Annotated in this window: 104 protein-coding genes, 11 pseudogenes and 1 riboswitch (2 of these 116 only partly in view); of the genes and pseudogenes, 56 read left to right on the forward strand and 59 right to left on the reverse strand. The window is 70.1% G+C overall.

The annotated features are described in order from the left end of the window. The 5 genes from ACGFSA_RS10350 to ACGFSA_RS10370 all read right to left on the reverse strand — a co-directional run. Positions 1–97: the start of a hypothetical protein gene (locus ACGFSA_RS10350; RefSeq protein WP_393302538.1), read on the reverse strand. Its footprint begins 869 nt before the window's first position; the window shows 97 of its 966 coding nt (coding positions 1–97); the start codon lies at positions 95–97; the stop codon falls past the left edge of the window. Beyond that, on the reverse strand, positions 94–1509 hold the full coding sequence (locus ACGFSA_RS10355; RefSeq protein WP_393302541.1) for a phenylacetate--CoA ligase family protein: 1416 nt from the start codon (positions 1507–1509) through the stop codon (positions 94–96). Before ACGFSA_RS10355 ends, ACGFSA_RS10350 begins: the two co-directional genes overlap by 4 nt. Before the next feature lie 749 nt (positions 1510–2258). Then, entirely contained in the window at positions 2259–2660 is a 402-nt protein-coding gene (locus ACGFSA_RS10360) for a hypothetical protein (RefSeq protein WP_393302544.1), read from the reverse strand. A gap of 119 nt (positions 2661–2779) precedes the next feature. Beyond that, positions 2780–4180, reverse strand: coding sequence for an NAD(P)/FAD-dependent oxidoreductase (locus ACGFSA_RS10365; protein WP_393302547.1), 1401 nt, complete (start codon positions 4178–4180; stop codon positions 2780–2782). Then, positions 4177–4896: a rhomboid-like protein gene (locus ACGFSA_RS10370; RefSeq protein WP_393302827.1), complete on the reverse strand. Its 720-nt coding sequence runs from the start codon at positions 4894–4896 to the stop codon at positions 4177–4179. The genes ACGFSA_RS10365 and ACGFSA_RS10370 overlap by 4 nt, the downstream gene beginning before the upstream one ends. A gap of 33 nt (positions 4897–4929) precedes the next feature. Between ACGFSA_RS10370 and ACGFSA_RS10375 the strand changes: the two genes are divergently transcribed. Then, the gene (locus ACGFSA_RS10375; protein ID WP_393302550.1) at positions 4930–5841 is read left to right on the forward strand and encodes an aminoglycoside phosphotransferase family protein; all 912 of its coding nucleotides are present in this window, start codon (positions 4930–4932) and stop codon (positions 5839–5841) included. A gap of 40 nt (positions 5842–5881) precedes the next feature. After that, positions 5882–6355: a GNAT family N-acetyltransferase gene (locus tag ACGFSA_RS10380; RefSeq protein WP_393302553.1), complete on the forward strand. Its 474-nt coding sequence runs from the start codon at positions 5882–5884 to the stop codon at positions 6353–6355. A 9-nt stretch (positions 6356–6364) separates the two neighbouring features. Here the strand turns inward: ACGFSA_RS10380 and ACGFSA_RS10385 are convergent, their stop codons facing one another. Next, the gene (locus ACGFSA_RS10385) at positions 6365–6466 is read right to left on the reverse strand and encodes a zinc-binding dehydrogenase (protein ID WP_393302829.1); all 102 of its coding nucleotides are present in this window, start codon (positions 6464–6466) and stop codon (positions 6365–6367) included. 20 nt (positions 6467–6486) lie between these two features. Beyond that, a pseudogene (locus ACGFSA_RS10390) lies at positions 6487–7641 on the reverse strand (NAD(P)-binding protein); the annotation flags it as partial. A 114-nt stretch (positions 7642–7755) separates the two neighbouring features. Here ACGFSA_RS10390 and ACGFSA_RS10395 point away from each other — a divergent pair. Then, entirely contained in the window at positions 7756–8433 is a 678-nt protein-coding gene (locus tag ACGFSA_RS10395; protein ID WP_393302556.1) for a pentapeptide repeat-containing protein, read from the forward strand. Between the two features lie 75 nt (positions 8434–8508). Here ACGFSA_RS10395 and ACGFSA_RS10400 read toward each other — a convergent pair whose 3' ends face one another. Further along, positions 8509–9006, reverse strand: a complete 498-nt coding sequence (locus ACGFSA_RS10400; protein ID WP_037692856.1) for a hypothetical protein — start codon at positions 9004–9006, stop codon at positions 8509–8511. A gap of 114 nt (positions 9007–9120) precedes the next feature. Beyond that, positions 9121–9252 (reverse strand): annotated as a pseudogene (locus ACGFSA_RS10405) (response regulator transcription factor); the annotation flags it as partial. Between the two features lie 12 nt (positions 9253–9264). Between ACGFSA_RS10405 and ACGFSA_RS10410 the strand changes: the two are divergent. Both ACGFSA_RS10410 and ACGFSA_RS10415 read left to right on the forward strand, forming a co-directional pair. Further along, positions 9265–9330 (forward strand): annotated as a pseudogene (locus ACGFSA_RS10410) (ankyrin repeat domain-containing protein); the annotation flags it as partial. Between the two features lie 96 nt (positions 9331–9426). Then, a complete protein-coding gene (locus ACGFSA_RS10415) occupies positions 9427–10830 on the forward strand; it encodes a M1 family metallopeptidase (RefSeq protein ID WP_393302559.1) in 1404 nt (467 codons plus the stop codon). Positions 10831–10858: 28 nt separating this feature from the next. Here the strand turns inward: ACGFSA_RS10415 and ACGFSA_RS10420 are convergent, their stop codons facing one another. Both ACGFSA_RS10420 and ACGFSA_RS10425 read right to left on the reverse strand, forming a co-directional pair. Next, positions 10859–12361, reverse strand: coding sequence for a M4 family metallopeptidase (locus ACGFSA_RS10420; RefSeq protein ID WP_393302831.1), 1503 nt, complete (start codon positions 12359–12361; stop codon positions 10859–10861). Between the two features lie 305 nt (positions 12362–12666). Further along, the gene (locus tag ACGFSA_RS10425; protein WP_037692840.1) at positions 12667–13242 is read right to left on the reverse strand and encodes a TerD family protein; all 576 of its coding nucleotides are present in this window, start codon (positions 13240–13242) and stop codon (positions 12667–12669) included. 191 nt (positions 13243–13433) lie between these two features. Between ACGFSA_RS10425 and arfB the strand changes: the two genes are divergently transcribed. Beyond that, a complete protein-coding gene (gene arfB, locus ACGFSA_RS10430; RefSeq protein WP_393302563.1) occupies positions 13434–13859 on the forward strand; it encodes an alternative ribosome rescue aminoacyl-tRNA hydrolase ArfB in 426 nt (141 codons plus the stop codon). 102 nt (positions 13860–13961) lie between these two features. Here the strand turns inward: arfB and ACGFSA_RS10435 are convergent, their stop codons facing one another. Then, positions 13962–14468: a flavin reductase family protein gene (locus ACGFSA_RS10435; RefSeq protein ID WP_393302566.1), complete on the reverse strand. Its 507-nt coding sequence runs from the start codon at positions 14466–14468 to the stop codon at positions 13962–13964. A 467-nt stretch (positions 14469–14935) separates the two neighbouring features. Between ACGFSA_RS10435 and cdgB the strand changes: the two genes are divergently transcribed. Together cdgB and ACGFSA_RS10445 are read left to right on the forward strand one after the other, a co-directional pair. Continuing rightward, positions 14936–16597, forward strand: coding sequence for a diguanylate cyclase CdgB (gene cdgB / locus ACGFSA_RS10440; RefSeq protein WP_393302569.1), 1662 nt, complete (start codon positions 14936–14938; stop codon positions 16595–16597). Positions 16598–16760: 163 nt separating this feature from the next. Next, positions 16761–17735 (forward strand): carbohydrate-binding protein, encoded by a 975-nt coding sequence (locus ACGFSA_RS10445; RefSeq protein ID WP_393302572.1) that lies wholly within the window; start codon positions 16761–16763, stop codon positions 17733–17735. Positions 17736–17804: 69 nt separating this feature from the next. Here ACGFSA_RS10445 and ACGFSA_RS10450 read toward each other — a convergent pair whose 3' ends face one another. From ACGFSA_RS10450 to ACGFSA_RS10465, 4 genes are all read right to left on the reverse strand, one after another. Continuing rightward, positions 17805–18653 (reverse strand): ketose-bisphosphate aldolase, encoded by an 849-nt coding sequence (locus ACGFSA_RS10450; protein WP_393302575.1) that lies wholly within the window; start codon positions 18651–18653, stop codon positions 17805–17807. A gap of 78 nt (positions 18654–18731) precedes the next feature. Further along, positions 18732–19658, reverse strand: a complete 927-nt coding sequence (locus ACGFSA_RS10455; protein WP_393302833.1) for a 1-phosphofructokinase family hexose kinase — start codon at positions 19656–19658, stop codon at positions 18732–18734. A gap of 167 nt (positions 19659–19825) precedes the next feature. Further along, complete coding sequence (gene nagA, locus ACGFSA_RS10460; protein ID WP_393302578.1) at positions 19826–20980, reverse strand: N-acetylglucosamine-6-phosphate deacetylase; 1155 nt, start codon at positions 20978–20980, stop codon at positions 19826–19828. Then, positions 20980–21912 (reverse strand): ROK family protein, encoded by a 933-nt coding sequence (locus ACGFSA_RS10465; RefSeq protein WP_393302581.1) that lies wholly within the window; start codon positions 21910–21912, stop codon positions 20980–20982. Before ACGFSA_RS10465 ends, nagA begins: the two co-directional genes overlap by 1 nt. A gap of 149 nt (positions 21913–22061) precedes the next feature. Between ACGFSA_RS10465 and ACGFSA_RS10470 the strand changes: the two genes are divergently transcribed. Next, positions 22062–22355 (forward strand): DUF3263 domain-containing protein, encoded by a 294-nt coding sequence (locus ACGFSA_RS10470; protein WP_393302584.1) that lies wholly within the window; start codon positions 22062–22064, stop codon positions 22353–22355. 163 nt (positions 22356–22518) lie between these two features. After that, positions 22519–23394 (forward strand): trehalose-phosphatase, encoded by an 876-nt coding sequence (otsB, locus tag ACGFSA_RS10475; protein WP_393302587.1) that lies wholly within the window; start codon positions 22519–22521, stop codon positions 23392–23394. A 9-nt stretch (positions 23395–23403) separates the two neighbouring features. Here the strand turns inward: otsB and ACGFSA_RS10480 are convergent, their stop codons facing one another. Further along, entirely contained in the window at positions 23404–24798 is a 1395-nt protein-coding gene (locus ACGFSA_RS10480) for a trehalose-6-phosphate synthase (RefSeq protein ID WP_393302590.1), read from the reverse strand. Positions 24799–24852: 54 nt separating this feature from the next. Beyond that, complete coding sequence (locus ACGFSA_RS10485) at positions 24853–25803, reverse strand: glucosyl-3-phosphoglycerate synthase (protein WP_393302593.1); 951 nt, start codon at positions 25801–25803, stop codon at positions 24853–24855. Positions 25804–25955: 152 nt separating this feature from the next. Next, a riboswitch (SAM riboswitch) is annotated at positions 25956–26082 on the forward strand. A 17-nt stretch (positions 26083–26099) separates the two neighbouring features. Between ACGFSA_RS10485 and thrC the strand changes: the two genes are divergently transcribed. From thrC to groL, 4 genes are all read left to right on the forward strand, one after another. Next, positions 26100–27401 carry a threonine synthase gene (thrC, locus tag ACGFSA_RS10490; protein WP_393302596.1) on the forward strand — a complete coding sequence of 434 codons (1302 nt, stop codon included), beginning with the start codon at positions 26100–26102 and terminating at the stop codon, positions 27399–27401. 33 nt (positions 27402–27434) lie between these two features. Then, positions 27435–27713: a MoaD/ThiS family protein gene (locus tag ACGFSA_RS10495; protein WP_072487929.1), complete on the forward strand. Its 279-nt coding sequence runs from the start codon at positions 27435–27437 to the stop codon at positions 27711–27713. Between the two features lie 432 nt (positions 27714–28145). Continuing rightward, positions 28146–28352: a cold-shock protein gene (locus ACGFSA_RS10500; RefSeq protein WP_003967346.1), complete on the forward strand. Its 207-nt coding sequence runs from the start codon at positions 28146–28148 to the stop codon at positions 28350–28352. A 329-nt stretch (positions 28353–28681) separates the two neighbouring features. Continuing rightward, the gene (gene groL, locus ACGFSA_RS10505; protein ID WP_383759232.1) at positions 28682–30304 is read left to right on the forward strand and encodes a chaperonin GroEL; all 1623 of its coding nucleotides are present in this window, start codon (positions 28682–28684) and stop codon (positions 30302–30304) included. Positions 30305–30389: 85 nt separating this feature from the next. Here groL and ACGFSA_RS10510 read toward each other — a convergent pair whose 3' ends face one another. From ACGFSA_RS10510 to ACGFSA_RS10520, 3 genes are all read right to left on the reverse strand, one after another. Continuing rightward, positions 30390–30464: a 50S ribosomal protein bL37 gene (locus ACGFSA_RS10510; protein WP_099504217.1), complete on the reverse strand. Its 75-nt coding sequence runs from the start codon at positions 30462–30464 to the stop codon at positions 30390–30392. A gap of 360 nt (positions 30465–30824) precedes the next feature. Then, entirely contained in the window at positions 30825–32054 is a 1230-nt protein-coding gene (locus ACGFSA_RS10515) for an esterase/lipase family protein (RefSeq protein WP_393302602.1), read from the reverse strand. 286 nt (positions 32055–32340) lie between these two features. Further along, positions 32341–32811, reverse strand: a complete 471-nt coding sequence (locus tag ACGFSA_RS10520) for a hypothetical protein (protein WP_393302605.1) — start codon at positions 32809–32811, stop codon at positions 32341–32343. Positions 32812–33158: 347 nt separating this feature from the next. On the opposite strand from ACGFSA_RS10520, the gene ACGFSA_RS10525 reads away from it, so the two are divergent. Continuing rightward, a complete protein-coding gene (locus ACGFSA_RS10525; RefSeq protein WP_393302607.1) occupies positions 33159–35126 on the forward strand; it encodes a YncE family protein in 1968 nt (655 codons plus the stop codon). Positions 35127–35270: 144 nt separating this feature from the next. Here the strand turns inward: ACGFSA_RS10525 and ACGFSA_RS10530 are convergent, their stop codons facing one another. Together ACGFSA_RS10530 and ACGFSA_RS10535 are read right to left on the reverse strand one after the other, a co-directional pair. Continuing rightward, positions 35271–35543, reverse strand: coding sequence for a DUF397 domain-containing protein (locus ACGFSA_RS10530; RefSeq protein WP_393302610.1), 273 nt, complete (start codon positions 35541–35543; stop codon positions 35271–35273). Next, a pseudogene (locus tag ACGFSA_RS10535) lies at positions 35530–36243 on the reverse strand (DUF5753 domain-containing protein); the annotation flags it as partial. The gene ACGFSA_RS10530 and the pseudogene ACGFSA_RS10535, both read right to left, overlap by 14 nt. A 90-nt stretch (positions 36244–36333) precedes the next feature. Here ACGFSA_RS10535 and ACGFSA_RS10540 point away from each other — a divergent pair. Beyond that, entirely contained in the window at positions 36334–36567 is a 234-nt protein-coding gene (locus ACGFSA_RS10540; protein WP_393302613.1) for a hypothetical protein, read from the forward strand. Positions 36568–36714: 147 nt separating this feature from the next. Here the strand turns inward: ACGFSA_RS10540 and murQ are convergent, their stop codons facing one another. Together murQ and ACGFSA_RS10550 are read right to left on the reverse strand one after the other, a co-directional pair. Next, on the reverse strand, positions 36715–37689 hold the full coding sequence (murQ, locus tag ACGFSA_RS10545) for an N-acetylmuramic acid 6-phosphate etherase (RefSeq protein WP_393302615.1): 975 nt from the start codon (positions 37687–37689) through the stop codon (positions 36715–36717). Positions 37690–37767: 78 nt separating this feature from the next. Further along, positions 37768–38685: a MurR/RpiR family transcriptional regulator gene (locus ACGFSA_RS10550; RefSeq protein ID WP_393302618.1), complete on the reverse strand. Its 918-nt coding sequence runs from the start codon at positions 38683–38685 to the stop codon at positions 37768–37770. A gap of 124 nt (positions 38686–38809) precedes the next feature. On the opposite strand from ACGFSA_RS10550, the gene ACGFSA_RS10555 reads away from it, so the two are divergent. Both ACGFSA_RS10555 and ACGFSA_RS10560 read left to right on the forward strand, forming a co-directional pair. Then, complete coding sequence (locus tag ACGFSA_RS10555; RefSeq protein WP_393302621.1) at positions 38810–39178, forward strand: hypothetical protein; 369 nt, start codon at positions 38810–38812, stop codon at positions 39176–39178. Next, entirely contained in the window at positions 39175–39462 is a 288-nt protein-coding gene (locus tag ACGFSA_RS10560) for a DUF4031 domain-containing protein (protein ID WP_393302624.1), read from the forward strand. Before ACGFSA_RS10555 ends, ACGFSA_RS10560 begins: the two co-directional genes overlap by 4 nt. Before the next feature lie 23 nt (positions 39463–39485). On the opposite strand, the gene ACGFSA_RS10565 is transcribed toward ACGFSA_RS10560, so the two are convergent. Beyond that, positions 39486–40718, reverse strand: coding sequence for a Cmx/CmrA family chloramphenicol efflux MFS transporter (locus ACGFSA_RS10565; RefSeq protein WP_393302627.1), 1233 nt, complete (start codon positions 40716–40718; stop codon positions 39486–39488). A gap of 95 nt (positions 40719–40813) precedes the next feature. Continuing rightward, positions 40814–41494, reverse strand: a complete 681-nt coding sequence (locus ACGFSA_RS10570) for a hypothetical protein (protein WP_393302630.1) — start codon at positions 41492–41494, stop codon at positions 40814–40816. An 82-nt stretch (positions 41495–41576) separates the two neighbouring features. On the opposite strand from ACGFSA_RS10570, the pseudogene ACGFSA_RS10575 reads away from it, so the two are divergent. Then, positions 41577–41738, forward strand: a pseudogene (locus tag ACGFSA_RS10575) (allophanate hydrolase subunit 2 family protein); the annotation flags it as partial. Between the two features lie 42 nt (positions 41739–41780). Here ACGFSA_RS10575 and ACGFSA_RS10580 read toward each other — a convergent pair. Beyond that, positions 41781–44069: a heavy metal translocating P-type ATPase gene (locus ACGFSA_RS10580; protein WP_393302633.1), complete on the reverse strand. Its 2289-nt coding sequence runs from the start codon at positions 44067–44069 to the stop codon at positions 41781–41783. 255 nt (positions 44070–44324) lie between these two features. Between ACGFSA_RS10580 and ACGFSA_RS10585 the strand changes: the two genes are divergently transcribed. Further along, positions 44325–45014: a copper homeostasis protein CutC gene (locus tag ACGFSA_RS10585; RefSeq protein ID WP_393302636.1), complete on the forward strand. Its 690-nt coding sequence runs from the start codon at positions 44325–44327 to the stop codon at positions 45012–45014. Positions 45015–45134: 120 nt separating this feature from the next. Here ACGFSA_RS10585 and ACGFSA_RS10590 read toward each other — a convergent pair whose 3' ends face one another. Then, positions 45135–47309 (reverse strand): HelD family protein, encoded by a 2175-nt coding sequence (locus ACGFSA_RS10590; protein WP_393302639.1) that lies wholly within the window; start codon positions 47307–47309, stop codon positions 45135–45137. Between the two features lie 387 nt (positions 47310–47696). Here ACGFSA_RS10590 and ACGFSA_RS10595 point away from each other — a divergent pair. Further along, positions 47697–47879, forward strand: a pseudogene (locus tag ACGFSA_RS10595) (hypothetical protein); the annotation flags it as partial. Positions 47880–48122: 243 nt separating this feature from the next. Here the strand turns inward: ACGFSA_RS10595 and ACGFSA_RS10600 are convergent. Beyond that, positions 48123–49766 (reverse strand): DNA repair helicase XPB, encoded by a 1644-nt coding sequence (locus ACGFSA_RS10600; protein WP_393302642.1) that lies wholly within the window; start codon positions 49764–49766, stop codon positions 48123–48125. 168 nt (positions 49767–49934) lie between these two features. Between ACGFSA_RS10600 and ACGFSA_RS10605 the strand changes: the two genes are divergently transcribed. Beyond that, on the forward strand, positions 49935–50354 hold the full coding sequence (locus ACGFSA_RS10605) for a hypothetical protein (RefSeq protein ID WP_393302645.1): 420 nt from the start codon (positions 49935–49937) through the stop codon (positions 50352–50354). A 20-nt stretch (positions 50355–50374) separates the two neighbouring features. On the opposite strand, the gene ACGFSA_RS10610 is transcribed toward ACGFSA_RS10605, so the two are convergent. Continuing rightward, entirely contained in the window at positions 50375–52834 is a 2460-nt protein-coding gene (locus ACGFSA_RS10610) for a helicase C-terminal domain-containing protein (RefSeq protein WP_393302648.1), read from the reverse strand. Positions 52835–52910: 76 nt separating this feature from the next. Between ACGFSA_RS10610 and ACGFSA_RS10615 the strand changes: the two genes are divergently transcribed. Continuing rightward, positions 52911–53999 carry a hypothetical protein gene (locus tag ACGFSA_RS10615; RefSeq protein ID WP_393302651.1) on the forward strand — a complete coding sequence of 363 codons (1089 nt, stop codon included), beginning with the start codon at positions 52911–52913 and terminating at the stop codon, positions 53997–53999. Between the two features lie 150 nt (positions 54000–54149). Here ACGFSA_RS10615 and ACGFSA_RS10620 read toward each other — a convergent pair whose 3' ends face one another. Further along, positions 54150–54905: a helix-turn-helix domain-containing protein gene (locus tag ACGFSA_RS10620; RefSeq protein ID WP_393302654.1), complete on the reverse strand. Its 756-nt coding sequence runs from the start codon at positions 54903–54905 to the stop codon at positions 54150–54152. A 242-nt stretch (positions 54906–55147) separates the two neighbouring features. Between ACGFSA_RS10620 and ACGFSA_RS10625 the strand changes: the two genes are divergently transcribed. Genes ACGFSA_RS10625 through ACGFSA_RS10635 form a run of 3 tightly spaced genes read left to right on the forward strand, consistent with a single transcriptional unit; the run spans position 55148 to position 57583 of the window. Continuing rightward, positions 55148–55819, forward strand: coding sequence for a DUF4097 family beta strand repeat-containing protein (locus tag ACGFSA_RS10625; RefSeq protein WP_393302657.1), 672 nt, complete (start codon positions 55148–55150; stop codon positions 55817–55819). 13 nt (positions 55820–55832) lie between these two features. Next, complete coding sequence (locus ACGFSA_RS10630) at positions 55833–56795, forward strand: ATP-binding cassette domain-containing protein (RefSeq protein WP_393302660.1); 963 nt, start codon at positions 55833–55835, stop codon at positions 56793–56795. After that, positions 56792–57583, forward strand: coding sequence for an ABC transporter permease (locus tag ACGFSA_RS10635; RefSeq protein WP_393302664.1), 792 nt, complete (start codon positions 56792–56794; stop codon positions 57581–57583). The genes ACGFSA_RS10630 and ACGFSA_RS10635 overlap by 4 nt, the downstream gene beginning before the upstream one ends. A 204-nt stretch (positions 57584–57787) precedes the next feature. Here ACGFSA_RS10635 and ACGFSA_RS10640 read toward each other — a convergent pair whose 3' ends face one another. Genes ACGFSA_RS10640 through ACGFSA_RS10650 form a run of 3 tightly spaced genes read right to left on the reverse strand, consistent with a single transcriptional unit; the run spans position 57788 to position 60719 of the window. After that, positions 57788–58639, reverse strand: a complete 852-nt coding sequence (locus ACGFSA_RS10640; RefSeq protein ID WP_393302667.1) for an ABC transporter ATP-binding protein — start codon at positions 58637–58639, stop codon at positions 57788–57790. After that, entirely contained in the window at positions 58636–59712 is a 1077-nt protein-coding gene (locus ACGFSA_RS10645; RefSeq protein WP_393302670.1) for a FecCD family ABC transporter permease, read from the reverse strand. Before ACGFSA_RS10645 ends, ACGFSA_RS10640 begins: the two co-directional genes overlap by 4 nt. Beyond that, the gene (locus ACGFSA_RS10650) at positions 59709–60719 is read right to left on the reverse strand and encodes a FecCD family ABC transporter permease (RefSeq protein WP_393302673.1); all 1011 of its coding nucleotides are present in this window, start codon (positions 60717–60719) and stop codon (positions 59709–59711) included. The genes ACGFSA_RS10645 and ACGFSA_RS10650 overlap by 4 nt, the downstream gene beginning before the upstream one ends. Before the next feature lie 142 nt (positions 60720–60861). Here ACGFSA_RS10650 and ACGFSA_RS10655 point away from each other — a divergent pair, with 142 nt between their 5' ends. Further along, a complete protein-coding gene (locus tag ACGFSA_RS10655; protein ID WP_393302675.1) occupies positions 60862–61491 on the forward strand; it encodes an HAD family hydrolase in 630 nt (209 codons plus the stop codon). 16 nt (positions 61492–61507) lie between these two features. On the opposite strand, the gene ACGFSA_RS10660 is transcribed toward ACGFSA_RS10655, so the two are convergent. Continuing rightward, the gene (locus ACGFSA_RS10660; RefSeq protein WP_393302678.1) at positions 61508–61741 is read right to left on the reverse strand and encodes a hypothetical protein; all 234 of its coding nucleotides are present in this window, start codon (positions 61739–61741) and stop codon (positions 61508–61510) included. A 198-nt stretch (positions 61742–61939) separates the two neighbouring features. Here ACGFSA_RS10660 and ACGFSA_RS10665 point away from each other — a divergent pair, with 198 nt between their 5' ends. Beyond that, the gene (locus ACGFSA_RS10665) at positions 61940–62323 is read left to right on the forward strand and encodes a cold-shock protein (protein ID WP_358863230.1); all 384 of its coding nucleotides are present in this window, start codon (positions 61940–61942) and stop codon (positions 62321–62323) included. Positions 62324–62459: 136 nt separating this feature from the next. Here the strand turns inward: ACGFSA_RS10665 and ACGFSA_RS10670 are convergent, their stop codons facing one another. From ACGFSA_RS10670 to ACGFSA_RS10685, 4 genes are read right to left on the reverse strand one after another with little or no spacing between them, the layout of a single operon-like run. Next, on the reverse strand, positions 62460–63335 hold the full coding sequence (locus ACGFSA_RS10670) for a 1,4-dihydroxy-6-naphthoate synthase (protein ID WP_393302682.1): 876 nt from the start codon (positions 63333–63335) through the stop codon (positions 62460–62462). Next, positions 63319–64014, reverse strand: a complete 696-nt coding sequence (locus ACGFSA_RS10675; protein WP_393302684.1) for a futalosine hydrolase — start codon at positions 64012–64014, stop codon at positions 63319–63321. Before ACGFSA_RS10675 ends, ACGFSA_RS10670 begins: the two co-directional genes overlap by 17 nt. A 29-nt stretch (positions 64015–64043) precedes the next feature. Then, positions 64044–64526, reverse strand: coding sequence for a DUF2771 domain-containing protein (locus tag ACGFSA_RS10680; protein WP_393302687.1), 483 nt, complete (start codon positions 64524–64526; stop codon positions 64044–64046). Positions 64527–64553: 27 nt separating this feature from the next. Next, a complete protein-coding gene (locus ACGFSA_RS10685; RefSeq protein WP_393302690.1) occupies positions 64554–65978 on the reverse strand; it encodes an MFS transporter in 1425 nt (474 codons plus the stop codon). A 397-nt stretch (positions 65979–66375) separates the two neighbouring features. On the opposite strand from ACGFSA_RS10685, the gene ACGFSA_RS10690 reads away from it, so the two are divergent. The 3 genes from ACGFSA_RS10690 (at position 66376) to ACGFSA_RS10700 (ending at position 72095) form a co-directional block, all read left to right on the forward strand. Further along, positions 66376–67311: a DUF3027 domain-containing protein gene (locus tag ACGFSA_RS10690; RefSeq protein WP_393302693.1), complete on the forward strand. Its 936-nt coding sequence runs from the start codon at positions 66376–66378 to the stop codon at positions 67309–67311. Between the two features lie 402 nt (positions 67312–67713). Next, on the forward strand, positions 67714–70974 hold the full coding sequence (locus ACGFSA_RS10695) for a sacsin N-terminal ATP-binding-like domain-containing protein (protein WP_393302836.1): 3261 nt from the start codon (positions 67714–67716) through the stop codon (positions 70972–70974). Between the two features lie 200 nt (positions 70975–71174). After that, positions 71175–72095: a hypothetical protein gene (locus tag ACGFSA_RS10700; RefSeq protein ID WP_393302696.1), complete on the forward strand. Its 921-nt coding sequence runs from the start codon at positions 71175–71177 to the stop codon at positions 72093–72095. Between the two features lie 120 nt (positions 72096–72215). Here the strand turns inward: ACGFSA_RS10700 and ACGFSA_RS10705 are convergent, their stop codons facing one another. Further along, positions 72216–74684 carry an HAD-IC family P-type ATPase gene (locus ACGFSA_RS10705; protein WP_393302698.1) on the reverse strand — a complete coding sequence of 823 codons (2469 nt, stop codon included), beginning with the start codon at positions 74682–74684 and terminating at the stop codon, positions 72216–72218. Between the two features lie 98 nt (positions 74685–74782). After that, the gene (locus tag ACGFSA_RS10710) at positions 74783–75082 is read right to left on the reverse strand and encodes a DUF2530 domain-containing protein (RefSeq protein WP_393302700.1); all 300 of its coding nucleotides are present in this window, start codon (positions 75080–75082) and stop codon (positions 74783–74785) included. Positions 75083–75462: 380 nt separating this feature from the next. On the opposite strand from ACGFSA_RS10710, the gene ACGFSA_RS10715 reads away from it, so the two are divergent. Continuing rightward, a complete protein-coding gene (locus ACGFSA_RS10715) occupies positions 75463–76917 on the forward strand; it encodes an NCS2 family permease (RefSeq protein ID WP_393302702.1) in 1455 nt (484 codons plus the stop codon). Here the strand turns inward: ACGFSA_RS10715 and ACGFSA_RS10720 are convergent. Further along, the gene (locus ACGFSA_RS10720; RefSeq protein ID WP_358862349.1) at positions 76910–77101 is read right to left on the reverse strand and encodes a ribbon-helix-helix protein, CopG family; all 192 of its coding nucleotides are present in this window, start codon (positions 77099–77101) and stop codon (positions 76910–76912) included. The genes ACGFSA_RS10715 and ACGFSA_RS10720 overlap by 8 nt on opposite strands. Positions 77102–77234: 133 nt before the next feature. Here ACGFSA_RS10720 and ACGFSA_RS10725 point away from each other — a divergent pair, with 133 nt between their 5' ends. Together ACGFSA_RS10725 and ACGFSA_RS10730 are read left to right on the forward strand one after the other, a co-directional pair. Next, positions 77235–77675: a MarR family winged helix-turn-helix transcriptional regulator gene (locus ACGFSA_RS10725; RefSeq protein ID WP_266982958.1), complete on the forward strand. Its 441-nt coding sequence runs from the start codon at positions 77235–77237 to the stop codon at positions 77673–77675. An 82-nt stretch (positions 77676–77757) separates the two neighbouring features. Further along, positions 77758–79092, forward strand: coding sequence for an MFS transporter (locus ACGFSA_RS10730; protein ID WP_393302705.1), 1335 nt, complete (start codon positions 77758–77760; stop codon positions 79090–79092). 76 nt (positions 79093–79168) lie between these two features. Here ACGFSA_RS10730 and ACGFSA_RS10735 read toward each other — a convergent pair whose 3' ends face one another. Then, complete coding sequence (locus tag ACGFSA_RS10735; protein ID WP_393302707.1) at positions 79169–79759, reverse strand: Uma2 family endonuclease; 591 nt, start codon at positions 79757–79759, stop codon at positions 79169–79171. 109 nt (positions 79760–79868) lie between these two features. Here ACGFSA_RS10735 and thpR point away from each other — a divergent pair, with 109 nt between their 5' ends. Then, entirely contained in the window at positions 79869–80432 is a 564-nt protein-coding gene (thpR, locus tag ACGFSA_RS10740; protein WP_393302838.1) for an RNA 2',3'-cyclic phosphodiesterase, read from the forward strand. Between the two features lie 132 nt (positions 80433–80564). Here thpR and ACGFSA_RS10745 read toward each other — a convergent pair whose 3' ends face one another. Next, positions 80565–81338: an alpha/beta fold hydrolase gene (locus tag ACGFSA_RS10745; RefSeq protein WP_393302709.1), complete on the reverse strand. Its 774-nt coding sequence runs from the start codon at positions 81336–81338 to the stop codon at positions 80565–80567. Positions 81339–81425: 87 nt separating this feature from the next. Between ACGFSA_RS10745 and ACGFSA_RS10750 the strand changes: the two genes are divergently transcribed. Further along, positions 81426–81965, forward strand: coding sequence for a PadR family transcriptional regulator (locus ACGFSA_RS10750; protein ID WP_393302711.1), 540 nt, complete (start codon positions 81426–81428; stop codon positions 81963–81965). Positions 81966–82183: 218 nt separating this feature from the next. On the opposite strand, the pseudogene tnpA reads toward ACGFSA_RS10750, so the two are convergent. Next, positions 82184–82525, reverse strand: a pseudogene (tnpA, locus tag ACGFSA_RS10755) (IS200/IS605 family transposase); the annotation flags it as partial. On the opposite strand from tnpA, the pseudogene ACGFSA_RS10760 reads away from it, so the two are divergent. Beyond that, positions 82519–82887 (forward strand): annotated as a pseudogene (locus ACGFSA_RS10760) (aldo/keto reductase); the annotation flags it as partial. The pseudogenes tnpA and ACGFSA_RS10760 overlap by 7 nt on opposite strands. 96 nt (positions 82888–82983) lie before the next feature. On the opposite strand, the gene ACGFSA_RS10765 reads toward ACGFSA_RS10760, so the two are convergent. The 4 genes and pseudogenes from ACGFSA_RS10765 to ACGFSA_RS10780 all read right to left on the reverse strand — a co-directional run. Continuing rightward, a complete protein-coding gene (locus tag ACGFSA_RS10765; protein ID WP_393302840.1) occupies positions 82984–85233 on the reverse strand; it encodes an N-acetylmuramoyl-L-alanine amidase in 2250 nt (749 codons plus the stop codon). Positions 85234–85745: 512 nt separating this feature from the next. Then, complete coding sequence (locus tag ACGFSA_RS10770; protein ID WP_393302713.1) at positions 85746–86744, reverse strand: NEW3 domain-containing protein; 999 nt, start codon at positions 86742–86744, stop codon at positions 85746–85748. A gap of 77 nt (positions 86745–86821) precedes the next feature. After that, entirely contained in the window at positions 86822–88267 is a 1446-nt protein-coding gene (locus tag ACGFSA_RS10775) for a Gfo/Idh/MocA family protein (RefSeq protein ID WP_393302715.1), read from the reverse strand. A gap of 183 nt (positions 88268–88450) precedes the next feature. Continuing rightward, positions 88451–88855: pseudogene (locus ACGFSA_RS10780) on the reverse strand (prolyl aminopeptidase); the annotation flags it as partial. A 42-nt stretch (positions 88856–88897) separates the two neighbouring features. Here ACGFSA_RS10780 and ACGFSA_RS10785 point away from each other — a divergent pair. The 7 genes and pseudogenes from ACGFSA_RS10785 (at position 88898) to ACGFSA_RS10815 (ending at position 93182) form a co-directional block, all read left to right on the forward strand. Beyond that, positions 88898–89392 carry a cupin domain-containing protein gene (locus ACGFSA_RS10785; protein WP_393302717.1) on the forward strand — a complete coding sequence of 165 codons (495 nt, stop codon included), beginning with the start codon at positions 88898–88900 and terminating at the stop codon, positions 89390–89392. 84 nt (positions 89393–89476) lie between these two features. Further along, complete coding sequence (locus tag ACGFSA_RS10790) at positions 89477–90025, forward strand: cysteine hydrolase family protein (RefSeq protein ID WP_393302719.1); 549 nt, start codon at positions 89477–89479, stop codon at positions 90023–90025. Between the two features lie 106 nt (positions 90026–90131). After that, entirely contained in the window at positions 90132–90587 is a 456-nt protein-coding gene (locus tag ACGFSA_RS10795; protein ID WP_393302721.1) for a MarR family winged helix-turn-helix transcriptional regulator, read from the forward strand. After that, positions 90584–91432, forward strand: a complete 849-nt coding sequence (locus ACGFSA_RS10800; RefSeq protein ID WP_393302723.1) for an ABC transporter ATP-binding protein — start codon at positions 90584–90586, stop codon at positions 91430–91432. The genes ACGFSA_RS10795 and ACGFSA_RS10800 overlap by 4 nt, the downstream gene beginning before the upstream one ends. After that, on the forward strand, positions 91392–92255 hold the full coding sequence (locus ACGFSA_RS10805; protein WP_393302725.1) for an ABC transporter permease: 864 nt from the start codon (positions 91392–91394) through the stop codon (positions 92253–92255). The genes ACGFSA_RS10800 and ACGFSA_RS10805 overlap by 41 nt, the downstream gene beginning before the upstream one ends. Positions 92256–92721: 466 nt before the next feature. Next, positions 92722–92913: pseudogene (locus ACGFSA_RS10810) on the forward strand (peptidoglycan-binding protein); the annotation flags it as partial. A 20-nt stretch (positions 92914–92933) separates the two neighbouring features. Beyond that, positions 92934–93182 carry a hypothetical protein gene (locus tag ACGFSA_RS10815; RefSeq protein ID WP_393302727.1) on the forward strand — a complete coding sequence of 83 codons (249 nt, stop codon included), beginning with the start codon at positions 92934–92936 and terminating at the stop codon, positions 93180–93182. 84 nt (positions 93183–93266) lie between these two features. Here ACGFSA_RS10815 and ACGFSA_RS10820 read toward each other — a convergent pair. Then, a pseudogene (locus ACGFSA_RS10820) lies at positions 93267–93464 on the reverse strand (hypothetical protein); the annotation flags it as partial. A gap of 150 nt (positions 93465–93614) precedes the next feature. On the opposite strand from ACGFSA_RS10820, the gene ACGFSA_RS10825 reads away from it, so the two are divergent. After that, positions 93615–94163, forward strand: coding sequence for a DUF1062 domain-containing protein (locus tag ACGFSA_RS10825; RefSeq protein ID WP_393302841.1), 549 nt, complete (start codon positions 93615–93617; stop codon positions 94161–94163). Positions 94164–94274: 111 nt separating this feature from the next. Here ACGFSA_RS10825 and ACGFSA_RS10830 read toward each other — a convergent pair whose 3' ends face one another. Further along, positions 94275–94454 (reverse strand): hypothetical protein, encoded by a 180-nt coding sequence (locus ACGFSA_RS10830; RefSeq protein WP_393302729.1) that lies wholly within the window; start codon positions 94452–94454, stop codon positions 94275–94277. Positions 94455–94690: 236 nt separating this feature from the next. On the opposite strand from ACGFSA_RS10830, the gene ACGFSA_RS10835 reads away from it, so the two are divergent. The 4 genes from ACGFSA_RS10835 to ACGFSA_RS10850 all read left to right on the forward strand — a co-directional run bounded on the left by ACGFSA_RS10835 (position 94691) and on the right by ACGFSA_RS10850 (position 98262). Further along, on the forward strand, positions 94691–95488 hold the full coding sequence (locus ACGFSA_RS10835) for a hypothetical protein (RefSeq protein WP_393302731.1): 798 nt from the start codon (positions 94691–94693) through the stop codon (positions 95486–95488). A 185-nt stretch (positions 95489–95673) separates the two neighbouring features. Continuing rightward, on the forward strand, positions 95674–96168 hold the full coding sequence (locus tag ACGFSA_RS10840) for an IS630 family transposase (protein ID WP_393302733.1): 495 nt from the start codon (positions 95674–95676) through the stop codon (positions 96166–96168). 556 nt (positions 96169–96724) lie between these two features. Beyond that, positions 96725–97654, forward strand: a complete 930-nt coding sequence (ltrA, locus tag ACGFSA_RS10845; RefSeq protein ID WP_393302735.1) for a group II intron reverse transcriptase/maturase — start codon at positions 96725–96727, stop codon at positions 97652–97654. A gap of 74 nt (positions 97655–97728) precedes the next feature. Further along, entirely contained in the window at positions 97729–98262 is a 534-nt protein-coding gene (locus ACGFSA_RS10850; protein ID WP_393302737.1) for a GNAT family N-acetyltransferase, read from the forward strand. A gap of 171 nt (positions 98263–98433) precedes the next feature. Here the strand turns inward: ACGFSA_RS10850 and ACGFSA_RS10855 are convergent, their stop codons facing one another. From ACGFSA_RS10855 to ACGFSA_RS10870, 4 genes are all read right to left on the reverse strand, one after another. Then, positions 98434–99501: a tetratricopeptide repeat protein gene (locus tag ACGFSA_RS10855; RefSeq protein WP_393302739.1), complete on the reverse strand. Its 1068-nt coding sequence runs from the start codon at positions 99499–99501 to the stop codon at positions 98434–98436. Next, the gene (locus ACGFSA_RS10860; protein WP_393302741.1) at positions 99498–100778 is read right to left on the reverse strand and encodes an ATP-binding protein; all 1281 of its coding nucleotides are present in this window, start codon (positions 100776–100778) and stop codon (positions 99498–99500) included. Before ACGFSA_RS10860 ends, ACGFSA_RS10855 begins: the two co-directional genes overlap by 4 nt. Positions 100779–100878: 100 nt before the next feature. Next, complete coding sequence (locus ACGFSA_RS10865) at positions 100879–101127, reverse strand: DUF397 domain-containing protein (RefSeq protein ID WP_393302743.1); 249 nt, start codon at positions 101125–101127, stop codon at positions 100879–100881. Further along, positions 101124–101936: a helix-turn-helix domain-containing protein gene (locus ACGFSA_RS10870; protein ID WP_393302745.1), complete on the reverse strand. Its 813-nt coding sequence runs from the start codon at positions 101934–101936 to the stop codon at positions 101124–101126. Before ACGFSA_RS10870 ends, ACGFSA_RS10865 begins: the two co-directional genes overlap by 4 nt. A gap of 81 nt (positions 101937–102017) precedes the next feature. Here ACGFSA_RS10870 and ACGFSA_RS10875 point away from each other — a divergent pair, with 81 nt between their 5' ends. The 4 genes from ACGFSA_RS10875 (at position 102018) to ACGFSA_RS10890 (ending at position 105202) form a co-directional block, all read left to right on the forward strand. Beyond that, positions 102018–102446 (forward strand): hypothetical protein, encoded by a 429-nt coding sequence (locus tag ACGFSA_RS10875; RefSeq protein ID WP_393302747.1) that lies wholly within the window; start codon positions 102018–102020, stop codon positions 102444–102446. Positions 102447–102633: 187 nt separating this feature from the next. Further along, positions 102634–103599, forward strand: coding sequence for a hypothetical protein (locus ACGFSA_RS10880; protein WP_393302749.1), 966 nt, complete (start codon positions 102634–102636; stop codon positions 103597–103599). Positions 103600–104516: 917 nt separating this feature from the next. Continuing rightward, positions 104517–104786, forward strand: a complete 270-nt coding sequence (locus tag ACGFSA_RS10885) for a hypothetical protein (protein ID WP_393302751.1) — start codon at positions 104517–104519, stop codon at positions 104784–104786. Beyond that, positions 104783–105202, forward strand: a complete 420-nt coding sequence (locus tag ACGFSA_RS10890; RefSeq protein WP_393302752.1) for a hypothetical protein — start codon at positions 104783–104785, stop codon at positions 105200–105202. Before ACGFSA_RS10885 ends, ACGFSA_RS10890 begins: the two co-directional genes overlap by 4 nt. A gap of 614 nt (positions 105203–105816) precedes the next feature. Here the strand turns inward: ACGFSA_RS10890 and ACGFSA_RS10895 are convergent. After that, on the reverse strand, positions 105817–107103 hold the full coding sequence (locus ACGFSA_RS10895) for a DUF2079 domain-containing protein (protein WP_393302754.1): 1287 nt from the start codon (positions 107101–107103) through the stop codon (positions 105817–105819). Positions 107104–107415: 312 nt separating this feature from the next. Then, positions 107416–107865: a transposase gene (locus tag ACGFSA_RS10900; RefSeq protein ID WP_393302755.1), complete on the reverse strand. Its 450-nt coding sequence runs from the start codon at positions 107863–107865 to the stop codon at positions 107416–107418. A 217-nt stretch (positions 107866–108082) separates the two neighbouring features. Between ACGFSA_RS10900 and ACGFSA_RS10905 the strand changes: the two genes are divergently transcribed. The 3 genes from ACGFSA_RS10905 (at position 108083) to ACGFSA_RS10915 (ending at position 110896) form a co-directional block, all read left to right on the forward strand. After that, entirely contained in the window at positions 108083–109486 is a 1404-nt protein-coding gene (locus ACGFSA_RS10905; protein WP_393302757.1) for an MFS transporter, read from the forward strand. A gap of 142 nt (positions 109487–109628) precedes the next feature. Further along, positions 109629–110234 (forward strand): TetR/AcrR family transcriptional regulator, encoded by a 606-nt coding sequence (locus ACGFSA_RS10910; RefSeq protein WP_393302759.1) that lies wholly within the window; start codon positions 109629–109631, stop codon positions 110232–110234. Between the two features lie 44 nt (positions 110235–110278). Further along, complete coding sequence (locus tag ACGFSA_RS10915) at positions 110279–110896, forward strand: helix-turn-helix domain-containing protein (RefSeq protein WP_393302761.1); 618 nt, start codon at positions 110279–110281, stop codon at positions 110894–110896. A gap of 21 nt (positions 110897–110917) precedes the next feature. On the opposite strand, the gene ACGFSA_RS10920 is transcribed toward ACGFSA_RS10915, so the two are convergent. Further along, positions 110918–111100 carry the 3' portion of a GDSL-type esterase/lipase family protein gene (locus ACGFSA_RS10920; protein ID WP_393302763.1) on the reverse strand. The gene runs 513 nt beyond the window's last position, so the window shows 183 of its 696 coding nt (coding positions 514–696); the start codon falls outside the window, past its right edge; the stop codon is at positions 110918–110920.

A 111100-nucleotide genomic window follows, 5' to 3' on the forward strand; every position in this document is an offset into this window, starting at 1 on the left:
GGGTGACCCGCCGGAAGTAGGCGACCGAGGCGAGCGAGACGCCCAGGGCGACGGCGAGGGTCACGAAGACGAAGAATGCGCTCTGTGCGACGGTCATGAGGCCCGCCCGGCGGAGGCGAAGCTGTTCTCGACCAGATCGCAGCGGTAGCGCCGCAGCTCACGTCCTTCTCCCGGTACGACGTCGACGGTGGCGTCGAGGCCGGCCTCGGCGAAGTGACGCGCGATGTCGCTCGTCTCCGGCACGGATGAGGCGGCCACCTCCACATGCAGCCGCCCGTCCACCACGTCGGCGCGGTGGCGCACAGGCCAGCACGCGCCGGGCAGCGCGTCGAGGACCTCGATGACCTCACGCGGGGTCACCGGGCCGTCCTGGGTGCGCAGCACATGGTCCGCCTTTCCGAGGATGTGCGAGGTCGCCGGCACGTTCGCCATCTCGCAGGTGAGCGGTGCGTCGGGCAACTGCCGCACCAGGTCTCGGGTGTCGTAGCGGAAGAGCGGCATGCACTCCCGGTACGGGAAGAAGGGAGTGGCGACGATCGTGCCGAGCGCTCCGGGTGCGGCCGGTGCCCCGGTGTCGAGGTCGCACACCTCCACGAGGCCGATGCCGGCGTCGATGTGAAGGTGCCGCTGTCGGCAGATCGCGCCGGCCACCGGTGTCACCTCGGTCATGCCGTAGCCGTCGTGGACGGGGGCGCCGAAGGTCTTTTCGGCGGCCTCCGCAAGGGCGGGCGAGAGCACTTCGCTGCCGACGTTGATGCGGCGCAGCCGGAAGTCCGCGGGGCCGAGTCCCCGTTCGCGGGCCAGGCGGGTCAGCTGTCCCAGATAGCTCGGGTAGGTGACCATCAGGGTCGGCGCCGACGGGCCGGTTCCCGCCGTGAGGTCCAGCGTCTCGGCCGGTGGGACCAGGCCCACCATGCGGATCGTCGCCCCTGCCAGGCGGGCGACCTGCATCTCCGCGTACGCCGTGCCGGTCGCCCGGGAGCTGATGCTGAACTGGACCAGGTCGGTGGTACGGACGGTGCCGCGCAGCACCTGGGAGAGGGCGACGAGCGCGGGCCACAGGCGTTCCTCGTAGCGGGAGTACCAGACCTCGGTGGGCCGGCCTGTCGTCCCGGTGGTCCGGGAAGCGAGGAAGGGCTCGCTGCACAGGAAGTCGCGGGCCCGTTCGACCAGGTCGGCCTTGGTGGTGACGGGCACGGTGGTGATGTTCTCGACGGTCAGTGCGGCCGGGTCGACTCTTGCTGTCGCGAAGTGGTCCGCGTAGAAGGGCGACTTGGCCGCGAGGCGTTTCGCGGTACGGCGCAGGGCCTTGTTCGTGAGGTCGGTACGCATCTGCGGGTCTGCGGCGGCGCCGCGCAGCAACTGTTCGACGTCCTCGCCGGGTGAGCCGAACTCGGCAAGTGTCGCCAGCGCGTCATCGACGAGCCTTTCGGCAGAGCGAACATTGATCGGACGGCCGAGCACCATGGCCAGCGCCATCCGGAACTGCCGTATCCCCGCGTCGAACATGGTCCTCTCCCGCCCGTCCCGACCCCTCGCCATGCCGGGGTGGGCGGCCATGGCCGCCCACCCCGTTCCCGCGTCAGCTGGGGCAGTTGGTGAACAGCACCGCAGCCAGGGAACCCATGACGTACTTCGTGTGCTTGAGCGTGGAAACGATCGCGGACATACGAAAACCCCCTTGTATCGCTCAAAACTGAGCCCTCACCGGTCGGCGAAGGCACACTGATCTTCAAATGGCGCAACGTCTGCTGTCAAGGAGTCGACACACGATCAATCTTCCGTCGCCAAACATTCAATCGGCCTGTTTCTACGGCGAGTTCGCGCCACGGCGTGATCCGGAATCCGCGCCGCGGGCGCGGGGAGAGGCCGGCGCCGGCGCCTTTGGCGATGTAGGTCATGGGGTCGATGACCTTGCCGGCCTTGCCTGCGGCGGACGCATTCGCCGCCTGCAGAAGCAGGCTCGGCGCGCTCGCCGCGGATACCTACTGACAGCCCACCACCCCGACGAAGACCAGAAAGACAGGGCCGGCACAACTCCGGGAGCAGTGGCACCACCTCGGCGCAGCCGCAGCGCTCGTCGTTACCCCACACATAGCCCAGTACCGTGCCGGCTTGGTCCGCCACGGCAAAGTAACGGACGGGTCCATCCGTCCCGTGGCCATGGTCCGGAGGCCCGTCGCTGCGTTCGAAATGCAGGTCCTCATTGCAGCGCGAGTTGACCTGATCCTCGTTTCTCATGGGCGTAGCCCTGGGTCTCAGCTCGGGTTGGTCAGTCTCCGGATCGCGTCGGGGTTCGGCGCCTCGCTCAGCGAGTCGGGTACGACGCGGCTTCCCTGGATGTCGCTCGTGTCCCGGATCAGCTCGTCGAGCAGGGCGGTGGGAGTAATCCCGCGGCCCTTCGCGTCGCGGAGTTTCCTGAGCCATGCGGCACCGGCGTTGATCTCGGCGGCGCCGAGTCCCGGCGGCACCACCCAGCCGGCGGCTTCTCCCTCGTCGTTCGCCCAGACGTACCCGATCACCACGCCGTTGTCGGCGGCTACCCGCACGTACTGCACAGATCCCTGTGCGACACGGTTGTAGCGGGGTGGCCCACCGGGCGCCGCGTTGAACAGCAGATCTTCGTTCAAGCGCGGGTTGGGCCGCTGTTCCCTGCTCATGCGTGCAGTGCTCCCATACTTTGCAGGTAGGACTTCCCCGTAGACCTGGGCCTGGCTCTCGAAAGATCAGCGTCCGCCGAAACGGGCCGCGTCGAAGGACATCGGCGAACGAATGTTTTTCAGTGCCGTCCCGCCAGCCGGTCCGCCACCTTGGCGATCGGGTCGGTGGTGGCTTCGGCCGAGGTGAGTTCGCGGCGGTCCGCGGTGCGGTAGGCCGCGTACATGCCGTGGACGCCGATCCAGCGGAAGGGTTCCGGTTCCCAGCGGCGGACCTTGTGGTTGACCCAGGGGAGGGTGGTCAGTTCGGTGGGGCCCGACTGGCCGGAGTCCTGCTGGATCAGGTCGCGCAGGGTGCGGGCGGCGAGGTTGGTGGTGGCGACGCCGGAGCCGACGTAGCCGCCGGCCCAGCCGAGTCCGGTGGAGCGGTCGAGGGTGACCGTGGCGCACCAGTCGCGGGGGACGCCGAGGACGCCGGACCAGGCGTGGTCGATGCGGGCGCCCGCGGTGGTGGGGAAGAAGCGGACCAGGATCTCGCGGAGGGCCTCGATGGTGGCGGGCTGGGTGCGCCCGTCATTGTCGGTGCCGGAGCCGAAGCGGTACGGGACGCCCCGGCCGCCCAGCGCGATGCGGTCGTCGGCGGTGCGCTGGGCGTACATGTAGGCGTGGGCCATGTCGCCGAGCGTCTCGCGGCCGTCCCAGCCGATGGTGTCCCAGACCGACTTCGGGAGCGGTTCGGTGGCGATCATCGAGGAGTTCATCGGGAGCCAGGTGCGCTTCTGGCCCTTGAGGTTGGCCGTGAAGCCCTCGGTGCAGCGCAGGATGTACGGGGCGCGGACGGTGCCGTACGGGGTGTGGGCGTGCTTGGGCTTGATCTCGGTGACGGGGGTCGACTCGTGGATGGTGACGCCGAGCGCCTCGACGGCGTCGGCGAGCCCCTTGACGAGTTTGACCGGGTGCAGGCGGGCGCCGTGCGGCGTCCAGCTGGAGCCGACGGCCCCGGTGACGCGGATGCGTTCGGCGGTCTCGCGGGCGCCGCGCAGGACCCGGTCGGTCTCGCCGAAGGCGATCTCGACGGAGTGGAAGTCCTTGAGGCGGGCCAGCTGGGCCGGCGTGTAGGCCACTTCGAGGACGCCGCCCTGGTGGATGTCGGCGTCGATGTTCTCTTCGGCGGCGACGCGTACGACCTCGTCGACGGTGTCGTTCATCGCCTTCTGGAGGCGGACGGCGGCGTCGTGGCCGTGGAGTTTCGCGTAGCGGTCGCGGCCCGCGATGCCGTTGTAGAGCCAGCCGCCGTTGCGGCCGGAGGCGCCGTAACCGCAGAACTTCGCCTCGAGGACGGTGATGTTCAGGAAGGGGGCGGCCTTTTTGAGGTAGTACGCCGTCCAGAGTCCGGTGTACCCGCCGCCGACGATGCAGACGTCCGTGGTGGTGTCGCCGGGCAGAGGCTCGCGCGGGGCGGGCGTGCCTTGGTCCGCGTACCAGAACGATATTCCGCCGTTGACCGTGCTGACCGTGCTCATGTTGCCCCTGCTCGTCCTTGTGAAGTCGAGTTCCTGTGTGGCGGGACGTTACTGCGCGGGGGCGGTTGCGTCCTCCCCCGGGTGAGCGGATAGCAGGCGAGACCGATGAGGACGGCGGTGATGTGGCCGAGGTCGGTGAAGGTGCGGCTGGTGATGAGGGGGATGCCGTAGACGACGAGGACGCCGAAGAGGTACCCGTACCGCAAGGGCCGGGGGACGTGGTACGTGAGGACGGCGACGACGCCCGCGAGCGCGTAACTGACCCCGACGTCCAAGGTGTGGACCGCCGACGTGGGTGCCTGTCCGTGGCGGACGGCCCAGGCGAGGACGCCCTCGCTGACGAGGGTGGCCAGGATGTGGGCGAGCGCCGCAACCGCGACCCAGCGCAGCGTGCCGAGCCAGCGTTCGGCGCGGGCGTGGAAGACCGTGAAGAGGAAGGCGTACGGGAGCCACTTGCCGCTGTCGATCCAGAAGGCGCTGGAGATGAGGACACGTACCGGGTCGCGGACGAGTTCGTGGATGTTGGTCGAGTGCTGACGCAGGAAGTCCTCCTCGAAGTCGGGGGACATCTGATGCACCACGACCGTGGTGACGAAGAGGGCCGTCAGCCAGATGTACGTGCCGGGCGCGCTGCGGATCCAGAAGCGGACGGCGTGCAGGGTGCGCGTCGGGAGGGAGCGCGGGCTCGTGGGCGGGGCCGGGCTGCTGCGGGGCATAACCGATTGACGCACGGGCCTACGATCGGGTGCGTGATTGACATTCCGGACGCGCTGATCGCCACCCGGTCCAAGTACAACGGCGAGGCCGGGCGGGCGTTCCTGGCCGCGCTCCCGGGGCTCGCGGACCGGTTCCTGGGCGAGTGGGGGCTGCGGCCGGACGGGGCCGCGATGTACGGGATGTGCGCGCTGGTGCTGCCGGTGGTCCGTGCGTCGGACGGCCGGCGGGCGGCGCTGAAGCTCCAGGCCGCGGACGAGGAGACGGCGGGGGAGCCGGTCGCCCTGCGTGCGTGGGGCGAGGCGGGCGCCGGGGCGGTGGGACTGCTCGGTCACGACGTCGGGACCGGCACGATGCTGCTGGAACGGCTGGACGAGCGGCGGCCGCTGTCGGCGGTGGCGGACGAGCGGACGGCGGTGGAGGTGCTCGCGGGGCTGTTGGCCCGGCTGACAGCCGTACCGGCGCCGGACGGGCTGCGACGGCTGGGGGATGTCGCGGAGTGGATGCTGGACGGGGCGGAGCGGGCAGTGGCGGGGCTGGCGGACGCGGCGGAGCGGCGACTGCTGGCGGACTGTGCGGCGGCCGTGCGTGAGGTGGCGGGCGAGCCGGGGGACCGGCTGCTCCACTGGGACCTGCACTACGACAACATCCTGGCTGGACGTGCGGAGGAGGGCCGGGCGCACGAGTGGGTCGCGCTGGACCCGAAACCGCTGGCCGGGGACCCCGGGTTCGATCTGATGCCGGCCCTGCACAACCGGTTCGACGCGTCGACGGTGCGATGGCGGTTCGACCTGATGACGGAGGTACTCGGTCTTGGCCGGGAGCGGGCGCGTGCCTGGACGCTGGGGCGGGCGCTGCAGAACAGCATCTGGGACGTGACGGACGGGGAGAGCCGCTTGGGGCCGGAGCAGGCGGAGATCGCCCGGCAGCTGCTGGGCCGGGGATAGCGGGAAGACGGTGGGCGGGGCGGCTGCTTACGCTGCTCCCATGATTCGTACCGCTACTGCTGTCGATGTCCCTGTCATCCATTCCATGATCCGCGATCTCGCCGAGTACGAGAAGGCGCTCCACGAGGCAAACGCCACCGAGGAGCAGCTGCACGAGGCGTTGTTCGGCGAGCGGCCCGCCGCGTATGCGCACATCGCCGAGTCGGACGAGGACGGGGAGATCGTGGGCTTCGCGCTCTGGTTCCTGAATTTCTCGACGTGGCGCGGGGTGCACGGCATCTACCTGGAGGACCTGTACGTACGTCCCGACCGGCGTGGCGGCGGGCACGGCAAGGCGCTGCTGACGGAGCTGGCACGGATCTGTGTGGAGCGGGGGTACGAGCGTCTGGAGTGGTCGGTGCTGAACTGGAACGCCCCGTCCATCGCGTTCTACGAGTCGCTGGGCGCGCGCCCGCAGGACGAATGGACGGTGTACCGGCTGACGGACGGGGCGCTGACGAAGCTCGGTGGCTGACCTTCGCCCTCAGGGGACGAGGAGGACCTTGCCCATCGTGCCGCGCGTCTCCAGGGCGCGGTGGGCGGCGGCCGCCTCGGCGAGCGGGAAGCGCTGGACGGCGGGACGCAGGCGGCCCGCGGCGGGTGCTGCTCGCCCGTTCCGAGGGCGAGCAGCGCCGCCTCCATCCCGCTGTTGAACGACACCTCGCTGAGCAGTCCCGGCGCCGCTACCTGGTCGCCCGCGAGGTAGATGTCGTTGCCGCGGTCGATGGCCGGCCGGTCCCGCCAGGTGGTGCCGGGGCGGTCGACCGCGCCCGTGCGGTCGGCGGCGAGCGCGTCGCGCCGCCACTCGACGCGGTCGCGCCAGCCCGGGAAGCCGAGGTCGAGGACGTCTTCGGCACGGGCGATGCCCGCCGCCTTCGACTCACCGGGGGCGACGGGGAACTGGCCCTGGACGAGCTGCCGGCCCGCCGGGGCAAGGGTGCGGTCCTGGGCGCTGAAGCGTTCGATCCAGCCGGGGGCGTCCAGGTCGGAGACGGCGAAGGCGTCGCCGCGCCGGGTGCGCAGGGCCAGGTCGATCAGGGCGGTTCTGCCGCTGTCCCAGGTCAGCGTGGGGTCGCGGAGCAGTCCGCGGGCGGTGTCGAGGGAGGTGGCGACGATGACGGGGCCGCTGCGGGCCAGGTCGTCGAGGGCGCTCGGGTCGATCCGTGTCACCGTCTCGATCCGGACGCTCAGGTTCCAGGCGCGTGCGGCCATCCGGTCGATGATCTGCGCCCAGCCGCCGACCGGGTAGCGCGCCTCGGGCGGCAGCGCGGTGGCGCGGCACAGCCGCTCCTGGACGAACGCGGCGGAAAGCGAACCGGGGTCGTGGTGGAAGAGCGCCACGGCGGCGTAGTGCGCGGCCGCGCGGGCGGTCTCCTCGCCGGCCCGGCCGGTGGCCCAGGTATGGAAGTCGGTGTCGACGGGGGCGTGTCCGGCGCGGCGGCGGGTGAGCCGGAGGAGGCCGAGGGGCGGGGTGCGGCGCAGGGTGCCGCCCAGCCGGAAACGGAGCCGGGTGGCTTCGAGGAGCGGCACCGTGGCGACCGGGCCGAGAAGATTGCGCTGCGCGAGCCACGTCCAGTGCGGTCCATGGCGGTAGAGGGCGTGGGGTCCTTCGTTGGTGCGGTACGGGCCCTCGGCGGTCCTGGCGCGGCCGCCGAGCGTGTGGTGGGCCTCGTGGACGGTCACCAGGGCGCCGGACTCGGCGGCTGTGATCGCTGCGGTGAACCCGGCGAGTCCGCCGCCGATGATGTGTATGCGCTGCATGCGTCCCTGTCTCCTCGTCGTCGTGAACGATGACAAAGAGGTGACGTCAGGAGGGGGCCCGGGTGTGACAGCGGTGCGGGGGCGTTGTCAGTGGCGTGCGTCACGATGGGGGGCATGGCGCGCAGCAGCAGGAAGACGGACACCATCGCGGCGGCACGGCGACCGGAGGTGCGGCTGCCGCCGCTCGTTCCGTACGACGGGGGAGGGCTGGAGCCCGACGGGGACTACGACGGTGTGCGGTTCGAGGGGACGGACCTGTCGGACGAGTCGGGTCCGGGCGCCCGGTTCATGGACTGCGCGCTGGAGGGATGCGCGCTCGACCGTACGAAGCTGATCAGGGCCCGCTTCATCGACTCGGTCCTGACGGGGGTGCGGGGGGTGGGCACCGATCTCGCGGGGGCTTCGCTGCGTGATGTGGAGGTGGTGGACGCGCGGCTGGGCGGGGTGCAGCTGCACGGCGCGGTGCTGGAGCGGGTCCATGTGCGCGGCGGGAAGATCGACTATCTGAACCTGCGCAAGGCGCGGCTGAAGGACGTGGTCTTCGAGGGCTGCGTGCTGTCCGAGCCGGACTTCGGGGACGCGCAGCTGGTGCGGGTGGAGTTCCGGGACTGTGTGCTGAAGCGGGCCGACTTCAGTTCCGTACGGATGGAGTCGGTGGACTTGCGGACGGCCGCCGAGCTGGACATCGCCCGTGGCGTGGAGCGGCTGGCGGGGGCGGTGATCAGCCCGGTGCAGCTGATGGAACTGGCCCCGGCGTTCGCGGCGCAGATCGGGGTGCGGGTGGAGGCGTAGGGGGTGTCCGGCGGATCAGGGCCGGGGTCGCGATGATCCGCCGGACACCCCCCAGCCGTTTCCCCGATCCGCTCGTCAGACCCGGGGGAAGCGGGCCTGGAGGTCCCAGATCACCGGGTTGTCGGCGAGCCCCTCGTGCATGTCGGCGAGGTCCGCGATCAGGTCGTGCAGGAAGTCGCGGGCCTCTCGGCGCAGCAGGGAGTGGCTGAAGGTGAGCGGGGGCTCGTCGCCGGGCATCCAGTCCGCTTCGACATCGACCCAGCCGAAGCGGCGCTCGAAGAGCATCCGGTCGGACGACTCGGTGAAGTCCAGCTCGGCGAACTGCCGTCGGTGCGAGCGGCTGCCGCGGGGGTCCTGGTCGATCTGCTCGACGATGTCGCAGAGCGCCCAGGCGAAGTCGAGCACGGGCACCCATCCCCAGGCTGTGGATACCTCGCGGTCCGCCTTGGTGTCCGCGAGGTAGACGTCCCCGGAGAACAGGTCGTGCCGCAGGGCGTGGACGTCCGCGCGGCGGTAGTCGGTCTGCGGGGGATCGGGGAAGCGTCGGGAGAGGGAGTAGCCGATGTCGAGCACAGTTCGATGGTGTCATGCCCGGGGGTGCGTCGACGCCGGAGCGGCGGGCCGTCCACGGCCCCCGGGACCGCGGGCGCGTGGCGCTGCGGCGGTACTCGCCGCAGGCGGCCCGGCTCACGGCAGCAGCCGCTGCTCCTTCGCCCCGGCCACGGCGCCCGCGCGGGTGTCGACACCGAGTTTGTCGTAGATGCGGCCCAGGTGCGTCTTGACCGTGGCCTCGCTGATGAACAGGGCCCGGGCGATGCTCGCCGTCAACGAGACCACGTCGAGTTCGCCCGGCTGCTCGTCGAGGCGGGTGCGGACCCCGATGCGCAGGACCGGCGCGGGTTCGCGGAGATCGCGGCGCTGCTGCGGAACCGGGACTCGGGGTGAGCATCCACCGATCCGCCAAACCGACATTCCGCACATAGGATTATCTGCGTGCGTCCCACCGCTCTGATCCTGGCCCTCGCCACGACCGCCGTCGCTTCCCTCGGCACCGCCTGCTCCGCCGGGACCGGCGGTGTGGAGGGCACCCCCGGCGCCGCCGGTCTGCGCGACCCGTACTTCCCGAAGGTCGGCAACGGCGGGTACGACGTCACCCATTACGACCTCACCCTCGACGTCGACCCAGCCGCCCAGCACCTGCGCGGCACTGCCGTGATCACCGCGCGCGCCACCCAGGACCTCAGCGCCTTCAACCTCGACCTGGCCGGCCTGACCGTCGAGTCCGCGCAGGTCGAGGGCCGCCCGGCCGCCGTCAACCGGGCGGCCCACGAACTGACGCTGCGCCCCGATGCCGAGGTGGAGAGCCACCTCCACAAGGGCAGGACGTTCCGTACGGTCGTCCGCTACTCCGGTTCCCCGCTGACCCTCACCGACCCGGACAAGTCGCAGGAGGGCTGGCTGAGGACGGCGGACGGATCGGTGGCGCTCGGTGAGCCGGTCGGGGCGATGGCCTGGTTCCCCGGCAACAACCACCCGAGCGACAAGGCGTCCTACGACCTCACGGTCACCGTTCCCAAGGGCCTGACCGCCGTGTCCAACGGCGAGCTGACGTCCCGTAGGACCTCCGGTGGCACCACCACGTTCCACTGGCACACCGCCGCGCCCATGGCGACCTATCTCGCGACGCTCGCCATCGGGCACTTCGACACGAAGGCGTCGACGACCCCCGACGGCATCAAGGTGTTCACGGCCGTGGACCCGAAGTCGGCGGCGGCGAGTGCCCGGACCCTGGCCCGGATCCCCGAGGTCGTGCGGTGGGAGGCCGAGCGCTTCGGCCCGTATCCGTTCTCCTCGACCGGCGCGATCGTCGACCGCCCGGACGACGCCGGGTATGCGCTGGAGACCCAGAACCGGCCGTTCTTCCCCGGCCCGCCGAGCGTCGGACTCCTCGTCCACGAGATGTCCCACCAGTGGTTCGGGGACTCCGTCACGCCCGAGAGCTGGCGGGACATGTGGCTCAACGAGGGCTTCGCGACGTACGCGGAGTGGCTGTGGCAGGCGGACAAGGAGGGCGTCCCCGTCCAGGACAGCTTCGACCGCGCCTTCGCGAGCGACGCCAACTGGGCGTTCCCGCCATCCGATCCGCCGACGGCCGCGGACATCTCGCAGCCGCCGGTGTACGGGCGCGGGGCGATGGTGATCCACAAAATCCGGCAGGCGGTGGGCGACGACAAGCGGTTCTTCGCCCTCGTCAGGGGCTGGACGAAGGCGCACCGGCACGGCGGCGCGTCGACGGCCGACTTCACCGCCTATGCGGAGAAGACGACCGGCCGGGATCTGACGGACCTGTGGAACACCTGGCTGTACGGCAGGAGCCGGCCCGCCGCGAAGGGCTGACCGGCTCCTGGAACCGCACAGACAGGGGCTACTTCACGTTGATTCCGGACCAGGCGGCGGCGACGGCCGCGTACTCCGCGCTCCCCGCCCCGTACAGATCGGTCGCCGCCGTCAGGGTCGCGGTCCGCGCCTTGGCGTAGTTGGTGGTCGACGTCATGTAGGTCGAGAGGGCCCGGTACCAGATCTGAATGGCCTTGTCGCGCCCGATCCCCGTGACCGTGGAGCCGTTGGAGGTCGGCGAGTTGTAGGAGACCCCGTTGATGGTCTTCGCCCCGCTGCCCTCGGACAGCAGGTAGAAGAAGTGGTTGGCGGGCCCGGACGAGTAGTGGACGTCGAGGCGGCCGACGGTCTTCGACCAGGAGTCGGCGGAGGAGCCGTCCTTGCTCGGCTTGTCCATGTAGCGCAGCGGGGTGCCGTTACCCCTGATGTCGATCTTCTCACCGATGAGGTAGTCGCCGACGTCGCTGCTGTTGGCGGCGTAGAACTCGACCGCGGTGCCGAAGATGTCGCTGGTCGCCTCGTTGAGGCCGCCCGACTCGCCGCTGTAGTTGAGCCTCGCGGTGGCCGCGGTCAGACCATGGCTCATCTCGTGCCCGGCGACGTCCAGCGAGGTGAGCGGCTTGAGGTTGCCCGAGCCGTCGCCGTACGTCATGCAGAAGCAGCTGTCCGACCAGAACGCGTTGACGTACGCGTTGCCGTAGTGGACCCGGGAGTACGCGGCCCTGCCGTCGCCCGCGATGCCGTTGCGTGCCAGGACGTTCTTGTAGAAGTCCCAGGTCACGGCGGCGCCGTAGTGGGCGTCGACGGCGGCGGTCTGGCGGTTGGTCGCGAGACCGTTGCCCCAGATGTCGTCGGCGTCGGTGAAGAGCGTCCCGGTGCCGGCGGTGCCGCCGTTCAGGTCGTACGTGTTGTGGCCGCCGCGACCGCCGTCGGTCAGGTTGTAGCCGGACCCGGAGGCCGTGGTGCCGAGGTTCACCGTGCCGCTGTACTGGCTGGTGCCGGACCCGGTCTCGATGCCCTCGTACGAGTAGAGCTCCTTGCCAGTGGTGGCGTCCGTGATGACGTGACGCTCGCTGGGCGTCCCGTCGTGCTGGGTGCCCTTGACCACGTTCTCGTAGGCGAGCGTGGGCTTGCCGGTGGCGGCCCAGATCACCTTCCGGCCACTGGACTTGGCGCTGGTCCCGGTGTCCGTCGACGCCACGGTTATCTGGGCGCTCGTGGCCTTGGAGACCCCCTTGAGGGAGCCGTCCTTACGGGTGTGGGTGACGAGGTCGCCGCCGAGGACGGGCAGTCCGTCGTAGGTGCGCTCGTATCGGGTGTGAACCGTGCCGTCGGCGTCCTTGATCACATCGCGGACGACGAGCTTTTCCTTGCCGCCGAGCTTGATCTTCGCGGCGGTCGAGGCGGCCCCGGCCTGGGCCTCCTTGAGGGCCGAGACCCGCTGGGACGCGCTGAGAGGCAGGGCGGTGGCCCCGGACTCGCGGTCCTGGGCCGCACCGGCCGGACCTGCTTGTACGCCGACGACGACCATGGCGGCGGTAGCGGCAAGAGCGGCGGCACGCAGAGTGGTTCTCACTCGTTCTCCTTCACTCGATCCATCAGCTCCGTGAGGGGGCTGCGGTGAGAGTGGCACCGCCGCGCCCCGATTGGCAGGGGCGCGTCAAGGATTTGACCGGATCTTGTCCGTCTGTGAGGGAGCGTCATCCGATATGCGGCATAAGGTCATCGGCATCTTGGCGGATGGCCGGCGGCAGGACGGACGAACGGGAGCCCCTGGCCGAAAACAATCGGCCGGGGGCTCCCGCTGTTCGGGCCTTCAGGCCCCTGGACTCTGCGTCAGAGGTTGACGCCGAAGTCCTGCGCGATGCCGCGCAGGCCCGAGGCGTATCCCTGGCCCACCGCGCGGAACTTCCACTCCGCGCCGTTGCGGTACAGCTCGCCGAAGACCATCGCGGTCTCGGTGGCGGCGTCCTCGCTCAGGTCGTAGCGGGCGATCTCGGCGCCGCCGGCCTGGTTGAGGATGCGGATGAACGCGTTGCGCACCTGGCCGAAGTTCTGGCTGCGCGTCTCGGCGTCGTAGATGGAGACCGGGAAGACGATCTTGTCGACGTCGGCAGTGAGGCCCGCCAGGTTGACGTTGATCTGCTCGTCGTCGCCCTCGCCCTGGCCCGTGACGTTGTCACCGGTGTGGACGATGGTCTGGTCCGGCGTCGACTTGTTGTTGAAGAAGACGAAGTGGCCGTCGGAGACGACCTTCCCCGCCGCGTTCACCGCGATCGCCGAGGCGTCGAGGTCGAAGTCGGTGCCGGTGGTGGTACGGACGTCCCAGCCGAGGCCGACCGTGACGGCGGTCAGGCCCGGGGCCTCCTTGGTGAGCGAGACGTTGCCGCCCTTGGACAGGCTTACTGCCATGGGAAGTCCCTTTCATCGTCGGGTGCGGGCTTCATGCGTTCACGAAGCTACCGTCACCCGTCATAACGCAGGCGGAGGACCGAGAGGTTCCTGGCCTCTTTGCTTTCTTTACCCGATTCGCAGCCGGGCCGGCGGTCGGGTGCGGCAAAAGGAGGTGACGAACGGGTCCCCGGCCAGGGAACATGGGTGTCATGTCCGGGCCCTATGTCATCCGCGGTTCGGTCTCCCTGCCGGAGACCGAACTCATGTGGCGTTTCTCGCGGTCCTCCGGTCCCGGCGGTCAGCACGTCAACACCAGCGACTCCCAGGTGGAGCTGCGCTTCGACCTCGCGGCGACCGAGTCGCTTCCCGAGGTGTGGAAGGAGCGGGCGCTCCAGCGGCTGGAGAGCCGGCTCGTGGGCGGCGTGGTCACCGTACGGGCGTCGGAGCACCGCTCCCAGTGGCGCAACCGCGAGACCGCACTCGTCCGCCTCGCCGCCCTGCTGGCCGAAGCCACCGCGCCGCCCCCCAAGCCGCGCCGCAAAACCAGGATCCCGCGCGGGATCAACGAGCGGCGGCTGCGCGAGAAGAAGCAGCGCGGCGACACGAAGCGCGGCCGCTCCGGGCGCGACTGGTAGGCGGAGTCCACGGCCGCTCCGGCGGTGGCGGACGGCGGCCCGCACCCGCGATCCGTTCCGGCCCCGACCCGGCCCCGACCGGCGGGCGCCGGTGACTCCCGGTCAGCTCAGCTGCCGGTAGCGCCCCCGGAAGTACGTCAGCGGCCCGCCGTCCGCGCTCGGCAGCGCCGCGCTCACCACCCGCCCGATCACCAGCGTGTGGTCGCCCGCGAGCACCCGCTGCTCCGTGCGGCACTCCAGCGTGGCGAGGGCGCCGCCGATCAGAGGTGCGCCGGACACCTCTCCCCGCACATAGGGGATGTCGTCGAACAGCAGCCGATCGCTGATCCGGCCCTTCATCGCGAACCGTCCCGCGATGTGCCGCTGGCTCTCCGCGAGCACGGAGACCGCCCACAACGGCTGCTCGTCCAGCAGGTCGTCCATCCGGGAGCCGTTGCGCAGGCTCACCAGGACCAGGGGCGGGTCCAGTGACACGGACATAAATGCGGTTGCCGTCATCCCCACGTCCTCGCCGCGCCCGTTCTCGTCGAGCGGCGGCTCCTGGGCGGTGATCAGGACCACGCCTGCGGCCAGCCGGGCGAGGGCGCCGCGGAACTCCTCGTTGCTCACCCCTTCAGCATGGGGGATGGGCCCGGATCGCGGGGTGGGGGGTTTCGTCTGCAACATGGGGGGTTTTGTCTGCAACATACAGGCACGCTAGCCATTGCCCGCGCGCGGTCGCATCGGGCCAGGGGACCAGCCGGGTCCTAGGACTCCGGCCCGATGAGGTCGCACCGTCACGGCACAATGCGACGAGGCGCGACTCCGCGCAACGTCACAGATTTGCGTTCAAGAAAAGGAAGGACCTCTTCCGGAGGTCGCTCGGCCCCCTTCATCACTCGGTCCCCTTCATCACTCGGTCCCCTTCATCACTCGGTCCCCTTCATCATCTGTTGTGACTTGACTCACAGAGGGCAATATTTGTTGACCCTGTGTACCGGGTGCACAGCTCACTGTGATTCAGTGGCCGTGACACTGCGAACAAGTACGTCGATATGAAACCTGGAGTGCTGTCGAGGTCTCGGGGAGTGCGAGCAATGGAGGCCGAGTCGGAGCCGTACGTTCGTCTAGCGACGATGCGGCAGCTGCATCAGGCCGTCGCCGATCTCAACACGGCGCGGAGCCTGGCCGACACACTGCAGACCGTGGCCGACGGAATCGTCGCCGGTCTCGGGTACGGGCTGGCCTGCGTCAACCTCGTCCGCCCCGACGGCGACCTCGTCGTCGCCGCGTTCGCGGGCAACTCCGCCGCCGAAGCGCTGATCACCGGCCGCGTCGGCTCGCGCGCCTCCTGGGAGCGCAGGCTCTCCATGGGTGAGTGCTGGGACGATCTCTGTTTCATACCGCACACCGACGGCTGGGTCCTCCTCGACGACGACGTACCGCAGTGGCACACCGAAGGTCCCGAGCCCCGCTTCGAGGACGAGTGGCATCCGGAGGACCGGCTCTACGCCCCGATGTACGCGTCCGGCGGCGGCCGGGACCTCCTCGGCGTGATATCCGTCGACCGCCCGCGCAACGGCCGCCGCCCCGGAGCCTGGGGTCGCGAGGCCCTGCAGATGTACGCGTCCCAGTCGGCCATTGCGATCAGCAACGCCCGGCTCCGAGCAAACATGCAGCGTGCCCTGGTCCGGCTCGAACGGGAGCAGCAGGCGCTGCGGGCCAGCGAGGAATCCTTCCGCCAGGCCTTCGAGTACGCCCCCAGCGGTATGGCCATCGCCGAGATGGGCGGGGACCAGCACGGCCGGCTGCTGCGCACCAACGACGCACTGTGCCGGCTCCTCAGCCGCCCCGCCTCCGTCCTGCGCCGCTACTCCTTCGCCGACCTCGTGCACCCCGAGGACGTCGGCACCCTGCTGCGTACGTCCGCCGAGGGCGGCCGCGCCGAGCTGCGGCTCGGGCGCCGGGACGGCACCTACCTCTGGGTCTCGCTGCGCAACTCCGTCGTCGCGGACACCGCCGACGGCCCCCGCTTCCTCCTCACCCATGTGGAGGACATCGAGGAGCGCAAGCGCCATGAGCTGCACCTCGCGCACCGCGCCTCGCACGACGCGCTCACCGGCCTGCCCAACAGCGCCGAGCTGCGCGCCCGGCTCGGCGCCCGGCTCTGCGAGCGCCCGCACTCTGCGGCGACCACCGCCGTGGAGGCGCTGGACGCGGCGTACGGCGACGTCGAGGACATGGATGCCCGGACGCACGGCTTCCGGGCCGACGGCTTCGAGGCGGACGCGGTGGCGGGCGGCGGCCCGTACGACCACCATGTGCACGCGGTGGCGCCCGACAGCGAGCAGGACGACGGGACGAAGGGGCTCGCGGTCCTCTTCTGCGACCTCGACGGTTTCAAGTCCATCAACGACCGCTTCGGGCACCACACCGGCGATGCCGTCCTGATCGAGGTCGCCCGGCGGCTCACCACCTGCGTGCGCGACGGCGACACCGTCGCCCGGCTCGGCGGTGACGAATTCGTCGTCCTCGCGGACGGGCTCGGTGCCGCGGACGCCGCAGACCTGGCTGTACGGTTGCGCAACGCCATCATTCCCCCCATTCGGGTGGATGGCCGTGCGGTGCGGGTCGGGGCGAGTTTCGGGATCGGCTGGGCCGGCTGCGGCATGACCGCCGAAGAGGTGCTGCGCTCCGCCGACCAGCGGATGTATGTGGAGAAGCGGTCGCGGTCCAAGGTTCACCGCAGGGCCGGCTGACGTTCACGGCAGGTCCGTTCCCGCACCCCACCCCGGTTCCGGTACGGCACCCCGAAGGCCGGCGGCAATTCTTGGTGTGCTCCGTTCGAGGTAGGCTCGGCCGGTCGGCGACGGCTGGCGATATTCGGCGACGGCTGGCGACATGGTGAGGAGTGACCCAGGGATGACGGCCGGGAACAACGGCGCAAGCACACCCGAGGACGACGATCCGTTCGGCTACCTGTACGAGGACGGACAGGCGTCCGGCGCCCAGTCGCCACGGCAGGGCGGCTACGGCTATCCGGGTCCTGCCGCGCAGCCCGGCGTGCCCAGGACCTCGTACAACCAGGTGCGGACGGTCGGCGAGCGCCAGTACGGGCAGCCGGTGCCGCAGCAGCCGTACGGCGGGCCGCAGCAGGCGCAGTACGGCGGGCCGAACGCGCAGTACGCCGCCCCGGAGGCGTACCCCGGCGGCGGTCCCACCGCGCAGGTCCCAGTGCAGGGCGGCGGCCGCAGCGGCGGTTCCGGCAGCGGCGGTCCGAACACCAAGGGCCTGCTGATCGGTGCGATCGCGGTCGTCGCGGTCGTCCTCGTCGGCATCGGCGTCGCGATGATCACGAACGACAGCAAGGGCAGCAACAAGAAGGACGAGGCTGCCACCTCGGCCGGTCCCGCCGGTCAGGTCGAGGAGTCCCCGAAGCCGAAGCAGTCCGAGACGTCCTCCGAGGCCCCGGCGGAGCTGCCGAAGCAGGACGCCGCGACGCTGAAGCTCGGCGGCACGGCCGCGCTCGACAACTCGGTCGCGGGCGCGAAGGGCGCGAACGGCCAGTACATCAATCTGAACGAGGTCGGCAGGTCCGCGACCTGGTCGGTCGACGTGCCGGAGGCCGGCGAGTACACGCTCTACGTGACGTACGGCGTGCCGGGCAAGGACGCCACGACCTCGCTCACCGTCAACTCCGAGAGCCCCCGGTCCATCAACATGAAGAACTTCGCGAATGCCCCGGAGGGCGACCTGTCGAAGGGCTGGACGAGGACGTACGCCTACGTCAACCTCAACAAGGGTCCGAACACGCTGATGATCTCGTGCAACGAGGGCGACCAGTGCGACGCCAACCTGGACCAGCTGTCGTTGAAGGCCGGTCACCAGACACGCTGAACCCCGAACGCGGTCCGGCCCCACCACCCGACGAGGGCGGTGGGGCCGGTTTCGTCCGTGCCGGGCGGGTCAGCCCATCAGGCTCAGGAACCCCGCCACCGTCGTGACCATCGCCTCGCGGCCCGGGACGAGGTACTTGCGCGGGTCGACGCCCGTCGGGTTCTCGGCCAGGTACGCGCGCACCGCGCCGGTGAACGCCGTGTTCAGCGCCGTACCCACGTTGATCTTGCGCATGCCGGAGGCGACCGCCTGGCGGATCTCCTCGTCCGGGACGCCGCTGGAGCCGTGCAGCACCAGCGGGACCGGGACCGCGTCGCGCAGCCGGCCGATCAGGGCGTGGTCCAGGGCTGCGGTGCGCTCCGTCATCGCGTGCGAGGAGCCGACCGCGACGGCCAGTGCGTCGACGCCGGTCGCCGCGACGTAGGCGGCGGCCTCCGCCGGGTCGGTGCGGACACCGGGGGCGTGGGCGTCGAGCGGGGCCTCGCCCTCCTTGCCGCCGACCTTGCCGAGCTCCGCCTCGATCCAGATCCCGCGCTCGTGGCCCCAGGCGACCGCGTCGGCCGTGGCCCGTACGTTCTCCTCGTAGGTCAGCTTCGAGGCGTCGAACATCACCGAGCCGAAGCCCTCGTCGTGCGCCTGGTGCAGCAGTTCCACGGACTCGACGTGGTCGAGGTGGAGCGCGAGCGGCGCGTGGGAGGCGCGGGCGACGGCGGCGGTCGCGGCGGCGATGGCGGAGAGCCGACCGCCGTGGAACTTCACGGCGTTCTCGGAGATCTGCAGGATGGCGGGTGCCCCGGCGCGTTCCGCGCCCGCGGCGATGGCCTCCGCGTGCTCCAGTGTGATGACGTTGAAGGCGGCGACTGAGCGTCCGTCGGCCTGGGCGGCCGAGACGAGTTCACCGGTGCTGACGAGCGGCATGATGCCCCCTGAGACTTCGTGTGGTGCGGGATGATCCGGACGGTGCCGGGCGCGCGATGCGAGCTGGTTCCGCGCCGCTCAGACCGTCGGTGCTTGTTCCTCGACGCCGACGCGCGGCAGCAGCTCCTCGTACGCCGCCCGGTCGAACTCCCCGGCCGCGGGTGCCAGCACTGTCGCCGTCGACAGTGCCACCGCCCTGCGCAGCCGGTCCGGCCAGCTCAGCCCCTCGACGAGACCGGACAGCAGCCCGGCCACCGCGGAGTCGCCCGCTCCAGTGGGGTTGCCCGCGACCCGGTCCGGCGGCGCCGCCCGCCAGGTTCCCTCGGGTGTGACGGCGAGCATGCCGTCCGCGCCGAGCGAGGCGATCACGCCGTGCGCGCCCCGGCGGCGGGCGTCATGGGTGGCGCGCAGCGGGTCGCGGGAACCGGTGAGCTGGGCGAGCTCGTCGGCGTTCGGCTTGATCAGGTCGGGGCGGGCGGCTATGCCCCGGCGCAGCGGTTCGCCGCTGGTGTCGAGGAGAACGGGGACCTCGGCGGCGCGGGCGATGCGGACCAGTTCGGCGTAGGCGCCGACGTGGACGCCGGGCGGCAGGCTGCCGCAGAGTGCGACCGTGTCCGCGCCGGCGAGGAGCTTCTCGTACGTGGCGAGGAAGGTGGTCCACTCGTCGGCGCTGACGAGTGGACCGGGTTCGTTGAGCTGGGTGGTGTCGCCGGTGGACGCGTCGACGACCGCGATGGTGCGGCGGGTGTTCCCGGCGACGGGGACGAGCGCGTCGCGCGGCGGGAGATCCGCCAGGAGCTCGCGGAGTGCGGCTCCGGTGGCGCCTCCGGCGAAGCCGGTGACCACGGTCTCGTGGCCGAGTGCGGAGAGCACCCGGGCGACGTTGAGCCCTTTGCCGCCGGGGCGTTCGGATATGTCACCGACGCGGTGGCTGGTGTGCGGGACCAGCGCCGGTACGCCGTACGTCAGGTCGAGTGCCGTGTTCAGTGTGACCGTGAGGATCACCTCGGTCACCCCTTCGATCCGTGCCGGAGCGCGGATCTCTTGCCAGAACGCGCCTTCCCTGCTGTTGACAGAGCGATCATGCCAAAGAGGCAGCGGTCGGCCCAGAGCTCCGGGCCAACCGCTGTCTCTTCGTTACGAATTCGGCCCACTGTCAAGAATGGCTGAAATCACCCGAGTTCGGGCTCAATAACCCATTCGCCCTTGCGCATGACGCCCTTGAGCGCGAAGTCCGCGTCCAGGACCACCAGGTCCGCGTCCTTGCCCGGCTCCAGAGAGCCGACCTTGTCGTACACGCCGAGCAGCCGTGCCGGGTTGGCGGAGATGGACCGCACGACGTCCTCGACCGGGATCCGGTCGAGCGTGACGGCCCGGCGGAACGCGGTGTCCAGGGTGAGCGTGGAACCCGCGATCGAGTCGCCCTCGACGAGCCGGGCGACGCCGTCCTTGACCTCGACGGCGAGCGGACCCAGCTGGTACTGGCCGTCACCGAACCCGGCCGCGTCCATCGCGTCCGTGATCAGCGCGACACGGGCGGCGCCCGCGTGGTGGTACGCCAACTGCAGGGCGGCCGGGTGCAGATGCGTACCGTCGTTGATCAGCTCGACGGTGATCCGCTCGTCCTCCAGGAGGGCGGCGATCGGACCGGGATCGCGGTGGGCGAACGGCGGCATCGCGTTGAACAGGTGGGTGGCGACGGTGGCGCCCGCGTCGATCGCCTCGACGGTCTGCTCGTACGTCGCGTCGGTGTGCCCGATCGCGGCGATCACGCCGTGCTCGGCGAGCAGCCGCACCGACTCGATGCCGCCCGGCAGTTCGGTGGCGAGCGTGAACATCTTCGCGGTGCCGCGCGCCGCGTCCATCAGCTTGCGGACCTCGGCCGGGTCCGGGTGGCGCAGCAGCGTCTCGCTGTGCGCGCCCTTGCGGCACGGCGAGATGAACGGGCCCTCGAAGTGGATCCCGGCCAGGTCGCCCTGCTCGACCAGCTCGGAGAGGATGCCGGCCCGCTCGGCGAGGAAGTCCATCTCGCCGGTGACGGTGGAGGCGACCAGGGTGGTGGTGCCGTGCTCGCGGTGGGTGCGGACGCCGGTGAGGACCTCGTCCACCGTGCCGGAGGTGAAGGACGCGCCGCCACCGCCGTGGTTGTGCATGTCGACGAAGCCGGGGACGACCCAGTGGCCGGTCAGATCGATGGTCCGGGCACCCTCCGCCGGACTCCCGGTGATCCGGGTGCCCTCGACGGTCACCCGGCCGTTCTCGACGGTCCCGGTGGGAAGAACCACCCGGGCCCCGGCGAGAACCGTGCTGTCTGCGCGTCCGGCCATCAGGCGGTTACCTCCGTGGAGAGAAGATCCCAGGCGAGCAGCCCTGCACCCAGGCATCCGGCGGTGTCCCCGAGGGCTGCCGGGACGATGTCGGGCAGCTTCTGGAACGTGACACGTTCCTCGACGGCCGCACGGAGTGGTACGAACAAGGTTTCCCCCGCCTCGGCGAGACCGCCACCGATGATGAGCATGCGGGGATCCAGCAGGGTCAGCGCGGTGACCAGCCCGGCGGCGAGCGCGTCGACCGCGTTCTGCCACACCCGTACGGCCGCGGGGTCGCCCGATTCGACGGCCTTCGCGCAGTCCGCGGCGTCGGCCTCCGGGTCCCCCGACGCGGCGGCCCAGGCGCGGCTGACGGCGGAGGCGGACGCGAGGGTCTCCAGGCAGCCGCGCTGTCCGCACCCGCAGTCCGGCCCGTCCGGCCGGACCACGACGTGCCCGATCTCGCCCGCGTACCCGTGCGCGCCCGCCTCGATGGTGCCCGTGATACCGATGGCCCCGGCGATGCCGGTACCGAGCGGGACGAACAGGAAGCGGTCGGCGCCCTTGCCCGCGCCGATCCTGCCCTCGGCGAGGCCGCCGGTCCTGACGTCGTGGCCGAGCGCGACGGGTACGCCGCCGAGCCGTTCGCCGAGCAGGGTGCGCATGGGGACGTCGCGCCAGCCCAGGTTCGAGGCGTAGACCGCGATCCCGTTCTCCGCGTCGATGATGCCGGGCACGGCGACACCGGCCGCGACGGCGCTCTCGCCGAAGTGTTCCTCCCCGTGGGCGCGCAGTTCCGCGGCGAAGGCGAGGATCGACTCCACGACGGCGTCGGGTCCGCGCTCCCTGCCGGTCGCGCGCCGAGCCTCGTGCAGCAGGGTGCCGTCGGCCCCGACCAGTGCGGCCTTCATTCCGGTGCCGCCCACATCGAGGGCGATGACGTGTTTCACGGGAGACAGTTTCGCCCGAGGACCCCCAATAGGTCTAGTCCACTAATGCTGTTTGTTGAGGACCCATACAAAAGTGTGGCAAAGCCCCGGAGCGTGCCTTCGACCAGGCCTTCTGCCGAGCTCAGGTGGCGGGCGATATGTTGGCTCATATGACCGCCCCCGACGACGGCTCCGCCGAAGCGGAGCCCCCTGCCGACAGCCCCGCCGGCCACCCTGGCGCCGGGCTCTCCGACCGGGAGCGTGCGGTCCTGGCCGTGGAACGGCGCTCGTGGCCCGGCCCGGGGGCGAAGGAGCGGGAGATCCGGGAGGGCCTGGGCATCTCGCCGACGCGCTACTACCAGCTGCTCAACGCGCTCCTGGACAACCGGCGGGCACTGGAGGAGGACCCGGTGACGGTGAACCGGCTGCGACGGATCCGGGACGCTCGGCGGGGGCGGCGCTGACATTGCGGCAGCGCCGTACGTCCAGGGACTTCCGTTCGGATCAGGCCGGATCAGGGAGCGGGGGTCCGGGGCGCCCCGGTTCCGGGAAGGGGCGGGCAGGGGAACAGGCCGGCCGCGGTCGCCGGCCGTAGCCGCACCGCACCACCCCCGATACCCTCGACCCATGGGCAGCACTCCGGAACAGCCTCTGCCGACCCCGACCACCCCGGCCGGCCGCGAAGGCCTCGCCGCTCTCCTCGCCCGCCCCGACCACGCGGTCGTCGCACTCGATTTCGACGGCACCCTCGCCGAGATCGTCCCGGACCCGGAACAGGCCCGCGCCCGCCCCGGCGCCGTACCGGCCCTGGCCGCCCTCGCCCCGAAGGTCGCCTCCGTCGCCGTGATCACCGGCCGTCCGGCCGACGTCGCGGTCCGGCACGGCGGCTTCGCCGGGGTCCCCGGCCTCGACCACCTGGTCGTTCTCGGCCATTACGGCGCCGAACGCTGGGACGCCGTCTCCGGTACCGTCCACGCCCCCGCCCCGCACCCGGGCGTCGCCGCGGTCCGCGCCGAACTCCCCGGCCTCCTCGAACGGTTCGACTCGTGGCGCGGTACCTGGATCGAGGAGAAGGGCCGGGCGCTCGCCGTCCACACCCGTCGCGCCGCCGACCCGCAGGCCGCGTTCGACGCGCTGCGCGGCCCGCTCGGCGCGCTCGCCGCCCGGCACGGACTGATCGTCGAACCGGGCCGTCTCGTGCTGGAGTTGCGCCCGCCGGGCATGGACAAGGGCATGGCGCTCACACAGTACGTACGGGAGTTGGACGCCGAGTCCGTTCTGTACGCGGGTGACGACCTGGGCGACCTCGCCGCGTACGCCGCCGTGGAGAAGCTCCGCACCGAGGGCCCCGACGGCATCCCGGGCCTGCTGGTCTGCAGCGGCAGCGCCGAAGTGCCCGAACTGGCCGAGCGGGCCGATCTGTTGTTGAACGGTCCGGGAGCCGTCGTGGAGTTCCTCTCGGCCTTGGCGCGCTGTCTCCGGTCGGATCCCACCGAGGTGTGACGGGCCGCGTCACTCCTGCCGGAGCGCGTCCAGCTGGTCCAGGAACCACTGCTGCGGCGGCAGCGCCACCGCCGCCGCGGCCAGCCGCTCCGTGCGCGCGGCCCGTTCGTCGTCCGCCATCGTCAACGCCTCGTGCAGTGCCGCCGCCGTCGCGGACACGTCGTACGGGTTCACCACGACCGCGTCGCCGCCCAGTTCCTCGTACGCCCCCGCCTCCCGCGACAGCACCAGCGCGCAGCCCGCGTCGGAGACCACCGGGACCTCCTTGGCGACGAGGTTCATGCCGTCGCGGATCGGGTTGACGAGCGCCACGTCCGCCAGCCGGTACGCTCCCAGCGAGCGTGCGAAGTCGTCGTGCACATGGAGCAGGACCGGGGTCCAGTCGGCGGTCCCGTACGTCGAGTTGATCTCCTCCGCGACCCGCTGCACCTCCGCGGTGTACTCCCGGTACACCGCCAGGTCCTGCCGCGACGGATACGCGAACGCCATATGAACCACCCGTTCGCGCCACTCCGGACGTGTGTTGAGCAGCTCCCGGTAGGCGAACAGGCCACGCACGATGTTCTTGGAGAGTTCCGTCCGGTCCACCCGCACGATCGTCTTCCGACCGGTGCCGCCCACCTGCTCCCGCAGTGTCGCCATCCGCTCGTCCACGTCCTTCTCGTGCGCGCGCCGGCACAGGAAGTCCGCGTCCGCCCCCAGACCGTGCACCCCGATCCTCGTCCGGCCGGTGCCGCCCAGGACCTCCGTGCAGCAGCCGATGAACGCGTCCGCCCAGCGCCGGGTCAGGAAGGCCGCCCGGTCCGCGCCCAGGATGCCGTGCAGCAGCTGCTCGGCGATGTCGTCGGGGAGCAGGCGGAAGTAGTCGACGGGCGCCCACGGAGTGTGCGAGAAGTGGCCGATCCGAAGGTCGGGGCGGAGTTCGCGGAGCATGCCGGGGACCAGCGCCAGGTGGTAGTCCTGCACCAGCACCGCCGCGCCCTCGCCCGCCTCCTCGGCGAGCGCCTCGGCGAAGGCCCGGTTGTACGTCTCGAACGACGCCCACTGCCGCCGGAACTCCGCGTCGAAAACCGGTTCCAGCGGCGTTTGGTACAGCATGTGGTGGACGAACCAGAGCACCGAGTTCGCGATGCCGTTGTACGCGTCCGCGTGGACCTCCGCGTCGATGTCGAGCATCCGAACGCCCTGCTCACCGACCCCGCGCCGGACCGCCTCCCGGTCCCCGTCACCGAGCGCGGCGCACACCCACAGTTTGTCCTTGACGGCGCTCAGCCCGGAGACGAGCCCGCCGCCGCCGCGCTTGGCGTCGAGCGATCCGTCGGTGGTGAGGGTGTACGACACCGGGCCGCGGTTGGACGCGACAAGGACCTGGGCAGCGGACTGGGCTTCGTGCTCGGAGACCATGTTGCGGAATCTAGCCCGATCACGAACCGCCCAAACGTGCGAAGTCAGGCCACCTCAGGCCGCGCGGCGCGAAACGTACTCCGTGATCTCGCACATCGGGGGCCGCTCCTCCGTGTCCACCGGATGGGTGCGCGGTACGAAGCCGTCCTCGCCCCGCTCGAACTGGGTCAGGGCCGGACGTACCAAGTGACCCCGGGACAGCCGGAGCTGAGCGGTTCGATAGATCGCCGCAGCCATCCGTCCCAGCGCCTGGCCGTCCTGGTGGCGGTGTCTGCGCACCCCCACATCGACCTGTGCCAGCGCGTCCAGCCCGACGGTGTGCAGGGCGTCCACCAGGAGGCCGAGTTCCACTCCGTAACCGACAGGAAACGGCAGCCGCTCCAGCAGTGAGCGCCGCACCGCGTACTCGCCGCCGAGCGGCTGGACGAAGCCGGCCAGCCGCGGCCAGTGCAGATTGAGCAGCGGGCGGGCCACCAGTTCCGTGACGCGACCGCCCTGACCCGCGGTGTCGCCCAGGGGGCGGTCGTACATCGCCTTGACGAACTGCACCTCGGGGTCGGTGAGCAGCGGGCCGACGATGCCGGAGACGAACTGCGCGGAGAAGTCCCTCAGGTCGGCGTCTATGAAGCAGACGATGTCACCGGTGGTGACCAGGAGCGAGCGCCACAGGACCTCGCCCTTGCCGGGGAGCGCGGGTATGCGCGGGAGTATCGCGTCGCGGTGCACCACCCGGGCGCCCGCCTTCCGGGCGACTTCCGCCGTGCCGTCCGTCGAGCCGGAGTCGATCACCAGCAGCTCGTCGACCAGCGGCACCTTCTCCATCAGCTCGACCCGGATCGTCTCGACGATGGCGCCGACCGTCGCCTCCTCGTTCAGGGCGGGCAGCACCACGCTCACGCTCCCGCGCCGCGGATCCCGGCTCTTGGCGGCGACGAGCCGGTCCAGCGGGCGGTCGGCTGCCGACCAGGAACGCCCGGCCAGCCAGCGTTCGACCTCTTCCAGCACGGTCGATACTCCCTGTATGTGATCCATCTCGCGGTTCGGACGACTGCCTCAACCGTCCGGGGCTTCGGTTACAGTCTTGAACAACGCGGACGACCGTCGCATGTCGGGGTCGTCCGCCAACAAATGCCTGGGTCGGTGATCCAGTGCCAAAGCGCTCATCCAGAGGGACTGAGGGAACGGCCCGTTGAAGTCCCGGCAACCCTCCCGCCGACCGCGAGGTCAGGTGGGGAAGGTGCCAATTCCGTCTCGTGGCGAAATGCGCCGCGAGGAAGATGAGGAGAAAGGGCCTCGCCAGCATGGCTGTGCAGACTGTTGCAGTAAGCACCGATTCTTCCACCGGCGCCGTCGACCTCGGCCCCGCAGCGGCGCTCTCCTGCCGCGAGTGCGGAGAGCGTTTCGAGCTCGGTCCCCTTTTCGCCTGCGCGTCCTGTTTCGGGCCGCTCGAAGTGGCGTACGACCTGCCGGGCGACTCCCCGGACGAGCTGAAGAAGCGCATCGAGGCCGGACCGGACAACATCTGGCGCTACGCGCCGCTGCTGCCCGTCCCCGCCGATGTCGCGGACAAGCCCAACATCAACCCCGGCTTCACCAAGCTGGTCAAGGCCGACAACCTCGCCCGTGAGCTGGGCGTCACCGGCGGTCTGTACGTCAAGGACGACTCCGGCAACCCGACGCACTCCTTCAAGGACCGCGTCGTCGCGATCGCCGTGGAGGCCGCCCGCGCCTTCGGTTTCACCACTCTCTCCTGCTCCTCCACCGGCAACCTCGCCGGTGCGGTGGGCGCGGCCGCCGCCCGGGCCGGATTCCGGTCCTGCGTGTTCATCCCGCACGACCTGGAGCAGGGCAAGGTCGTCATGGCCGCGGTGTACGGCGGTGAACTGGTCGGCATCGAGGGCAACTACGACGACGTCAACCGCTTCTGCTCGGAGCTCATCGGCGACCCGCTCGGTGAGGGCTGGGGCTTCGTCAACGTCAACCTGCGCCCGTACTACGGCGAGGGTTCCAAGACGCTCGCGTACGAGATCTGCGAGCAGCTCGGCTGGCAGCTGCCCGACCAGCTCGTCATCCCGATCGCGTCCGGCTCGCAGCTCACGAAGATCGACAAGGGTCTTCAGGAGCTGATCAAGCTCGGTCTCGTCGAGGACAAGCCGTACAAGATCTTCGGTGCCCAGGCCGAGGGCTGCTCCCCGGTCTCCACGGCCTTCAAGGCCGGTCACGACGTCGTGCGCCCGCAGAAGCCGAACACGATCGCCAAGTCCCTGGCGATCGGCAATCCGGCCGACGGTCCGTACGTCCTGGACATCGCCCGCCGCACCGGCGGCGCGGTCGAGGACGTCGACGACGAGCAGATCGTCGACGCGATCAAGCTGCTGGCCCGCACCGAGGGCATCTTCGCCGAGACGGCGGGCGGGGTGACGGTCGGTGTGACGAGGAAGCTGATCGAGGCGGGTCTGCTGGACCCGACGCTCACCACGGTCGTCCTGAACACCGGTGACGGCCTGAAGACGCTGGACGCGGTCGCCCCGACGACCGGCCCGACCGCGACCATCCGGCCCAGCCTGGACGCGTTCCGCGACGCCGGCCTCGCCAACAGCTGACCCGATCACCCGAGACATGAGGAAGGCACCCGGATGAGCGTCAAGGTCCGTATTCCCACCATCCTGCGCACCTACACGGGCGGCCAGGCCGAGGTCCCGGCCGAGGGCTCGACCCTCTCCCAGGTCATCGAGTCGCTGGAGCAGAACCACCCGGGCATCGCCGCGCGTGTCCTGGACGACCAGGGCAAGCTCCGCCGCTTCGTGAACGTGTACGTCAACGACGACGACGTGCGCTTCGAGGGCGGCCTGGAGACGGCCACCCCGGACGGGGCGGGCATCTCCATCATCCCGGCGGTCGCGGGCGGCTGCTGACCCGTAGTCAGCCCTGCGGCCGGCTTCGCAGCGTTACCGGAATTGCCCCCTCTGCAAGCTAAGCGGAGGGGGCAATTCTGCATGGTTGAGCGCGGTAGAGTGGGGAAGTCCCCTCCGCTGCCCGTGCCGACCGCATATGAGAATGCGCCCGCCCACGACAAGATGCAGCCAAAGTGTTCCAACTCCTTGCGCCGTAAGTGGCCTTTGTCCGGCCCGACTTGCCCTGGAATCACATAAATTCCTCATCTTCGGGCGTTCGGTGCTGCCCAGATTTCTCGTCCGATTGACCTGTTGCAGAGGGCAGTTGGGCAGATACATTCGGCCGCGGTCGACGCGTTCCGGCGCACGCACCCTCTCCTGTCGGAGGGTGAGTTCTGACCCGGGTCCGCGAAGTGCGGTCCTGTGCAAGGGCCAGTAATAGGGGAGTTAGGCATGGCTCAGGGCACCGTCAAGTGGTTCAACGCGGAGAAGGGGTACGGCTTCATCGCGGTCGACGGTGGTGCGGATGTTTTCGTCCACTACAGCGCGATCCAGATGGACGGGTACCGCACCCTCGAAGAGGGTCAGCGAGTTGAATTCGAAATCTCGCAGGGCCAGAAGGGGCCGCAGGCGGACATGGTCAAGCTCGCCGTCGGCTGAGCTCGGCGCGGTCGGCCAACGACACTACTCACGCACGAAGGGCCCGTACCTCCCCCAAGGGGTACGGGCCCTTCGTGCGTCCTGGAGTCCGCCTGTGACCGCGCCGCCGCTGCCCGGCGCGGTCCACGAACTCGAAGGGGCGCTTGCACTCGAAGGGGTCGAGTGCTAATCATTGGGCGTTAGCACTCTGACGTTGAGAGTGACAGAAGGACCGGGTCGGTGAGGCCCGCAGGCCCGGCGGGGCAAGGAACCGTCAGGCACGCAGGCCGTCCGTCGCGGGCGCCACACGGTCCGGAGCAATCCACCCCTGTCCGGGAGGACCACTTCACATGGCCAAGATCATCGCGTTCGACGAGGAAGCGCGGCGCGGCCTCGAGCGCGGGATGAACCAGCTCGCCGACGCCGTCAAGGTGACCCTCGGCCCCAAGGGCCGGAACGTCGTCCTTGAGAAGAAGTGGGGCGCACCCACGATCACCAACGATGGTGTCTCCATCGCCAAGGAGATCGAGCTCGAGGACCCGTACGAGAAGATCGGCGCAGAGCTGGTCAAGGAAGTCGCCAAGAAGACGGACGACGTCGCCGGCGACGGTACGACCACCGCCACCGTTCTCGCCCAGGCACTCGTCCGTGAGGGCCTCCGCAACGTCGCCGCGGGTGCGAACCCGATGGCCCTCAAGCGGGGCATCGAGAAGGCCGTCGAGGCCGTCTCCGCCGCTCTGCTGGAGCAGGCCAAGGACGTGGAGACCAAGGAGCAGATCGCTTCCACGGCCTCCATCTCCGCCGCCGACACCCAGATCGGCGAGCTCATCGCCGAGGCGATGGACAAGGTCGGCAAGGAAGGCGTCATCACCGTCGAGGAGTCCCAGACCTTCGGTCTGGAGCTGGAGCTCACCGAGGGTATGCGCTTCGACAAGGGCTACATCTCGGCGTACTTCGCCACCGACATGGAGCGCATGGAGTCGTCCCTGGACGACCCGTACATCCTGATCGTCAACTCCAAGGTCAGCAACGTGAAGGACCTCCTTCCGCTGCTGGAGAAGGTCATGCAGTCCGGCAAGCCGCTGCTGATCATCGCCGAGGACGTCGAGGGCGAGGCCCTGTCGACCCTGGTCGTCAACAAGATCCGTGGCACCTTCAAGTCCGTCGCCGTCAAGGCTCCGGGCTTCGGTGACCGCCGCAAGGCCATGCTCGGCGACATCGCCATCCTCACCGGTGGCACCGTCATCTCCGAGGAGGTCGGTCTCAAGCTGGAGAACGCCGGCCTGGACCTGCTGGGCCGTGCCCGCAAGGTCGTCATCACCAAGGACGAGACGACGATCGTCGACGGCGCCGGTGACACCGACCAGGTTCAGGGTCGCGTCAACCAGATCCGTGCCGAGATCGAGAACTCCGACTCGGACTACGACCGCGAGAAGCTCCAGGAGCGCCTGGCGAAGCTGGCCGGCGGCGTGGCCGTCATCAAGGCCGGTGCCGCGACCGAGGTCGAGCTCAAGGAGCGCAAGCACCGCATCGAGGACGCCGTTCGCAACGCGAAGGCGGCCGTCGAGGAGGGCATCGTCGCCGGTGGTGGCGTGGCGCTGCTGCAGGCTTCCGCCGTCTTCGAGAAGCTGGAGCTCTCGGGTGACGAGGCGACCGGCGCCAACGCCGTCAAACTGGCGCTGGAGGCCCCGCTCAAGCAGATCGCCGTCAACGGTGGTCTCGAGGGTGGCGTCGTCGTCGAGAAGGTGCGCAACCTGGCCGTCGGCCACGGTCTGAACGCCGCGACCGGCGAGTACGTCGACATGATCGCCGAGGGCATTCTCGACCCGGCGAAGGTCACGCGCTCCGCTCTGCAGAACGCCGCGTCGATCGCCGCGCTGTTCCTGACCACCGAGGCCGTCATCGCCGACAAGCCGGAGAAGGCCTCTGCGGCCGCTCCGGGCGGCATGCCGGGCGGTGACATGGACTTCTGATCCTGACGGATCGGTAAGTGCCTGTACGTCGGCCCCCGGGACCAGTCGGTCCCGGGGGCCGACGTCATGTCCGGCGCTGGTGCGTTCAGGCGTTGGGGCGCTTGCCGTGGTTCGCCTTCTTCTTCTTGCGACCGCGTCGCTTGTTGCCTCGCTTGGCCATGGCGAATATCTCCTTATGTCGGGATTTGTCCATGCGTCAGCCAGTTTAATACCGCGCCCGCATGTGGGGCCGTGCTCTCGGCGTCGGTGGTGGCGTGGCGCTGCTGCAGGCTTCCGCCGTCTTCGCGAAGCCGGAGCTCTCGGGTGACGAGGCGCGACCGGCGCCAACGCCGTCAAGCCGGCGCTGGAGGCCCCGCTCAAGCAGATCGCCGTCAAAGGCAGTCGTGGCCGCTCCGGGCGGCATGCCGGGCGGTGACATGGACTTCTGATCCTGACGGATCGGTACGTGCCTGTACGTCGGCCCCCGGGGCCGGCTGGTCCCGGGGGCCGACGTCGCCGTAACCGGCGCTGTTACCTGCTGTTACAGCCGCTCGATGATCCAGGAGCAGAGTTCCTCGGTCACGAGGGTGTGGCCCTCGTTCTGCGAGGCGAGCTTGAAGTCGTCGAGCTCGCTGCCCTCCCGCGACAGGCCGTTGATGGGTGTGTACAGGTCCTCGTCCGTCGCCACGTCACGGATGGCGACGGCACTGACCGCGGGGACGAAGCAGTGCGAGCGGATGGGTACGTCGGTCTTGAAGCCGAGCCAGGGGTTGAGGGCGTTGAGCCCGTCGGCGAGGATGCCGAACCCTTCCAGGGTGCCGCCGGGCGCGCCGTCGATGGTGGGCAGGCCCGAGGTCCGTACCTCGTTCGTCTTCAGCGTCACCACCCGCAGCTTCGCGACCAGTTCGTCGTCCCCCGCCGCCTGCGTGTACAGCTTCGTGCCGGCGACGGAGAGCCCCTTGCCCTCCAGGGCGAGGTCGCTCGGATTGATCCCGTTGCCCGTTCCGGTGCCGACGCCGTTGGCGACGGCGATCTTCCGGGGCAGCATCGGCCATCCGCCGAGGCGCTGCATCTCGCTGAGGAAGTCGGTCCGCTTCTGGCTCTCAGCCGGCGTGCTGTTCCATTCCGGGATGTGCCGCCAGAGCAGCTGCTGGGCGGCGGCGCTGTTGATCTGGTCGGAGAACCGGCTGTCGAGGTCCCGGATGTAGTGCGCGAACGCCTGGAGCACGATCGGGATCCACGCGCCGCGGTGCGGGCTGTCGTACGAGAAGTACAGGTCGGTCTGGTGGTCCATGCGCTGCATCTCCAGCTTGGCCAGCGCGTGCCGGGTGACCAGCCCGCCCATGCTGAAGCCGCCCACCTTCAGTGGCGCGTCCCCGGCCCGCTCGGCGATGGCGTGGTGGATCGCCTCCTGCGCGGCCCGGGAGTTGTCCAGGATCGACGCACTGCGTTCGTGGAATCCGAGGATGATCACGTCGTAGCCGCGGCGGCGCAGCTGGCTGATGAACGGGTACGCGCCGCTCTCCAGGTACTCCCAGAGCTCCGCCAGGTCACTCGGCCCGGAGTTGAACCCGTCGGCCGTGATGAAGGGATTCATCAGCCGTGTGTGTCCCTCGCCGTAGTACACCCAGGCGGTGCCGTTGTGCAGCGGCCATACCTCGTCGGCCGCCGGTGCGGCGGCGGGCTTGGTGAGGCTGGGACGTGCGGACAGGGTGATCGGCGGGTTGGACGTGAGCGCGTCTGCGATCTGGTCGCGGGTCGGTTCGGACAAGGTGGTTCCTTCCAGGGAGGGTCCGGCGCGGTGAGAGCCACCGTGCCCAGCGCCATGGTGGAGGTGGATGATCACCTTCCGGTTGGAGACCGCGGCAAACCACCCGTGGGTGGGAGCAGATTTCGGACAGCGGCCAGGTGGCCGAGTTCGGTGCGTCGTCGCTGGTCCGGGTGGTGAGGACGGAGCCCTTGTGCTGCTCCGCCCCCCTCGGTCGCCCGCATCAGCAGGGCCGTATCCCCACCGGGCGGCGTGGGGGCACAAGCCACGCGGAACGGTACGGACGGGGTCACCGTGCGCGTGATTCCAGCCGTCCAGTCCGTGATGGCGCAGGGTCCGGGTAAGCATTTTCTGGCCGATGCCCGCCAGTCCGGGTGCACCGTCCGGCAGCCGGTCGACACAGGCGGCGACAGCGGCCTCGCGCGCCGCCCCACGAGGAGGCCGCGAGGCGCTGGTTGGGCGTGCCGTGGTGGCCGGGGTTCGTGAAGCCGCAGTCGCCGACCTCGTAGAAGGACTGGGCGGAGCCCAGCACCCGCTTGGTGTTGAGGGCTTCGCCGCGCGAGTGGGTGAGGAAGTACGTGCCGAACGCGTCCGCCATCAGCTCGGTGCGGCGGGTGGCCTCCGGCCCGGTGAGCGTGGTGTTGGCGAAGAGGTTGTCCTCGTACTGCACGTGGTGGCCGAACTCGTGGGCGAGGATGGCGCGCGGGGCGGTGTCGCGCAGGCCCACGGCCTTCAGGGCCTCCAGGATGCCGTCGCCCATGACGATGCGGTCGGAGATGCCTGCCGAGCGTTCGTGGCGAGACGGTGTGCCGGCTCGGGGACCGCTACGACGTCAGCGTCTTTGCGTACTCGGACGGCGTCCCCGGCGACTTCGGCCAAGCGCTCGCCGCATCGCGACGCTGCCCGGTCCTGGACACGCCGGCCGACAGCCTTCATCGGCTGCGCGGGCTCACCCGACGCCGGCGGTGCGGGCGTTGGTCATGGTGTCGGTGGCATGACATAGTCTTCGCTCACTCGCCACACGTTCAGCACAGGTCACACACAGGAACTGTTGCCTGTCAGCTGCACGCAGTGGCCCCACACTCGTTCCGGGGGGTTCGAATCACCGTGCGTATACGCATTCTCCCGGCCGCCACCGTACTGGCGGTCCTCTTCAGTTCGGCGGTGCTCACCGCCGCACCGGCGTCCGCCGACACCACCAGGATCATCCCGGTCGCGTCCGCGGACGACACGGTCGTCGACGGCATCCACCAGCGGCTGTACTTCAGCGACAGGTCCCAGGACAAGATCGTCGTCACCGACTACACCGGCAAGGTCGTCACCACGCTCACCGGCCTGCCCCAGGTCCGGGACCTCGAACTGAGCCCGGACGCCGGCACGTTGTACGCCGCGGTTTACGGCGCTGACAAGATCGTCGCCTTCGATACCGCGACGCTCACGCAGACCGCCGAGTACCCGACCGGCGACAGGACCATTCCCTCCCGGCTCGCCTACGCCGACGGCAAGCTGTGGTTCGGATACGGCGACCAGTGGGACTCCGGGCTCGGCTCGGTCGACCTGACCGCCGAGACGCCGACGGTGACGCTGGACCTGGCGGCCGGACACGACTTCGCCAGCCCGCCCAAGCTCTACGCGGACCCGGACAACCCGGGCACGCTGCTTGCCCTCGACGCAGGCATCAGTTCCGGGCCGATCCTCGTCTACGACATCTCCTCCGGCACCCCGGTGATCCGCGTGTCCGCCGAGAAGGGCGGCTTCTACAACGACGCGGCGCTCACCCCGGACGGACAGAACGTCGTCGTGGCCGGGCCCGGGAACCGTGCGCTCACCGAGTACCGGCTCTCCGACCTGGAACAGGTCCGCACCTTTCCCGTCGCCTCCGCACCGGAAACGGTCAGCATCGCCCCGGACGGCACGGTCGCGGCCACTGTCCTCGACACCGACGACCTCGGCGACACGTACGTCTTCAGCAGCGACCCCGCCCGACCCGCCAGCGTCCGCAACCTGTCCCACAACTGGATGCCCTGGTTCGGACACTCGATGAACTGGTCGGCCGACGGCGGGAAGCTGTTCGTGGTGAGCGAGGGGGGCGACAACGACTCCTCCATGTTCAACGTCGTCGACGAACCCCGCAAGTACGTCGCCACGCTGAAGGCCGACGCCCCGGCCACCGCCACCCGCGGGAAGCCGCTCACCGTCAAGGGCTCGCTCACCTCCGGCCTCGCGCTGCCCGCCGGGACCCCGCTGGCCGTCACCCGCACCGACATGGAGTCGCCGAACGGCAAGTCGCTCGGCACCAAGTACCTCGGCGCGGGCGGCACGTTCTCCTTCACGGACACCCCGTCGGCCGGCGCCAAGGTCACCTACAAGGTGACGTACGCGGGTGACGCCTCGCACACCCCGGCGACCGCCTCGGACACCGTAAACGTCTCCCGTGCCACGCCCGCGCTGACGCTGAACAACAACGGCAAGGTGTACGACTACGCCAAGAGTGTCACGTTCACGGCGCACCTCGGTACGACGTACAAGAACCGCACGGTCGAGATCTGGGCCGACCCCTTCGGTGCGGACAAGCCGAACCAACTGGTGAAGACCGGCAAGGTCAACTCCAGCGGCAACCTGTCGTACACCCGGGTCATGACCCGGGACACCACGATCACCGCCGTGTTCAAGGGCGACGCCCGCTACGCCCCGAAGTCGGTCAAGTCCACGGCGTACGCCCGGGTGAAGGTCTCGACGGCGCTGTCCAAGTACTACCGGACCGGCAAGATCGGCTCCACGACGTACTACTACTTCCACAAGAACACCGACGTCATCTCCACGACGACGATGAGCTACTACAAGGGCCGCAAGCAGCGGCTGGAGCTCCAGGTGTACTACCAGGGCAAGTGGTACGACGGGGCCACCGAGTACTTCAAGCTCGGCACCAACATGAAGTCGGTCGTCAACCTGGGCCACGCGGGCACGTCCGGCCTCCGTGCCCGGGTGCGCTCCTCGTACATCAACGGCACTTCCGGGGACAACGTGAACACGACGACGCACGGCGCCTGGAAGTACTTCATCTTCACCAGCTGATTCGATCGCCGAGGTCTTACGAGGCCCTGGCGTCGGGGGCGCGTTCCCAACGGTGGATGGGAACGCGCCTGAGGGCTGCGGGTTTATGCCTTGATCGCTTCGGCAACGGTCAGGGCACCCATCGGCAAGGTCGCGCCGCGGCCTTTACGCCTGGACGCGCTTGACGTCCGCGACGAAGGACGACCACGCCGCCGTACGGAACACGAGCCCCGGGCCGTCCGGAACCTTGGAGTCACGGACGGGGACGACACCGGGGTGCCCGTCGGCGACTTCGAGGCAGTTGCCGCCGTCTCCACCGCTGTACGTCGACTTCCGCCAGGTGGCGACTTCGAGGCAGTCGCCACCGCTTGCGCCGCTGTATGAGGACTTCTGCCAGATCGCCGTGGTCAGGTCGTAGTCAGAACTACTGATCTTCATGAAGGTGATCCTCCGCCGCTGACTCGATCAGGGCCAGGGACGCTTCCGGTGACAATGCGCTGGCCGCCACCAGATCGTAGGTCAGTTCGTAGTGCCTGACCGTGGCGGGATCATCCTGCAACTTCCCTGTGCCCAGGCCCTGGAGATAGACGAGCGGGGGCGCGTCCTCGAAGGACATCAGCTTGAGTTGACCTTCCATGGCCATGTGCGCGCCTGCGCCGAACGGCAGCACCTGCGCGATGATCCGGTGTTCGCGTGCCAGTTTCAGGATGTGGTGGAGTGCCTCTGCCATCACTGCCGGGCCGCCTACCTCCCGACGCAGCACCGCCTCATCCAGAACTGCCCAAACCAAGGGTGTTGTTGGATCGGACAGCAGCTGTGCGCGATCCAGCCTCACCGTGGTCAGGTCGTCGATCACGTTCTCCGTCGCCGTTGGCAGCCCGCCTCGGAACACCGCTCGCGCATACGCCTCCGTCTGCAACAGACCGGGAATCAGCTGCGGTGCGTACTCCTTGATGGTCTTCGCGACTGCTTCCGCCTCCGCCGCCTCCGCGAAGTGATCCGGGTACTTCGACTTCTTCAGGGCGACGCAGTTCCGGACGAAGAATCCGTCCGCGTGCAGGATCTCGTCGAGCTTCTGGGCCTGGTCCACCTGCATCCGGCGCGTGCCGGACTCCAGCTGGCCGATGAACGAGCCGGCGCCGTTGGTGGACCTCGGACGGTGCGCCGTCGATACGGCGCTGCGGCTGAGTGCGGTGCTGGGCGCGGACGGGCAACAGGGAGACCGGACATGACGGGTGAGGAGCTCGAACCGTGGACGCCGGAACCCGGGTCGTTCGCGGTGGATTCCCGCGACGGGCGGGTGGGGCGCGTGATGGGGTGCGTCGGACCGTACGTACAGCTGCGGCCGCCGGGCGGTGGTGCGGAGTGGGACTGCCCGCCGGAGTCCGTGCGGCCGGCGCCGCCCGGGGAGGTGCTGCGGGCCCGGGTCAGGGAGGTCAACCCGGAGGGGCGGCTGCCGTGAGAAGCGTGAAGGGCGGCACCCGCACCGGGTGCCGCCCTCAGTTGCGTTACGGGGTCAGGCGCGGGCAGGTTCCTGCGCCGGGTTCGTCGTCGGGGCGGCCGGGATGCCGGTCGCCGTGACCGTCGAAGGCGCGTGCCCCGGACGGGGTCAGGTGCTGCGGGGTGCGGCCGCGAGGGCGGCGCGGAGGTGGCCGCCGGACGCGGACAGGAGCGTGGCGGCGGTCGGACCGTCGACCTGGCCGAGGATGGCCAGGATCGCGTTCTTCACCTCGCCGTCGGTGGCGGCGAGCGCGGCTTCGATCTCCGCGTCGGAGGCGCCGGTGGCGAGGGAAACGATCCGGCGGGAGCGGGCGCGCAGCTTCTCGTTGGAGGCGCGGACGTCGACCATGAGGTTTCCGTACGTCTTGCCGAGCCGGATCATCGTGATCGTCGACAGCATGTTGAGGACGAGCTTCTGCGCCGTACCGGCCTTCAGGCGGGTCGAGCCGGTGAGGAGTTCCGGGCCGACGACGACCTCGATGGGGTGCTCGGCCGCGGCGCCGAGCGCCGAGTCCGCGTTGCAGGACAGGCCGATGGTCAGCGCACCCTTGGCGCGGGCGTGCTCGACGGCCCCGATCGCGTACGGCGTACGGCCGGAGGCGGAGATGCCGACCACCGTGTCGTCCGGGGTGAGATCCAGTCCGTCGAGGTCGGCGGCGGCCAGCTCCTTGCTGTCCTCGGCGCCCTCGACAGCTGTGACCATCGCGGACGGCCCGCCCGCGATCAGACCGACCACCTCGCACGGGTCGGTGTTGAACGTGGGCGGGCACTCACTGGCGTCCAGGACGCCGAGCCGGCCCGCGGTGCCCGCGCCCGCGTAGATCAGCCGGCCACCGCGGGCCATGCGCGCGGCGACCCCGTCGGTCGCGGCGGCGATCTCGGGCAGCCGGGCGGCGACGGCGGAGGGGACGGACTGGTCCTCGCCGTTCATGATCCGGGCGATCTCCAGCGTGGCCAGCCGGTCGATCTCGGCGAGCTCGGGCCGGAACGCCTCGGTGGTGAGGGTGGCGAGTTCGGCGCGCAGCTCCCCGTACTCGGAGGGCTGATCGGGCGTCGCGGCGTCGGCGTCGGGGGTGGAGGTCATGGAGAGCGGCTCTGCTTTCTCGATCTCGTGGCTCGTACGGTTCAGCGAGTGCGGGTGGGGGTGCGGGGGCCCGTGTTGTCAGCGGGTGCGAGGGGTGTGGCGGTGGGCCAGTGCCTCGTACGAGGCGGCGAGCGCCGGGGCCGCCGTCTCGTACGTCCGCTGGGCAACCCCTATGAACAGGCAGTCCACGACGAGGAGCTGGCTCGTCCGGCTCGACATGGCGGCCGGGCGCAGCTCGCTCTCGCGGGCGGTGGACGTGGTCAGCACGTGGTCCGCGTACTGCGTCACCGGGCCGTCGGGGCGGCCGGTGATCGCGATCGTCGTCGCGCCCCGGTCGAACGCCACCCGGAGCGGCTCGATCACGTCACCGGTGGAACCGGAGTGGGTGATCGCGATCGCCACATCGCCGGAGCGGAGCTGCACGGCGTTGGTGACAGCCAGGTGCGGGTCCATGTGCGCGTGCGCGATCAGGCCGATACGGAGCAGCTTCTGCCCCAGGTCCTGGGCGACGAGAGAGGAGGCGCCGACGCCGTAGATGTCGATCCGGCGGGCGGTCGACGCGGCGGCGACGGCGGCACCGAGCTGCACCGTGTCGAGTCCGGCGGCCGTGTCCGCGAGGGTCTGCTGCTCGTCGAAGGCGAGCTTGGCGACCACGTCGGCGATCGGGTCGTCGACGGCTATGTCCGCCGTGACGGAGGGGGCGCGGCCGGATTGCTGGTGGGCGGCGAGCCCGGCGAGGGCGAGGCGCAGATCCCGGTAGCCGGGGTAGCCGAGGAGGCGGGCCGTGCGGACCACGGTCGCCTCGCTGGTGCCGGTGAGCTCGGCGAGACCGGTGACCGTCAGGGCGGCGCAGCCGGCCGGGTCACCGGCTACGGCCTCGGCGACCCGCTGCATGGAGCGCGTCATGGACGGCGCGAGCGTCCGCACCTTGGCCGCGAGGGCGGCCGGAGCGGGCGGCGCATCACCGCTGAAACTTTCCTTCAGGTCATTGGCCACCTTTGAAAGGTATTTTCAACCCTGTGGTCCGTCAACCCCCTTTGGTCCCGACCTCTGACGGAACGGAGGCCGGGACGGGTGACTGGACGCAGGGCCTGGTCGCACTCGGGGTGACAATGGCTGCATGGAGCTGAACCGCTTGGAGCAGGCGCTGCACACCGCCCGCGCCCTGGTCATGGCCGATCTCGCCGCAGGCGGCGTCGCCGAGGCCGAGATCGTCTCGCTCGTCGAGGACGCGGTGACGCACCGGCGATGGTGGGTCGAGCAGTGGCCGGACGGCGTGGAGTACCTCGTCGGGCTGGTTGCCCAGGACGTCCAGGACGCGCTGCTGGAGCAGTACGGCCGCTGGCCGCTCTGCCCCGTGTGCGACACGGGCGACCCGCACGCCCTCGACGTCGAACCGGAGCTGGGCCCGGACCCGCGCTGGGTCTGTACCAAGGCGACCGTGATGGTGGCGCGTGTGGGCGCGCTGAGCGGAGTGCTCGGCCGGTGACGGTCTATATCGACCCGCCCGACTGGCCGGGCCACGGCCGATTCTGGTCGCATCTGGTCAGCGACGTGTCCTTCGACGAACTGCACGCGTTCGCCGCCGCCATCGGCTGCCCGCCGCAGGCGTTCGAGCGGGACCACTACGACGTACCGGAAACGCGGTACGCGGACGCGGTCCGGGCCGGGGCCGTCGAGATCGGTTCGAAGGAACTCGTCCGCCGGCTCACGGAGGCGGGACTTCGGCGCCCCAAGGGACGCCCGGCACCCGGCCGGGCGACCGGCGGCTGAACGACTGCCGAAGCGACAGGCTCTCAGGCGGCGGAGGAGCTTCCCGCTTCCACGTCGATGGACGCCGGCGACGACGTCACGGCGGGCGACCCGGTCACCCGTCGCGACCTGGCCCCGCTGTGCAGCCGCAGCGAGAACACCACGGCGACCAGCGCCAGGACCGTCATCGCCGCGCCCGCCCAGGCCGTCGCCTCGAAGCCGAAGTCCGCGTCGATCACTGTGCCGCCCAGCCAGGGGCCGCCCGTGTTGCCGAGGTTGAACGCGGCGGTCGTCGTCGCGCCCGCCAGGGTCGGGGCCGCGCCCGCGATGTTGAACATCCGGGCGTTCAGCGCCGGGGCCGTGTAGAACGCGGACAGGCCCAGCAGGAACGCGAGCCCGACCACGGCGACCTGGTTCGACGCGAACAGCGCCAGGGCGACCAGGAAGACCGTCGAGGCCGCGATACCGCTCATCAGCACCCCGAAGAGGTGCGCGTCCGCGACCCGGCCGCCGATCGTCGTACCGACCAGCGCCCCGATCCCGAACAGCGCGAGAACCGTCGGAACCCAGCCCGAATCCAGCCCGGCGACATCCGTCAGCAACGGCGCCAGATAGCTGAACGCGCAGAAGACCCCGCCCGCCGCGAGCGCCGTGATCACGATCGACAGCCACACCTGCCGGTCGCGGTAGATGGACATCTCCCGCCCCAGCTGCGGCTTCTGCTCGGGGAGCGGAATACGGGGGATGAGCGTCGCGACACCGACGAGCGCCACGGCGGACGCCGCGCCGACGGCCCAGAACGCCGACCGCCAGCCGAGGGTCTCACCGAGGAACGCCCCCAGCGGTACGCCGAGGACGTTCGCGATCGACAGCCCGCCGATCATCACGGCCATCGCTCTGGCCCGCGCGTTCACCGGCACCATCGCGATGGCGACCGCCGCCCCCACCGCCCAGAACCCGGCGCACGCGAAGGCGCTCACCACGCGGGAGGCGAAGAGCACCTCGTACGTCGGAGCGAGCGCACCCGCGACCTGCCCGAGGCCGAAGACCGAGATCAGTGTGATGAGGGTGGTGCGGCGCGGCAGCCGGAGCGTGGCCACGGCCAACAGGGGCGCGCCGATCACCATGCCGATGGCGAAGGCGGATATGAGGAGCCCGGCCCGGGGGATCGACACGTTCATGTCGTCGGCGATCGGTGGCAGCAGCCCGGAGAGCATGAACTCGCTCGTGCCGAGGGCGAAGACCGAGAGGCCCAGAATGTATACGGCCAGAGGCATGCGGGTGTGGCGGCGAACGGCAGAGTCGGGCATGACAGCTGCCAACAGCGATCGTGACCGTTACATTCCCGTGTGGTGGTATCCCGTCGGCCGTCTCAACGGGTGAGCAGTTCCAGCTCCGTCAGCAGGTTCTGCCGGGCCCGCGGCTCCCACTCGGCGAACCCGTGCGGCGTACGGAACAGCCGCGGCAGTCCGAGCAGCTGGCGCAGGACGGCCGCTCGCCCGCTCCGGAAGGCTTCGTCGGGGACGAAGCCGTACTCGTCCCGCACCTGCGCCGCGTACGCCGCGTACTCCTTGGGGGCGGCCGCGAGGATCGCCAGATCCGCGTCGCACAGCACCTCGCCGTTGGTGTCGCCGTCCGTCGGGTCATGGGTGACGGTGAGCCGGACCAGCCGGGCGACCTCGGCGGTGACGGCGTCCGGGACACCGGCCTCGGGCAGGGCGCGCTCGGCGAGGGCGGCGCTGCGCTCCTCGTTCTCGGACCGGTCCGGGCGGTACACCGCGTCGTGGAACCAGGCGGCGAGGCGGACCGCGTCCGGGTCGGCGGCGTGACCGGCGAGGGTGTCGATGCGGTCGAGGACCGCCGTCAGATGGGCGGTGGTGTGGTAGCGGCGCTGAGGTTCGGCCCAGCGGGCGAGCAGGTTGTCGGCGTACGGCAGCGGATCGGGGCCGGTCGCGCCCTCCCGTACGGCGGCCAGGGCATCGCTCCAGCGGGTCCGGAGCGCGTCCGCGGCGTCGGGGGAGGATCCGCTCTCGTGCGCGCTGTCGTCCGTCATACGCACGAGAGTAGATTCCCCCCGTCGTCCACGGCGAGCGGCGGGCGGGCCCGGTTACGCGGTGAGTCCGAGCGGCGGCGAGGGAAGCATTCAGGTGCCGTCGGACGGCCGCCCGGTGGTGTTCCTCAACGACCATCCGACGACCGGGGGCTACCCGGTCGTCGGTGTCGTGCACGAGACCGCACTCGCGGGGGCGGCACAGGCGGTGTCGGGAACCCGGGTGCGGTTCGTGAGCGCGGGCTGAGCACCGGCCTCGTCGGGCCGGTGCTCAGTCCTGGGACAGCCCTCAGGCCGCCGCGCGAAACCCTCGCAGCCGCAACGAGTTCCCCACCACGAACACCGACGAGAACGCCATCGCGGCCCCCGCGATCATCGGATTCAGCAGCCCTGCCGCCGCCAGCGGCAGCGCCGCCACGTTGTACGCGAACGCCCAGAACAGGTTCGTCCGGATCGTCCCCAGCGTCTTCCTCGACAGCCGGATCGCGTCCGCCGCGGCCCGCAGGTCCCCGCGGACCAGCGTCAGGTCACCGGCCTCGATCGCCGCGTCCGTGCCCGTGCCCATCGCCAGCCCCAGGTCCGCCTGGGCCAGTGCCGCCGCGTCGTTGACGCCGTCGCCGACCATCGCGACCGAACGGCCCTGTGCCTGCAGCCGCTTGACGACGTCGACCTTGTCCTCGGGCATGACCTCGGCGTACACGTCGTCCCGGTCGATCCCGACCTCCGCCGCGACCGACTCCGCGACCGCCCGGTTGTCCCCGGTGAGGAGGATCGGCGTCAGCCCCAGTGACCGCAGCCGTGCGATCGCCTCGGCGCTGGTGTCCTTCACCGCGTCGGCGACCTCCAGGACCGCCCGCGCCCCGCCGTCCCAGGCGACCGTGACGGCCGTCCGGCCCGCCGCCTCGGCGGCCGCCTTCTTCCGGGCCAGCTCTACCGGCAGATGGATCTCCCACTCGGCGAGCAGCTGCTCCCGGCCGACGAGGACCGCGTGCCCCTCGACGACGCCCTGGACGCCGAGCCCCGCGACGTTGGCGAAGTCCTCCGGTACGGGGAGTGCCGCGCCGGTCCGCTCGACCGCACCGGCGGCGACCGCCTGGGCGATCGGGTGCTCGGAGGCGTGCTCCAGGGCGCCCGCCAGCCGCAGTACCTGCGTCGCGTCGGTGCCGGGCGCCACGTGGACGTCCAGCAGCGTCATCCGGCCGGTGGTGACCGTGCCGGTCTTGTCCAGGACGATCGTGTCGACGCGACGCGTGGTCTCCAGGACCTCCGGGCCCTTGATCAGGATGCCGAGCTGCGCGCCGCGCCCGGTCCCCACCATGAGGGCGGTCGGAGTGGCGAGGCCCAGCGCGCACGGGCAGGCGATGATCAGTACGGCGACGGCGGCCGTGAACGCGGCCGTCAGACCCGCCCCGTTGCCCAGCCAGAACCCCAGCGTGCCGAGCGCGAGCGCGATGACCACGGGCACGAACACCGCGGAGATCCTGTCGGCCAGCCGCTGCGCCGCCGCCTTGCCGTTCTGCGCGTCCTCGACGAGCTTCGCCATCCGCGCCAGCTGCGTGTCGGCGCCGATCCGTGTCGCCTCGACGACGAGCCGGCCGCCCGCGTTGAGCGTGGCACCGGTGACGGAGTCCCCGACACCGACCTCGACCGGCACGGACTCGCCGGTGAGCATCGACGTGTCCACCGCCGAGGCGCCCTCGACGACTGTGCCGTCGGTGGCGATCTTCTCGCCGGGGCGGACCAGGAACCGGTCCCCGACCTGCAGTTCCGCCGTCGGGACGGTCACCTCGCGGCCGCCCCGCATCACGGTGACCTCCTTGGCGCCCAGCTCCAGCAGCGCCTTGAGCGCGGCGCCCGCCTTCCGCTTGGAGCGGGCCTCGAAATAGCGCCCGGCCAGGATGAACGCGGTGACGCCGGCCGCCGCCTCCAGATAGATGTTCCCGGCGCCGTCACTGCGGCCGATGGTCAGCTCGAAGGGGTGCGTCATGCCCGTCATCCCCGCGGTGCCGAAGAACAGCGCCCACAGCGACCACAGGAACGCGGCCGACGTGCCGAGCGAGATCAGCGTGTCCATCGTCGCCGCACCGTGCCGGGCGTTGGTCCAGGCGGCGCGGTGGAACGGCCAGGCGGCATACGTGACGACCGGGGCCGTCAGGGTCAGCGACAGCCACTGCCAGTAGTCGAACTGGAGCGCCGGGATCATCGCCATCGCGATCACCGGGACGGCGAGTACCACGGCGGTGAGCAGCCGCTGCCGCAGCGGACGGAGCTCATCGGCTTCCGCTTCGGCCACTGACGGGGCGCCTTCCCCGGCGGGGGCCGGGGGTGCGGGCTCCTGTGCGGTGTAGCCGGTCTTCTCGACCGTGGCGATCAGGTCCTGTACGGAGATGTCCTCGCCCCGGTAGCTGACCTTGGCTTTCTCCGTGGCGTAGTTGACGGTGGCGGTGACGCCGTCCATCCGGTTCAGCTTCTTCTCGATGCGGGCCGCGCACGATGCGCAGGTCATGCCGCCGATGGCGAGCTCGACCTCTGCGGTGGTGTCGGTGCCGATGCCGGTTGCGGCGGTATGCGCGGACACGGTTTCCTCCCAGGCGTTGACGGATACTGCATACCCCTAGGGGGTATCTGCTCCTGGTTCATGTATACCCCCCACCCCTATGAAGCGCAAGGGTGGATCCGGGTTCGAGAGATGGATCATGTGCGTCCGGTTGCCGGGTGCCGCTCCGGCCTCGCGTATCTTCGCGTGCGCGCCGAGGGTTCGCCTTCGCGCGACCGGCCCGTAGGCTGGCCATTGGACTAGACCTGTAGCTGCTTACCGGAGGAATGGGGTCCCATGAGCAACCGTGCAGTCCTGGAGGTGATCGCTCTCGACGCGGAGGACGCGGTCGCTGCCCGGGCGGGTGGCGCAGACCGGCTGGAGCTGGTCACCGACATGGCGTCGGACGGCCTGACCCCGTCCTGTGCGACCTTCGCGGAGATCCGCGCCGCGGTCGACATTCCGCTGCGCGTGATGCTCAGGGTGGCGGACGGATTCGCGGCCGGTGACATCGACGTGCTCGTACGCAGGGCGCGCGAGCTGCGGGCCGAGGGCGCCGATGAATTCGTCCTCGGCTTCCTGGACGCGGCGGGCCGCGCGGACCTCGTCGCCGTCGAACGGCTCGTCGCCGAGCTGGACGGCTGCCGCTGGACGTTCCACCGCGCGATCGACCACGCCACCGACCGGGACACCCTGCGCAAACAGCTGGCAGGCCTGCCGGGCCTCGACGCGTACCTCACGGCGGGATCGGCGCGCGGCGTCGACGACGGCATCCCGACGCTGCTCGCCGAGGCGGCCCACAAGGGTCAGCCCGGTTACGAGCCGCAGATCCTGGTGGGAGGCGGGCTCCGGCTCGGACACCTGCCCGATCTACTGGCCGCGGGCATCGACGCGGTGCACATCGGGGGCGCGGCCCGCCCGAAGGGCTGGGACGCGCCGGTGGACGCGGCGGCGGTACGGGAGTGGCGGGCGCGGCTCGACGCGTAGGGCGGGGGTGGGTGCGGGTGCCGGGGCCGTGCGGGTGGGCTCACCGGGGTGACCGGTTCCGTCCTCGAACGCCGGACGGGCTTGATCTCCCAGCCCGTCCAGCGTTCGAGGACGAAGCGGCTACCGGACGACCCCGGTAACCGCTGCTCGGCCCCCGAGCACCTCCGGCAGCTCCGCCGCATGCACCACCGTCAGCCCCGACACCGCACGGGTCAGCGCCACGTACAGCCGGCGCAGACCCGTGCGTTCGTCCGGTTCGCCGTCGACCACCGCCGCCGGCTCGTCCAGCACCACGTAGTCGTACTCCAGGCCCTTCGCCAGCGACGCCGGGACCAGCGTCAGCCGCGACTCGGCCGTCGTCTCCTCGCCCGGCGACAGATACGCGTGACCTGCCGCCGTCAGCGCCTGGGCCAGCACCGGGATCCGCGCGTCCGCCGCGATCAGCCCGATCGATCCCTCCCGCGTCAGCGACTCCTCGCAGGCCGCGAGCACCGCCGCGTCCAGTCCGGCCACGTCGGGCACCTCCCGTACCGCCAGCGAACCCGGCGACTCACGCACCGACTCCACTGCCGCGAGTCCCGGCGAGATCACCGGCAGCAGCCGTGAGGCGTACGCGATGACCTCCCTCGGCACACGGAAGCCCGCCGTCAGCTCCTCCACCACGGCGTCCTCCTTGCCCAGGTGGTGCAGCGCCTGCGCCCAGCTCTCCGTCGACCACGGCGTCGTCCCCTGCGCCAGGTCGCCGAGCACCGTCGCCGAACCCGTCGTGCACCGCCGTCCCACCGCCCGGTACTGCATCGGCGACAGGTCCTGCGCCTCGTCGAGGACGACATGGCCGAGCGAGTGCGTACGTGTCACCAGATCGCTCGCCTCGTCGATCAGCACCGCGTCCGCCGCCGACCACTTCGCCGACTTCACGCTGCGGGCTGCCCTTTTACCGGCTCCAGGCAGCGTCCACAGGATCGTCTTCTGCTCGTCCTCGGTGAGCAGTCCGTCCGCGTGCGCGGCCAGGAAATCCGGGTCGGAGAGGAGCCGCAGGACCAGCTTCGCCGGATCGACCGCGGGCCAGATCGCCTTCACAGCCGCCTTGACCGCCGGAGTACGGGCCACCGCGTTCTGCACCCGGTCGTCGGGCGCCTCGCCGGCCTCCTCCATCCGGACGAGGACGGCGTGCGCGATCCGCTGCGGGAGCGCCTCGTGCGCCGCGCCGTACCGCATGTCGCGGGCCAGCAACTCGGTGACCATCTCCTCCAGTTCGTACGCGGGCACCCGCCACCGCCGCGAACCGCGCACCACCATCACCGGCTCCGTCGGCAGCGTCACATGCGAACGGATCGCCCGCCGCAGCACCTCCGCCATCCGGGCGTCACCCTTGATGACGGCCGCCTCCGCCGCGTCCGATCCCCGCACCTCGACATGTGCCGCCACCAGATCGTCGACGGTCGCCTGCTTCACCTCCAGCTCACCGAGGGCCGGGAGCACCTGCTCGATGTAGTGCAGGAACGACCGGTTCGGCCCGATCACCAGCGTGCCGGTGCGGGCGAGGCGCTCACGGTGCGCGTACAGCAGATAGGCGACACGGTGCAGACCGACGGCGGTCTTACCCGTACCGGGGCCTCCCTGGACGCAGACCGTGCCGCCCAGCCCGCTACGGACGATCTCGTCCTGCTCCGGCTGGATCGTCGCCACGATGTCGCGCATCGGACCCACGCGCGGCCGCTCGATCTCCGCCTGGAGCAGCTTGCTGGTCTGCGCGGCCTCGGTGGGGTCGGTGAGGTGCTCGTCCTCGTACGCGGTCAGTTCGCCGCCGGTGTAGCCGAAACGGCGCCGCTGTCCGACGTCCTGCGGGTCCTTCCTCGAAGCCCGGTAGAACGGCTGCGAGACGGGCGCACGCCAGTCGATGACCATCGGGTCGCCGTCGGCGTCATGGACGTGGCGGCGCCCGATGTAGAACTGCTCGCCCTCCCGTCGCCCACCACCACCCTTGGCCGAGGCGCTTCGCGCCGCCCCTCTTGATGCGCCCTCGGTCTGATCCGCACCGACCCGGTGCAGATAGTCGAGACGGCCGAAGAAGAGCGGGGTGTGCGACAGATCGGCGAGCGCCTTGATGCGTTCGTCGATCTTGGCCTGCAGAACGACGGCGTTCACCCAGTTCGCGGTGACATCGCGGATGTCGAGGGCCTGCGCGTCCTCGCGCATGGCCCGCAGCGCGGCGCGGGACGCGGCGAGATGGGCGCGCTCGCGGGCCAGCGCATCGGTGGTGGTCGTGACGGTTTCGTGTTCGTGCGCGGGCACGGTGTTGCCTCCGGCTTTTGACGCAGGACGGCGGACCGCGGCTCGCACCCGGTCACGTGCCGGGGGCGATGCGGTCCGCTCGGGGATCGATCACGGGGTACGCACGCTGGTGCGCGTGCGGCTGTCGGCCGGTTTCCGTCCGGTCGGCGGCGCTCCCCCGGCTGCCGGCGAAGAGCCGGTACCACGGTGCGGGAGGCGGGCAGACCGGCGATTGTATCGACCGCGACCGGCCGGGTCGAATGAATTGGGCTGCGCGGCCCGCCCTTCGTCCACCCCTTGGCCCACCCCCGTAGGGGACGGCGTGCGACCGGAGGCCTGTGCGAAGTCCACGGGGATTCGGCCCGCGGGCCGATGCCTTCGCGGAACGGGAGCAGGACCATGGATTACATGAGCACCGTCGGCCTGAACCCACACGGCACCGGCCCCGCGCACGGCGCGACCGCGGCCACCGGTCACCCGCCCACCCACCACGTCGGCGACGCCGTGCGCGCCGTCAAGGTCTTCGCACGCGCCGCGTTCGGCGTGGCCGTCCTCGGCGAGTACGCGGAGGAGGCGGGCGTCCTCCGCCGCGACCACCGAGCACAGCACGACCACCGAGCACGCCGCGACCACCGAGCACGCCGCGACCACTGAGTACGGCACGGCCCCTGAGTACGTCGGGGCCGCTCACCGCGTGGGCGCTCCCGTCGCGGCCCCGCTGGGCCGCCGCCCGCTGGTCGGCCGCGGCCGTCGCGGTGCTGCCGGGTCTGACGATGGTCACCGGGCTGTTCCTGCTCCTGACCCTCGGCGACTGACCGGGCGGGACCGCTCGGTTCAGCCGTCCGCCAGCAGCTCGTCCGCGTCCACGATCCGGTACGCGTACCCCTGCTCGGCCAGGAACCGCTGGCGGTGCGCCGCGAAGTCCTGGTCGATCGTGTCGCGGGCGACCACCGAGTAGAACCGGGCCTCGTGCCCGTCCGCCTTCGGCCGCAGCACCCGGCCGAGCCGCTGCGCCTCCTCCTGCCGCGAGCCGAATGTGCCCGACACCTGAATGGCGACGGTCGCCTCGGGCAGGTCGATCGAGAAGTTCGCGACCTTCGACACGACGAGGACGCTGAGCTCGCCCTCACGGAACGCGTCGAAGAGCTTCTCGCGCTGCGCGTTGCTCGTCTCGCCCTTGATGACCGGGGCGCCCAGATGCTCACCCAGCTCGTCGAGCTGGTCGATGTACTGCCCGATGACGAGAGTCTGCTCGCCCCGGTGCTTGCGCACCAGCGCCTCCGTCACCTTCCGCTTCGTCGCGGTCGTCGCGCAGAACCGGTACTTCTCCTCCGCCTCGGCGGTCGCGTACGCCAGCCGCTCCGAGTCCGTCAGATTGACCCGCACCTCGACACAGTCGGCGGGCGCGATGTAGCCCTGCGCCTCGATCTCCTTCCACGGAGCGTCGAACCGCTTGGGACCGATCAGCGAGAAGACGTCCGACTCGCGCCCGTCCTCGCGCACCAGCGTCGCCGTGAGACCGAGCCGCCGGCGCGCCTGCAGGTCGGCGGTGAACTTGAAGACGGGCGCGGGCAGCAGATGCACCTCGTCGTAGATCACCAGACCCCAGTCGCGGGAGTCGAACAGCTCCAGGTGCGGGTAGATGCCCTTACGGCGGGTCGTCAGCACCTGGTAGGTGGCGATGGTGACCGGCCGGATCTCCTTGCGCGTACCGCTGTACTCGCCGATCTCGTCCTCGGTCAGCGAGGTCCGCCTCACCAGCTCGTGCTTCCACTGCCGGGCCGAGACGGTGTTCGTCACCAGAATCAGCGTGGTCGCCTTGGCCTGAGCCATCGCACCGGCCCCGACCAGCGTCTTCCCCGCACCACACGGCAGTACGACCACCCCGGAGCCGCCGTGCCAGAACCCTTCGACGGCCTGCTTCTGGTACGGACGCAGCGCCCAGCCGTCCTCGGCCAGCTCGATCGGGTGGGCCTCGCCGTCCACGTACCCGGCAAGGTCCTCGGCGGGCCAGCCCAGCTTCAGCAGCGTCTGCTTGATCTGCCCGCGCTCGGACGGGTGCACCGCCACGGTGTCCGGGTCGATCCGCGCCCCGACCAGCGGCTGGACCTTCTTCGACCGGAGGATCTCCTCCAGCACCGGCCGGTCGGTGGAGGTCAGGACCAGCCCGTGGACCGGGTCCTTGGAGAGCGTGAGGCGGCCGTACCGGGCCATCGTCTCGGCGATGTCGACGAGCAGCGCGTGCGGCACCGGGTAGCGGGAGTACTGCACGAGGGCGTCGACGACCTGCTCGGCGTCGTGCCCGGCGGCGCGCGCGTTCCACAGTCCGAGCGGCGTCAGCCGGTAGGTGTGGATGTGCTCGGGCGCACGCTCCAGCTCCGCGAACGGGGCGATCGCACGACGGCAGGCGTCGGCCTGCTCGTGGTCGACTTCCAGGAGAAGCGTCTTGTCGCTTTGGACGATGAGGGGTCCGGTCACGCGTCTCGGCCCTTTCTACGGGGGGTGGCCGCCCGTGCGGCCAAACGTCCAGTGTGCCGCATGAGCAGCAGGTGGTGCGTCGGTGTCGGCCGGCGGGACGTTGGGCCATCCGCCCGCCGCGCGGGCGGGGGATGTGTCCGTGGGCGGGGGACGTGTCATGGTCCGTGCGTGACTGATGCCGCTGCCGGGGAAACGCCCCCGGAACGAACCGTTTCCGCGCGTCCGGACGACCGCATACCGTCCGTGCTGCGCTTCTCCACCGAACTCGTCGCCTGGGTGACCACCCCCTGGGTGCTGGCCGGCCACTCGTGGCTGCTTGCCGCGCTGTCGCTGGTGGCGCTGATCGGCCTGCCGGCCGTTCTGTCCACCCCGGGTGACAAGAACAGTGTGATCGTCGCCGTGCCGGGCTGGGCCACGATCCTGATGGTGCTGGCCGAGCTGGGCGCTGCCGTCGTCTCGTCGTGGCTGCTGTGGCCGGTGTGGGCGGCCGTTCCGGTGACGCTGCTCGCGGCGGCGGCCGTGGTCACCGAGCAGCCGCGCTGGCGGTGGCTCGTCTCGCTGAACCGGGGGCTGTCCCGTCATCCCTGACGGGACAATTCTTACGCCTGTCAGGCGTCTTCGGATTCGGCCAGTTCCGCGACGCCCGTGACCCGGTGCAGCGGATAGGTGCGGATCTCGTCCGCGGTGTGGTCGTACGCCGTCACGAAGCCGCCCTCGACCCGTACCGGCGCGATGACGCGCTGGCTGGCCGCGCCGTCCGCGTTGACGTAGCCGATCCAGATCGCCGAGCCCGTCATGGCCGCCGCCTGGACGGTCGCGAGAGTCTCGGCGGAGGTCGTGCGAGGCAGTGAACCGGCCGGGGCCGCGGCTTCCTGGGCGGTGTCCTTGCGGACGACGGTGGCGGCCGTGTCCCCGGCGCGGATCGCCCGTACCGCCGCGCCCAGCAGCGTTCCGTCGGGGAGCGGCGGGCCCTCGGGGACCGGCACGGGGGGTGTACGGGGAGGGGTGCGGCGGGTGCCCGCGCGGGTGATCAGGACATCGCCCTCGGCGGACTCGGCGGCGGGCGCGTACCCCATCTCGCGCAGCCCTTCGAGCAGGGACGCCGGGTCGATCTGGGCGGCCAGCGCCGTCGGGGCGAGGCGGCGCAGGCGCAGGGTGGCCGAGCGTTTGTCGGCGAGGATCTCGCCCAGCACGGCCTCGTCGTCGCAGCGTACGTACGCGGACGCGGCGCCGATCCGCAGATGGCCGTGGCGGCGGGCGACGTCGTCGATGAGGTAGCTGAGCGGCTGCGGGACCGGCGTGCGGCTGTGTGCGGCGAGGAACGCGTGCAGATCGGCCGCGGACTGTCCGGCGTCCAGTGCGCGGCGTACGGAGCCGGGCGTGAACCGGTAGACGGTCGCGCCGCCCTTCGACTCGATGTCCGCGAGGACGGACAGCGTGTCCGCGAGGGGGCGTTCCAGCGGGCCGGGCGCGACGGCCGTCAGGTCGGCCTGCAGCAGGATGTGGTCGAGAGGCTCCGGGATGAGCGGGGCGAGCAGCGCGGCCGCCTCGGCGGGCCCGGAGTCGAGCAGGGCGCGGGACTGGGAGGAGAGCGCGCCGCGGCCGGTGATGCCGAGGAGTTCGGACTCGTTCAGTGTCCACAGGGCGATCCGGGACCGGAGGTCGGTGGTGTCCCCGGCGGACGTGGAGGCGCCGCGCAGCGGCCGTTCCCAGCGGAGCCGGGCGAGCAGCGTCTCCGGGTCCGGGGCGGTGCCGGGGTCCAGGGAGGCGAGCAGGGCCAGGATGCGGTGGCGTACCTCGGGTGCGGCCGAGCGGTCCAGTTCGGGGCCGAGCGCGGACAGGGCCCGGCCCTTGGCGTCCTGGCCGCCGACCAGACCGGAGGTGCGGGTGGCGGAGAGCCAGGCGGTCGCGAGGTGCACCCAGCGGTCCTGAGTGGGGAGTTCGGTCCAGTCGTCGTATGCGGGCGTCGGCGCGTACCGCTCGTCGGCCTCGCCGTCGGAGGCCAGCAGCCCGGCCGCGTAGGCGAGTTCGAGCCAGAACGTGGCGATCGGCTCGGACACGTCGAGGACGGACGCGGTCCGCTTCAGCTCGCGGACGCTGAGGCCGCCGGCCCGGAGCATGGCGGGGCCGCCGGCGTTCCAGCTCGTCAGGAGTTCCTCGACGGTGGACACCGCCAGATACGCCTGGCCTGCGGCCGCACTGTCCACAGACTGGGGATCACGGGCCGCGGCCGCCACGACGGCGGGCGGCAGCGGCTCCGGTACGCGGTGGGCGCGCCCGGCCCGCAGATGCAGCGCCGCCTCGCGCGGCAGGACGACGGTGCGCGTCGACACCGGCAGCAACAGCCCGCGGTCGCGCAGCCACTTCACGGGCGGGGTCGGGTTCGGGGTCACTTCCCCGTACGGCGGACCCCACACCAGCCGGTCCAGTACGGCGAGCGCCTCCATCGGCGCGGTGTCCAGCAGTTCGCCCATCCTGGTCCGGTCGGTGAACAGCGCGGCCAGCCCGGCCACGGCGGAGACCGGGTCGTGCGTGGCGGGCAGCCCGGCCGCCGCCAGGATCTCCTGCAGCCGGCCCGGCGACATGCCGGCCGTGGCCTCGGCGACGGTCGGCCCGAGACCGGTGGGGGAGGGGTGCTGCGGGGACGGTGCGAGAAGTTCGCGCGCGGTACGGACCAGCCGCAGCCGGTCATCCTCGCCCCAGACCAGGGCCTGTTCGCGCAAGGTCGCGAGGGCTCCGGGCGCCGCGTCCCGGATCGCTGAACCCGCGTCGTCGCGCTGCGCGCCGTCGTCCTGGCCGTCGCCCGTGAGGAGGGCGAGAAGAGTGTCGTACGAGGCCGGGTCGGGTGCGACCGCGAGCGCCTCCGCGGTCTGCAGGGCGAACCGGTCGAGGTGCTCCAGCGCGCGCACGACAGAGGCACGGGTGCCGGCTCTCGTCGCCAGCTGGGTGATGTCGTTCGGCACGGGAGACAGGAGGTCGGGGCGGGCACGCAGCAGCCCGGCCAGCGACTCGTCGTCCCGGGCGCGCAGCGCTTCGGCGAGCGTCCGCGGTGGTGTGGTCATCCCCATCCGTCCCACGGTAGTCGCTCCGGACAGGCCCGAGGGCGCTACCGTCGGTGCAGGGCGGCCGGAGGGGAACCATCGCGTGGGGATCGAGAGCGACCAGCTCGTCTACGACTACCTGAGCCGGGTCGGAGACCTGGCCCAGCAGCAACAGCTGCCCTCGGGTGCCCGGATGCGGCTCGTGGCGGCACTGCGCACCGAGATCGACCGGCAGCGCGGAAGCCAAGGCACGGACACGCCGGCGGCGGTGCGGCGCATCATCGGGAAGCTCGGCACGCCGGACGAACTGGTGGCCGCGGCGGCGAGGTCGGAGGACGGGACCGTGATGCTGCCGGAGGCGACGAAGGACGGGGAACGGGGCGAACCGGAGCCGCGGGGGATCCCACGCCCGCGGAGAGGAACCTTCCGGAAAGAGACTTTGCGCAAGGGCGCGTCGGAGGGGAGCCCGGGGGCCGGTGGGGTGCCCGGGGCGCGTGAGGCGCCTGAGGATTCCGGGGCCTCCGCGGCTTCTGCTGCTTCGAGGGGGGACGGGCCGTCGCCGCCGCACATGGCGGGGACGGATGAGCTCGGAGCGTCCGGGAGCGAACCCGACTGGTGGCGTATCGAGTCGGGACCGTTCGGGGACGGGGTGCGGGTTCCGGGGTTCACCGGTGGGGTGGAGATTCCGGCCCTTCTGAAACCGCCGTCGCCCGCGGGGGAAGCGGAAGCGGCTGCCGAGGATGAGGCGGAGCGGGACGGGAACGGTTCCGCTGAGGACGGCGGGAGCGAGGGTGCGCGGGGGCGGTGGCGGCCGCGGATCCGGCGGCGTGCGCCCCGGGAGAGGGCGGGGTTCCGGTTCGGCCACCCGCTGCTGCTGCTCGCCGCCGGGTTGCTGGGCACCGGTGCGGTGACGGGATCCCTGCTGGTGCTCGCGGGCGGCTGGCTGATCGCGTACAGCTCGCGCACGCTCTCCCGTGCGGAGGCGAAGCTGGCCGCGATGGGACTGCCCGGAGCGGCCGTGGCGGGCGGCCTGGTCTGGCTGTGGGGGCGGATGGACGGGCGCTGGGGCGAGCCGATCCCGGAGGACGGGATGGGGGACGTGCTGAGCGGGGTGTGGCCGGTGGTGGTGCGGGCGGCTGCGGTGGCGTCGGCGGTGTTCCTGGTGTGGCGAGCGCGTAAGCGGGTGGGGTAGGCGGGGCCCCGTTCCGGGGTTCTGTCCTCAATCGCCGGACGGGCTCGGTGTGTCCACCCGGTCCCCGGTGGCGGCCCCTCTCCGGGGCGGGGGGTCCGTCCTCAAGCGCCGGGCGGTGGCCGACGTCCCGGCGGTGGTCGCCGAGGCTGTCTATCCGTGGTCCGGGCTTGGTCGGGCGGTGTCGTTTGAGGTTGTCCCGGGTTTGGTGTGGAGGACTTCGCGGGCCTGTTCGGCGGCGCGGGTGATGCTTTCGCTGATGAAGTCGAGGAAGCGGGCGACGTTCTCCAGGCGGGTGGCGGCGGGGGAGTGGGGGCCGAGGATGGCGACGCCCTGGCGTGCGGTTTCGACGAGCTGGTCGTTGGACCGGGCGCTGGCGATCGTCGCCTGGTAGAAGAGTTCGTCGTCGACGACGTAGCGGTCGCGGCGGCGTTCGTCGCGTTCTCGGCGGACGAGGCTCTGGCTCTCCAGGAAGGCGATCGCTTTGGAGATGGACGCCGGGCTGACCTGGAGGCGCTGGGCGAGTTCGGACGCGGCGAGGCTGCCCGCGTCGGTGGTGAACAGGCAGGTCAGCACCCGGGCCGCCATCTTGGTCAGGCCCGATGCCATGAGGACGGTGGTGAACGTCTCCTCGTACTCGCGCAGCGCTTCGGCATCGCGTCCGTGGGGCTGCGGGGGCGCCTCCGACCCCCGGGGCGCGGCCTGCCTGCGCCGGTGGGCGCGGTGTTCGGTGGCGCGGTGGGCGAGGTCGGCGCGGTAGGCGGTGGGGCCGCCGTTGCGCATCACCTCACGCGTGATCGTCGAGGTCGGACGGTCGAGGCGTCTGGCGATCTCCGCGTAGGCGAGGCCGTCGGCCAGCCCCAGCGCGATCTGCTGGCGTTCCTGCTGGGTGAGTCTGCCTCCCGGCATCGCGGTCTCCTTCGTGGTCCGTGGTGTCTCCAGTATAGCGTTCACCTCTTATTCATTGCAACGAAAGAGGTGAGGATTGTTGCATTAGATTCAGAATCATTGCAACGACTTTCCAGCGTTCACCTGCATCAATGGAAATTGTACGCAACGATTCTGTTGCCGAATCTGTGAATGCAACGTAGCTTTTCCGTCATCGGAAACAGCGGGCCGAAGGGCGCGCGATGCAGGAGAAGGAGAGCACGATGCAGAAGTTCGACACCCCCGCCCCGGTCTCGGCCGTCCTCGACATCCCCGCGGGGCACATCCGGTTCATCGCCGCCGACCGGGCCGACACCACGGTCGAGGTCCTGCCCGCGGACGCCTCGAAGAGCCGCGACGTGAAGGCGGCGGAGCAGATCACAGTCGCATACGGTGACGGCGTTCTGCGGATCGAGGCCGCACCGGCGAAGAACCGGATCCTGGGCAGCTTCGGATCCATCGAGGTGACGGTCCAGCTGCCCGCCGGTTCCCGGGTCGAGGCGAAGGCGGCCAGCGCCGAGTTCCGGGGCGTGGGACGGCTCGGCGACGTCGCCTTCGAGGCCGCGCAGGGCTCGGTCAAGCTCGACGAGGTCGCGAGCGCCCGCCTCGCCCTCCTTGCCGGTGACGTCTCGGTGGGCCGCCTGGGCGGCCCCGCGGAGCTAAGCACCCAAAAGGGCGACCTCCGCATCACCGAGGCCTTGAGCGGCACGGTCGTGCTGCGCACCGAGTCCGGCGAGGTGTCGGTCGGCGCCGCCCGCGGAGTCTCCGCCTCCCTGGACGCCGGCACCACCTACGGCCGGATCCACAACGCGCTCAAGAACACCGACGGCGCCGCCGCCGGCCTGAACATCCACGCGACCACCGCCCACGGCGACATCACCGCCCGCAGCCTCTGAAGGAGCACCCCTCATGACGAACTTGGCCATCGCGGCGAACGGGCTGCGCAAGTCCTACGGTGACAAGGTCGTGCTCGACGGCATCGACCTGGCCGTCCCCGAAGGAACGATCTTCTCCCTGCTCGGCCCGAACGGCGCAGGCAAGACCACCGCCGTGAAGATCCTCTCCACCCTCATCACCGCCGACGCCGGCGAGCTGCACGTCGGCGGCCACAACCTGGCCGCCGACCCGCAGGCCGTGCGGGCAGCGATCGGCGTCACCGGCCAGTTCTCCGCCGTCGACGGCCTGATCACCGGCGAGGAGAACATGCTCCTCATGGCCGACCTGCACCACCTCACCAAGCGCGAGGGACAGCGGGTAGCCGCCGAGCTGCTGGAGCGGTTCGACCTGGCCGAGGCCGCGAAGAAGCCCGCCGCCACCTACTCCGGCGGCATGAAGCGCCGCCTCGACATCGCCATGACCCTGGTCGGCAACCCGCGGATCATCTTCCTCGACGAGCCGACCACCGGCCTCGACCCGCGCTCCCGCCACAACATGTGGGGCATCATCCGTGAACTCGTCTCCGGCGGCGTCACCGTCTTCCTCACCACCCAGTACCTCGAGGAGGCCGACGAACTCGCCGACCGCATCGCAGTACTGAGCAACGGCAAGATCGCCGCCCAGGGCACCGCCGACGAGCTGAAACGACTCATCCCCGGCGGACACGTCCGGCTCCGCTTCACCGACCCGACCACCTACCGGTCCGCCGCCTCCGCACTGCGCGAAGTCACCCGGGACGACGAGGCACTGGCGCTGCAGATCCCCAGCGACGGCAGCCAGCGCGAGCTGCGCTCCGTCCTCGACCGGCTGGACTCCGCCGGCATCGAAGCCGACGAGCTGACCGTCCACACCCCCGACCTCGACGACGTGTTCTTCGCCCTGACCGGCACCAGCGTGCCGGCCCAGAACAACCAGCCCAAGGAGACTGTCCGATGAGCTCCCTCTCCCTCGCCGTACGCGACTCCTCCACGATGCTGCGCCGCAACCTCCTGCACGCCCGGCGCTACCCGTCGCTGACCCTGAACCTGCTGCTCACTCCGGTCATGCTGCTGCTGCTCTTCGTCTACATCTTCGGCGACGTGATGGGCGCGGGCATCGGCGGCGGCGGCGCCGACCGCTCCGAATACATCGCCTATGTCGTCCCGGGCATCTTGCTGATGACCATCGGCAGCACCGTCATCGGGGCCGCGGTGTCCGTCTCCACCGACATGTCCGAGGGCATCATCGCCCGCTTCCGCACAATGGCGATCCACCGCGGCTCCGTGCTCATCGGGCACGTCGTCGGCAGCGTCCTGCAGTCGATCGCCAGCGTGGTCCTCGTCGGCGCCGTCGCCGTCGCCATCGGCTTCCGCTCCACCGACGCCACCGTCCTGGAGTGGCTCGCGGCCTTCGGACTGCTCGCGCTCTTCGCCCTGGCACTCACCTGGATCGCCGTCGGGATGGGCATGGCCAGCCCGAACGCCGAGGCGGCCAGCAACAGCGCGATGCCCCTGATCCTCCTGCCGCTCATCTCCAGCGCGTTCACCCCGATCGACGCCATGCCCGGCTGGTTCCAGCCGATCGCCGAGTACCAGCCCTTCACACCCGCCATCGAAACCCTCCGCGGACTCCTCCTCGGCACCGAGATCGGCAACAACGGATGGCTCGCCATCGCCTGGTCCATCGGCCTGGCCGCGCTCGGCTACCGCTGGTCGACCTCGAAGTTCAACCACGACCCGAAATAATCGCCATGACAACGCGGGCCACCCCCCGCAACTCGCCTCACCCCAGGGCGGCGTCCACCGACACCACGTCGGCGCACGCCGCCCGCCGACGTCCTCGGCCATCGCCGGCCGCCGACTGCCGCAAGGTGTTGGCCGTCCGGTGTATGAGGACGGACCCCCCCCCGCCCCGGACCGGGGCGAGAAAACACGGGCCCCCGGAGGGGGTCACCGCGCAGGGGACCACGGTGCCCCTGGTATCACCAGGGGCGAACCCGTCACCGGGTCCGGGACGATCACTGCCTCCAGGCCGAAGACCCGGCGTACGAGGTCTGCCGTGACGATGTCCTCGGGGCGGCCCTCGGCGACGATCCGGCCCGCCTTCATCGCGACCAGGTGGTCCGCGTACCGTGCGGCCTGGTTCAGGTCGTGGAGCACGGTGACGACCGTGCGGCCGCGGGTGCCGTCCGCCGCCGGGGCGGCGAGCTGCCGCACCAGGTCGAGGACCTCCACCTGGTGCGCGATGTCGAGGTACGTCGTCGGCTCGTCGAGCAGCAGCAGATCCGTCTCCTGGGCCAGCGCCATCGCGATCCAGACCCGCTGCCGCTGACCGCCGGAGAGTTCGTCCACCGACCGGTCGCCGAGCGCCGTGATGTCCGTACGCTCCATCGCGTCGGTCACCGCCCGCTCGTCCTCGTCCGACCACTGCTGCCACCAGTGCTGGTGAGGCTGGCGGCCGCGGGCGACGAGGTCGGAGACGGTGATCGCCTCGGGCGCGACCGGGGTCTGCGGCAGCAGCCCGATCGACCGGGCGATGTTCCTGGTGGGGATCCGGGTCAGCTCCGTACCGTCGAGGAGTACGGCTCCGCCGCGCGGCTTGAGGAGCCGGCCGAGCGCCCGCAGGGTCGTCGACTTGCCGCACGCGTTCGGGCCGACGATGACCGTCACCCGGCCGTCCGGCACGGTGAGGTCCAGCTCGTGCACGACCGTGCGGTCCTCGTACGCGAGGGTCAGCCCGCGTGCGGTGAGCCGGCCGGTCCTCGTCCCGGCGACGGCGTCGGACGTACGGGTCGAGCTCATGCTGTGCCTCCACTACGACCACCGTGACCGCGGATGATCAGCCAGATCAGATACGGGGCGCCGACCGCCGCCGTCAGCACGCCCACCGGCAGCTCGGTGGGCGAGAAGAGCTTGCGGGCCAGCAGGTCGGCGAAGACGACGATCACCGCGCCGAGCAGCGCCGAGCAGAACAGCGGTATCTGCGCGGTCCGCGTCATGCGGCGGGCGATCTGCGGGGCGAGCAGCGCCACGAAGTCGACCGGCCCGGCCGTCCCCGTCGCCACGGACGCCAGCACCACACCGAGCGCGACGAGCCCCAGCCGTACCCTCCCCAGCCGTACCCCGAGCGCTGTCGCCGTGTCGTCGTCCAGGGACACGGTCCGCTGTGCGCGGGCCGCCCAGAGCACGGCCGGGGTCAGGACCAGCAGCGTCCAGCCGATCGGCGCCGCCTCGTTCCAGCCGCGGCCGTTCAGTGAGCCGGTCATCCAGATCTGGGCCTGCTGGGCGACCAGATAGTCGCCCTTCGTCAGGAACAGTGTGGTGACGGACCGCAGCGCGACGGCGAAGCCGATGCCGATGAGGACGAACCGGGTGGCGTGCAGCCCGCCGCGCCACGCGAAGACGTACACGAGCGCCGCCGCCGCGATCCCGCCGACGACCGACAGATACGGCAGAACGGTGTACGAGGTGACGCCGAACGTCATCGCGCCGACCGTGAGCGCGCCCGCGCCCTGGCTGATGCCGATGATGTCGGGGCTGGCCAGCGGATTGCGGGCGACCGTCTGGATCAGCGCCCCGGCGATCCCGAAGGCCGCGCCGACCAGCAGACCGACGACCATGCGGGGCAGCCGCAATGTCCCGACGACCAGTTCGTTCTGCGAGGGCTGCCCGAGGATCACCTTCACGACCTCGGCGGGCGCGACGAAGCTCTCGCCGACACAGAGGCACGCGACACAGACGACCGCCAGCAGCACGACGAGGGCCGTCGCTGCGGCCGCCGCGCGCCGGTGCAGCAGGAACCGCCCGCGCGTCCCGATCCGCACGACGCTGTACCCGGCGGGCCGGATCCGGCTCCGGGTCAGGGTGGCGCTCATGCCGGGACCGCCTTCCGACGTACCAGTGCGACCAGGAACGGCACCCCGATCAGCGCCGTCATCACACCCGCCGGGACCTCGCCCGGCGGGAAGACGATGCGGCCCACGACGTCGGAGACGAGCAGCATCACGGGCCCGATCAGCGCCGCCATCGGCAGCACCCACCGGTGGTCGCTGCCGACGATCGCACGGGCGATGTGCGGGACAGCCAGCCCGATGAACGCGATCGGTCCGGCCGCGGCGACCCCGACGCCGGTCAGCACCGTGGCCCCGATGCCGCCGACGACGCGGACCGTCGCGACTTTCTGCCCCAGCCCCTTCGCCATGTCCTCGCCCAGCGCCAGTGCGTCCAGACCTCGTGCCACCGACAGCACGAGCACCGTGCCGACCAGCAGGAACGGCCAGATCTGCTGCGCCACCGCAGCCTCTCGCCCGGCGATCGAACCGACCTGCCAGAAGCGGAACTCGTCGAGCGCGGACGCCTTCGTCGTCAGCACCGCCATGGTCACCGACACCAGCAGCGCATTGATCGCGGCGCCGCCCAGCGCGAGCTTCACGGGCGTCGCTCCGCCGCGCCCGCGCGACGCGATCGCGTACACGGCCACCGAGGCGATCGCAGCCCCGGCGAACGCGAACCAGACGTACCCCGTCAGCGTGTGGATCCCCGCGAACGCGATGGCCAGCACCACGCCCACGGACGCACCCTGGCTGATGCCGAGGATTCCCGGGTCGGCGATGGGGTTCCGGGTGATGCCCTGGAGCACCGTGCCCGCGAGGGCCAGCGCCGCACCGACCATCAGTCCGATCAGGGTGCGCGGCACCCGCATCTGCCGGATCACTTCGGCGGCGTCGGAGTGCCCGCCGTGCAGCAGGGCGTCGAATGCCGCGGACGGTGCGATGGACCGCGCCCCCACGGCCAGGCTGAGCAGGACGGCCACCAGCAGCGCCACGACGGCCGCCGCCGTCGCGAGAGCGCGTCTGTGGCGGCGAGGTGCGGCGGCTGACATCGAACCCGATCGGCAAGCTGGGAGGCATGGATAGGTAAGGCTTGGCTAAGTCTAAGGGGAGTGCGCCGGGGTCCGACGGGTGGGTGGGGGCTGTGGGGCCGAGAGGTACCGAGGGGCGGAAGGAGGCCGTGCCCTCGGCACAATGGGCAGCATGGCTCCGCACCCCCTGACGGTCGGCTTCGACCTCGATATGACGCTCATCGACTCCCGGCCGGGCATCAAGGCCACCTACCGGGCACTGTCCGCCGAGACGGGGACGCCGATCGATCTCGACCTGGTCGTCAGCAGGCTCGGACCGCCCGTGGAGCACGAGCTCGCGAACTGGTACCCGGCGCACGCCGTGGCCGCCGCGGCCGACCGGTACCGGGAGATCTATCCCGCGTACGCGATCACGCCGAGCCCCGCCCTGCCCGGCGCCCGGGAATCCGTCGCCGCGATCCGCGCGCGGGGCGGCCGGACGATCGTCGTCACCGCGAAGCACACGCCGAACGCCAGGCTCCACCTGGCACACCTGGGAATCGAACCCGACGAGGTCATAGGCAGCCTGTGGGCTGAGCGCAAGGGGGATGCGCTGCGCGAGCACGGCACGCAGGTGTACGTCGGCGATCACACCGGGGACGTGCGCGGTGCCCGTACCGCCGATGCCCTGTCGGTCGGGGTCACGACGGGCCCGTGCGACGCCGACGAACTGCGGGCGGCGGGCGCGGACGTCGTCCTCCCGGACCTCACGCGGTTCCCGGCGTGGCTGCGCACCTACTCGGAACCGGCGTAACCGGCGTCCGTCCCCGTCAGCGCGCGGTCCGCTTGGGGGACCCCGCCCATGCCGACCGCACCACGCCCGCCGCGGCGATCAGGAACCCCACGCCCATCAGCATGCACAAGGCATACGCGATGGGCGGGAACGGGTCGGTCCCGAGGAACAGCGGAGCCACCGTGACCAGTGTGGCCAGTGCCCCGATGAAGAAAACGATCGCGCCGACGCGGACAAGCCGGTCACCTGCGCCAGAGGGAGGAGTACTCACCCCGCCAGGGTAGTTCCCGTCCCGGAGCAAGCGTTCCTTCACCCGGAGTGCGCCGTTTCTGGACAGAGTCCGGATGACCAGGCTTGACGGGGGGTACTGCACCTGTGGAGGCTTCTGCCAGCAGGGGAGCACGACCACTGGACGGCCTGACCTGCTGAGGCTTGGTTCCGGCTTACGGGTTGAGATGGGGTGCGTGCTTTGCCGACTGGCAAGGTCAAATGGTTCAACAGCGAGAAGGGCTTCGGCTTCCTTTCCCGCGACGACGGTGGCGACGTGTTCGTGCACTCGTCGGTGCTCCCTGACGGAGTCGACGCACTCAAGCCCGGCCAGCGCGTCGAATTCGGCGTCGTCGCAGGTCAGCGCGGAGACCAGGCGCTCTCGGTGGCGATCCTCGACCCGACCCCGTCCGTCGCTGCGGCCCAGCGCCGCAAGCCGGACGAGCTCGCATCGATCGTGCAGGACCTGACGACGCTGCTGGAGAACATCACGCCGATGCTGGAGCGGGGCCGCTACCCCGACAAGGCGGCCGGCAGGCAGATCGGCGGCCTGCTGCGCGCGGTCGCCGACCAGCTCGACGTCTAGTGCCGGTCCCGGCCCCAGTGCCGGGACCGGCACTGGGGCCTCTCGTCAGCGGGCGTCCGGCCGTATCCCGCTTACGGCCGGACTCAGAGCCTGTCGGGTGACCTCTTCGGGCGGACGAAGGTCACCCGACAGGCTCTCAGGCGAACGACAGAGCATCCGGGCCGAGGGGCGGCACCAGCCCCTCGGCCGCCGCGCGCGTGAGCAGCCCGCGGATCGCCGCACAGCCGTTCTCGCCGAGGTCGGCGGTGAACTCGTTCACGTACAGCCCGATGTGCTGGTCGGCGACGGCCGGGTCCATCTCCTGGGCGTGCTCCAGCACGTACGGCCGTGACATCTCCGGGTCGTCCCACGCCATCCGCACCGACGTGCGGATCGACTCGGCCAGCAGCTTCAGCGTCTTTGCGCCCAGTGACCGCTTGGCGATGATCGCGCCGAGCGGGATCGGCAGCCCGGTCGTCGCCTCCCAGTGCTCGCCCATGTCGGCGAGGCTGTGCAGCCCGTAGTTCCGGTACGTGAAACGCGCCTCGTGGATGACGAGACCGGCGTCCACCTTCCCGTCCCGCACGGCGGGCATGATCTCGTCGAACGGCATGACGACGATCTCGCCGACATCGCCCGGCAGGACATCCGCCGCCCAGAGCCGGAACAGCAGATACGCGGTGGAGCGCTCGCTCGGGACGGCGACGGTCTTCCCCGTCAGATCCGTACCCGGCTCCTTCGTCAGGACGAGCGGCCCGCAGCCGCGGCCCAGCGCACCGCCGCAGGGCAGCAGGGCGTACTCCTCCAGGACCCAGGGCAGCACCGCGTACGACACCTTCAGCACGTCCAGCTCGCCTCGCTCGGCCATGCCGTTCGTGATGTCGATGTCGGCGAAGGTGACATCGAGAGCGGGCGCGCCGGGGACCCTGCCGTGCGCCCAGGCGTCGAAGACGAAGGTGTCGTTCGGGCACGGCGAGAAGGCGATCTTCACAGCGGTGCCGGGCTTCGCGGTGCCCTCAGTCGAGTCGGTCATGGTGGGTCCAACCTTCCAGTACGGGGGTGAGCTTCCCGAACGCGTCGGTGAGCGCGGCCAGCGCGTCGCTGATACGCCAGGCGTCCCGGTCGCGCGGGCCGACGGCATTCGAAACGGCCCGGATCTCCAGCACCGGTACGCGCAGCCGGTCGGCTGCCTCGGCGACCCCGAAGCCCTCCATCGCCTCGGCGACGGCGTCCGGATGCGCGTCGCGAAGGGCGGCGGCGCGAGCGGCGCTGCCGGTCACGGTGGAGACGGTGAGGATGTCGCCGGTGGCCGCGCCGGTCGCGGCGGCCACGTCCCGTACCAGGGCCGGCGGCGGCTCGAACCGGTCCCGGCCGAAGCCCAGGGCGGTGACGGGCACGAACCCGTCGGGGGTCTCCGCGCCCAGATCGGCGGCGACGATCGCGCTCGCCACGACGAGGGAGCCGACCGGGGCGCCGGGCGCGAACCCGCCGCCGATACCGGCGGAGATCACCAGGCCGTAGGACCCGGAGGCAAGCCCGAACGCGGCGGCGGCGGACGCGGAGGCCGGACCGGCGCCGCCCGCGAGGACATCGACACCGCCGGCGCGGTGCAGCTCGGCGCCCGGTGCCCGGACCACGTCCGGTCCGTCCGTGAACGCACGCGTGACCGCGTCCCGTTCCACCGGGACAGCGGTCACGACGAGCACACGCACGGGGAGGGTCCTCCCGGGTCGGGAGGGGGTCAGTTGGTCTTCACGAAGGTGAAGTGCCAGATGCCCGTGAGCTTCTTGCCCGTGGTCTCCACGATGCTGATCTGCGTCTTGTTCGTGGTCTCGCCGGTCTGGCTGGAGAAGAAGGCGCTGCCCGGGATGGACCGGTAGGTCTTCTTGTACGGCTCCTGCTCGGCCTGCTGGCCGTTGATGAAGAGGGTCCAGCCGTTGTCCGCGATCTTCGGGTCGACGCCGAAGCGGACCTTGTCGTCCATCGCGACCTTGACGGTGTGCTCGGCCTTCTTGCTGTTGAGGCAGCCCTGGATCAGCGACTCCTTGATGGCGTCGCCGTCGTTGTAGCAGGTCGCCTCGGCACTCACCGAGGTGTCGCCGACCGTCACGGTGGCGAGCGGCGTCGGCTTTTCGCAGGCGGACAGGACAAGGAGTCCCGCGGACACGGCACCAAGAGCGACGCCGATTCGACGGCGCTTACCGGAGAAGAACGCAACGGTCATGGGCCGAAGGCTATCGGTCGCTCCCGCTCACGCCACGCGGGGGTGCGGCGAGCCGCGCCGAGCCGCACCCAGCAGACCCCGTACGGAGGCTGCCGCACCGAGGGTGAGGATCCCCGCGGCGACCGACATTCCCAGTACGCCGTTGAGGGGGAGGAGGATGCCGATACCGCCGCCGACCACCCAGGCCATCTGGAGCAGTGTCTCGGACCGGGCGAACGCCGACGCGCGGACCTCCTCGGGCACGTCACGCTGGATCATCGCGTCCAGCGACAGCTTGGACAGCGCCTGGGCGAAACCCGCCACCGCGCCGAGCGCGGCAACCATCACGGTGGAGAAGAAGACCGAGGCGAGGACGGCGACACCGAGCGCCAGCCCCAGCACCGAGGCGATGATCACCTCCGGGCCGCGGGCCCGGAGCCACGAGCCCATCGCCGTGCCGAGGGCATTGCCGACCCCGGCCGCGACACCGACGATGCCGAGCGAGACGGCCGCGCTCTGCCCGGCGAGCGGGTGCACCCGCAGCAGGAACGCCAGGAAGAAGATGAGGAAGCCGGAGAGCGCGCGGTGCGCGGCGTTGGCCTGGAGCCCGTGCAGGACGGACGGCCCGACGGTCCGCAGCCCCAGCCGTTTCTCCTTGTTTCCGTTGGCCCTGGCCCTGCTCTTCTTGCCGTTGGTCCCGGAGGGCCTGGTGCGGACGGAGGGCTGATGGCTGTGCGGCTCGACCAGCTGGGCGCGGCGTTCGCCCTTCGCCGAATCGACCTTGCGGGGCAGCGTGAACGCGAGAACGGTGCCGCCGGTGAAGATCAGACACGCGCCGTAGAGCGGCCAGGGCGCCCCGATGGTCTGCAGCCCGGCCCCGATCGGCGCCGCCACGCCCGTGGCCAGAAGCCCGGCCAGGGTGACCCGGGAATTGGCCTTCACCAGGGAGAAACGGGGTGGCAGCAGGCGGGGCACGACCGCGCTGCGCACGACCCCGTACGCCTTCGAGGCGACCAGCACGCCCAGTGCCGCCGGATACAGCTCCAGGCCGCCCGTGGCGACCGCGCCCGACATCGTGAGCGCGAGCACCGCACGCGCCAGCATGGCGCCCGCCATCGCGGCGCGGCGGCCGTGCGGCAGACGGTCCAGGAGCGGGCCGATGACCGGGGCGAGGAGAGTGAACGGCGCCATCGTCACGGCGAGGTAGAGGGCGACGCGGCCGCGCGCCTCGTCCGTCGGTACGGAGAAGAACACGGTCGACGCGAGCGCCACCGTGACCATCACGTCGCCCGCGCCGTTCACGGCGTGCAGCTCGATCAGTTTGCCGAGTCCGGACTCGCCGGCCCCGTGGGCGTGCGTCGCCTTGCGGATGCCCTTCGCGGTGCCGGTGAACGGCGTGCGCAGGGCATGACCGATCGTCCGGCCCGTCCTGCGGAGCGGGCCGGACCCGTCGTGCGACCTGGCGGAAGCCACCTCGACATAGTGCCCCAGCCGCTGCGGTAACGAACCGAGAACGGTACGGGGCGCGGGGTTCGCCGCCCTGTCGGGTCAGCGAGCACCCTGCCGACACGGCATTCCTCCGACCGCTCGGCCCGGACACGGCAGTGGATACGCCGTCGATTGGGACGGGCAGGTGGGCGGGGAGCTGCGGAGAGGGTAGCGTGCGTAGCGCGCCCCCGGCGGTTGTTCTTGGCCGCGCGCCTCTCGGCGATCCCGCAGAATGGATAGCAGAAGGCGCGCCCGAGGCAGGCACAACGGGTGCGGACGTCGACGCGGCCCCCAGGTCCGCTCCGCCCGCAACCGTTATGGCCGAAATCGATGGATCTGCTGGCGCACTCGTGAGACGGCGTATGGAGAGAAGCGAAGACCTGTGAGTGCTGCTACGACGCGAAGCCGTACTGCCCGTACCCCTGCCCCCGACCGTCTGTGCGCCGAGGCGGTGGATCTCGCGCGCGCGGCGGCCGAGGAAGTGGCCACGCCGGGGGAGGTCGGTGAGCACGTGGGCCTGGTCTCCGAGGGGGACCGGGTCGTCACGCACTACTTCGAGTGTGAGGAACCCGGCTACAAGGGCTGGCGTTGGGCGGTGACGGTCGCCAGGGCCTCCCGCGCCAAGTTCGTCACGCTCGACGAGGCGGTACTGCTGCCGGGGACCGACGCGCTGCTCGCTCCCGAGTGGGTGCCCTGGAGCGAGCGGCTGCGACCCGGCGACATGGGACCCGGTGATCTGCTGCCGACGGAGGCGGAGGATCTGCGTCTGGAGCCGGGGTACAGCGGCGAGGACGAGCCGCCGCCGAACTCCGTGGCCTCCGAGATGTCGGAGGAGATGGCCGACCTCGTCGACGCGGAGGACGCGGAACTCACGACACGCCCGGAGACGACGAGGCGCGGCTCCATCGCCGCGCTCGCGGAAGAGCTCGGCATGCGGCGGGCACGGGTGCTGTCCCGGTACGGGCTGCATGCCGCGGCCGACCGCTGGGACGAGGCATTCGGCCCGAAGACGCCGATGGCTCAGGCGGCACCGGCATCCTGTGTCACCTGCGCCTTCCTGGTGCCGCTGACGGGTTCGCTGCGGCAGGCCTTCGGCGTGTGCGCGAACGAGTTCGGCCCGGCGGACGGTCATGTGGTCTCCCTGTCGTACGGCTGCGGTGGGCACTCGGAGGCAGCGGTGATGCCGAAGCCGCCGAAGCCGGCGCCGCACGCGCTGGACACGATGCAGGTGGACGAGTACCCGCTGCGCCCGGCGCGGGACAGCGGATCGGTCCCGGTGGAACCGGATGAGCCGTCGGAGGACCTGGGCCACTCCTGACGCTCCTGGCCGCTGGGGTCCGGGTTTGCGGTACCCGGGGGTCGCGCGCTGCGGTGCGGCCCCGGGGGTCCCCGTGAGCGCTTTGTCCTCAATCGCCGGACGGGCTCGGTGTGGGTCCCGTGCGGGTTTCGGGTGCGGCTCGGTGGTCGTGTTGTCCTCGATCGCCGGACGGGCTGGATGTGGCCGGGGGCGTTCCCGGGTCGGGTGGAGCGCTTTCATTTCAGGCCTGTCCGGCGATGGAGGACAAGGGCGGCGCGCACACCGCCGCGCCGCGCAGGATTGCCGGTCGCGGTACCTTCGGGCGCACACTGGCGGCACGGGTGTACGCGCACGCAGGCGCACGCACACCCCCGCCGCACACGGGTAACGCGTCACCGGACAGAGCGGAGTCAGAGCGTGAGCATGAATGCGACCGAGGGGGCCGATCCGTTCGGGACGGCACGGCTGCGGCGCGGCGTGCTCGACGCCTGGGGCGCCGGTCCGGCCCGGTTCAGGGAGGACGCCAACGCCGAGGAGGACCTCGCGCTCGGCGGCTACCGCGACCGCCTCGTCGTCGAGCTCGCCCAGAACGCCGCCGATGCGGCCGCCCGCGCCGGCGTGCCCGGCCGGCTCCGTCTCACGCTTCACCCCGCCTCGGACACCGGACCCGCCGTCCTCGCCGCCGCCAACACCGGTGCCCCCCTCGACGCCACCGGCGTCGAATCGCTCAGCACGCTCCGCGCTTCCGCCAAGCGCGAGGGGCACGAGTCCGCCGTCGGCAGGTTCGGCGTCGGGTTCGCCGCCGTCCTCGCGGTCAGCGACGAGCCCGCCGTCATCGGCCGGCACGGCGGCGTCCGCTGGTCCCTCGCCGAGGCCCGTGACCTCGCCCGCGAGGCCGCCGTCGGCAGCCCGGGCCTCGGTGACGAACTCCGCCGCCGTGACGGCCACGTACCGCTGCTGCGTCTTCCGCTGCCCGCCGAGGGCACCGCACCGGACGGGTACGACACCGTCGTCGTCCTGCCGCTGCGCGACGGCGTCGCCGAGGACCTCGTCGGACGGCTGCTCGCCGCCGTCGACGACGCGCTCCTCCTGACACTCGCCGGTCTCGAAGAGATCGTCATCGACACCCCCGAGGACCTACGGACGCTGCGCCGCTCCCAGCACGGCCCGTACACACACATCGACGACTCCGCGTACGGCACGAACCGCTGGCGCACCGTCGCCCAGCACGGGCCGATCGAACCGGCCCTGCTCGCCGACCGCCCGCTGGAGGAACGGCTGCGCCCGCACTGGTCGGTGACCTGGGCGGTGCCCGTGGACGTGGAAGGGGCGCCGGTGTACCCCCGTACCGCCCCCGTCGTCCACGCGCCGACCCCCACCGACGAGCCCCTCGGCGTCCCCGCCCTGCTCATCGCGTCGCTGCCGCTCGACACCACCCGCCGCCACCCCGCGCCCGGCCCGCTCACCGACTTCCTGGTGCAGCGCGCGGCCGACGCGTACGCCGAACTGCTCGCCGACTGGCATCCGGTGTCCATCGCCACTCTCGACCTCGTGCCCGGCCCGCTCGGCAAGGGCGCACTGGACGGTGCCGTGCGCGGCGCGATCCTGGACCGGCTGGCGCGCGTCGCGTTCCTGGAGCCCGCCGCCCCGCGCGACGCCGCCGCCGAACCCGAGCAGTGGGACGCCTGGGACGCCGGGGCGGAGAGCGTCCGCGTGGCCACCACCGCGCTGCGGCCGATCGAGGCCGAGGTCGTGGAGGGGGTGGGCGCCGAGACCGTTCAGGTGCTCGCCGAGGTGTTGCCGTGCCTGCTGCCCGCGGGACTTGAGCGCCGGAGCGAACTGCGTACCCTCGGCGTCGCCCGGGTCCCGCTGACCGAGGCGATCGACCGGCTCGCCGGTCTTGAGCGCGAACCCGACTGGTGGCGGCGGCTGTACGACAGCCTCTCGGGAATCGACCCCGACCGGCTCACCGGACTCCCGGTCCCGCTGGCCGGAGCGGTGGAGAACGCGGTGGGCGCCCCGGACGTCGCACCACCCCGCACCGCCATCGGCCCCCGCCAGGTTCTCCTGCCGCTCCCCGACGGCCTCACCGGCCCGGTCCTGGGCCGGCTGGCCCGGCTCGGGCTGAAGGTCGCGCATCCGGATGCCGCCCACCCGCTCCTGGAGAAGCTGGGCGCCCTGGCCGCCACCCCGCGCGCGGTGCTGACGACCCCGCAGGTGCGTGCGGCCGTCGCCCGTTCGCTGGACGCCGGCGAGGTGTGGGACGAGGACGCGCTGGACGCGGAAGAACTCGCGGACACCGTCCTCACGCTCGTCCGGGACGCCGACCTCGCACCCGGCGACGAACCCTGGCTCGGCGCACTGGCCCTCCCCGACGAGGACGGCGAACCCGCACCTGCCGGTGAACTGGTGCTGCCGGGAAGCCCGTTCGCAAGCATCATGCGCGAGGGCGAACTCGCGCTCTGCGACGAGGAACTGGCGGACCGCTGGGGCGAGCAGCCGCTGACCGCCTGCGGGGTGCTGGCCACCTTCGCGCTCGTCCGGGCCACCGACGTCGTCCTCGACCCCGACGAACTGGATCCACGTGAAGGCGACTTCGCCGAACCCGACGACGCGGGACTGCTCGACGCCATCGACGTGTGGTGCGAGGACATTCTCGACCAGCTGCAATTGAGTCTGCCGCCGCGCAGCGGTGACGACGAGGGGTGGTGGTCGGGCGACGGGCGGGTCTCCGTGCCGCCTGTCGCCACCGAACTCGTCGCCGTCCGCGACCTCGACCTCGTCGACGACGACGCCTGGCCGCAGGCGCTCGCCCTGCTCTCCCGGCCGCCGCTGCGCGACGCGCTGACCCAGCCGGTGCGGGTGCTGCTCCCGGACGGCACGACCCGGTCCGTGCGCCCGTACACCGCCTGGTGGCTGCGCGACCACCCGGTGCTCGACGGCCGCCGCCCGGCGGGGCTGCGCGCCGCGGGCGGCGACCCGCGGCTGTCCGGACTGTACGACTCCACCGATGCGACCGGTTTCGACGACGCCCAGGTGCTGCACGCCCTCGGCGTACGGACCTCCGTCGCCGCGCTCCTCGACGAGCCGGGCGGTGCGGCGGAACTCCTCGGCCGGCTCGCGGACGAGGACCGTCCGGTCGGCTCCGTACAACTCCACGAGCTGTACACGGCCCTGGCCGATCTCGACCCGGAACAGGTCACGCTGCCCGACGAACTGCGGGCCGTGGTCGACGGCGAGGTACGGGTCGTCGACGCGGCCGACGCGCTGATCGCGGACGCCCCCGACCTGCTGCCGCTGACGGACAACCTGCCGCTCCTGCCGGTGGCTCCGGCGCGCGCCGCGGAACTGGCCGAGCTGTTCCAGGTGCGGCGGCTCGGCGAGACCGTCGAGGCGGCGGTGACGACGGACGGCGAGGAGCACCAGGTGCCGGAGCCGGTACGGATCCTGCTCGGTGCCGGTACCCCGGACACGTACGTCGAACACGGCGAACTCCGCGCGGGCGGCGTCGAACTGGACTGGCGCCGCACCCCGGACGGGACCGTCCACGCCTCGACGCTGGAGGGTGTCGCGGCGGGTCTGGCCTGGGCGGCTGGTCAGTGGCCGCGCCGTTTCGAGGTCGCGGCTCTGCTGCAGGACCCCTCGCGCACGGAGGAGCTGGCGCGCGACCGCTGGTTCGACTGACGGGCCGGGGCCGGTCTTCGGGGCGGGGAGACACAACTGCCCGGACCTGGGCATGTATTCGCAGAGATTTCTCACCGTCCACACAACCCTTCACGCGTCCCCGGGGTCTTGATCTGTGAAGTCACCAGGCTTCACAGACGACCTTGGGTCCGGGAACGGACAACCTCCGCGGACCCCTTCTCCACATTGGGGAATGAAACATGCGTATTCGTGCCACTGTGGCTGCCGTAACCGGCGCCCTGGCCCTCTCCGCCCTCGTCGTTCCGTCCGCGGCTCAGGCCGACGACGCGCACCGCTCCACTGTCCGCGATGCCGCGCGCGCCGCTCAGGCCGCGTCCGGCGCGCACTCCGGTGCGAAGTCCGGCGCGCGCGGCATCGCCGCTGCCGGGACCGCCGGTGTCCAGCTCGACCTGACCTTCTCCAAGGTCACCGTGAACGGCGGCAAGCCGATCGCCGTGGGCACCACCGCCACGAAGACCGTGGCGACCACGTACACCGTGACGCACGCCGCCGACGTGAACATCTTCTCCCCCGACTTCGTGCTCGACATCGGGCTCTACCGCGGTTCGTTCGACACTCCGACGAACGAGCTCTTCGGCGCCGAGCTCCCCACCTGCAAGGCCGTCTCCTCGACGGTCGCCACCTGCAAGGGGCGGATCGACATCTCGCCGTACGACGACCTCATCGGCAACGCGGACGCCGCGACGTGGAAGGTCACGGGCTTCGCCGTCGACCTCAGCAACCCCGACCCCAGCCAGATCGACTTCGCGGTGCAGGACGGCCTGGGTACCACCAAGCTCCAGCGCTTCTCGAAGCTGACGGTCAACGCCTCTCCGGAGCCCGTGAAGAAGGGCAGGACCATCACGATCACGGGCAAGCTGTCGCGCGCCAACTGGGAGACGCACGCCTACGCGGGCTACTCGGCCCAGCCGGTGAAGCTCCAGTTCCGTAAGAAGACCGGCTCCACCTACACCACGTTGAAGACGATCAAGTCGGGCAGCACCGGCAACCTGAAGACCACGGCCACGGCCACGGTCGACGGCTACTGGCGCTACAGCTTCGCCGGTACGGCCACCACCCCGGCCGTCACCTCCGCCGTCGACTTCGTCGACGTGCGGTAATTCCACACGTGGTCCACACGAGAAGCGGGATCTCCGGGAGGGGGTCCCGCTTCTCGTACTCCCGTCCCGTGCGTCCCCGTCCGGCCCGCCGGGTCCGCGGACGTCGACGTGCGGTAGCGGCTACGCGGGGAAGCGGCGGCTGACCAGTCTCCAGGTGAACTCCAGGGCAGCCGCCGCCATCACCGCTATCGCCACCGCCGTCCACGGCATGACCGCGCCCACCAGCTTCAGCGCGAAGAAGTTCTGCAGCCACGGCACCACCAGCACGACCAGGAACGCCGCTCCCATCGACGCGACCAGGACGATCCGCCACCACGTGTACGGGCGGGCGATGATCGCGAGCACCCACATCGAGACCAGGAACAGCGTGAGCGTCGCCACGCTGGTCTCCGCGTCCAGCGTCCCTGTCCCCGTGTAGTAGTGCCGGGCGATCATGTACGTCACGAAGGTGGCGATGCCCGCGATGAGGCCGGAGGGCACCGAGTACCGCATGACTCTGCGGACGAAGTGCGGCTGGGCCCGCTCCTTGTTGGGCGCGAGGGCCAGGAAGAACGCCGGGACGCCGATCGTCAGCGTCGACAGCAGGGTCAGATGCCGGGGCAGGAACGGGTACTCGACCTGGAAGCAGACCACCAGGATCGCCAGCAGCACCGAGTAGACGGTCTTCGTCAGGAACAGGGTCGCGACCCGGGTGATGTTGCCGATCACCCGGCGGCCCTCCGCGACCACCGACGGCAGCGTCGCGAAGCTGTTGTTCAGCAGCACGATCTGGGCGACGGCGCGTGTCGCCTCGGAGCCCGAACCCATCGACACCCCGATGTCGGCGTCCTTCAGCGCCAGCACGTCGTTGACCCCGTCGCCCGTCATCGCGACCGTGTGGCCGCGGGACTGGAGGGCGGCGACCATCTCACGCTTCTGCTGCGGGGTGACCCGGCCGAAGACCGCGTTCTCCTCCATGGCCGTGGCCATCTCGTCCGGGTCCGCGGGCAGCCGGCGCGCGTCCAGGGTGTGCTCGGCGCCGGGCAGGCCGAGCTTGCCCGCGACCGCGCCGACCGAGACGGCGTTGTCCCCGGAGATGACCTTCGTGGCGACCCGCTGGTCGGCGAAGTAGCGCAGCGTGTCCCCGGCGTCCGGCCGCAGCCGCTGCTCCAGCACGATCAGCGCGGTCGGTACGGCCTGGTGGGCGATCTCCGGCCCCTCCAGCTTGCCCTCGGCGCGCGCCAGCAGCAGCACCCGCAGCCCCTGCTCGTTGAGCTGCTCGATCTCGCCGAGCGCCGGGTCCTGGTCCGGGAGGAGCACATCGGGCGCGCCGAGCAGCCAGGTCGACGACCGCCCGTCGGCCTCGACGAACGCGGCGCCGCTGTACTTGCGTGCCGAGGAGAACGGCAGTGTCTCCGTGCACCGCCATGCCTCGCCGTTCGGGGACGGGTACGCGTCGATGATCGCCTGCAGGCTGGCGTTGGGCCGCGGATCGGATGCGCCGAGGGCCCTCAGCACCTGGCCGATGTACGGGTCGTTCGCGCCGTTCAGCGCCCGCACCTCGGTGACGTCCATCCCGCCCTCGGTGAGCGTGCCGGTCTTGTCCAGGCAGACGACGTCGACCCGGGCGAGACCCTCGATGGCGGGCAGCTCCTGCACGAGGCACTGCTTGCGGCCGAGCCGTATGACACCGATCGCGAAGGCGACCGAGGTGAGCAGGACCAGGCCCTCGGGGACCATCGGGACGATGCCGCCCACGGCGCGGGCGATCGAGTCCCGGACGTTGCTGTTGTGGACGACGAGCTGGCTGATGATGAGGCCGATCGCGGCCGGCACCATCATCCAGGTGACGTACTTGAGGATCATGCTGATGCCGCTGCGCAGCTCGGACTGGACGAGCGTGAAGCGGGAGGCCTCCTCGGCGAGCTGCGCGGCGTAGGCCTCGCGGCCGACTTTGGTGGCGGAGAACGCGCCGCCGCCCGCGACGACGAAGCTGCCGGACATCACCGGGTCGCCTGCCTGCTTCAGTACGGGGTCGGCCTCGCCGGTGAGCAGGGACTCGTCGATCTCCAGGTTGTCGGCCTCGGCCACCGCGCCGTCGACCACGACCTTGTCGCCGGGCCCGAGTTCGATGAGATCGCCGAGGACGATCTCGGAGGTGGAGATCTCGGCCGAGACCCCGTCGCGCCGGACCGTGGGTTTCGCCTCGCCGATGACCGCGAGGCTGTCCAGGGTCTTCTTGGCGCGCCACTCCTGGACGATGCCGATGCCCGTGTTGGCGATGATCACGAAGCCGAAGAGACTGTCCTGGATCGGCGCGACGACCAGCATGATCAGCCAGAGCACGCCGATGATCAGGTTGAACCGGGTGAAGACGTTGGCGCGGACGATCTCGCCCATGGAGCGGGACGAGCGGATGGGTACGTCGTTGACCTCGCCGCGGGCGATCCGCTCGGCCACCTCGGCCGCGGTCAGCCCGCTCGTGCGGACGACCGGGGCAGGGAGCTTCATCGGGTGGACCGGGTCGAGCTCGGAACCGGCGTCGATCCTGGCCGGACGGGGCCGGCCGGGTGTGTGCTCCCCGGAGGAGTGAAGTGCCCGCTGCGTCATGGTTCCGACGGTACGGGTAGAACGTCCGGTTCACCCGTCGGGGGGGGGCGAAGATCAGACCGGAGGAGGAGCGGAATGGTCCTCGGGCGGTACGGAGGTCAGGGTCGGCCCCGACTCCCGTCGGTGGCGCCGGACGCGTCAGCCGGTCCGGCCCCGGCGGCCGCCCGCTTGATCGCCGCGTCGCGCCCCCGCACGTACCAGATACCGATCAGTCCGAGCCCGGCACCGGCCAGGCACGTCCAGATCCACCACGTGTGCCCGTGGTCGTCGAACCAGCCGTAGAACGGCAGCTGCACGAGGAAGAGGACGAACCAGAGGATCGTGCCGCCCGTGATGGTGGCGACGACGGGCCCCTCCAGGGGCTCGGGTGCCTCGTGTACCGGTGTCCACTTCGCCATGGGCTCAGTCTATGCGGCCCTTATGTATGACCGACCGGCACGTGGGAGGCGGCGTCGCGGGGCTGGGCACGCACATCTGCGGCGTTGTCGTCAGTCGGCAATTCCCCCATAGCCCTAAGGGCATGGGGGGACCCCCTTCGCGTTGCCTCCCTCCTCCGCCTTGTAGCTGCACGCACCCAGTCCCGCTCCTCCTCCCACCCCCCATGTGCCGGTCGGTCTAAAGCCCCTCGGCCCAGTCGGCCCATGGGTCTACGCGCGGAGATAGCGATCTTCGCCTTATGTATTCATACTGAATCTGCTTACGGCTGGCTCGATTTATTCGTGTAAAAGTCCAAAGCTGACCACTTTTTTCTCCTTTCTACGTACGACTGAGGTCATACATGTCCCCCTCGGCCACCGCTCCGGTCGCCTCCAAGCAGCCCGCGGCTCCGCAGCCGCACGGCGGCCTGGATCGTTTCTTCAAGATCTCCGAGCGGGGGTCGTCGGTCGCGCGCGAGATCCGTGGCGGATTCGCCACGTTCTTCGCGATGGCGTACATCATCGTGCTGAACCCGATCATCCTCGGCAGTGCGAAGGACATGTACGGGCACCAGCTCAACGGCGGCCAGCTGGTCACCGCCACCGTGCTGACCGCCGCGTTCTCCACGCTCCTGATGGGTGTCATCGGCAACGTGCCGATCGCGCTGGCCGCCGGCCTCGGCGTCAACACCGTCGTCGCCCTCCAGCTCGCCCCCCGGATGAGCTGGCCGGACGCGATGGGCATGGTCGTCCTCGCGGGCATCGTCGTCATGCTGCTGGTCGCGACCGGGCTGCGCGAACGCGTGATGAACGCGGTGCCGACGTCGCTCCGCAAGGGCATCGCCATCGGTATCGGTCTCTTCATCCTGCTGATCGGTCTGGTCGACTCGGGCTTCGTCTCCCGCATCCCGGACGCCGCGCACACCACCGTGCCGCTCCAGCTCGGCAGTGACGGCCACCTCCATGGCTGGCCGGTCCTGGTCTTCATCCTCGGCGCGCTGCTCACCCTCGCGCTGATCGTCCGCAAGGTGCCGGGCGCGATCCTCATCTCCATCGTCTCGATGACGGTCGTCGCGCTGATCATCGACGCGGTGGCCGGTCTGCCGGGCGAGGCGTGGGGTCTGACCGTCCCGCAGTGGCCGGGCAACCCGGTCGCCACCCCCGACTTCGGGCTGCTCTTCCACGTCAGTCTGTTCGGCGGCTTCGACAAGGTCGGTGTGCTCACCGGCATCCTGTTCGTCTTCACCGTGCTGCTGTCCTGCTTCTTCGACGCGATGGGCACCATCCTCGGCGTCGGTGACGAGGCCAAGCTGATGGACAGGGACGGCAACTTCCCCGGCATCAACAAGGTGCTGTTCGTGGACGGCATCGCGGTCGCCGCGGGCGGTGCGAGCTCCGCCTCCGCGGGAACCTGCTTCGTGGAGTCCACCGCGGGCGTCGGCGAGGGTGCCCGCACCGGCTTCGCGAGCGTGGTCACCGGCCTGCTGTTCACGGTGGCACTGTTCCTGACGCCGCTGGCGACCATGGTCCCGTCGCAGGCGGCCACCCCGGCGCTGCTGGCCGTCGGCTTCCTGATCATCGCGGGTTCGGTGCGGGACATCGACTGGAGCGACTACACGCTCGCCGTCCCGGCCTTCCTGGCCATGGTGATGATGCCGTTCACCTACTCGATCACCAACGGCATCGGCATCGGCTTCATCGCCTTCTCCGTGCTGCGGGTGGCGGCCGGGCGCTGGCGCGAGGTGCCGGTGGCCATGTACGTCGTGTCGACGGTCTTCGTCTTCTACTACGCGATGCCGTCTCTCGGCCTCACGTGACCTCTTCCGCCCCGTAGAACTTCTGCGTCTCGTCGACGGCCGTCTTGAAGCGCTCGTCGAAGTCGTCCCGAATGAGCGTCCGGACCACATAGTCCTGGACGCTCATTCCGCGTTTGGCGGCGTGCTGCCGGAGCCGGTCGAGCAGCTCACCGTCTAGCCGCAGGCTGAGCACTGTCGATCCCATGGCAAGCAGGGTTAGGCCTCCGAGGTCGCTTGGCGTCACTTTCCGCATCCAACTCACTCGTTCGGGTGAGTGATCGGGCACGCGTGTACCACCGAATGGTCTTTAGGGTAGGTAATGAGGTACGCTAATAAACATGCCTGACCTGATCCACGACGGCGACAGTGCGGCCGCCGTGAGCTCCCTTCGTTCCGCCGTGATGCTGCTGGGCCGACGCCTCAAGCACCAGCGCGTCGACGAGTCGCTGAGCCCCACTGAGATGTCGGTGCTCGGCACGCTCGCCCGCTGCGGTTCCGCCACCCCCGGTGAGCTGGCCCGCAAGGAGCATGTGCAGCCTCCGTCGATGACCCGCATCGTCGCGCTGCTGGAGGCCAAGGGGCTGGTCAGACTGGAACCGCACCCCGATGACCGTCGCCAGAAGATGGTCAGCCAGACCGAGCAGGCCGAAGCCATGCTCGAGGAGAGCCGCTCCAAGCGGAACGCCTGGCTGGCCACCCTCGCCGAGGGCCTGGACGAGGAAGAGTGGGAGACGCTGCGCAAGGCCGCGCCCGTACTGGAGAAGCTCGCCCACCTGTGACGGCGGTACCGGACCACTGTCCGGTACCGCCGTCACTGCCTCGTCAGTCAGCGAAATGTCCACGCCGAGGAGGCGAACCCTTTTGAGTACGGGATCCGGAGCAGACTCCGCCCCCGCACCGACGTCCACCCACGAGAGCAAGCCCGGCGGGACCTTCTCGTCGCTGAAGATCCGCAACTACCGCCTGTTCGCCACGGGCGCCGTGATCTCCAACACCGGTACCTGGATGTCCCGCATCACGCAGGACTGGCTCGTCCTGAGCCTCACCGGGTCCGCCGCCGCCGTCGGCATCACCACGGCCCTCCAGTTTCTTCCCATGCTGCTCTTCGGCCTGTACGGCGGCGTCATCGCCGACCGGCTCCCGAAGCGCAAGCTCCTCCTCGTCAGCCAGGCCGCACTCGGCCTCTGCGGCATCGCCCTCGCCGTCCTCACGCTCTCCGGAGTCGTCCAGGTCTGGCACGTCTACCTGATCGCCTTCCTCCTCGGCATGGTCACGGTCGTCGACAACCCGGCCCGCCAGTCGTTCGTCTCCGAGATGGTCGGCCCGGCCCAGCTGCGCAACGCGGTCAGCCTGAACTCGGCCAACTTCCAGTCCGCCCGGCTCATCGGCCCCGCCGTCGCGGGTGTCCTGATCACCACGGTCGGCAGCGGCTGGGCGTTCATGTTCAACGGTCTGTCGTTCCTCGCCCCGCTCATCGGTCTGCTGATGATGCGTACGAGCGAACTGCACAAGGCGGTCGTCGTGCCGCGCGCCAAGGGGCAGCTGCGCGAGGGGCTGCGCTATGTCTCCGGCCGCCCCGAGCTGATCTGGCCGATCGTCCTCGTCGGCTTCGTCGGCACGTTCGGCTTCAACTTCCCGATCTGGCTCACCGCCTTCGCGGACGAGATCTTCCACGGCGGCGCCGGGATGTACTCGTTCTTCAACATCCTCATGGCCGCCGGCTCCCTGGCCGGAGCCCTGCTCGCCGCCCGCCGCCGCTCCTCGCGGCTGCGGATGATGGTGGCGGCGGGCACCGCATTCGGTCTCCTGGAGATCATCGCGTCCCTGTCGCCGTCCGTCTGGCTCTTCGCGATCCTGCTGGTCCCGATCGGCATGATCGGCCTGACGACCAACATCAACGCGAACACGAGCGTCCAGATGGCGGCCGACCCGGCCATGCGCGGCCGGGTGATGAGCCTGTACATGATGGTCTTCGCCGGGGGTACGCCGGTGGGCGCCCCGATCGTGGGCTGGATCAGCGACGCGTACGGCGTCCGGACCGCCATGGCGGTCGGCGGCGCGTTCTCACTGCTGGCCGCGCTCGGCGTCGGCTTCATGCTGGCCCGCGTCGGCGGCCTGCGCCTCAAGGTCGACCTGCGGCCGGGCCACCCGCATGTGCGGTTCGTCCCGCGCGAGCAGCTGGCGACGGCGGCCTGACGCCGCTCCGTCACGGACGTGATACGGCCTCGACCGGTGAACCTGCCGGTCGGGGCCGCCGCATGTGCGGAGGGTGTCAGTCGCGTGGGAACTCGTCGGTTCGGAGGGTGATACCGGCGGAGGTGCCGGTGAGGTCGATGTCTGTGCCGAAAAGCACGGTCAGCTTCGATCCGTACACGCCGTTCGTGGGATTCCGGAAAACGTGGCACTCGCCGCTGTACGGGTCGGCGATCAAGTACACCGGAACGCCCGCCGCCGCATACGCGTCCTTCTTCGGTCCGTAGTCGTTCATCGCGGTGCCCTTCGAGATCACCTCGGCCACGAACTCCACACCCGAGAACAGCCAGTTTCCTTTGTCGTCCTTCGCGGCGTCCTCCCTCAGCGCCAGCACATCTGCCGCGAACCCGTTCAGGTGTCCAGGAAAGTCGACCCGCACATCGGACTTCACGCGCCGGCGCGGATATGTGGCCCGCAGTTGCTCGAAAATGTCGGCAATGATGTCCCAGTGGGTGTTTCGCTGAGGCGACATGAAGATGTTTCCCCCGACGATCTCGGTCTTGATTCCCTCGGGGACGGGCATCTTCTCGAGCCACTCGAACATGGAGTCCAGAGTCCGCTCGTCGCGCTCTTCGGCCATCTCGATCCTGTCGGTGTCTACGACGGTCATCGTGGCGCTCCTCCCCGCTGCCGCACGGGCGCGGGCAGCCACGTAGTACAACGATACGCACGGTGACCGGGACACGCCGTTACGGTGCGACACTCGGTTCATGAGCCGCATGAGACTGTTCGTCGCCGTCCTGCCGCCCGACACCGCCATCGCGGAGCTCCGCCGCGCCGTCGCCCCGCTGCACACCCTTCCGGGCGCCGGTGGCCTGCGCTGGACCGGAACCGACGCGTGGCACTTCACGCTCGCCTTCCTCGGTGTGGTCGACGACGCGCTGCTGCCCGATCTGCACGAGCGGCTGGCGCGCGCCGCCGGTCGCACCGAGCAGTTCCCGCTGCGCATGCACCGCGGCGGCCGGTTCGACGGCCATGTGCTGTGGGCCGGGGCCGCGGGCGGCCTCGACACGCTGAGGCTCCTCGCCGAGCGCGCCGACGCCGCCGCCCGCCGCGCCGGTGTGCCGATGGACGAGCACCGCCGCTACACCCCGCACCTCACCCTCGCCCGCAGCCGCGCCGAGGCGGACCTGCGCCCCTTTCTGGAGGCCCTGGACACCTTCGAGGGCACACCGTGGGAGGTCGGCGAGGTCGCTCTCGTACGCAGCAATCTGCCGGTCTCCGGGGTGCCGGGGGAGCAGCCGCGGTACGAGGTGGTCGCATCCTGGTCGCTGGGACACTGAGCGGTGCGGTTACGCTCGACGGGTGGACCCGAAGACCAGAAACCGCATCATGGCGGCCGTGCTCGTGCTGATGTTCGCCGTCGTCGCCGTGGCAGCCGCGCTCGGCGGCTGAACGGCCGGCACCGCCTCCCGTCAGGCGAGCCCCAGCCCCCGGGCGGTCTCCCTCGCGAACGCCTCGGGGTTGTCCAGCATGATGTTGTGCCCGCACTCCGGGACCGGCACGACCCGCACCCCGGCCGCGACGAGACCGTCCTCGCCGGGCAGTGGCCCGTCGCTCTCCGGCCGAAGGAAGGTGCGCGGAATCTTCAGCTCCAGCAGCAGCTCGCGCATCGTGGGCGTCGTCCCCCGCGCGAGGTGCACGGCGCTGCGGTGCAGCGCCTCCGGGCCGGCGAGCCGCATTGTCGACCACCAGTGGGAGCCCACCCGGTCGCGCACTTCGTGCCGGCCGTGATCGAGGAACTCCTCCTCCGTGTACGCGGCGATGCCGCTGGTGCCGGGCCGCGGCGGAGCGGGCGCGACCGGGTCGAGGTTCGCGTCGACTAGGACCAGCCGCGCCACCAGGTCCGGATGGCGCGCCGCGAGCACGATGGCCACCGCGCCGCCCATGCTGTGCGCGATGATGTCCGTGGCGTACGCGTCGGCTGATCGGAGCGCGACGGCAATCGCGTCGGCGTGCGCTTCGAGGGTGTAGTCGACATCCGTGGGCCGGTCGCTGATGCCGAAGCCAAGCATGTCCATGAGCAGCGAACGGCTGCCGGCGAGGAGCGGATGGACGGCGCTCGCGGTGAAGTACGGACCGGACGAGGCGCCCAGCCCATGCAGATAGACGCGGGTCGGTGCCGTGCTGCCGGGGATCTCCACCCACCGGATGCGTGCGCCGCCCGCTGTCACCTGTGCGTTCTTCATGCTCTCCCGCTCCTCTCCGGCCAGGTAAAATCTCGGCGAGACTATATATCGGCGCCGATGTATAGAGCAATGAGGGAGGATGCTCGGGTGTTGGAACTGGCCATCCTGGGATTTCTGTACGAGCAGCCGTTGCACGGCTACGAGCTCAAGCGACGCGTCGCCCACCTCACCGGCCACGTCCGCCCGATCGCGGACGGCACCCTGTACCCGGCGATCAAGCGCCTGGAGCGCGCCGGATGGCTCGGCCGCCGGACCGAGCCCGGCAGCAGGGCCGCCCCCCGCCACACGCTGACCCTGACGGGCGACGGGCGCGAGGAACTGCTCCGCCGGCTGCGCGAGGCCGACGCGGTGGACATCAGCGACGAGAACCGCTGGTTCACCGTCCTCGCCTTCCTCCGCCATCTCCCGGCGCCCGCCGAGCAGGCGGACGTGCTGCGGCGCAGGCTGGCGTTCCTGCGGGAGCCGAGCAGTTTCTTCTACGACTACAACTCCGAGGGCGAGCGCCCGCTCGGAGCGGAGGCGTTCGACGACCCGTTCCGCCGAGGCGTTCTCACGATCGCCCGCGCGACGAGCGAGGCGGAACTGAGCTGGCTGGCAACGACGCTGAAGGACCTCGAAACCCGCTGAGACCGCCCGCCGGCCCCTTGCCTCGAGCGGACTCGAAGACGTTGGCTTGGCGCCCATGAAGTACACCCGGCTCGGACGCACCGGACTCGAGGTCAGCCGACTTGTCCTCGGCACCATCCCTGATCTTGCGTGGGTATCCCCGGCTTCAGCCGGGGAGGGAAACGCATCCTTGGTCCGGAGGCGCGAAGTGCCGGAGTTCGCTGCGCCTGGGGGGATGGTCAGGCAGGCTGCTTCTGCCCTTCGATGTACTGGCGGATCACGGTCAGCGGTGCTCCGCCGCAGGATCCCGCGAAGTAGGAGCGGGACCAGAAGGCCGATCCCATGCCGATGCGGTTGATTCGCCCGGTGTACTCCGCTCGCAGGTACCTGGAGCTGACGCCCTTGAGGCTGTTGATCAGCTTCGACAGGGCGACCTTCGGCGGGTAGTGCACCAGCAGGTGGACGTGGTCGGCTTCGCCGTTGAATTCCCGCAGCTCTGCCTCGAACTTGCCGCAGACCTCGCGCATGATCTCTTCGCACCGCTTCAGCATGTCGTCATCGAACACACCGCGCCGGTACTTGCCCGTGGTCCCCGCTGCACGGCGGACTCCTCGGCGGTGTGATCCGCAAGGAGCGCGAGGGAGGCGCGGCCCGTTCGACGTCAGGCCGGTCCGCGGACGCGCTCGCCAACACCACCGTGCGGGCGCAGATCCAGGCGTACGAGGACCTGCTCGACAAGCACGGCCTGGAGCCCGGAGAGGTGGGGCTGGCCTGGCTGCTGACCCGGCCGGGTGTGACCGGACCGATCTCCGGCCCGCGCACGCGGGAGCAGCTGGACTCGGCGGTGCGCGCGGTGGACCTCGAGCTGTCGGACGAGGTGCTCGCGTCCCTGGACGAGATCTTCCCGGGCCCGGGTCCGTCGCCGGAGGCCTTCGCCTGGTAGGTGACGGGGCGGCTGAACGCCTGAGCCCGGCTCTGCGACAGGTGCGCGGAACCGGGCTCAGGTCATGCGGGGACGTCCGTCAGCGGACCGCGGCGGCTACTTGAGGTAGACGAGGCCGTCCGTCGTGATCGCCGGACGGCCCGAGGTGGCGACGACGACGATCTTGACGGTGTGCTTGGCACTGGTGGACCAGCTCTTCGTCCACAGGGCGTCGCGGTACTTGGTGGTGGACGACTTCAGGTCGACTGTGGCCACCTTCGTACCGTCGACATACACGTACGCCTGGCCGGACGTGGAGGCGCGCGAGACCACCCAGGCGGCGGAACGGCCGGTGAATGTCCAGCTCAGGCTCGCGCCCTTGGCGGAGCTGGAGTACGACTTGCCGCCCAGGTACGAGGACGAGGACTTGGCCGTCCAGGTGCCGGTCTTCGTGGCCGAGGTCTCCTGGAGGATGACCGGGGTGCCGGCGACGGAGGCGGCCGCGGTGTTGCCCGCGAGGTCGTACGCGCTCATGGACCACGTGGTCGCCACGCCGGACGTCGCGGTGTGCGAGGCGCTCGTGGTGGTCGGGCCGTAGGTCTTGGCGACCGGGGCGGTCAGCCGGACCTCCTTGAGCGACGCGGTGTCGGTCGCCTTCCACTTCAGGGTGAGCGGGACGGCGGTGGTGTTCACCGTGCCGGTGCGCAGCTCGAGGCTGGGCTTGGTGGTGAAGCTCGGCGCCGTCTGGTCGGCGACCACGGTCGCCGCAGCGGACAGGGTCGTCTTTCCCGACTGGTGGGTGGCGCGGACCTGGACCGTGTGCGTGCCGGCGCCGAGGGTGGCCTTCGCCGAAGTGGCGGTGCCGGCTGCGGTGGCGACGCTCTTGCCGTCGACCAGCAGCTCGTACGTGGAGATGAAGGCGCTCGGAGTGGTCGCCGACCAGCCCACGGTGACCTCGGACTTGGTGTAGTACGTCGTGCCCGAGAGCCCGGCGCCGGTCACCGACTTGATGGCCAGTCCGGTGACGGGGCCCGCGGCGAGGCTGCGGATCGCGGGCAGTTGCCCGTACAGCTTGGTGCCGGGGCACTCGGAGCTGAAGCCGTCGCGGTGGCCGGAGATCTGCTGGAAGGAGTACTGCTTACCGACGGTGAAGGTCTTGCCGAAGCCGTTGGACTGGGTGGCGCCCGCGGTGAGCATGGTGGTGCCCGCCGGGTCACCCTTGTACTGGCCGAGCTTCCACGCGGCGATCCGGGCCACCGAGGTGGTCACCGCGCTCGGGGCGGCCGTGTCCGTGTAGGTGCCGAGGACGGAGATACCGGTCGACTCCCGGTTGAAGCCGTAGGTGTGTGAGCCGAGGACCGGCCGGTCCAAGCCGCCCTTGCGGCCCTCGAAGATCGTCCCGCACTTGTCGACCAGGAAGTTGTAGCCGATGTCCCTCCAGCCGTTGCTCTTGACGTGGTACGCGTACACGCCGCGCACCATCGCCGCGGAGTCGGCGCAGGAGTAGTCGTTGGTCCCTGCGGTGTGGTGGACGAAGACGGCCTTGACCGTGGCGTTGTACTCCGGCGCCTGCGGGCTGATCGACTCGTCGGCGCCCCAGCCCGCACGCGAGGTGATGGGCGGCTTGGGCACGGTCGACGGCGGCGCGGGCGACAGCGACGCGGACGGCGAGGTGCTCGCGGACGGCGAGGTTTTCGCGGTCGGCGAGGAACTGCTGCTCGCCGTGGGCGAGGGGCTGCCCGTTGCCGTCTCGGAAGGTGTCGCGGACGGCGTCTCGGATGCCGGGGCGGGGTCGGACTCCGTGGCCGTGGGGGCCGGTTCCGAGGTGGCCGCCGGATCGGCCGCGGGGGAGTCGGACGACGACGGGTCGTCGGTGGGGACGTCGTTCTCGGCGACGAAGGCGGCCGGGGCCGCGTGCAGCGACGAGCCCTTGCCGGGGTCGACGGTGTCCAGCCGCAGCCCGGCGGGCAGCTTCGCGGAGACCTTGGCGCCCGCGGTGACGCGCACCTCGACACCGTTGGACGGGCCGACCCACCGCGGTTCGGTGGACCCGCGGACGCCGGAACGGCCCGCCTCCATACGGCCGTCGATGTCGGTCTCCAGCGGCATCCAGGACGTCCAGGTACCGTTCGCGGCCGACCTGGTCCGTACCTCGACCGCTCCCGTCACCTTCGCCGCCGGGTCGGTCCAGGTGACCCCCAGCATGCTGAACGGTGCGGTGTCCCGTCGGCCGAGCGACGCGGAACTGCCGTCCGCGGCCACCTTCAGCGCCGTCTTCCGTACGTCGGTCCTGACCGGACCGGCCTTGCTGTCACTGTTGTCCGCGGAGCCGCCGGTCACGTTCTGGAACACCACGAAACCTGCCACGGCTGCCGTCGTCACGGCAGCCGTGGTCCATATTTTTCGGTGCGATCTCACGTCGTATCCCTCGGGGGGTGTCACGGGGGTGGCAAGGAGCCGTTGGATCACGGCGTTCGCACAGCCTTCCATGACCGTCCGACGGCCCGTCCCGCGCCCCCGGCGACCAGGGCGTTTCTTGAGGATTGGGCCGAATTGGGGGGGGGAGCCAGGCCTGATCCGAGAAAAGGTCCTGGTGCCCCTCCCGGCAGCCTTGCGGGTTCTGGCGGTGCGAGCGCGTGTGCCAGTGATCGGTGAGGGCGTCGGCCGGTGGTCAGGCGACGGGGGACGCGGTGGCGCGGCTGGTCCTGGTCGACGCGAACCTCGACCCGGTCGCGCCCGCCCCGGCGGCTCCGCCACCCCCGGTTGGCCGCCGTCGCCAGCTCTCAAGTCCCACGGCCAGTTCGTGTACTGGGTGATGACGCCGCCCAGGAAGACGCCTGCCGTTCCGCCGGCCGCCGCACGTGTTGTCCAGGGGGATGCTACGGAGCCAACGCGATGTCGAAGAGGTGGATGCCGGCATTGGCCGGGAGCACCACGAGTTCGACCTGCTTGGCCGGGTCCAGGGCGATGGAGTGCGCGAAGACCCGATAATCGATGCCGGCGTTGCCGTACCCATCGGGACGGTTGCGGCCGTCCGTCGACTTCACGAGCGTCGCGCCGTGTGCCGTTGGGTCCTGGAACGACCAGTTGGGGAAGCCGATCGACCCGGTGGTGCTCGACCCGTCGGCGTAGATCACCGTCGCCGTGCCGGTGGCCCCCAGGCCGGCGCCGGAGCCGAGGAAGACCAGCTTGCTGCCCTTGCCGGCGACCTTCACGGCCTGTCCGGTGCTCGACACGCTGTTCTTGGTGCCGGGGGCTGCGGCAGGCCAGGTCAGCTGGGCGCCGAGGGCGCTGACGGACGCTCCGGGCGTCAGTCCGACGGCGGCGAGTTTCTGTGCGGAGAAGCTGTTGCCCTCGCCGTCGAACTTACCGGCCTTGGTGTCGTTCTCGTCGGTGATGGCGACCTTGTTGTACGCGTCGGAGAGGTGGGCCAGCGCGGGGCCGGAGCGCTCGACCCGCGTGCCCGTGGCGGCACCTTGGCCGTCGCCTCCCTTGTAGGTGGCTGTGGCCGTGAACGTGCGCATGGTGAAGCCCGCGCGCTGTTCGGGCACCCGGATCTGGAACTCCGCCGTGGCCTCGGCACCCGGCTTGAATGATCCGTCGACGCTGCGCACCGCGGGCTGCACGGCCCACCCGACGGGGCCGTTGAAGGTGACATTGAGCCGGCTCAGGCGCTCGGGTCCCGTGTTGGTGACGGTGACCTTCACCTCCGAGATGGCAGGGCCGTTCAGGTCGATGGGGGCGATCGTCACCTGGGTGCGCGCCTCGGAGGCGGCCGGGCCCTGCGGCGCGGCGGTCGCGGGGGTGGAGGTGAACGCCGCGGCCGCCACCGCCAGGGCTGCCGCGGCTCTTCGGGCTGCGGTCACATGTACGGACATGAATGCTCGCTCCTTCTCTTACGGTTCGGGCAGTGCTCGGTCAGGGTTCAGGGGGCAGGGCTGGACGTGGGCCGGAGTCACACGGGCGGCATCTCGATCATGCGCGAGTCGAGGCCGAGACGGAGGTTCACCCACGCGCCCCGGGTGAAGTCCGGGATCGCCACCGGTTTGCCGTCCTTCTCCAGGGACATGACGCTCAGCGGCACCGGCGCGCACCAGGCCGCCGAGTCGTACACGTCGATGTCGGGCACGAGGCCGGCCCGCATCAGCTGCACGGTGCGCCACTGCAGGACGTAGTCCATGCCGCCGTGGCCGCCGTTGTTCACGGCGTCGTCGCCGATCTTCTTCCAGAGCCAGTGGTCGTACTCCTTGCCATACGACTCGAAGTCCCGCCAGGAGTCATCGCTGTGGTCGGGCTCGAAGTAGACCCGGGCGCCCGTGGAGGAGGTTCCGGCGTAGTCCTCGAAGAGGCCGCGGCTGCCGGCGAGGCTGTTGATGCGGCTGTACGGGCGGGGCTCGCTCACATTGTGCTCGGCCCGGATCGTCCGGCCGTTGGCGGTCTCGATCATGCAGGTGACGAGGTCGCCATTGATGTAGGTCTCCTTCCACGAGGGGTGGCCCTTGGGGACGAAGCGCTCGCGGTAGTCGGCCAGGCCCTTCGGGGCGGTCGCGGTGGCACGCAGCGTGGTCATCCGGTCGCCGCGGTTGATGTCCATCGCCGCGGCGATCGGGGCGAGACCGTGCATCGGGTAGAAGGAGGCGGTGCTGCGGGTGTGCCACAGGCGGCGCCAGGAGTCGGTGTAGTACGTGTCGGAGAACAGCAGGGCGCGCAGGTCGTGCAGGTAGCCGCCGTGGCCGTTCGTGACGTCACCGAAGACTCCGTCGTGCGCCATCTTGAGCATGGCCAGCTCGTTGCGGCCGTACGAGCAGTTCTCGGCAAGCATCAGGTGCCGCCGGGTCCGCTCGCAGGTGTCCACCAGGTCCCACAGCTCGTCGAGCTGGGTAGCGATGGGAAGTTCGACGATGACGTGCTTGCCGGCCAGCAGCGCGGCCTTGCCCTGCCGGTAGTGGAACTCCCAGGGCGTGGCGATGTAGACGAGGTCGATGTCGTCCCGCTTGAGCATCTCGGCGTACGAGTCGGCGGAGCCGCCGAACTCTGCGGGGCGCGGCTTGCCCGCCTTGACCAGGTCGTCCGCGACGCGCTTGGCGCGGTCCGCGCGGATGTCGCAGACGGCGGTGACCTGACAGCCGGGCACGGCGGACCAGCCCTGGGTCATGCCGCTGCCGCGGTTGCCGAGGCCGACGACGGCGACCTGGACGGTCCGGTGCACCTCGTACGGCACGTTGATCATGGAGGTCTGGCCGGCGATGCGGCGCGGCTCGGAGGCCGTGACCGCTCCGGAAGCGCCCGGCGCGGCGAGCGCGGGGGCGGACCCGGCGGCTCCGAATCCGACGGCGATCGCGCCTGTGGCCACCGCCCCTCCGAGAACCGAACGCCGCGAGACTGCGGGGACTTCAGACATGAAGGGACTCCAGATTCGGCTGGTCGGGATCCTGGCGGGACGACTGTGACGGGCATGACAACTTCATGTCAATAGATGTTTACAAAATGCTTCTGGCGCTCATAAATGAACATCGCGGGCCCGCGTTCCGCTGCATCTGTGTGCACGGCGGGGCGGGCCCGGCCCGATCCGAAAGGCAAGGACCTAGCGCGACGCGAACCGGTCCAGCGCCTCCAGCACCGCCCGGCTGGTCGCCGCGCCGCCCGGATGTCCCGACCCGTCGATCACGGTCAACTCCGCGTCCGGCCATGCCTGGGCCAGCTCCCAGGCGGTGATCAGCGGCCCGCCCAGGTCGAGCCGGCCGTGCACCAGCACCCCGGGGATCCCGGCCAGCCGCCCGGCGTTCCGGATCAACTGCCCCTCCTCCAGCCAGGCTCCGTTGGAGAAGTAGTGCGAGCAGATCCGCACCAGGGCCTGCTGCGCCCTGCCCGGCCTGCCGCTGTACGGGGGCGGTCCCGCGTATGTCTCGTGGGAGAGCGCCGCGTCCTCCCACGCACACCAGTCCGCCGTCGCCCTCGCCCGTACCTCCGCGTCCGGGCTCTCCATCCGGGGCAAAGGGGCCAGAGTACGGCGGGGCGTAGCCTGGCTGCCGTGAATTCCACCGCCCGGATCCTGGCCGTACTCGACGAACTGCTCACCGAAGTGGGCCCGGAGGAGCGCGGCGCTCTCTGGCAACTGGCTGAACAAGGGCGTGAGTTGGACGCCAATCTGGTGCGTCTGCCGCCGGACGCCGAGGTCGGCGAGCATCAGGAGGACGTCCTGGACGTCCTTCTCGTCGTCATCGCGGGCAGCGGCCGGGTCGTCGCCGGGGGCGACGTGCTGAACCTGGCCCCGACCACGGTCGTCTGGCTGCCCCGCACCTCCCGCCGCGCCCTCGCGGCGGGCCCGGACGGACTCGCGTACCTGACCGTCCACCGCCGCCGCCCGGGTCTGAACATCAAGCCGTCGGTCCACGCGTCGGTGGCGCACGAAGGCGGCGAGGGGCCCTGCATGCTGGACCGGGTCTGCCCCGAGTGCGGCCGCCTTTCGCCGGACCCGGCGCCGGTGTTCTGCAGCCGGTGCGGGGAGCGGTTCCCGGAGGGGTGAGGTGACGGCGGGAGGGGCTGCGTGGCGCAGCCTCTTTCTTCGGGATCACGTCGCGGCCCGGACCCGGACCGCTAGCGTGAACCCATGCCGCATATCTCTGCGCTCCTCGTCATCGACATGCAGAACACTCTGGTGGCCATCGCGCACCGGGCCGCCGAGACCGTCGCCGCGATCGCCGGGCTCCGCGAACGTGCCAAGGCCGCGGGCGTACCGATCGTGACGATTCAGCACCGCGGTGAAGGGCTGGAGGCCGGCACCGAGGGCTGGCGGATCGTGCCCGAACTCGCTCCCGCCGCTGACGAGGAGGTCGTCCACAAGACCGCCGCGGACAGTTTCCTGGACACCGCTCTCGACAAGACCCTCAAGACGCTGGGAATCACCGAGGTGGTCGTCACCGGGTTCGCGACCGAGATCTGCGTGGACACCACGGCGCGGCAGGCGCTGAGCCACCGGTACGACGTGGTGCTGGTGGCCGACGGCCACACCACGTCCATCCGGCCCGACGCCGGCGAGTACGCCGCTCCGGACCGGTCGATCGCGCACCACAACGAGATCTACCGGCACATCGACTTCCCCGGGCGGAGCATCCGCGTGCTGCCCGCGTCCGAAGTGGACTTCGCGGTCCTGTCGTAGCAGGGGGCGCGGCCGTGCCCCGGCCCGTTGACGCACCGCTCGGCGGTGGCCCCCTTCGCCGGGGCTCTGCCACGTAATACGTCGCAAACAGAGGTAAAATGGGCAGGTGGTGGCGAGTGATCTCCCCGATGAACTCGCCGGACTTCTGCCCCGCATCCAGCGGCTCGCCCGGCGGCGGCTGTGGAGCGGTCTGCCCACGCCACGGCTGCGCGGAGCGCACGCGGAACTGTTGCGGCTGGTTGCCGCCCGGCCCGGAATCCGGGTCTCGGCGGCTGCGCGCGAACTCTGCCTCGCGCCCAACTCCGTCTCCACGCTGGTCAACCATCTGGTCGCGGAAGGCCTGTTGCGGCGGGAGCCGGACCCCGGCGACGGGCGGGCCGCGCTCCTCCACCCGACCCCGGCGGGCGTCGGCCGGCTGCACGACTGGCGGGCCCGGCGCGACGCGCTCTTCCGCGAACACGTGGCGAAACTCGACGCCGCCGACCGGGCCGCGCTGACCGCCGCGCTCCCGTCACTGCGCAGACTCGCCGAGTCACTGCGCGAAGGAGAGGAGACCCCATGACTCCCGCCCTCCGCTGCACCGGTCTGACCTACTCCTTCGGTACCGCGAAAGCCGTCGACGGCCTGGACCTGCTCGTCCGCCCCGGCGAGGTCTTCGGACTCCTCGGGCCCAACGGCGCGGGCAAGACCACCACGCTGCGTGCGATCACCACGCTGCTGCCCGTCCCCCCCGGCGTCATCGATGTGTTCGGCCACGACGCGGCCCGGCAGAAGATGGCCGTACGGCGCCTGCTCGGTTACGTACCGCAGCAGCTGTCGGCCGACGCCAGTCTCACCGGCCGGGAGAACGTCGCCCTCTTCGCGCGCGTCTTCGACGTGCCCCGCCGGCAGCGCGCGGCCCGTGTCGGGCAGGCGCTGGACGCGGTCGGGCTCGGCCCCGAGGCGCACCGGCTCGCCGCCACGTACTCCGGTGGCATGGTGCGCCGCCTCGAACTCGCTCAGGCGCTGGTCAGCGCACCCCGCCTGATGATCCTGGACGAGCCGACCATCGGTCTGGACCCGATCGCCCGCGACAGTGTCTGGGACCGCATCAACGAAATCCGTGCCGGCACCGGGATGACGGTGCTGGTCACCACCCACTCCATGGACGAGGCGGACCAGCGCTGCGGCCGGCTCGCCCTGATGCATCTGGGCAGACTGCGCGCGCTCGGCACGCCCGCCGAGCTCAAGAGCGAACTGGTCGGGCACCGCGAAGAGTCCGGCGATACGGCTCTGCCGCCACCGACCCTGGAGGACGTCTTCCGGTACCACTCCGGAAGCGGCCTGGACGACCCCGGTTCTCCGGGAGAGAAGGGAGCCTTCAACGATGTCCGCCGTACCCGTCGCACCGCATCCCGCCGCGGCTGAACCCGGCTCGCCCGACCGCCGCTTCGCCCTCCTCCTGGAACCGCCGCCCGCCCGCACGGGCTGGCGCGTCGTCCCCGCGCGGGTCGCGGCGATGTGCGCCGTCGAACTGCAGAAGCTGCGCCACGACCGCACCGAGATCTACACCCGCGCCGTCCAGCCCGCGCTCTGGCTGCTGATCTTCGGCCAGACGTTCTCCCGTATCCACGCCATCCCCACCGGCGGCGTTCCGTATCTCGACTTCCTGGCGCCCGGGATCATCGCCCAGTCCGCCATGTTCATCGCGATCTTCTACGGCATCATGATCATCTGGGAGCGGGACTCCGGCGTCCTCACCAAGCTCATGGTCACGCCGACGCCGCGGACCGCCCTGGTGACCGGCAAGGCCTTCGCCGCCGGGGTGAAAGCCGTGATCCAGGCGGCGGTCGTCATCGTGATCGCCGCGGCGCTCGGCGTCGGCATGACCTGGAATCCGCTGCGGCTGCTGGGCGTTGTCGTGGTGGTCGTCCTCGCGTCGGCGTTCTTCTCCTGCCTGTCGATGTCGATCGCCGGGATCGTCCTCACCCGCGACCGGCTGATGGGGATCGGCCAGGCCATCACCATGCCGCTGTTCTTCGCCTCCAACGCGCTCTACCCGGTCGCGCTGATGCCCGGCTGGCTCCAGGCGATCAGCAAGGTGAACCCGCTGAGTTACGAGGTCGACGCCCTGCGCGGACTGCTCATCGGCACGCCGGCCCACCTCGGCCTCGACTTCGCGGTACTCGCTCTCGCCGCGTGCGTCGGCATCGCCGCCGCCGGTTCGCTCCTCGGCCGACTCGCCCGCTGAGCCCGATCCGGGCCCGCTGCGGCACTGTGGGCGCGGAGTTCATCTGCGTGGGTGACGGGCGATCGGCAGGCCGTGACGGTCCTGTGCAGGACTCGTCGGCGCGTCCGGTTCGGGCAGGTCCAGAGCGCGGGCGAGGGCGGCGGTGACGGGGGCGGCGTGGTCGGGCAGGTGCCGGGCTGCCCAGCCGGAGGCCAACCGGAGGCCAACCGGAGGAAGTCGGCGAGGTCACGCTCCGCGTCGGCGAGCAGGCGGCGCAGCTTGGTGACGGGCACCTCGATCACCGGGCTGTCGTTCTCCTCCGCGTCGACGGTCAACCGGACGGTGTCGCGGCTGCGTTCGGCGAGGGGGGGACGGATCATGGCCGAAGGAGGCCCAGCCGCTGCCGTCGACGACATCCAGCCAGTCGCGCCACTCCTCCAGACCGTTGCAACAGCCCGGCACCAGGGTGGTGCCGGTGGCGCTGTCCGTCACCGCGGTCGGCCGGCGGCTCGTCGCGGAGGGCTGCGGGCGCTACCACGTCGGGCCCGGGCCCGTGTGGGGCGAGGCCGACGTCCTGTCGTACGCCGTCTGGCAGCGCAGGCTCGGGTACGTGGGGGCCGCGGCGGACGGGGTTCCGGGGCGCGCGAGCTGGGACCGGCTCCGCGTACTCCGCACCTGAGACCCGGAATGGAGACCCCCATGAGCGACGACACTGTCGCCGTCGAGCTGGAGCGGCTGCGCCGCAGCGTCGACGTCGGATTCGCCACCACGCGCGGCGACCTGGCGCTGCTGCTGCAACGCGCCGACCAGACCGACAAGACGCTCGGCGAGCACGAGGATCGTCTGGACGCCCTGGAGCGCACCCGCTGGCCGCTGCCGTCGCTCGCGGCCCTGACGTCCTGCGCGGCGCTGGCCGTCGCGGTCTGGGAGGCGACGGGGCGCCACTGATTACGTGAAGGGGCACGTGAAGGGGCCGGGAGGTTTTCACCTCCCGGCCCCTTCACGCATTTACAGCTGCACCTACGGCTACGTCTACTGCTCCGGCGCCCGCTTGGGCCGCCACATCACCAGCGCGCCAGCCTGCTGCACTTCCTGGTACGGCACCAGGTCCCGGCGGTACGAGGCATGAACCGCCGCCTCCCGTTGCTGCATCGCCGCTGCTTCGTCCATATCCGCCGGACAGAACCTGGTTGAGGCGCTCGAAAACCGGTGGAGCAGCGCCGCTGTGCGCCACTACCGTGCTGCCGAACCAAGTCGTCGAGTCAAGGACATGCCGTTGTACACCCTGTGAGACCTCCCGAGAGCTGATGTGTCGCGCGTCGCGCATGTGCGCCGCGCTCCTTTTTGCTGCGGACCTCTCACTGGAACCGGTGTACTTCTGTGCTCAATAACTGGGTCGTCATGCCCACCTGCCTGCCGACCGTTCTCCGCCGTTGCCACGCGTGCGCGTCCGAGCGCTTCCGGGCAAACGGCAAATTTCGCGTCAACGCAAACCACAAGCTTCTCGACGCCTGGCTCCTCGTGCTCTGTACCGCTTGCGGGGACACGGCAAAGCTCACGGTCCTGGAGCGGATGAACGTGCGCTCCGTACGACCTGAGCTGCTGGACCGGATGCATGACAACGACCCTGGCCTGGCAGCTGAGCTGCTCCAGGATCCGGTCGTGAGGCGCCGTAATCGCATCGCCCTCGACTGGGACAACGCCTGGCGCCTCGACACCGGCGGATCGGATCACCTGGACCGCGAGGTGATCGACGTCGCGGTCCGCTTTGCGGCGCGGATCCCTGTCCGGCCGGTGCGACTGATCGCTGAAGGTTGCGGTCTTTCGCGGGCCGAGGTCGAGAGACTGATCACGGAGGGGAAACTCGTATCGGCGATCCGGCTGAGCGGCAAGCTCTCTGGCGACTTCACCTTCACGCTCAAGCGCTGAGCCCTCCTCGGGACCAGGGGCCTGTCCGGCAAGATCCGCCGGACAGGCCCTGGGGCGTGTATCGGGTTGTGATCGATTCCCGGACTCGTCCTGTGAATCCGTGGCGCAGTGTCACCGCGGGCGGAACAGCGCTGATCCACCGTCATGGATGGCGCGCAGCCACGGCTGGCGGACGGCGGGCAGGCGGGCGAGTGTGTGGAAGAAGACCCGATGGACGACCATCAGCTGCCTCCAGGGGCGCGGCGGCAGTGGGTCGTCGCGCTCGACGGCGGCGGGCAGCCTTCGGGGCACCGCAGGGGTCCGGAAGTGTCTCCCCGGAAACCGTGGGTGGATTCGGCCTCGCCGCATTCCTGGGCTGGGCCATAAGGATCCTCGGCAGCGGAATCAGTCAGGGACCTGCTTGCGCCATGGGAGGAGCTTGCTGAACCAGTGAGCAGGCCTGCAATGCTATAGGCAAAGCGGCTTGAGTGGCCGTGGCGCGACGGTTAAGGTTGTGGCGCCACGGCCACCTGTCTAAGGAACTTCAGGTGGACCTTCACGTAGAAATGCAACTCGATTCTCGCGACACAAAGAAGCGCGGGGCGACAATTGCGCAGTGGTTCAACGTTTCTTTGAACAGTCTGTTTCTCCAGACCGCACCTCCCGGAGCTTTCTGGACTGCCGGACTGGCGAGGGAGGAGGGAGACTCGCTGGAATTCTTTGAAGGCCTGGACAGTATTCAAAGTGATTTCCTGGGGAAACTAGTCTGTTTTCCTTACGCGGCCCGGCTTGTCCTTATGTATGGAGAGCAAGAGATTGGCAGCGTAAGTAGTACCCATGCCATCAAAGGTGGGGAACATTCTAGGCTTACGGCAAGCTTGCAGTATGGTTCCGCCGCACTCTTCGATCCTCAACGGTGCAACCGCCTTGTTGATGTGGTCGCGCAGGCCTTGAATCAGGCGGACCCGGCCTTCGGGCGCATCGAATGCGACCAGTTCTCCGAGTATGCAAACCTCGATCTCGTGCTGCGTCGGAAGCCGGACGAATATCTTCCGATGAGCCGTCACCTATTGCGTGGCTATGCTTGGACGACCATTTGCCCGGAGGAACTTGTTGGTCGCCTTGGGGGAGTGGATGCGCTACGCAAGACGGGGGCGTTCGCCCGAGTCGTCCGTCTCGAGCGAGGGGTCGTACTGCAGTCGACTGACACCGTTGCCGGGTTCTCCGCCGAGGTAATGAATGCCGTCTTTGAAGCCCTCGCTCCCGTGCTTCCCCCGGGAATGCCGAAACGCCATCCAGCGTTTCCGGACATTCGTTGCATCCCGCGGGACGCGAGTGGTGTATAAGACGTCGTTTCCTTTGATGCGGAGAGACGTTAGGGTGCTCGGACTGTCCGGCTGCCATTGCTAGTGTCTCGTGATCCTGTTGCCATTACTTGATCTTGTGTGCCTCGTTACTGTCGACATGGAGCTCTCCGTGGAACAGGCCGCTGAATTGCGGGTTGGCGAACGGCCGAGACGTGCCTGCCTATATGGCTACGCGGGCCCGCATCGTGCTGTGGTCGGCTGAGGGGCGTCGGCGCAAGGACGTTGCCGAGCTGCTCGGGGTGTCGCTGCCGACCGTGGACCGCTGGAAGGACCGTTATGCCCAGCGCGGGCTGGCCGGGCTGGAAGGCGACCGTCCCGGCGGGGCCCGGGAACAGGTACCGGCGCGGGTTCGGGCCCGGGTGATTGCGCTGACGCGCATGACGCCGCCGGCCGACACCGGGCTTTCGCACTGGTCGACGCGCGAGTTGGCGAAGTATCTGAAGCGGACCGAGAACATCGCTGTGTCCTGGCACTACATCGCGCGGATCTGGGGCGAGGGGAATCTCAAGCCGTACCGCAGCGGCACCTTCAAGATTTCGAAGGAACCCGCGTTCGCGGACAAGGTCGCCGACGTCGTCGGCCTCTACCTCGCTCCGCCGGGCGGCGCGGTCGTGCTCTCGATCGACGAGAAGACGCAGATCGTGTGCCACGAACGCTGAAGGAGGCGTCGATGTAATAGCTTCTGGAAGCGGTGCTGTGCAGGAGATGGAGGTAGGTCCTCCAGGGTCGCCCTGCAGGGGGAGGCCCTAAACCACCGCAGGCTGCGCCGGTTAAGTGCCGGTCGTGGTGAGCGCTGCGGCAAAAGGCGCGGCAGTGATCGCGTCAGGTGTGGGTCAGGAAGGCGAGCGTGAGCGAACCGCTGATGACGTGTCGTAACTTTCTTCAATGGCGTCGAAACCGGGGCATGATCTGGGCTCCGGGACAAGTCCGGGGGGAGCCTGCTGACTGCCCGGACGGCGTCCGGCACGGAGGCGGCGCGAGCCTGGCCCGGGCTCTTGTGCGGAACATGGGAACCTGTCGCCCCGATACCGCCGCCGGCCCAGGTGGCCGACGGCGAGAGGGAGAACCCCAAGCGGACAAAACCGCGAGGGGCCGAGTACCGATGCGGGGCATGGGGGCGGACCGTCTCGTAGTAGCGGTGAAGTCCGGTAATGCGGGCGGAGCGAAGGGGACGGGTCGTCCGGGTCTGCTTGGTGGCCAACCGGAGTTCCCGGGATGAACCAGACGAGCGGATCGAAGTCATTTGAGATCTCGAAACACCTGGTGTTCGAGGCGTACTTGAGAGTCAAGGCCAACAAGGGTGCGGTGGGTGTCGACGGCGAGTCGATCGAGCAGTTCGAGGTGGACCTGAAGGCCAACCTCTACAAGCTGTGGAATCGCATGTCGTCGGGCTGCTACTTCCCGCCGCCGGTACGGATGGTGGAGATCGATAAGCCGGGAGGACGCGGGGTCAGGATCCTCGGCGTGCCCACGGTCGCGGTCAGAATCGCACAGACGGTGGTGACCATGGTGCTGGAGCCGCTGGTGGAGCCCGTGTTCCACCCGGACTCCTACGGCTACCGGCCCCGCCGCAGTGCGCTGGACGCGGTCGCGGCGTGCCGGGAGAGGTACTGGAAGACGGACTGGGTGATCGATCTGGACATCCGGGGCTTCTTCGACAACCTCGATCACGATCTCGTCCTCAAGGCGGTCGCGCACCACACCGACCAGCGGTGGGTCCGGCTGTATGTGGAGAGGTGGCTCGAGGCCCCGCTCCAGCGGCCGGACGGCAGCCTGCAAGCCCGGGACCGCGGCAGCCCGCAGGGCTCGGCGGTTTCGCCCGTGTTGTCTAACCTGTTCATGCACTACGCGTTCGACCTCTGGATGGCCCGGGAGTACCCCGGCATCCAGTTCGAGCGGTACTGCGACGACGTGGTGGTCCACTGCCGCAACGAGGTTCAGGCACATCAGGTGCGTGAGGCCATCGCCGGGCGGCTGGCCGAGTGCGGGGGTCTGGAGTTGCATCCCCAGAAGACCCGCATCCTGAAACTCCGCGCCCTGCGCAGCAACGGCGACTTTGACACCTACTGGTCCTGGCATGAAGAGCAGGAATTCACCCGCAACCACCAGGCCCGCTACCGCGACACGCTCATACCGACGGCTTGATCGCCAGAACCCTCAATAGATCTGCACCCAAATCGGTTTGCGGGCACGGTGTCCGGTGGTTAGCGTCGCCGTCCATGACCCCGACTCTGCGCACTGAGCGATTGCTCTTGGACCCCTACGTCCCGGAGGACGAAGAGGGCTTCACAGCCCTGTTCCAGGATGTGAGGGTGTCGCAGTGGATGGGCGACGGCCCGGCTCCCGAGGCGCAGGATCGGGCCCTGTTCGGGCGGATTTTCACGAAGGTCTATGCCCAGAACCTGTTCGATGTCTGGGCCGTTCGCAGGGACGGTCTGTTGATCGGGCATGCCGAGATCAAGCCGACCGATGTGGTCGGGGGCCACGAGATCGTCTACGCGCTGGCCCCAGCGGTGTGGGGATCGGGCCTGGGGACGGAATTGGCCGAGGCCGTCGTCGCCTATGGCTTCGGCCCTCTCGGGCTGACCGAGGTGCACGCCACTGTGGATGCACAGAACAGCGCTTCGCTGACGTTGCTGGGCAGGATCGGCTTTGAGCACGTCCGGGACATCAGCGAGGACGACGGCAGCATCACTCGCGTGCTGACCCGCACCCTGGCCGCCACGGATGGGTCCTCCACCGTCTCGCACTAGGTCCTGTCCTGCCGGTCTTCGTGAGCCCGGAACGCCCGGCGCGGCACCTCGCTGCGTTGTCGTCAGTCGCCCACATACGGCCGGTACGAGGACGATCCTCCGCCTTGCGATGCACCGCACCGGACGCCCCGGGCCGATCTACGAAGATCGACAGGACAGGACCCAGGGCATCTACCGCGTCCGCGGCCGGTCGAACCAGATCGTCAGCAGCGTCGGGGCGAGCCCCACCCAGAAGATCACCTGCGGAACGCCCCGGTCCGTCCACGGCGCCGCCGCGATGGCCACCGCACACAACGTCCCCAGCACCGCCTGCACCAGCACCAGCCGCGCCCAGAACATCCGCCGCAACAGCGACCGCACACTCAACTGCACCCCCGCGCGCAGCTTCCGGTAGCGCCACCACGCGCCGAGCGCCCAGACCACCCCGATCAGCGCCAGCGCATAGAGCCGGGTACCGATCGGCAGCGGCAGCTCGGGGCCGTCCCCGTCGGACGGGAACAGATTGATCGCTGCCCCCGCGATCACCAGGCACAGCACGGCGAGCCACCGGGTGCGGCGCAGCATCTGGAACACCGCCCGGTCCAGCCCCATGCGCATGCTCTTCGAATCGGGGTCGGCGGCCAGCGCGGACGCGTACACCTCCGCCCGCTGCTTGGGCCCCGTGCCGGGCGCCGCGGCCTGCTTCGCGGCCAGCTCTTGCAGCGCCCAGGCACTCGTCGGGTCGAGCCGCAGCGTCTCGCGGATCGCATGGTCCCGCACGTCGAAGGCCCCGTTGAGCAGCGCCGCCTTCCACAGCCCTTGATACGCCCCCGGCTCCTCCGGGGCCAGCCGGACCGCCGTCTGCGCCAGCTCAAGCACCTCGGGCCAGCGCGGCTGCCAGGCGCTGACGGCCTCCGAGAGCGCGATGACCGCCTGCCACGACTGCGGGTTGATCCGCACCGCCTCCTGGGCCGCCGCGAGCGCCTCGTCCCGCCTGCCCGTCCTGCGCAGCCCGTACGTCCGCACGATCCACGCGTCGCAGTCCTGCGGGGCGATCCGCAGTGCCTCGCCGGTCGTGGTGATGACGTCCTCGAACTCCCGCTCAGCCAGATGACAGCGCGCGAGCCGCACCCAGGCCCGGAAGTCCTCGGGGTCCTCGGCGAGGCGCTTGGCCAGCAGGGCCTTCGCCTCGTCCAGCCGGTCCAGGCTGATGAGGGCGGCTGCCTGCTCGGTCATGGGGTGATCGGCGGTGGCGCTCACAACTTGCGCTTCCTCTTCAGATAGGCGAGCAACTCGTCATACACACCGCCCTCGTTGGCGAACATCGCCACATTGCGCGCCGAGGCGAACCAGGGGTCGGTGGACGGCCGGACTTCCTTCGCCGCGGCCAGCAGGTCCTTCATATTGATCATCCGGACCGTGCCGGTACGGGTCGAGTCGAGCAACGCCCGCTCGGACGCGGATTCGCAGACGTGGGCCAGGTCGGCGCCGGACAGGTCCTCGGTGACCTTGACCAGCTTGCCCAGGTCGACGGATTCGATCGGCCGGTCGCGCAGGTGGTAGCGGAGGATCGCCTCGCGCGCGGGCGCGTCCGGCGGCAGGACGAGCAGGGTGCGGTCGAGCCGGCCGGGACGCCGCAGCGCGATGTCCACGTCCCAGGGGACGTTGGTCGCGGCGAGCACGAACACGCCCTCGTTGGCCCCGTCGACGCCGTCGAGCTCGGTGAGCAACTGGTTGACGGTGTTGCGCATCCCGCCGTGGTGCATACGGCTCCGCTTGGCGCCCAGCGCGTCCACCTCGTCGAGGAACAGCACGCACGGCGCCTGACGGCGGGCGGTCTCGAAGACCTCGTGCATGTTGCGCTCGGAGTTGCCCATCCACATGTCGAGCACGTCGTTGATCGACACGGACATGAAGCTCGCCCCGAGTTCGCCCGCGACGGCCCGCGCGATGAACGTCTTCCCGCACCCGGGCGGCCCGTACATCAACAGCCCGCCGCGCAGGCTCTTCCCGTACAGCCTGCCCAGCTCCGGGTTGCGCATGGGAGCGAGGAACGCGGCTTCGAGGCGCTCCTTGATCTCGTGCATGCCGCCGACATCGGCGAGCGTCACGGAACCCGGGGTGTCGACCTCCCAGGTGGTGGCGTCGCCCGGGACGCCCTGACCGTCCACCGGGACGGGCGTCTCGGGAGTCCCGGACGTGACGAAGCGGGGCGGCACTGCGCCCCCGATCTCGTCCTCGGCGGCACGCCAGTCGAACCCGTTCGGTGCCGCGGGTGCCGCGGGCTCTTCGGGCGCTTTGGGGGCCTCGGGTGTGTCCGGGGCAGCCGCGGGCATGCCCATGGCCCGGACCATGAGCGCCCGCGCGGCGGAGTCGCCCGGCGCATGCTGAAGCGCGACGGCAGCCTCGGCGACGGCGGCGTCGCTCAGCCCCTCACCGAGCAACAACTCGGCGAGGTGCAGCCGAAGCGGTACGTCGGAGGGCGCCGCGGCAACAGCGGTACGCAGACTCTGGATCAGCGGGGACTCGTTGGACATGCCGACACCCTATTGAGCCGGTGCGGCAGGCGGGCCACAGGGCTGCCACCGTCCGGCCACGCCGACGCGCACGCTCACCAGCCGGTCACGGCCTCGCCGGTCAGGCGTCGCCCTCGCCGGCGTACCCGAGGAAGGCGGTCCAGGCGGCGGGGGAGAGGGTGAGGGCAGGGACGGTGAGGTCCTTGGAGTCGCGGACTTGGACGGTGTGGGGGCAGGTGGCGACCTCGACGCAGTAACCGCTGTCGCTGCCGCTGTGACTGGACTTGGACCAGGCGAGGGCGACCTCGACGCAATTGCCGCCCTGGTCGCCGCTGTAGCTGCTCTTGAACCAGTTGAGGTCGGTGCTCATTCTTCCCCTGCCACCTCTTCGATCATTTTCATGGACGCGTCCGGGCTGAGCGCCTGCGCCCGCAGAATGCCATACTTTCCGAACAGATCGCCCAGGTCAGGCTGTTGACTCACGAAGAAGCTGCCGCTCTGTCCTTCGATGTAGGCGAGGCGGTTCCGTTCAGCTGTCTCCAGCAGAACGAACGGGCCGTTGAGCCCCGCGTGGGTCGTCCGGTCCGGCGCCATCACCTGAATCTGTACGTTCCGCAGTTGAGCGACATCAAGGATGTGGCGGAGCTGGCTCTTGCGTACCTGATTTCCTCCGACGGGCCGCGTGAGCGGATGAAGTTCCAGCACGAAGCCGATGTCGGCCGCCGGTCTGCGAGTAAGGAGCTTCTGCCGCTCCATTCGAGCCACGACCCGTCCCTCGATCTCCTCGTCGTCGAGAGCCGGGTGGTGGTTGGTGAAGACCGCACGGGCGTGCTCCTCCGTCTGGAGCAGACCAGGCACCGCGTGTGTCTCGTACTCGTGTCGTGAGCAGGCTCCGGTCTCCACCTCGGCGAACTGTTCGAACCATGAGGCCAAATGGCTGGGGCGCAACTCTGCTCCTGCGGCCAGCAGTGCACCTTGTGCACCCAGCGCCTCGTCCGCCCGCGCGATGAAATCCCCCTTCGGCGGCCGCTGCCCCCGCTCCACCATCGCCACCTGCGACTTCGAGAAGCCGATCTTCAGCCCCAGGGCCTCCTGCGACAGTTCCACCCGCTCCCGGTAGAAGCGCAATAACGTCCCGAACATCTGGGCGTTGCCGCCCCCTTGGCCACCGGAGTGCACAACCCACCTCCCGAGTGCACAACAGTGCACAGACGCCTTGTGTCCCTGGTCACGGTACGTGTGGGGCGCGACGCTTTCCGTATGGAACGGAAAAGTTCACTGGACCCGGTGCCCTCGTGGGTGCCTGCGAGCGGGCATGCCCTTCGGTATGCGGGCATCCACTTCGATGCCGTACGGATCACCGGCATGGGGGGCGAGCAAGTCGCCTACGAGCTGATGCAGTTCACCGACTTCCGGGCGGGTCCCGTCGTGCGCTCGCGGATCGGGGCGCGGAGCGTGTATTTCCTGTTGCCGCCGCAAACTGCGAGTGCCTACCGCTGGCCGGCCAGTGCGGAGGCCATGAGCCGGGACGGGCGGACAGCGGCGTTCGTCGGGGTGCCCGCGGTGAACGGGCTGACCTGGCCGCTGGATTGGTGCTCTCTTCCCACGCCCGAGACGCCATTCGTGGATGCGGGGTTGCTGCACGAACTGACGGTGGGTGTGCTGACGGATGAGGCGGAGGTCTCCTGAAGGGGCCCTCACGGCAGGCGCGTTGCCGGGTGCAATGTCCGTTTGCGTGGTGAAGGGGGAGTCGGGTGCGGTACGGTGACGTCGTCATCACGCTCTGTATGCAGCCGCATGCGGGGCGGCCCCCGGCGGTGCTACCAACACCAATCCGGAGGCCTTCACCCACGAGTGGATACTGAGGTCCACCGGGATGCTTTGGCATGCTATCGCGCCGTCTCGGCGCTTCACGAAGGCTTCGCACGACGTGGTGCGTCATCCGCGTCTGAACAGTGACGCGAAGGTTCTGCTCCTCTACGTGCAGGGGCTCCCCGAGGGTCTGGCCGACAAGCCGCTCAGCGAGCATGCGCGGCAGCTGGGGATCACGGGGCGGGCCTATCAGCGGGCCAAGAGGATGCTGGTCGAGGACGGGTTCCTGCACGAGTGGCATCAGCAGAACGACCGGGGGCGGTGGGTGACCGTACAGCTCTTCGCCAACTCCCCGGTCACGGGTGCGGCGGCGGCCGAGCTCCGGGACGGGTGGGGCGTCGAAGCGCCACCGAGTGCGCAGAATCGGACGGTCGATCAGCCGAGGGGTCGGGTGGTCGGTGGCTGTACACCGGTAGATGAAGAACTGGGGAAGAACTCATCCCACCCACCCACCGAAGCCGAACCCGAAGCGGAACTCAAACCCGACGCCGAATCCGCGCCGGAAGTGGCCGAGGGCGAGCGGGTGTTGCTCTCCTTGCGGCATGTGCACCGGGAGCTGCATCTGGGGGCGCGGGAGGCGCGGGGTCTTGCGGAGGCCGCCGCCGAGTGGTTGCGGCGCGGGGTCTCGGCTGATGACCTGCGGCGGGCACTGACCAGTGGGCTGCCCGAGGGCGGGGTGCGATCCGCAGTGGGATTCCTGCGGCACCGGCTCGTACAGAAGCTCCCGGAGGCGGTACCGCTACCCATCGTCCAGGCCCGGCCCGCGCCGCGGGTCGCCGAGCTCGTGGTCTGCGAGGGGCCCGGTGACGATCACGTGTTCCGGCCCGTGGGGGACGAGACGCGCTGCGGTCCGTGTCGTGGGGAGGAGGCCCGGGCGCGCTGGGCCGCCGCGTACGCGGAGCAGCCTTCCCACACCCCGTGGCGGGACCGCGTCGCCGCCCTCACCACGAGCCCAACAGAAACGACCTGACAGGGATCAGGTCGTCTCGAATCCGCCGATCCGGCCTGGCAGCAACAGATGTGTGGGCAGGCGCATGGCCTAGGTGGTCGGATCGGATGGAGGTTAGGCCGGCGGACACCCGGGGTCTCAACATGACGCCCGGCTGCTCCCCCGGCCGGGCCTCTGGCACGGGCATACCTCCTCCCGGGCTCCCGTGGTATCTCCTGCCGCACGAGATCCCTCGCTGGGCACCGAAGTGCCGGGATTCCGGCACGAGCCCACGGGAGGCCACTCCCCGGGCCTACGCTGCCGCAATGACGATGACACCGGTTGTGGCCACCCTGCTCGGCATCGGTGCCGGACTGCTTGTGACCATCATCGGCGCGGCAGCCACCATCGCGTCAGCCAGTGCTACGCAACGAGCGACGCGGAGCCGGGAGCGGGACTTCAAGATCTGGGAGCGGCGTGCTGACGCGATCGAGGAAGCGCAGAGGAAGATGCTAGCCCTCGGCAACGCGCGCGACCTGGCTTGGCTGCGGAGGTGCGCCGGCACGTGTGGTCCCTGCTGCATCTGCGGCCCGGCGGTTTTCGTCACGCGACGGCCTACCCCCGACCGGCAGGGGACATTACGGGCGAACCGCCGAGCCACTCAGCGAGTGAACCCTGCTGACGGATCGAGGTCGACGACCCAAAATCACAAGCGTTTCGGATCAATAGGAATTGAGGAATGCTTGAGCTTTCCTTCGAGGCGCCGACATTAACGACTTCAAACCGGGGAGAGTCGGACACCCCCCTTCTGGGGAGGATTGCACCCTCGCGCCCTGAATCCCCCTCGCGGCTTTACAGTTTCTTTTCCGTGACGAGCCGCATCACGATGAATCCGCATGATTCACTTCCCATCATCGGCGACACCGAATGTGTTTCCACGACAAGCCGGGGGACTCTCGATGCTCATTCAATTCACGCACGGTAAGGCAATCAGAGCGGCTGTGGGAATTTCCTGCGCAGTGTTGCTGATCGGTGCAGCAGGCGCTCCCGCATTCGCCGACGACAGCGACACCACAGGCGATTCAACGACCATCCACACCGAACCGCAGACCGAGACGGAAGAGGCCGTTACGGATGTGGCGGCAGGCCAAATGGACACGGAACCCGACATCCCCAGCACCCCCCCGGTTCAGGAAATCACCCGGGCAGCGAACTTTGCGACGCGGTGAACGTCTACACGCCCACCTATAAAGGTGGTTACCACATGAAGGGCGTCGGCGTAACTCACGCAAACACCAACAACACCAGCCGAAACCTCACATCGACGTTCACCTCGACAGCCACGGGGACCGTAGGCGTTTCATTCACAGGATCCCTGATGGTGAGTACCAATGTCATGATCGGCAAGATCGAAGCCAAGTACGACGTCAATCTCTCTGCATCACTTTCGGTGACACAGACGAACTCGGTCGCAGCAATAACCCCTCCCCACAAGACCACCTACGCCAAATACGACGTCTACCGCCTGCGAAACCAGGGCACCAGCTATCACGTCTATAGCAGCTGTGCCACAACCGCGCGGTCTACAGTTACCAGCTACACCCCCCACCACATTGGCTGGTATGTCTGGGAAGCAAGCGCCTGATGCAAGTTCCCAAGCGGGTGCGCAATCTCTCCGGCTTCGCTTTGCTGCCCATCCTCGCAGCGGCAGCGTGTACCAACGGTCACGCTCCTCGCGCCACTCACCAAACGCCAAGTACCCCCGGCGCCAAACCTGCCTCCCAGGCAAGCGCATCGGCCAATCCCACCCATCACTCATCAGGGCCCAGCACATCCCACGCACCCAACCTGGCGGAGGACGAAATTCCAGCGCTGACCACTGCGTCATCAATGATCGGCAATGCCGAATTTCCTCTACGTGGTGGAATCAAACCCGGCCACACCCTCGCAATCGCCGTCAACTGCCAGGGGAAGGGGAGGCTGACGGTCGTTGTAGAACCAGCCGGAATCGGATTCCCGCTGGACTGCACGTCCACGGAAGTAAGCTCCACTTTCAACGAGATAGGGTTCAATACCCGGCACGCAGATAGCTTTGTTCGCTTCACCGCCGTGCCTTCAACCATCAAGTGGTCGTTCGCGGCAGGTTGGGATCCCCACCCCCCTTCGCCGGAATCATCCGACGGCTGACCAGAGCATCCAATACGGGCCAGGCCAGGAACCGCAAACGCCGTGGCCGCAACGGTCGGAGGCGATCTGCACTCATGCGGAAGCGGAACGACGCAGCACCACATAATTCGGGTCTCGGTACGCGACGGTGTACGTGCTGCCCGGATGCGCGTTTCTTGCATAACCAGCGAAGTTGCCATTCGGCGCGGGATTCCATTCCGCGAGATTCACCACAATGAAGTCGGGAGAGATTCCCCCCGTCCCGCCCACCCAGAAGACACGGGACTTGCCCGTCAGGTGGGACAGAATCCCGCCGCTCGTTTCGACGGTGACTCCCTCGGGTACCAAGGCAATGACCTTTTCCGCGGAGCGGACCTTGGCCGTCGTGCGATACGTATCCAGATCGAAGAGGGCTTTGAACGGAAACTGCCTGGTCAGAGCGATGGAGATGGCGAGGACTGCCGGTACCGTGTTTGCCGCGTACCGCTGAACCCATGTCCTGCGGGACTCTTTCATCAGGCGCAGTCCGTCGATGAGTGCGGCGAACAGGATCGGCATCAGCACAGCATTGTAGTGCCAGTCAGTCCCCCAGTAATTACTCTCGTCAGAGATGAAGCGCCAGCCCAGGGTGGGGGCGAGCAGAAGGCTGAGAGGGGATCGAAGCGCCACGAATCCCGTGATACCAAGAAGCAGGAAAAGGGTCGTGATTTTTATCGATGTGCCGTCCAGGAAGAGACCCGAGAGGCTGTGCACACCAGGCCCGGAGTGCTCACCCAGCTTTTCCCAGTACCCGTACTCCCCTTCCTCGTTCACTCCTGGAATAAGAACAAACATAACGAGCAGGAATGCGGCAACACCGAAGCTAGCGAGTGGCGCCCCGATTTTCTTGCTGCCAAAGAAGAAAATGCACGCGCCAATCGCAGCTACCGTAAGGCCCAGATCCTCTTTTACGAGAACGAGAGGCAGACTCCAAAGAGCGGCAGATTTCCAGCGCTGCTCCAGCATCCGCTGGAGCGTGAATGCCAGGATCGGTACGGCAAAACATATCTCATGAAAATCGAAGTCTACGGCGCTCTGGATGCCCCAAGATATTCCATAGGCGAACCCGACGGCCGCGCCGCGGGGTTTTCCGAGGGTCCGGATTGCAGCGCGTGTTATGGGAACGATGGACAGTGCGATCAGGGCAGCCTGGGCGACGAGCAGGGTGAGTGCGGAAGGGAACACCCTGTACAGGGGAGCCAGCACTACAAGAATCGGACTGAAATGATCCCCGAGTATGTTGAAATCGACGCCCTTGATGTCGGATATCGGAGATTCGAGCTGGGCGTAGTGGCGTACCACTTGCTCGAATATCCCAAGATCCCAGGACGAGGTCTCCACGCGCCGAAAACGCATCACTGAGACTGCGGAGTACGCGGTGAAGGCAAGGAATGCCAGGCCCCAGGGAGGAGACGCCCTCCTCGGAATGCTTTCCCAACCAGTTGCCCACTGCGGTTTCCGAGGTCGGGCAGAAGAGGTTGAAGAGGCGGACGCCATCGCTTATTCCTTGTATCTTTCCACTAGGCCGTGCTTTGGAAGTGGTGCAGGATGGGGGCAACCGCGTGTCGATCGGAAGAAGCTCTTGTGGTTGACCCCGTGCTCAAGGCCGCCCTGGGCTGCCTTCGCGTTGTGAAGTCGCAGCGGCCGACCGGTTTAAAGCCCGGCGAGTTTGCCGACTGGCGGGAGAGGATCGCGGCGCAGTAGTAGCGCGCCGCCATCGAAACGCCTGCCTCTCCCTCGTCGCCTGCCACGGGTGTGACCCCGGCCAGCATGGCATGCCGAACGAAGACGCGACTCACCATCAGATGTTGATCGCGGCGATGTGAACCGTGGCCTCGAGATCGTCGAGTCGACGTTCACCTCCCAGGTGATCAGCCCTGCCGCGTCGGCGCGAGCCTGCAAGGCGGTGAACACCGCAGCCCACACCCCACCACGCTGCCACCGCCGGAAGAGGCTGTAGACGGTCTGCCACGGTCCGTACTCCGCAGGCAGATCACGCCATGGCACCCCGGTCCGCACCCGCCACCGGACACCGTCGATCAGCGTCCGCCGGCACACCACCGGACGCCCCGCCCCCGACACGGGCAACAACGGCTCCAGCACAGCCCACTGCTCGGCCCATGGTCTGAGGTGATGGTGCGCCAGTTGTTGCCCTGGCGAAGGGGGCTCGGTCCACGCCCTCGATGGCGGGCGCGACCGGCGGGTGCGTTCTTCGGTGTCCTGTTGACATCAAGTATCTTGACGTCGAGATGAATCTCCGGCAGGCTGCCTCTGGATCTCTTGACGTCGAGATATGTTGGCAGCGGATCGGAGGCCGGCGATGCGGCGCGGCGCACAGGCCCAAAGGACCAGGACCCGGGAAGCCCGGCAGCGCGAGGCCGGTCTCCTGGCGCAGCTGCGCCGTCCGCCGGGCGGCCGGGACGGGCGGATCATGCTGCTCGGCCAGCTCCTCGACAGGACCGGTTCGGGAGTCTGGGGCGCGTCCTCGGTTCTGTACTTCACCTTCGTCACCGGCCTGGACGCCCGGCAGTTGGGCCTGCTGCTGGGAGCCGCCGGGGTGGCGGGCATTGCCGGATCGCCGATCGTGGGACGCCTTGCCGCTCGCTTCCCGGTGCGCTCGTTGCTGATCGGCTGTCACCTCCTCCGCCTCGGAACCCTCGGTCTGATGCTCATCTGCACCGGCTTCTCCGTGCTGCTGCCCGTCGTCGCCGTCACCTACCTCGGCGACCGGGCGGCCAAGACGCTGGAGATGCTCTTCGCCACGCGGGTGGCGGGCGAGCGGCGCACCACGTACCAGGCGCTGTCGCGCAGTGTGGCGAACGCCGGGTACGCGCTCGGTGCGGGGATCGCCGCCATCGGCCTGGCCGTGGGCACCCGCGATGCGTACCGCGCCCTGATCCTGTGCAACGCACTCTCGTTCCTGGTGGCCGCGGCGCTGGTGTGGCGCACCCGGGAGCCGCGCGACCCCGGGCGCGTGACGGCGCGGACCGGCGACGCGGCCGCGGCGGGCGGGCCGGCTGCGCCGAGCCCGTGGCGCGATCGCGGCTACCTCCGGTTCGTCCTGCTGGACATCCCGATGAATCTGGACGACTCGATCCTCAACGTCGGACTGCCGCTGTGGCTGGTGAACCACACCGAGGCGCCGCACGCCTTCGTCCCGGCCTTCCTGGTGATCAACACCGTGCTTGTCGTCGTTCTGCAGATGCGGGTGTCGGCGAAGGTGAAGGAGCCGCGCCAGGCAGCGGGAGCGGTGGTCGTGTACGGGCTGACGATGCTCGCCTGCTGCGCGGTGCTGGCAACCGCCACGTCAGGCGCGGCCTGGTCGGCGTCGATCGCCCTGCTCGCCGCGGCGATGCTGGTCACCCTGGCGGAGCTGATGCGTTCGGTGAGCTCCTGGGAGCTGGCCGTGTCGCTCGCGCCCCCGGAAGCACGGGCGCCCTATCTGGGAGTGGCCGGCATGTCCCAGTCCGTGCAGAAGTCTGCCGGTCCGCTGCTGCTGACCGGTGCCGTGCTGACCGCCGGCCCGGCGGGCTGGCTCGTGCTCGGGGCGGCGGTCGCGGGGCTCTCGGTCGTACAACGGCGGGGTTGCCTGCGGCGGTTGGACACCGTGCTCCCGGTGAGTACCGCGGACGCCGCAAGTCGGCGTCCCGCAGCCGCTCTTATCGGCGAGTCGGCTTCGATGTCGTCACCGTCGGTGTCGGGACGGGCCATGGATCCACGATGACAACGTCGTCGTCCGGCGACGCGCCGCTGCCCGTGGGTGTGGCGGATCCGCCGTCGTCGGGGCGGAGCGAGGACAATGACAGCGACTCCGGGCCGACGAAGGGGGACGTGTGGTGAATGCCGTGGTGAGCCGCGGAACAGGGATGACCGAGTCCGCCGAGGACCGGGCGCAGTGGCGTGGCCGGCTCCTGCGGGCCGGGCGGGACCTGTTCGCCGCATACGGCTACGCGCGCACGAGCATCGAGCAGCTCTGCGTCGAGGCGCGTGTGCCGATTCGCGCGTTCCATCAGCAGTTCACCTCGCGGGAGGCGCTGTTGATCGCGCTGTATGACGAGGTGGCGACCAGCGGACTGCGCGCGTCCGAGGAGGCGATGCTCTCCGACGACATGGAGGAGTGCTCGACGGAGGAACGGTTCCGTCGCCTCTTCGCCGCCTATGTGCGCGGGGTCACCGCTGATCCGCGGGCCGCGCGGGTGGCGTTCGTCGAGACGCTGGGCGTGAGCCGCACCGTCGACGACCATCTCGCGATGTGGCGGACGATGTGGGCCGAGTTCCTGACCTGTGAGGCCGAGCGTGCCGCCGAGCGGGGCGAGGTGGGTGACGGCGACCAGCGGGTCGCGGTCACGGTGATGACGCACTCGGTCGAGGAACTCCTCGCCCACCACGCCCGCCGCCCCCGCCAGGTCACGCCCGACTGGCTGACCGAAGAGCTCACGCGGCTCTCCCTGACCATGCTCGGCTCGCCCTGACCGCCCCCACTCACTCGTACGGCGAGTAATCGAATAATGGGGAGATGGGAGACGGAGCGAAGGCGGATGCGGATGCCGGCGATGAGTTCGCCGCCGTCCTGACCGGGGTCGGGTCGCGCCTGAGGGCCCTGCGCCGGAAGCGCGGCACGACCCTCGCCCAGCTGGGCGAGACGACCGGGATCTCGGTCAGTACCCTCTCCCGCCTGGAGTCGGGCGGCCGCAAACCCACCCTGGAACTGCTGCTGCCGCTGGCCAAGGCGTACGGGGTCCCGCTCGACGAACTCGTCGGCGCCCCCGCCACCGGCGACCCCCGCGTCCATCTGCGCCCCTTCACCCGCGGCGGCAGAAAGTTCATGCCGCTGACCCGTCACCTCGGTGGCCTCCAGGCTTACAAGATGGTGCTGCCCGGCGGGCGAGGGGCGACCGGGCCCCTGGAGCAGCGGGTGCACGAGGGTTACGAGTGGCTGTACGTGCTGGCGGGGCGGCTGCGGCTGGTGCTGGGCGAGCACGATGTCGTACTGACCACCGGGGAGGTCGCCGAGTTCGACACGCGTACGCCCCATGCCTGGTCCAGCGCGGGGCCGGAACCGGTCGAGATTCTCAGCCTGTTCGGGCCGCAGGGCGAACGGATGCATGTGCGGGCCCGGCCCACCAGAAAGTGAGGGCACCGGGACGGCCGGGCGTCACGCTTCCGCGCGTCCGCCCGCGTACGGCCCGCCCATGCCCCACGCCTGGTGCATCGCGTCGGCGAACGTCGCGGCCAGCTTCTGCTCGCCCGTGGGCCCGGGGTGCGTGCCGTCGTACGTGTCCGTGTGGATGTCGTATCCGGGCGGGCGCGATGCCAGCAGGATCGGTGACATCGGCTC

This window comes from Streptomyces sp. NPDC048496, assembly GCF_043200055.1.
GTDB lineage: Bacteria > Actinomycetota > Actinomycetes > Streptomycetales > Streptomycetaceae > Streptomyces.

Excerpts from the sequence above, each read along its gene's own strand:
- ACGFSA_RS10355 (WP_393302541.1), bottom strand. The coding sequence starts at position 1,509 with ATGTTCGACGCGGGGATACGGCAGTTCCGGATGGCGCTGGCCATGGTG.
- ACGFSA_RS10360 (WP_393302544.1), bottom strand. The coding sequence starts at position 2,660 with ATGAGCAGGGAACAGCGGCCCAACCCGCGCTTGAACGAAGATCTGCTG.
- ACGFSA_RS10365 (WP_393302547.1), bottom strand. The coding sequence starts at position 4,180 with ATGAGCACGGTCAGCACGGTCAACGGCGGAATATCGTTCTGGTACGCG.
- ACGFSA_RS10370 (WP_393302827.1), bottom strand. The coding sequence starts at position 4,896 with ATGCCCCGCAGCAGCCCGGCCCCGCCCACGAGCCCGCGCTCCCTCCCG.
- ACGFSA_RS10380 (WP_393302553.1), top strand. The coding sequence starts at position 5,882 with ATGATTCGTACCGCTACTGCTGTCGATGTCCCTGTCATCCATTCCATG.
- ACGFSA_RS10395 (WP_393302556.1), top strand. The coding sequence starts at position 7,756 with ATGGCGCGCAGCAGCAGGAAGACGGACACCATCGCGGCGGCACGGCGA.
- ACGFSA_RS10420 (WP_393302831.1), bottom strand. The coding sequence starts at position 12,361 with ATGGTCGTCGTCGGCGTACAAGCAGGTCCGGCCGGTGCGGCCCAGGAC.
- ACGFSA_RS10425 (WP_037692840.1), bottom strand. The coding sequence starts at position 13,242 with ATGGCAGTAAGCCTGTCCAAGGGCGGCAACGTCTCGCTCACCAAGGAG.
- arfB (WP_393302563.1), top strand. The coding sequence starts at position 13,434 with ATGTCCGGGCCCTATGTCATCCGCGGTTCGGTCTCCCTGCCGGAGACC.
- cdgB (WP_393302569.1), top strand. The coding sequence starts at position 14,936 with ATGGAGGCCGAGTCGGAGCCGTACGTTCGTCTAGCGACGATGCGGCAG.
- ACGFSA_RS10445 (WP_393302572.1), top strand. The coding sequence starts at position 16,761 with ATGACGGCCGGGAACAACGGCGCAAGCACACCCGAGGACGACGATCCG.
- ACGFSA_RS10450 (WP_393302575.1), bottom strand. The coding sequence starts at position 18,653 with ATGCCGCTCGTCAGCACCGGTGAACTCGTCTCGGCCGCCCAGGCCGAC.
- nagA (WP_393302578.1), bottom strand. The coding sequence starts at position 20,980 with ATGGCCGGACGCGCAGACAGCACGGTTCTCGCCGGGGCCCGGGTGGTT.
- ACGFSA_RS10470 (WP_393302584.1), top strand. The coding sequence starts at position 22,062 with ATGACCGCCCCCGACGACGGCTCCGCCGAAGCGGAGCCCCCTGCCGAC.
- otsB (WP_393302587.1), top strand. The coding sequence starts at position 22,519 with ATGGGCAGCACTCCGGAACAGCCTCTGCCGACCCCGACCACCCCGGCC.
- ACGFSA_RS10480 (WP_393302590.1), bottom strand. The coding sequence starts at position 24,798 with ATGGTCTCCGAGCACGAAGCCCAGTCCGCTGCCCAGGTCCTTGTCGCG.
- thrC (WP_393302596.1), top strand. The coding sequence starts at position 26,100 with ATGGCTGTGCAGACTGTTGCAGTAAGCACCGATTCTTCCACCGGCGCC.
- ACGFSA_RS10495 (WP_072487929.1), top strand. The coding sequence starts at position 27,435 with ATGAGCGTCAAGGTCCGTATTCCCACCATCCTGCGCACCTACACGGGC.
- ACGFSA_RS10500 (WP_003967346.1), top strand. The coding sequence starts at position 28,146 with ATGGCTCAGGGCACCGTCAAGTGGTTCAACGCGGAGAAGGGGTACGGC.
- groL (WP_383759232.1), top strand. The coding sequence starts at position 28,682 with ATGGCCAAGATCATCGCGTTCGACGAGGAAGCGCGGCGCGGCCTCGAG.
- ACGFSA_RS10520 (WP_393302605.1), bottom strand. The coding sequence starts at position 32,811 with ATGGGCGACGGCATCCTGGAGGCCCTGAAGGCCGTGGGCCTGCGCGAC.
- ACGFSA_RS10530 (WP_393302610.1), bottom strand. The coding sequence starts at position 35,543 with ATGAAGATCAGTAGTTCTGACTACGACCTGACCACGGCGATCTGGCAG.
- ACGFSA_RS10540 (WP_393302613.1), top strand. The coding sequence starts at position 36,334 with ATGACGGGTGAGGAGCTCGAACCGTGGACGCCGGAACCCGGGTCGTTC.
- murQ (WP_393302615.1), bottom strand. The coding sequence starts at position 37,689 with ATGACCTCCACCCCCGACGCCGACGCCGCGACGCCCGATCAGCCCTCC.
- ACGFSA_RS10555 (WP_393302621.1), top strand. The coding sequence starts at position 38,810 with ATGGAGCTGAACCGCTTGGAGCAGGCGCTGCACACCGCCCGCGCCCTG.
- ACGFSA_RS10565 (WP_393302627.1), bottom strand. The coding sequence starts at position 40,718 with ATGCCTCTGGCCGTATACATTCTGGGCCTCTCGGTCTTCGCCCTCGGC.
- ACGFSA_RS10570 (WP_393302630.1), bottom strand. The coding sequence starts at position 41,494 with ATGACGGACGACAGCGCGCACGAGAGCGGATCCTCCCCCGACGCCGCG.
- ACGFSA_RS10585 (WP_393302636.1), top strand. The coding sequence starts at position 44,325 with ATGAGCAACCGTGCAGTCCTGGAGGTGATCGCTCTCGACGCGGAGGAC.
- ACGFSA_RS10610 (WP_393302648.1), bottom strand. The coding sequence starts at position 52,834 with ATGGGGATGACCACACCACCGCGGACGCTCGCCGAAGCGCTGCGCGCC.
- ACGFSA_RS10620 (WP_393302654.1), bottom strand. The coding sequence starts at position 54,905 with ATGCCGGGAGGCAGACTCACCCAGCAGGAACGCCAGCAGATCGCGCTG.
- ACGFSA_RS10625 (WP_393302657.1), top strand. The coding sequence starts at position 55,148 with ATGCAGAAGTTCGACACCCCCGCCCCGGTCTCGGCCGTCCTCGACATC.
- ACGFSA_RS10630 (WP_393302660.1), top strand. The coding sequence starts at position 55,833 with ATGACGAACTTGGCCATCGCGGCGAACGGGCTGCGCAAGTCCTACGGT.
- ACGFSA_RS10635 (WP_393302664.1), top strand. The coding sequence starts at position 56,792 with ATGAGCTCCCTCTCCCTCGCCGTACGCGACTCCTCCACGATGCTGCGC.
- ACGFSA_RS10640 (WP_393302667.1), bottom strand. The coding sequence starts at position 58,639 with ATGAGCTCGACCCGTACGTCCGACGCCGTCGCCGGGACGAGGACCGGC.
- ACGFSA_RS10645 (WP_393302670.1), bottom strand. The coding sequence starts at position 59,712 with ATGAGCGCCACCCTGACCCGGAGCCGGATCCGGCCCGCCGGGTACAGC.
- ACGFSA_RS10650 (WP_393302673.1), bottom strand. The coding sequence starts at position 60,719 with ATGTCAGCCGCCGCACCTCGCCGCCACAGACGCGCTCTCGCGACGGCG.
- ACGFSA_RS10655 (WP_393302675.1), top strand. The coding sequence starts at position 60,862 with ATGGGCAGCATGGCTCCGCACCCCCTGACGGTCGGCTTCGACCTCGAT.
- ACGFSA_RS10670 (WP_393302682.1), bottom strand. The coding sequence starts at position 63,335 with ATGACCGACTCGACTGAGGGCACCGCGAAGCCCGGCACCGCTGTGAAG.
- ACGFSA_RS10680 (WP_393302687.1), bottom strand. The coding sequence starts at position 64,526 with ATGACCGTTGCGTTCTTCTCCGGTAAGCGCCGTCGAATCGGCGTCGCT.
- ACGFSA_RS10695 (WP_393302836.1), top strand. The coding sequence starts at position 67,714 with ATGAATGCGACCGAGGGGGCCGATCCGTTCGGGACGGCACGGCTGCGG.
- ACGFSA_RS10700 (WP_393302696.1), top strand. The coding sequence starts at position 71,175 with ATGCGTATTCGTGCCACTGTGGCTGCCGTAACCGGCGCCCTGGCCCTC.
- ACGFSA_RS10705 (WP_393302698.1), bottom strand. The coding sequence starts at position 74,684 with ATGACGCAGCGGGCACTTCACTCCTCCGGGGAGCACACACCCGGCCGG.
- ACGFSA_RS10710 (WP_393302700.1), bottom strand. The coding sequence starts at position 75,082 with ATGGCGAAGTGGACACCGGTACACGAGGCACCCGAGCCCCTGGAGGGG.
- ACGFSA_RS10715 (WP_393302702.1), top strand. The coding sequence starts at position 75,463 with ATGTCCCCCTCGGCCACCGCTCCGGTCGCCTCCAAGCAGCCCGCGGCT.
- ACGFSA_RS10720 (WP_358862349.1), bottom strand. The coding sequence starts at position 77,101 with ATGGGATCGACAGTGCTCAGCCTGCGGCTAGACGGTGAGCTGCTCGAC.
- ACGFSA_RS10725 (WP_266982958.1), top strand. The coding sequence starts at position 77,235 with ATGCCTGACCTGATCCACGACGGCGACAGTGCGGCCGCCGTGAGCTCC.
- ACGFSA_RS10735 (WP_393302707.1), bottom strand. The coding sequence starts at position 79,759 with ATGACCGTCGTAGACACCGACAGGATCGAGATGGCCGAAGAGCGCGAC.
- thpR (WP_393302838.1), top strand. The coding sequence starts at position 79,869 with ATGAGACTGTTCGTCGCCGTCCTGCCGCCCGACACCGCCATCGCGGAG.
- ACGFSA_RS10745 (WP_393302709.1), bottom strand. The coding sequence starts at position 81,338 with ATGAAGAACGCACAGGTGACAGCGGGCGGCGCACGCATCCGGTGGGTG.
- ACGFSA_RS10770 (WP_393302713.1), bottom strand. The coding sequence starts at position 86,744 with ATGTCCGTACATGTGACCGCAGCCCGAAGAGCCGCGGCAGCCCTGGCG.
- ACGFSA_RS10775 (WP_393302715.1), bottom strand. The coding sequence starts at position 88,267 with ATGTCTGAAGTCCCCGCAGTCTCGCGGCGTTCGGTTCTCGGAGGGGCG.
- ACGFSA_RS10790 (WP_393302719.1), top strand. The coding sequence starts at position 89,477 with ATGCCGCATATCTCTGCGCTCCTCGTCATCGACATGCAGAACACTCTG.
- ACGFSA_RS10800 (WP_393302723.1), top strand. The coding sequence starts at position 90,584 with ATGACTCCCGCCCTCCGCTGCACCGGTCTGACCTACTCCTTCGGTACC.
- ACGFSA_RS10805 (WP_393302725.1), top strand. The coding sequence starts at position 91,392 with ATGTCCGCCGTACCCGTCGCACCGCATCCCGCCGCGGCTGAACCCGGC.
- ACGFSA_RS10815 (WP_393302727.1), top strand. The coding sequence starts at position 92,934 with ATGAGCGACGACACTGTCGCCGTCGAGCTGGAGCGGCTGCGCCGCAGC.
- ACGFSA_RS10840 (WP_393302733.1), top strand. The coding sequence starts at position 95,674 with ATGGCTACGCGGGCCCGCATCGTGCTGTGGTCGGCTGAGGGGCGTCGG.
- ltrA (WP_393302735.1), top strand. The coding sequence starts at position 96,725 with ATGAACCAGACGAGCGGATCGAAGTCATTTGAGATCTCGAAACACCTG.
- ACGFSA_RS10850 (WP_393302737.1), top strand. The coding sequence starts at position 97,729 with ATGACCCCGACTCTGCGCACTGAGCGATTGCTCTTGGACCCCTACGTC.
- ACGFSA_RS10860 (WP_393302741.1), bottom strand. The coding sequence starts at position 100,778 with ATGTCCAACGAGTCCCCGCTGATCCAGAGTCTGCGTACCGCTGTTGCC.
- ACGFSA_RS10865 (WP_393302743.1), bottom strand. The coding sequence starts at position 101,127 with ATGAGCACCGACCTCAACTGGTTCAAGAGCAGCTACAGCGGCGACCAG.
- ACGFSA_RS10875 (WP_393302747.1), top strand. The coding sequence starts at position 102,018 with ATGGAACGGAAAAGTTCACTGGACCCGGTGCCCTCGTGGGTGCCTGCG.
- ACGFSA_RS10880 (WP_393302749.1), top strand. The coding sequence starts at position 102,634 with ATGCTTTGGCATGCTATCGCGCCGTCTCGGCGCTTCACGAAGGCTTCG.
- ACGFSA_RS10885 (WP_393302751.1), top strand. The coding sequence starts at position 104,517 with ATGCTCATTCAATTCACGCACGGTAAGGCAATCAGAGCGGCTGTGGGA.
- ACGFSA_RS10905 (WP_393302757.1), top strand. The coding sequence starts at position 108,083 with ATGCGGCGCGGCGCACAGGCCCAAAGGACCAGGACCCGGGAAGCCCGG.
- ACGFSA_RS10910 (WP_393302759.1), top strand. The coding sequence starts at position 109,629 with ATGACCGAGTCCGCCGAGGACCGGGCGCAGTGGCGTGGCCGGCTCCTG.
- ACGFSA_RS10915 (WP_393302761.1), top strand. The coding sequence starts at position 110,279 with ATGGGAGACGGAGCGAAGGCGGATGCGGATGCCGGCGATGAGTTCGCC.